Raw genomic sequence first — 111,627 nt, 5'->3', positions numbered from 1 at the left:
GCGAGGACGAATCCATCATCGGCCGCGCCTTCTACGTGATGGAGTTCATGGCCGGCCGGGTGCTGTGGGACCAGTCGCTCCCCGGCGTGGACAACGCGACCCGCTCGGCCATCTACGACGAGATGAACCGGGTCATCGCCGCCCTGCACACGGTCAAGTTCGCGGATCGCGGCCTGGCCGACTACGGCAAACCCGGCAACTACTTCGAGCGCCAGATCGGCCGCTGGAGCAAGCAGTACGTGGCCTCGGTGACGCAGCCGATCCCCGAGATGGACCGCCTGATGGAATGGCTGCCGGCCCACATTCCGGCCAGCGCCCGCGACGGATCGATGACTTCGATCGTGCACGGCGACTTCCGGCTCGACAACCTGATGTTCCATGCGACCGAGCCGCGCGCTATCGCGGTGCTCGACTGGGAACTGTCGACGCTGGGCCATCCGCTGGCCGACTTCAGCTACCACTGCATGGCCTGGCACATCCCGCACGCGATGTCGCGCGGGGTCGGCGGCCTCGACCTCCAGAGCCTCGGCATCCCGACCGAAAGCGAATACATCCGCCGTTACTGCGACCGCACGGGCCTGACGACACCCGAGGCGCTGGCGCCAGACTGGAACTTCTACCTGGCCTACAACATGTTCCGCATCGCCGCGATCCTGCAAGGGATCGCCAAGCGGGTCGAGGCCGGAACCGCATCGAGTGAACAAGCCGTGGCATCGGGCCGCGGCGCGCGACCGATGGCCGAAATGGCCTGGCAATTCGCCAAGAAAGCATGACCGGCGCGGCGCGGGCCGCCTGAGCATTTACCCACCTGGAGACGACATGGACTTCGAATACTCGGCCAAGACCAAAGAGCTGCAACAGCGCGTGAGCGCCTTCATGGACGAGCACATCTACCCCGCCGAGGCCGCCTACTCGGCCGAACTGGCTGCCAACACGGCGGCCGGCAAGCGCTGGAGTGCCCTCGAAACGGTCGAGAAGGTCAAGGCCAAGGCCAAGGCGCAGGGTCTGTGGAACCTGTTCCTGCCGGTCGACAGCGCCGCTGCCTCGGGCTACCAGGGCGCCGGCCTGACCAACCAGGAGTACGCACCGCTGGCCGAGATCATGGGCCGGGTGCCATGGGCCAGCGAAGCCTTCAATTGCTCGGCGCCCGACACCGGCAACATGGAGACCATCGCCCGCTACGGCTCGGAAGAGATCAAGGCCCGCTGGCTCAAGCCGCTGCTCGAAGGCGAGATCCGCTCGGCCTTCGCGATGACCGAGCCCGACGTGGCGTCCAGCGACGCCACCAACATCTCGACCCGCATCGAGCGCCAGGGCGACGAGTACGTGATCAACGGCCGCAAGTGGTGGATCTCCGGCGCTGCCGACCCGCGCTGCAAGGTCTTCATCACGATGGGCAAGTCGGAACCCGACGCGCCCAAGCATTCGCAGCAGAGCATGGTGATCGTGCCGGCCGATGCCAAGGGCATCAAGATCATCCGTCCGCTCAACGTGATGGGCTATGACGACGCGCCGCACGGCCACGTCGAGATGCTGTTCGAGAACGTGCGCGTGCCGGTCGGCAACATCCTGCTCGGCGAAGGCCGCGGCTTCGAGATCGCCCAGGGCCGCCTCGGCCCGGGACGCATCCACCACTGCATGCGCCTGATCGGCCTGGCAGAGCGCGCGCTCGAACTGATGTGCAAGCGCGCCTCGTCGCGCGTGGCTTTCGGCAAGACCGTCGCCTCGCAGACCGTGACGCAGGAACGCATCGCCGAAGCGCGCTGCAAGATCGACATGGCGCGCCTGTTGACGCTCAAGGCCGCCTGGCTGATGGACGTGGCCGGCAACAAGGTCGCGAAGACCGAGATCGCGATGATCAAGGTGGTGGCGCCGAACATGGCCTGCCAGGTGATCGACTGGGCCATGCAGGTGCACGGCGGCGGCGGCATGTGCGACGACTTCCCGCTGGCCTACGCCTACGCCGGCGCCCGCACCCTGCGCTTCGCCGACGGCCCGGACGAGGTGCACCGCAACGCGATCGCCAAGTGGGAACTGGGCAAGTACGCACCGGCCAAGCCGGGCGACGAAGCGATGCCTGTCACGCGCTTCTGATCGGAACCTGCCGAATCGAGCCGCCGCGCACCTCCGGGTGCCGGCGGCTTTTTCACAGCTTCTTCTGGAGAAACAGCGCGCTGCCGAAGGCCGGGTCCAGCTGGTAGCCGGCGAAGCCCTCGCGTTCGTAGGCGCGCAGCGCGCTGCGATTGCCCGAGAGCACCTCGAGCGTGAGCTTGCAGGCGCCGCGCACGCGCGCCTCGGCCTCGACCTGCGCGAGCATGCGCTGCGCCAAGCGCTGGCCGCGATGGCTCGGCAGCACGACCACATCGTGCACATTGACCAGCGGCCGGCAGGCGAAGGTCGAGAAGCCCTCGATGCAATTGACCAGGCCCACCGGCCGCCCCTGATCGAAGGCCAGCACGCTGAAGGCCTGGGGACGTGCCGCGAGCGCCTCGGGCAAGCCCGCGAGCACATCTGCGGCGAGCGGCGTGCCGCCACCGGCGGGGTCGCGCGCATAGGCGTCCAGCAGCGTCACGACCGCCTGCGCATGCACAGGGTCGCGGTAATCGGCCTTCGCGATGTCGATCACACGGGCTCCCTATGCAGGATTGACCGTCGCGGCGATGCGGCGCGCGCAGGCCTCGGCCTGCGCCGCATCGCGCGCCTCGACCATCACGCGCAGCAGAGGCTCGGTGCCGCTGGCACGGATCAGCACGCGGCCGGCATCGCCGAGCTCGGCTTCGGCGCGCCCGGTCTCGGTGGCCAGGGCGTCATTGGCTTTCCAGTCCTGGCCTTCGGCCAGGCGGACGTTGATGAGGGTCTGGGGAAACAGGGTCACCCCGGCCAGCAGCTCGTCGACGCGCTTGCCGCCGCGCACGCAGGCCTGCAGCACCTGGAGCGCACTCACGATGCCGTCGCCGGTGGTGTGGCGATCGAGCGCCAGCAAATGGCCCGACCCCTCGCCGCCGAGCAGCCAGCGGCGCTTCTCGAGCTCTTCGAGCACATAGCGGTCGCCGACCTTGGCGCGCACGAACTCGATGCCCTGCCCTTTCAGCGCCACCTCGATCGCCTTGTTGGTCATCAGCGTCCCGACCACGCCGGCCGGCTTCTCGCCGCGCGCGATGCGCTCCATCACCATCAGGTAGAGCAGTTCGTCGCCGTTGAACAGGCGCCCGCTGGCGTCGACCAGCTGCAGCCGGTCGGCATCGCCGTCGAGCGCGATGCCGTAGTCTGCAGCATGGGCCCGGACCGCGGCGATCAAGGCCCCGGGATGCGTGGCGCCGACGCCCTTGTTGATGTTGAGACCATCGGGCGCACAGCCGATGCTGACCACGTCCGCGCCCAGCTCATGGAAGACCTGGGGCGCCACCTGGTAGGCGGCGCCGTGGGCGGCGTCGACCACCAGCTTCATGCCGCGCAGCGTGAGGTCGTTGGCGAAGGTGCTCTTGCAGAACTCGGTGTAGCGGCCCGGCGCATCGTTGAGCCGCCGCGCCTTGCCGAGCTGGGCCGAGTCCGCCCAGTGGGGAGGCTCCTCGAGCGCAGCCTCGACCGCGAGCTCCCATTCGTCGCTGAGCTTGGTGCCCTGCGCGCTGAAGAACTTGATGCCGTTGTCGGGAAAGGCGTTGTGGCTGGCGCTGATCACCACGCCCAGGCTGGCGCGCTGGGCACGCGTCAGATAGGCGACGCCGGGCGTCGGCAGGGGCCCGAGCAGCACCACATCGACCCCGGCGGAGTTGAAGCCGGACTCGAGCGCCGACTCGAGCATGTAGCCCGAGATGCGGGTGTCCTTGCCGATCAGCACCGTCGGCCGCGTTTCGGTCTTTTTCAGCACGCGGCCGACGGCATGCGCGAGCCGCAGGACGAAGTCCGGCGTGATCGGCGGCTGGCCCACCGTGCCGCGAATGCCGTCGGTGCCGAAGTACTGTCTTGTCATTGCTTTCGATCCTGTTGTTGTTGTTCCGCCATCGCGCCCCACACGGCAAGCGCGGCCACGGTCTCGCGCACATCGTGCACCCGGACGACGGCGGCGCCTCGCTCCACCGCCAGCACCGCCGCGGCCACGCTGGGCACCATGCGCTCGCCCGCCGCCGCGATGCCGGTGACGGCGCCGAGCGAGGACTTGCGCGACCAGCCGACCAGCAGCGGCCAGCCGCCCGCGAGCAATTCCCGCTGCCGCGCGAGCAACGCGAAATTCTGTTCGATGGTCTTGCCGAAGCCGATGCCGGGATCGAGCACGATGCGCGCCGACGCGACCCCGAGGGCCTCGAGCCCGCGCGCCTGTTGTTCGAGAAACGAGCGTACCGCAGACAGCACATCACCCGCCATCGGCGCCGTCTGCATCGTCTGCGGATCGCGGTGCATGTGCATCAGGCAGATCCCGCAGGCCGGATGCGCCGCCGCCGCCTGCATCGCGCCGGGCTGCCCCAGCGCCCAGACATCGTTGACGATGTCGGCCCCCAGGTCGAGCACGGCGCGCATCACATCGGGCTTGTAGGTGTCGACCGAGACCGGCACGCCCAGCGTGACCGCCTCGCGCACCACCGGCAGCACACGCGCCAGTTCGGCGTCCAGCGGCACGGCGGGACTGCCCGGCCGCGTCGACTCGCCGCCGATGTCCAGGATGTCGGCGCCCTCCTCGACCAGCCGCGCGCAATGCGCGACCGCGTCCGCCGTCGACGCATGGGCGCCGCCGTCGGAGAACGAATCGGGCGTGACGTTGACGATGCCCATCACCCGGGGCCGCGACAGATCGATGGCGAAGCGCGCGGTGCGCCACACGGCAGCGGTCATGCGCACCGCCCGACCATGAAAAACGGGGCCAGAGGCCCCGTGGATTGCCAAAGCAGCATGCTCAGGCTGCGGTCGGTGCCGGATCGGGGTTCACCGCCGGGGTGCCGCCGCTGCCGCCGCCACTGCCGGACGGCGGAATGCGCGGCGTCCAGTCCTTGGGCGGACGCGGTGCGCGGCCGGCCATGATGTCGTCGAGCTGCTCGGTGTCGATGGTTTCCCATTCGAGCAGGGCCTTGGCCATGGCGTGCATCTTGTCGCTGTTCTCCTCGATCAGGCGGCGCGCCAGGGCGTACTGCTCGTCGATGATGCGGCGCACTTCGGCATCGACCTTCTGCATGGTCGACTCGCTCATGTTGGTGGTCTTGGTGACCGAGCGGCCCAGGAACACTTCGCCCTCGTTCTCGGCGTAGACCATCGGGCCCAGCGATTCGGTCATGCCGTAGCGCATCACCATGTCGCGGGCGATCTGGGTCGCGCGTTCGAAGTCGTTGCTGGCGCCGGTGGTCATCTGGTGCATGAACACTTCTTCGGCGATGCGGCCGCCGAACAGCATGCTGATCTGGTTCAGCATGTACTCGCGGTCGTAGCTGTAGCGGTCCTGCGCCGGCAGGCTCATGGTCACGCCGAGCGCGCGTCCGCGCGGAATGATCGTCACCTTGTGAACCGGATCGCACTTGGGCAGCAGCTTGCCGATCAGCGCATGACCCGATTCATGGTAGGCCGTGTTGCGGCGCTCTTCCTCGGGCATCACCATGCTCTTGCGCTCGGGGCCCATGAAGATCTTGTCCTTGGCCTTCTCGAAGTCCTGCATCTCGACCACGCGCGCATTGCGGCGCGCCGCCATCAGTGCGGCCTCGTTGCACAGGTTGGCCAGGTCGGCGCCCGACATGCCGGGCGTGCCGCGGGCGATGATGCTCGGGTTGACGTCCTGGCCCAGCGGCACCTTGCGCATGTGGACGTTGAGGATCTGCTCGCGGCCGCGGATGTCCGGCAGCGTGACATAGACCTGGCGGTCGAAACGGCCCGGACGCAGCAGGGCGGCGTCGAGGATGTCCGGGCGGTTGGTCGCAGCCACGACGATCACGCCGAGGTTGGTCTCGAAGCCGTCCATCTCGACCAGCATCTGGTTCAGGGTCTGTTCGCGTTCGTCGTTGCCGCCACCGAGGCCGGCGCCGCGCTGACGGCCGACGGCGTCGATTTCGTCGATGAAGATGATGCAGGGCGCGTTCTTCTTGGCGTTCTCGAACATGTCGCGCACGCGGGCAGCGCCCACGCCGACGAACATCTCGACGAAGTCGGAACCCGAGATCGAGAAGAACGGCACCTTGGCCTCGCCAGCGATGCTCTTGGCCAACAGGGTCTTGCCGGTGCCCGGAGGGCCGACCAGCAGCAAGCCGCGCGGAATGCGGCCGCCGAGCTTCTGGAAGCGGGCCGGGTCCTTCAGGAAGTCGACCACTTCCTTGACTTCTTCCTTGGCCTCGTCGCAGCCCGCGACGTCGGCGAAGGTGACCTGGTTGGTGTTCTCGTCGAGCATCCGGGCCTTGCTCTTGCCGAAGCTGAAGGCGCCGCCCTTGCCGCCGCCCTGCATCTGCCGCATGAAGTAGACCCAGACGCCGATCAGCAGCAGCATCGGGCCCCAGCTGACCAGCAGGGTCATGAGCAGCGAGCCTTCTTCGCGCGGCTTGACGTCGAACTTGACGTTGTTGGCGATCAGGTCGCCGACCAGACCGCGGTCGAGGTAGGTGGCGGTGGTGCGGATCTTCCGGTCGTCATTGGTGATGGCGACGATCTCGCTGCCTCCCTGGCCTTCCTGGATGGTGGCGCTCTTGATTCGGTTGGCGCGTACTTCCTCGAGGAAGTCGCTGTAGCCGATGTTGCCTGCGCCGGCCGCCCCGCGGGTGTCGAACTGCTTGAACACAGTGAACAACACCATCGCGATGACGAGCCATACGGCAACTTTGGAAAACCACTGATTGTTCAAACGAAGCTCCAGTCGGGGGCGCGCAAAAAATAGGATTCAGAAAAAAGCGCACTGTGGGCGGCAATTGGCGCCCATTTTAGGCTTTTCAACCTGCGAAAACCCGTGAATTCCCTAGAGCAGCCATAGGGCACAAGCGGTTTTTGATTCGTATCAATTGGTATCAAGGCTCTTGAGGCCGATGCCGACCATGAAGGTCTCGGACGATTTGTCGCGCGAAGCCTTCGGTTTCATGGGTTTCACGGTGCGGAAGTTGTCCTTGAACAGCCGGGTCAGCTCGGCGTAGCCGCTGCCATGGAACAGCTTGGCGACCAGCGCCCCTTCGGGTTTCATGTGCTGGCGGGCGAAGTCGATGGCCAGCTCGATCAGGTGGGCGATGCGCGCCGTGTCGGCCGAGGCGATGCCCGACAGGTTGGGCGCCATGTCGGACACCACCACGTCGGCCAGCCGGCCGTCCATCGCCAGGGCCAGCCGCCCCAGCACCTCGTCCTCCCGGAAGTCGCCCTGCAGGAAGGTGACGCCCTCGATCGGTTCCATCGGCAGGATGTCGAGCGCGATGATGGTGCCGGCCAGCTCGCCCGAGGCCGCGCCCGCCGGCGACATCCGGCGCCGGACGTACTGGCTCCAGGCGCCCGGCGTCGAGCCCAGATCGACCACCAGCTGGCCCGGCTTGATCAGCCCCAGCGTCTCGTCGATCTCCTTCAGCTTGTAGGCGGCACGGGCGCGGTATCCCTCCCGGTTGGCCAGTTTCACGTAGGGATCGTTGAGGTGATCGTGCAGCCAGGCCTTGTTCAGCTTCTTGGTTTTCGGTTTGGGGTTCATTGACACTCGATAATACGGGGATGCCCGCCATACAACTTACCCCTGCGCAGCGCAAGGTGCACCGCTCCGAAGCGCACCATCTGGACCCGATCGTCATGGTCGGCGGCGACGGGCTGACGCCAGCCGTCCTGAAGGAAGCCGACGCCGCGCTCAAGGCCCATGGCCTGATCAAGGTGCGCGTCTTCTCCGACGACCGCGCGGCGCGCGAAGCCATGCTCAAGACGATGTCCGACGAACTGGACGCCGCGCCGATCCAGCACATCGGCAAGCTGCTGGTGCTGTGGCGGCCGATTCCCGAGAAGGAACGCACGATCGACGAAGACCGGATGCCCGGCCCGCGCGACGTCAAGATCATCAAGTACAGCAAGCGCGCCGGCCAGCGGCCCGAGATCAAGACCCTGCGGGTGCTCGGCAACCAGCGCCTGACGCCCGGCGGCACGATCAAGCGCGCCAAGGCCAAGCGGCCGCTCTCGGCCAAGAAGCGGAACCAGGCAGACTGAGGATGTCGAGCGAGACTGCGGGCAAGCCCCGGCGGCACGTCCTGTGCATGAAATGGGGCACCAAGTACGGACCCGAGTACGTCAACCGCCTCTACGCGATGGTGCGACGCCATCTCACGGGCGACTTCACGTTCGTCTGCCTGACCGACGATCCCAAGGGCATCCGCAGCGAGGTCAGCTGCTTTCCGATCCCGCCGCTGGCCCTGGAACTCGCCCCGGGACAACCCGATCGGGCCTGGAAGAAGCTCACCACCTTCGAGTCCGACCTGCACGGGCTGCGCGGCACGGCGCTGTTCATCGACCTGGACGTCGTGGTGGTGGGCAGCCTCGACGCCTTCTTCGAGCAGCCGGGCGAGTTCCTGATCATCCACGACTACGAACGTCCTTGGCGGCGGCGGCGGATCACCGGGAACTCCTCGGTTTACCGCTTCGAACTCGGCGCGCACCCCGACGTGCTGGCGCATTTCCGGCAGAACATGGACGCGGTGCAGGCCGAATTCCGCAACGAGCAGGCCTACCTGTCGGATTTCATGTACCGGCAGGGCAAGCTCGGCTACTGGCCCGAGGCCTGGTGCCCGAGCTTCAAGTACCACGGGATCCCGACCTGGCCAAGCAACTACTGGCGCGAGCCCTTCGTGCCGGAGGGCGCGCGGATCATGGTCTTCCACGGCGAGTGCAATCCGCCCGATGCCCTGGCCGGGCGGCGCAACCGGCGTTTCCGGTTCATCCGGCCGGCACGCTGGATCACCAGCTTCTGGAAGACCTGAAGAGGGGTCGCCCCTCGGTCAGGGGCGCCGCCCCATGCGCCAGAGCAGCACACCGGCGCACAGCCACTGGGCGAGGTACATCGCGCTGCCCAGCGAATGCCAAAGGTTGAGGTTCTCGCGCGCCAGGATGCGCGGCGCCACCGCGTACTGCTGCAGCAATGCCAACAGCAAGGCGGCCAGGATCCAGCCGATCGCCGTCCGGGCTGCGGCGTCGATGCGCTCGCCTTCGGACCGGGACCGGAAATGCACCAGCAGCACCAGCCCGCAGGCCAGCGCGACCCAGGTCTGGGCTGCGAACAACTGACCGGCCATGTTGCCGGCCACGGACGGATTGCCCAGCCGGGCGAACAGCATCGGCACCACCAGAAAACCGATGGTCGACAGGCTGCCCCACCAGAAGGCGGCGACCAGCAGGGCGATGCGATCCTTCATGCTCCCGGGAAAGCCGGTCAGAGGTAGCTGACCGCGACGATCTCGTAGCGCTTGACGCCACCGGGGGCCTGCACCTCCGCGGTGTCGCCCTCCTCCTTGCCGATCAGCGCGCGCGCGATCGGGCTGGAGACGTTGATGAGGCCGAGCTTCAGGTCGGCTTCGTCCTCGCCGACGATCTGGTACTTGACCGCTTCGCCGGTCTTCTCGTCCTCGAGTTCCACCGTGGAGCCGAACACCACCTTGCCGCCGGCGTCGAGCGCCGTCGGATCGATGATCTGGGCCGCCGACAGCTTGCCCTCGATGTCCTGGATGCGGCCTTCGATGAAGCCCTGGCGGTCCTTGGCCGCCTCGTACTCGGCGTTCTCGCTCAGGTCGCCCTGGGCCCGGGCCTCGGCGATCGAATTGATGACCCAGGGACGGTCCACCGTCTTGAGCCGTTGCAGTTCTTCGCGCAGCTTTTCTGCGCCGCGCTTGGTGATCGGGATGGTTGCCATTTCGTTGCTCCAGAAAGCGAAACCGCCGAACGCTGCCGTTCGGCGGTCGAAGGGAGAAAAAAGTTCAGACGAGCGTGCGTCCGGTCAGCCGGCTCAGGATCGCGAGCGGGCTGGATTCGGGATTGTATTGCCTTGCGGCGGGCAGATGCAGGGTCTGCTCCAGCATGTACTGGCCCGACATGACGGCATGCGAGGTCTGGTCGGAGAAGCAGACCCACACCGACCCGGCCGGGAACGGCACGGTCTGCTGCTCGCACTTCTCCTGGTAGTCCAGGTCGGACTTCATGCCGTCGTGCAGTTGCAGCATCAGGTGGTCGTATTCGCTGCGCAGCGACTTGGTGACGCGCAGCGTGCGCAACAGCTTTGCCTGCCAGCGCGAATAGGGCCTGGCGCGCGGCAGGAAGCGCCGGGCGACCGTCTCGAAGGGCTCGCCGACCCGCCAGACGCGCGGCGCGCCCTGCGGATTGGCATTGGTGAACACGCGCAGGATGCGCTCGCCGTAGTTGGGGCGCGAGGGAAAGGCGTCGACATGCAGCCGGCGATCGTCGGCACGCCACGACTGGACCCGGGTCTCGACCTGCGCCGGCCGGTAGCTCGTCGGCGCCATCCGCAGCGCGGGCACGTAGTGCGGCAGCAGGCCGTGGATCAGCCCCTGCGCCTGGCCGCGAAAGCGTCCGACCATCGCCGCCACCGCCTGTTGCCGCGCCTCGTCGCCGACCACGCCCTTGATGCGCCCATCGGCATCGAGGCTGATGTTGCGCACGTCGGGCGAGAGCAGCTCGGGCGTCAACAGCGCCTGTTCTTCGGGCAGCAGCTTGAAGCCCAGGCGCGGAAAGTACAGCACCTTGCCGGCCTCGAGTGCCGCGATCCACGCCTCATTGGGCGTGGCGGCGTTCCAGTCGTCGAGGTCGAGTTCGACCAGCTGCGCTTCCATGGCGGGCGCTCAGGCGTTTGCGAGTTGCTCGTGCATCTCCTGGATCGAGATGACGCCGAGTTCGTCCATGTGCTGCATGCCTTCGACCGCCGCTTCGGCGCCGAAGATCGTGGTGAAGGTCGTCACGCGGGCCAGCAGCGCCGAAGTGCGGATCTGGCGCGAGTCGGCGATCGCGTTGCGGCGCTCCTCGACCGTGTTGATGACCAGCGCGATCTCGTTGTTCTTGATCATGTCGACGATGTGCGGGCGGCCCTCGGTGACCTTGTTGACCACCGCGCAGGCGATGCCCGCCGCGCCGATCGCCGCCGCCGTGCCCTTGGTCGCGATCAGCTCGAAGCCCAGCTTGGCCAGGCCGCGTGCGACCTCGACCGCACGCGCCTTGTCGTTGTTCTTGACCGAGATGAAGACGCGGCCAGACTTCGGCAGGATGGTGCCGGCGCCGATCTGCGACTTCACGAAGGCCTCGCCGAAGGTCTTGCCCACGCCCATCACTTCGCCGGTGGACTTCATCTCGGGGCCGAGGATGGTGTCGACGCCCGGGAACTTGACGAACGGGAACACGGCTTCCTTGACGCTGAAGTACGGCGGCGTGACTTCCTTCGTCACGCCCTGCGACTTCAGCGACTGGCCGGCCATGCAGCGGGCCGCGACCTTGGCCAGCTGGATGCCGGTCGCCTTGCTGACGTAAGGCACGGTGCGCGAGGCACGCGGGTTGACCTCGAGCACGTAGATCACGTCCTTGCCGTCCTTCTCCTGGATCGCGAACTGGACGTTCATGAGGCCGACCACGTTCAGCGCCTTGGCCATCGCGGCGCTTTGGCGCTTGAGCTCGGCCACGGTCTCGGCCTTCAGGCTGTAGGGCGGCAGCGAGCACGCCGAGTCGCCCGAGTGCACGCCGGCCTGCTCGATGTGCTCCATCACGCCACCGATCAGGGTCGTGCCTTCGGCGTCGCGCAGGCAGTCGACGTCGCATTCGACCGCGTCGTTGAGGAAGCGGTCGAGCAGCACCGGCGAGTCGTTGCTGACCTTGACCGCCTCGCGCATGTAGCGTTCGAGGTCGCGCTGCTCATGGACGATTTCCATCGCCCGGCCGCCGAGCACGTAGCTCGGACGCACCACCAACGGGTAGCCCAGAGCGGCGGCCTTCTCGAGCGCCTCGGGCTCGGTGCGCGCGGTGGCGTTCGGCGGCTGGCGCAGGCCGAGTTCGTGCAGCAGCTTCTGGAAGCGCTCGCGGTCCTCGGCGGCGTCGATCATGTCGGGGCTGGTGCCGATGATCGGCACGCCATTGGCTTCCAGGTCGAGCGCGAGCTTGAGCGGCGTCTGGCCGCCGTACTGCACGATCACGCCGGTCGGCTTTTCCTTGTCGACGATCTCGAGCACGTCCTCGAGCGTGAGCGGCTCGAAGTACAGGCGGTCGCTGGTGTCGTAGTCGGTCGAGACGGTCTCGGGGTTGCAGTTGACCATGATGGTCTCGTAGCCGTCCTCGCGCATCGCCAGCGCGGCATGCACGCAGCAGTAGTCGAACTCGATGCCCTGGCCGATGCGATTCGGACCGCCGCCGAGCACCATGATCTTCTTCTTGTTCGTCGGCGCAGCCTCGCACTCGTCCTCGTAGGTCGAGTACATGTAGGCGGTGTTGGTCGCGAACTCGGCCGCGCAGGTGTCGACCCGCTTGTAGACCGGGCGCACGCCCAGGGCGCGGCGCTTCTCGCGGATCGCGGTGTCGGTGGTCTTCAGCTGACGCGCCAGCCGGCGGTCGGAGAAGCCCTTCTTCTTGAGCGCGAGCAGGGTGGCCTTGTCGATGTCGTCGAGCGACTTGGTTTCCAGCTCGAGCTCGATCTTCACGATCTCCTCGATCTGCACCAGGAACCAGGGGTCGATCTTGGTCAGCGCGAAGACTTCATCGACGCTGAGGCCCATCGCGAAGGCGTCGCCCACGTACCAGATGCGGTCGGGGCCGGGCTCGCCGAGTTCCTTCTCGAGCACTTCGCGGTCCTGCGTCTTCTCGTTCAGGCCGTCGACGCCGACTTCGAGGCCGCGCAGCGCCTTCTGGAACGACTCCTGGAAGGTGCGGCCCATCGCCATCACCTCGCCGACCGACTTCATCTGGGTCGTCAGGCGCGAATCGGCCTGCGGGAATTTCTCGAAGGCGAAACGCGGGATCTTCGTGACCACGTAGTCGATGCTGGGCTCGAAGCTGGCCGGCGTGGCGCCGCCGGTGATCTCGTTGCGCAACTCGTCGAGCGTGTAGCCGACCGCCAGCTTGGCCGCCACCTTGGCGATCGGGAAGCCGGTCGCCTTGGAAGCCAATGCCGACGAACGCGACACGCGCGGATTCATCTCGATCACGACCATGCGGCCGTCTTTCGGGTTGATCGAGAACTGCACGTTCGAGCCGCCGGTGTCGACGCCGATCTCGCGCAGCACGGCCAGCGAGGCGTTGCGGAGAATCTGGTATTCCTTGTCGGACAGCGTCTGCGCGGGCGCAACGGTGATCGAGTCGCCGGTGTGCACGCCCATCGGGTCGAGGTTCTCGATCGAGCAGACGATGATGCAGTTGTCGGCCTTGTCGCGCACGACTTCCATCTCGTACTCTTTCCAGCCGAGCAGGGATTCTTCGATCAGCAGCTCGTTGGTGGGCGAGGCTTCCAGGCCGCGCTTGCAGATGGTCTCGAACTCTTCGGGGTTGTAGGCGATGCCGCCACCGGTGCCGCCGAGCGTGAAGCTCGGGCGGATCACGACCGGGAAACCGACCGTCTTCTGCACGGCCCAGGCCTCGTCGAGCGAATGGGCGATGCCCGAACGCGCCGAACCCAGACCGATCTTGGTCATCGCGTCCTTGAACTTGAGGCGGTCCTCGGCCTTGTCGATGGCTTCGGGCGTGGCGCCGATCAGCTCGACCTTGTACTTGTCGAGCACGCCGTTGCGCCACAGGTCGAGCGCGCAATTCAGCGCGGTCTGGCCGCCCATGGTCGGCAGGATGGCATCCGGGCGTTCCTTGACGATGATCTTCTCGACCGTCTGCCAGGTGATCGGCTCGATGTAGATGACGTCGGCCGTGGCCGGGTCGGTCATGATCGTCGCCGGGTTGCTGTTGATCAGGATGACCTTGTAGCCCTCCTCGCGCAGCGCCTTGCAGGCCTGCACGCCGGAGTAGTCGAACTCGCAGGCCTGGCCGATGATGATCGGGCCGGCGCCGATGATGAGGATGCTCTTCAGATCTGTGCGCTTAGGCATTCTTCTGTCCTTCTTTGTGACTTTGCATGAGTGCCGTGAAGCGATCGAACAGGTAGCCGATGTCATGCGGGCCGGGTGAGGCCTCGGGGTGGCCCTGGAAGCAGAACGCGGGCTTGTCGGTGCGGGCCAGGCCCTGCAGCGTGTTGTCGAACAGGCTGATGTGGGTCGGGCGCAGGTTGGCCGGCAGGCTCTTCTCGTCGACCGCGAAGCCGTGGTTCTGGCTCGTGATGCTGACGCGGCCGTTGTCCAGGTCCTTCACGGGATGGTTGGCGCCGTGGTGGCCGAACTTCATCTTGAAGGTCTTGGCACCCGAGGCGAGCGCCATGATCTGGTGGCCCAGGCAGATGCCGAAGGTCGGGATGCCGGTCTCGATCAGTTCCTTGACCGCCGCGATCGCGTAGTCGCAGGGCTCCGGGTCGCCCGGGCCATTGGCCAGGAAGATGCCGTCGGGACGCAGCTTGAGCACGTCGGCCGCGGGCGTCTCGGCCGGCACCACCGTGATGCGCGCGCCGCGCTGGGCGATCATGCGAAGGATGTTCTTCTTGACGCCGTAGTCGAAGGCGACCACATGGAACTTGGGCGTGATCTGCACGCCGTAGCCCGAGCCGAGCTTCCACTCGGTCTGGGTCCACTCGTAGGTTTGCTTGACCGACACCACACGGGCCAGGTCGAGGCCGGCCATGCTGGGTGCGGCCTTGGCAGCGGCGACCGCCTTGTCGATCAGCGCCTGGCTGACAGCCTCGCCTTCGGCCAGGCCGAGGATGCAGCCGTTCTGGGCACCGTTCGTGCGCAGATGGCGGGTCAGCTTGCGGGTGTCGATGTCGGCGATTGCGACCGTGTTGCCGCGCACCAGGTACTGGTTCAGCGTCTCTTGCTGGCGGAAGTTGGAAGCGACCAGCGGCAGGTCCTTGATGATCAGGCCCGCGGCATGGATCTTGTCGGCCTCGATGTCTTCCTCGTTGACGCCATAGTTGCCGATGTGCGGGTACGTGAGGGTCACGATCTGCTGGCAGTAGCTCGGGTCGGTCAGGATTTCCTGGTAACCGGTCATGGCGGTGTTGAACACCACCTCGCCGGTCGTGGCACCGGTGGCGCCGATCGAGTTGCCGAGAAAGACCGTGCCGTCTGCAAGCGCCAGGATGGCGGGCGGGAATTTTCCCTTGAGAGACAAAAGCACTGGGATCTCCGGATGGATGACGCCCAAAGCGAACCCAAGAAAGACTTTGGGCTGCGACCTTCGTCGAGGAGTTGGCTTGCGTGCGCTGTGGGCGGGGTGTGAGCGGGAAAGCCCTTGATTATAGCCGGCCCGCGTCCCGGGCATCCGCTCCGGCAGCACTTGCATACAAGCATATCGCCGCCGCCGCCGCGACGTTGAGCGACTCTTCGCCGCCCGGTTGCGCGATCCGGACGTGGCGCGACGCCCTGGCCTCGATTTCCGCGGAAACCCCCTGCCCTTCGTGCCCCATCAGCCAGGCGCAGGGAAACGGAAGTTCGGCGCGATGCAACCACTCGCCACGGTGCGAACTGGTGGCGATCCAGGGCACCTCGAGCGCGTCCAGCGCATCGATGCCGACCCCTTCGATCAGCCGCAGGCCGAAGTGGGCCCCCATCCCGGCACGCAGCACCTTGGGCGCCCACAGCGCCGCCGTGCCCTTGATCGCAATCACCTGCTTGAAGCCGAAGGCGGCGGCGCTGCGCAGGATCGAGCCGACATTGCCCGCATCCTGCAGCCGGTCCAGCACCACCGTGGGCGCCGACGGCTCGACCTCCTGGCGCGCCGGCAGGTCGAGAATGAAGCCCATCGGCGCCGGGGATTCGAGCCCGCTGACCGCCGCCAGCAGCGCATCGGGCAGCACCACGGTCTTGGGCGCCGCGGCGGACCATTCGTGGCGGGCGGTCGGCCACAGGGATTCGGCGAACACCGCGACCGCCGGCCGCACGCCGCGTTCGCGCGCCGCGCGGCAGAGGTGGTCGCCTTCCAGCCAGACCCGGCCGGCCTTGCGGTAGCCGCCCGGGTCGTGCGCCAGCTTGCGCAGTTCCTTGAGCAGCGGGTTGTCCTTCGACGTGACGTGGCTGACCTCGTCGACGCTCACCAGGGATCTCCGACGCCGGCCGGCTGCCCTGCCGGGGTCGCCATGCGGGCCAGTGCCGCGGCGACCGGGCTGAAGGACTTGCGGTGGTGCACGCAGGCCCCATGGCGCAGCAGCGCCTCGAGGTGCTCCGGCGTGCCATAGCCCTTGTGGCCGGCAAAGCCGTAGTGCGGGAACTCGGCGTGCAGGTCTTCGCAGAGGCGGTCCCGATGCACCTTGGCCAGGATCGAGGCCGCCGAGATCGCCTTGACCCGGGCATCGCCCTTGACGATCGCCTCGGCCAGCACGTTGAGCGTCGGCAGCCGGTTGCCGTCGACCAGCACCTTGACCGGCTTCAGGCGCAGGCCCTCGACCGCGCGGCGCATCGCGAGCATCGTCGCCTGCAGGATGTTGTGGGTGTCGATCTCCTCGACGCTGGCCTGGGCGACGGAGCAGCACAGCGCCTTGGCGAGGATCTGGTCGTGCAGGCGCTCGCGCTGCAGCGCGGTCAGGGTCTTCGAATCGGCCAGGCCGCGGATCGGCCGCTGATCGTCGAGGATCACGGCCGCGGCCACCACCGGGCCGGCCAGCGGACCGCGGCCGGCCTCGTCGACGCCGGCCATCAGCCCCGGGCCATCCCACAGGAGGCTGGCCTGCTCAGCCTTCAAGAACTTTCTGGATCGCATCGGCGCACAGTGTCGGCGTATCGCGCAGCAATTCTGCGTGCATCGCGCAAAAACGTTGTTGCAAGGCGTGAACCTTCTCCGGCGAGGCGAGCCAGCCCAGCGTGGCCTCGGCCAGCGCCTCTGGGGTGGCGGCGTCCTGCAGTATCTCGGGGACCACGAACTCACGGCTCAGGATGTTGGGCAGGCCGACCCAGGGCTGCAGCTGCTTGCGCTGCATCACCAGCCGCCAGGTCAGCGAATTCACCCGGTAGGAGATCACCATCGGCCGCTTGAAGAGCGCGGCCTCGAGCGTCGCGGTGCCGCTGGCGATCAGCGTCACGTCGCAGGCGGCCAGCGCGGCGTGGGACTGGCCGTCGAGCAGGTTCACCCGACCCGCCATGGGACTGGCCTTCAGCAATTGCTCCATCTCCTGGCGCAGGCTCGGCAGCACCGGACAGATGAAGCAGAGGCCGGGCCGCGACTTCAGCATCAGGGCCGCGGCGTCGAAGAACAGCGGCGCCAGCTGCCGCAGCTCCGAACGCCGGCTGCCGGGCAGGATAGCGACCACTTCGGCCTCGGGATCGAGTCCGAGCGCGGTGCGCGCCGCCGCCCGGTCGGGCGCCATCGGGATCACCTTGGCGAGCGGATGGCCGACATAGGTCGCGGCGATGCCGTGCTGCGCGAGCAGGGCCGGCTCGAACGGAAAGATGCACAGCACATGGTCGGCAGCGGCGCGGACCTTGTGGACCCGCTCCGGACGCCAGGCCCAGATCGACGGGCAGACGAAGTGCGCGGTCTTGATGCCGCGCTCGCGCAGGCCGGCCTCGAGGTCGAGATTGAAATCGGGGGCGTCGACGCCGATGAAGATGTCGGGCGACTCGCGCAGCAGGCGGGCCCGCAGCTGGCGCCGGATGCCGGCGATCTCGGCATAGTGGCGCAGCACCTCGACATAGCCGCTCACGGCGAGCTTTTCCTGGGGCCACCAACTCTCGAAACCACGCGAGAGCATCCGGGGGCCACCGATGCCGACCGCCTGCATCGTGGGCCACCGCGCCTGCAGCCCATCGAGCATGAGGCCCGCCAGCAGGTCGCCAGAAGCCTCGCCGGCGACCAGCGAGAACCGCCGCGGCTTTTCAGACATGCGGCAACTCAGCGCGCGATGCCGCGCGTGGCACCGGCGAGAAAGTCACTCATCATCGCGACGTCAGGCGCCGCCTCGGGCACTTCGGCAGCCAGTGCCTGGATTGCGGCACGCGCCTCGTCCAGCGTCTTGCCCTGGCGGTACAGGAGCCGGTGCATCTGCTTGACCGCCGCGATCCGCGCGGGCGAGAACTCGCGGCGGCGCAGGCCGACCACGTTGAACCCGCGCACGGCGAGAGGATTGCCGTCCACCAGCATGAAGGGCGGCACGTCCTGCGTGACCGCGCTGGCAAAACCGAGCATGGCATGGGCACCGACCGACACGAACTGGTGGATGCCGGTCAGCCCGCCCACCGTCACCCAGTCGGCCAGGTGCACGTGGCCGGCCAGGGTCGTGTTGTTGGCGAGCGTGGTGTGGTCATCGACACGGCAGTCATGCGCGATGTGCGTGTAGGCCATGATCCAGTTGTCGTTGCCCACCCGCGTCACGCCGCCGGCCCCGGGCACGCCGATGTTGAAGGTGCAGAACTCGCGGATCACGTTGCGATCGCCGATGACCAGTTGCGTGGGCTCGCCGGCGTATTTCTTGTCTTGCGGCACCGCGCCCAGCGATGCGAACTGGAAGATCCGGTTGTCGCGGCCGATGGTGGTCCTGCCCTCGATCACGCAGTGCGCGCCGATCGTGGTGCCGGCGCCGACCCGCACGTGCGGGCCGATCACGGCGTAGGGACCGACACTGACCGTCGGGTCGAGTTCGGCCTGAGGGTCGACGATCGCCGTCGAATGAATCAGGGTCATGCCGGCAGGATCAGTTGATCTGGCGCATCGCGCACATCAATGTCGCTTCGCAGGCCAGTTCGGCGCCGACCAGCGCGCGCCCCTTGAACTTGGAGATGCCGGCCTTCATGCGCTCGATCTCGACCTCGAGCGTGAGTTGGTCGCCGGGCTCGACCGGCCGCTTGAAGCGCGCGCCATCGATGGCGGCGAAGTAATAGACCGTGTTGTCGTCGGGCACGATGTCCAGCGAATGGAAGGACAGCAGCGCGGCCGCCTGGGCCATCGCCTCGAGCATCAGCACGCCCGGCATCACCGGGCGATGCGGGAAGTGGCCATTGAAGAAGGGCTCGTTCATGGTCACGTTCTTGAGTGCCGTGATGCGCTTGCCCTTTTCCATGTCGAGCACGCGGTCCACCAGGAGGAACGGGTATCGGTGAGGCAGCAGCTTGAGGATTTGGTGGATATCGAGCGTCGTCATGATTTCTTGTCCTGCATCGTCATTTTTTCCAGCGCCTTGAGGCGCTCCCGCAGACTGTGCAGTTGCTTGAGCGTGGCAGCGTTTTTCTCCCAGGTCGCATTGTCGTCGATGGGAAACACGCCGGTGTAGAGGCCGGGCTTGTGGATGGAGCGCGTCACCAGCGAGGTCGACGAGATGTTCACGTGGTCGGCGATCGTCAGGTGCCCGAGCACGCCGGCCCGGCCGCCGAAGGTGCAGTGGGCGCCGATGGTGGCGCTGCCCGCCACCGCGGTGCAGCCGGCCATGGCGGTGTGCTTTCCGATGCGCACGTTGTGGCCGATCTGGATCAGGTTGTCGAGCTTCACGCCGTCCTCGATCACGGTGTCCTCGAGGGCGCCGCGGTCGATGCAGGTGTTGGCGCCGATCTCGACATCGTCGCCGATGCGCACCGCGCCAAGCTGTTCGATCTTGACCCAGGCGCCCTCGTGCGGGGCCAGGCCGAAGCCGTCGGCGCCGATCACCACGCCCGGGTGCAGCAGGCAGCGCGCGCCGATGATGCAGTCCTCGCTGACCGTCACGCGGGACTTCAGCACCGTGTCGGCGCCGATGCGGGCACCGCGCTCGATCACGCACAGCGCGCCGATGCGGGCGCTCGGGTCGACCACCGCTTCGGGGTCGATCACTGCGCTGGGATGAATGCGCGCGGTCTCGGGCCGGGCATGGGCCTTCTTCCAGAGCTGGGTCAGCCGCGCGAAGTAGAGATAGGGATCGGGCGTCTCGATGAAGGCGCCGCGCGCCGCCGCCGCATCGTGCATCGCCGGCGCCACGATCACGCAGGCGGCGCCGGAGGCGGCGAGTTCCTTCTGGTATTTGGGATGGCTCAGGAACGCGATCGCGTCGCCACCCGCCGTCGCGAGCGGTGCCAGCCGCTCGATCGAAAGCCCGGGATCGCCCTGGAGATCACCTCCGAGGGCCTCGATGATTGCGCCTAGCCGAAGTGCCACGCCGATAGACGGCGCTACTTGCCGCCGGTAGAGGTCGACGCGTTGAGCGCCTTGATCACCTTCTCGGTGATGTCGTGCTTCGGGTTGATGTAGATCGCCTCCTGGAGGATGGCGTCGTACTTCTCAGCCTCGGCCACCTGCTTGACCACGCGGTTGGCGCGCTCGTAGACCTGCTGCAGCTCTTCATTCTTGCGGGCGTTCAGATCTTCCTGGAATTCGCGACGCCGGCGCTGGAAATCCCGATCCTGGTCGACCAGCGCCTTCTGGCGCGCCAGGCGCTGGCTCTCGGTCAGCGTCGAAGCTTCGCGCTCGAACTGCTCGGAGGCCGCCTTGAGCGCCGCACCCTGTGCCGTCAGATCCTTTTCGCGCTTGAGGAACTCGGCCTCCAGCTTGGCCTGGGCGGCCTTCGCCGGCAGCGCTTCGCGCAGCACCCGGTCAGGATTGACGAAACCGATGCGAAAGCTTTCCTGCGCCTGGGCGGGCATGCCCACCGCCATGACGACAGGAACCAGCAGCGCACCGGCGGCACGAAGCAATGGAGTCATTAGAAGGTCGTTCCGATCTGGAATTGCAGGCGTTGAATTCTATCCTCCGGGATTTGCTGGGCCACATCCCCCTTCTCGTACACGACCGGGAAGGCGTAGGCGATGCGCAGCGGGCCCAGCGGCGAGATCCAGCTGATGCCCAGGCCGATCGATGCGCGGAACTTCTTGATCGAGTCCCACTGGGCGTCGGTCGACCATGGCGTGCGGTCGCCGAACACGTTGCCGGCGTCCATGAAGGTGTAGAGGCGCAGCGTCCGGTCGTTGCCGGCACCCGGGAACGGGGTGCTCAGTTCGGCGTTGAAGACCGCCTTCTTGGTGCCGCCCAGCGCCGCGCCTTCGATCTGGCCGAACAGTGGGATGTCGCGCGGACCGAGCGAGTTCTGCTCGAAGCCGCGCACCGAACCCAGGCCACCGGCGTAGAAGTTCTTGAAGATCGGGTACACCTCGCCGCCGTAGGCCTTGGCATAGCCCAAGTCGCCGTTGATCGCGAAGGTGTACTGCTTGTTGATCGGGAAGAACTGCTGGTACTGGTAGTTGGTCTTGTAGTACTTCATGTCCCCGCCGACCCCGACTTCGAGGTTGGCGCGCTGCAGGACGCCGCTGGTCGGGACCAGCGCGCTGTCGCGGTCGTCGCGGGCCCAGCCTACGGTCAGCGGGATGCCCGAAACCGTGGGGTTGCCGCAGTACAGGAGGATGTTCCGGTCGCCGGAGATGCAACCGAAGTACTGCTGGTACGAGAACGGCACATAGCCCGCGAACGAGGTGCCCGGGTCGAAGCGGTAACGCTCCACGCCGGCCCCGAAGAAGATCGTGTCGCGCTCACTGAACGGCACGCCGAAACGGATGTTCGCGCCTTCGGTCGTCAGCTTGTAATTGCCGTCGATGCTGGCGTAGTACGGCTGGGTGGTCGTGGTGTAGATGCTGAAGCTGCGCGAGATCCCTTCCTTCGTGAAGTAGGGATCGGTGGTGACCAGCGACAGCGAGCGGTTGTACTTGCTGGTGTTGACCTGCACGCCGAGGTAGTTGCCCGAGCCGAACACGTTCTCCTGCGAGATGCCGAAGGTCAGGCTGACCTTGTCGGCGCTGGAGAAGCCGGCGCCCAGCTGCAGCGAGCCGGTCGGCTTCTCCTTGACCTCGACCGTCAGGTCGACCTGGTCGGGCACGCCCGGCACCTCCTGGGTGTCGACCTGGACGTCGGTGAAGAAGCCGAGGCGGTCGACCCGGTCGCGCGACAGCTTGATCTTGTCGCCGTCGTACCAGGAGGCCTCGTACTGCCGGAACTCGCGGCGGATGACTTCGTCGCGCGTGCGGTTGTTGCCGCCGATGGCGACCCGCCGGACATAGACCCGGCGCTCGGGCTGGGCGTTCAGGGTGAGCGCGACCCGGTTGGTCGTGCGATCGATCTCGGGGGTCGCCTGCACGCGGGCGAAGGCGTAGCCGAAGCTGCCGAAGTAGTCGGAGAAGGCCTTGGTGGTCCGGGTCACTTCTTCGGCGTTGTAGGGCTCGCCAGGCTGGATCGACACCAGCGACTTGAACTCGTCCTCGCGGCCCAGGTAGTTGCCGGCCAGCTTGACGCCGGAGACCACGAACTTGTCGCCTTCGCTGATGTTGACCGTGACCGAGAGATCCTGCCGGTCGGGCGAGATCGCCACCTGCGTCGAATCGATGCGGAACTCGAGGTAGCCGCGCGACAGGTAGTACGAGCGCAGCGTCTCGAGGTCGGCGTTGAGCTTGGCGCGCGAGTATTGGTTCGACTTGGTGTACCAGCTGAGCCAGCCGCCGCTGTCCTGGTCGAACAGGCTCAGCAGGGTCGACTCGCTGAAGTCCTTGTTGCCGGCGATGTGCACTTCGCGGATGCGCGCCGGCTCGCCTTCGGTCACGGTGAAGGTCAGGTTGACGCGGTTGCGCTCGATCGGCGTGACGGTGGTCACGACCTGTGCGTTGTAGAGGCTGCGGCTCACGTACTGGCGCTTGAGCTCCTGCTCGGCGCGGTCGGTCAGGGCCTTGTCGTAGGGACGCCCGTCGGCCAGGCCGACTTCGCGCAGCGCCTTCTGCAGCGCCGCCTTCTCGAATTCCTTGGTGCCGACGAAATCGACGTCGGCGATCGTGGGCCGCTCCTCGACGATCACCACCAGCACGTTGCCGTTGACGTCGATGCGCACGTCCTTGAACAGCCCCAGGTCGAACAGCGCCCGGATCGCGGCGGAGCCGCGCTCGTCGTTGTAGGTATCGCCCACGCGCAGCGGGATCGACGCGAAGATCGTTCCCGGCTCGACCCGCTGCAAGCCCTCGACCCGGATGTCGCGCACGGTGAAAGGCTCGACCGCCCAGGCTGCCGTGGCCGCCAGCGCGCTGGCCACTACCGCGGCAACGCTGCGCAGGCGAAAGCGACTGAATGTTGTGTTCATCTGTGAATTGAGCCAGGGCCGGAAAGGGCTGGCAGAAAAGTTAACCAAAGAGCCGCGTGACGTCGTTGAAGAGTGCGATCGACATCATGACCAGCAGCAGCGCGACACCGCCGCGCTGAAACCTTTCCATCCAGGCGTCGGAGACGCTCTTGCCGGTCAGGCCCTCCCAAAGATAATACATCAGGTGCCCGCCATCGAGGACCGGCAGCGGCATGAGGTTCAAGACCCCCAGGCTCACGCTGATCAGGGCCAGGAACACCATGTACTGGGTCAGTCCGAGACTGGCGGACTTGCCGGCGTAGTCGGCGATCGTGAGCGGTCCGCTGAGGTTCTTGAGCGAAGCCTCGCCGATCAGCATCTTGCCCATCATGCGCACGGTGAGCGCCGACACCTCCCAGGTCCGGACCACGCCGCGCCAGACGCCGTCCACCACGCCCTGGCGCACCAGCACCATTTCGGGCGGCGCTCCGACGAAGGCCCCGATGCGGCCGACCTTGCCCGTCGGCTCGTCGCGGACCTCCGGCGTGACCTCGATCTGGATCGACTGCCCGCCGCGCTCGACCTGCCAGGCCTGCGTGCGCGGCTGGCTGCCGTCGATCGAGGCGCGGATCTGCTCGCGCAGCTGCTGGCCGTCGACGATCGCGGTCGCGCCCACGGCCCGTACCAGGTCGCCGCTGCGCAGGCCGGCACGCTCGGCGGCGCTGGCGGGCATCACCTCGCCGATCTCGGGCCGGGTCATCGGCGAGATGACGCCGATCTTGCGGAACATCTGCGCATCCGCATCCTTGGCCTCGATGCGGCTCAGCGGCAGCACCAGTTCGCGCGCCGGACGACCGCGCTCGCCGGCGATCTCCAGCGTCAGGTCGCGGCCGTCGAGGGCGCCGCGGGTCATGCGCCAGCGCAGGTCCTCGAAGGATTGCACAGCCTCCAGCTGTCCTTCGAAGCCGGCCCGCGTGACGTGCTCGCCGCCCTGCAGCCCTGCCCGCTCGGCCAGCGAGGCCGCCACCGGACGGGCCAGCGTCGCCGCCGGCTCCTGGACGCCGATCCAGTTGACCAGCGTGTAGAGCACGACCGCCAGCAGCAGATTGGCGATCGGGCCGGCGGCCACGATCGCGGCGCGCGAGCGCAGCGGCTGGGTATTGAAGGCGCGATGCCGCTCCTCGGCCGGCACCGGACCTTCGCGCTCGTCGAGCATCTTCACGTAGCCGCCGAGCGGGAAGGCGCCGATCACGAACTCGGTGTTCTGGCCCGGATGCTGGCGCTTGGGCTGCCAGCGATAGAGGGTCTTGCCGAAACCGACGGAGAAGCGCAGCACCTTGACCCCGCAGGCGACCGCGACCCGGTAATGCCCGTATTCGTGCACGGCGATCAGCAGGCCGAGGGCGACGATGAAGGCAACGACTGTGAGCATCGGATTCCCCGGGGGTTGTACGGATCAGGCCGCGAAGCGGAGCGCCGCGGCACGGGCCGCGGCTCGCGCACTGGCGTCCAGGTCGAGCAAGTCCGCAAGCGACGAGGGCTTGGAGGGCAACACGCGCTCCAAAGTTTCCAGATTGACCGCATGAATGCGATCGAAACGCAGCCGCCGCTCGAGAAAGGCCTCGACCGCCACTTCGTTGGCGGCATTCAGCACCGCCGTGGTTCCGGGCGCGGCCCGCAGCGCATGCCATGCCAGGTGCAGTCCCGGGAAGCGGACCTCGTCCGCGGCCTCGAAAGTCAGGGCCGCCAGCAAGGCGAAATCCAGCTTGCCGGCTCCGCTCGCGATCCGCTCGGGCCAGGCCAGGCCGCAGGCGATCGGCACCCGCATGTCCGGCGTGCCGAGCTGCGCGATGACCGACGAGTCCTGGAACTGCACCATCGAATGGATGATCTGCTGCGGATGGATCACCACCTTGACCTGCTCGGGTGTCAGGTCGAACAGCCAGCGGGCCTCGATCACCTCGAGGGCCTTGTTCATCATGGTGGCGGAGTCGACGGAAATCTTGCGCCCCATCGAGAAATTCGGGTGCGCGCAGGCCTGCTCGGGCGTGATCTCGGCCAGCGTGGCGGGATCGCGTTGCCGGAACGGGCCGCCCGACGCGGTCAGCAGCACATGGTCGACCCGCTGGGCCCAGGTGCTGCGGTCCTCGGGCAGGCACTGGAAGATGGCCGAATGCTCGCTGTCGATCGGCAGCAGCGCGGCGCCGCCTTCGTGCACCGTGCGCATGAACAGCTCGCCGCCGACCACCAGCGCTTCCTTGTTGGCCAGCATCAGGCGCTTGCCGGCCCGCGCGGCCGCCAGGCAGGGGCCGAGCCCGGCGGCGCCGACGATGGCGGCCATCACGGAATCGGCCTGCTCGTGCGAGGCGATCTCCTCGATCGCGCCCTCGCCGCTCAGCACGCGCGTCGGCAGGCCGTTCGAGGCCAGCTTGTCGGCCAGCAGCGCCGCGTGCGGCGCGCTTGCCATCACGGCGAACTGCGGCGAAAAGCGCACGCACTGCGCGAACAGCTCGTCGACCCGGGTCGCCGCCGACAGGGCGAAAACCTCGAAGCGATCGGGATGGCGCGCGATCACGTCGAGCGTGCTGACGCCGACGGAGCCGGTCGAGCCGAGCACCGTGACGCGTTGTTTGACTGAATTCATAGGAAGGCCAGCATCATGGCGATCGGCAGCGTGGGCAGCAGCGCGTCGATCCGGTCGAGCACGCCGCCATGCCCGGGCAGCAGCGCGCTGCTGTCCTTGGCCCCGGCGCTGCGCTTGATCAGCGACTCGACCAGGTCGCCGACCACGCTCATCGCGGCCATGAAGACCACGCCGATCAGCAGCAGCCACCAGCCGCGCTCGGCCAGCCGTGTATAGAGGCTGGCGACCGACGCCTGGGCGGCGGAGTCGCCCCAGACCCAGGCCAGCGCGAGCACGACCACGCCGGCCATGCCGCCCCAGACGCCCTCCCAGCTCTTGCCGGGACTGATGGTCGGGGCCAGCTTGTTCCGGGTGAACTTGAGCCCGAAGGCACGGCCGGTGAAATACGCGAAAACGTCCGCGACCCAGACCAGCACCAGGATCGAGAGCAGGAAATTGATGCCCACGACCCGCGCCTGCACCGCCGCCAGCCAGGCCACCCACAGCGCGAGCAGGCCGCCGACCAGGCGCAGCCCCTTGGGCACGCGCGGCCAGCCCGGAACCGCCACGCGCAGCAGTGCGGCACCGCCCAGCACCCAGGCGGCACTGGCGGCGATCCAGACGCCGAGCAGCGGGCGCTCGAGCAGGCCGAGCCACCAGGACAGCGCGCACAGCAGCACCATCTCGGCGCCGAGGAACAGCGACAGGCGCGGACCGTAGTCGTTGAGGCCCCCCCACTCCCAGGCGGCAGCCCCGATCAGCGCCAGCATCACGCAGGCGAAGGGCACGTGCGAGGGATAGAAGAGCGCAGGCAGCAGGATCGCCAACAGGACGATCGCCGTGATGATGCGTTGCTTGAGCATGCGCTCAGGCGACCCGCTGGTCGCTCGAAGCCCCGGCGCCCAGCTGCTCGGACGTCTGGCCGTAGCGGCGCTCGCGGCGCTGGAACGCTGCGATGGCCTCGTCGAGCGCGGCCTCGTCGAACTCGGGCCACAGGCGGTCGCTGAAGAAGAGCTCGGCGTAGGCGCTCTGCCAGAGCAGGAAGTTCGACAGCCGCTGCTCGCCGCCGGTGCGGATGAACAGATCGGGGTCGGGCACGTGCGAGAGCGCCATCGCGGCGTCGAGGTTGGCCTCGGTCAGCGCCTCGCCGCGGGCTGCCAGCTGGGCGGCGGCGCGTGCGATGTCCCAGCGGCCGCCATAGTTGAAACAGACATTGAGCACGAGCCGGGAATTGTGCGCGGTCGCCGCTTCGGCCTGGACCAGGCCGGCGATCATCTTCTCGGACAGCCCGCCGCGCTCGCCGACGAAATGCAGCCGGACGCCGTCCTGGCTCAGCTTGGGCACCTCGCGGCCCAGCGCACCGACCATCAGGTCCATGAGGCCGGAGACTTCCTCGACTGGCCGGTTCCAGTTCTCGGACGAGAACGCGAAGACGGTGAGCACCCCGACGTTGCGCGCCACGCAGGCCTTGACGCAGCGCCTGAGCGACTCGACGCCCTGCTTGTGACCCGCCACACGCGGCAGGAAGCGGCGCGTCGCCCAGCGACCGTTGCCATCCATGACGATGGCGATGTGATGGGGAACCGCAGGGTCGCTGTGCTTCATGCGTAGAGGTGTTTCGGCCCTAGACGGCCATGATCTCGGCTTCCTTGGCGGTCACCAGGCGGTCGATTTCCGCGATGTGGCGGTCGGTGACCTTCTGGATCTCGGCCTCGGCCCGCTTCTGGTCGTCTTCCGAGGCCAGCTTGTCCTTGACCAGCTTCTTGATCGCATCGTTGGCGTCGCGGCGCAGATTGCGCGTCGCGATCTTGGCGCTCTCGCCTTCGTTGCGCACCAGCTTGGTCATTTCCTTGCGGCGCTCCTCGCTCATCGGCGGCAGCGGAACCCGGATCAGGTCGCCCATCGAGGCCGGATTCAGGCCCAGGTCGCTCTCGCGGATCGCCTTCTCGATCTTGGCGCCCATGCCCTTTTCCCAGGGCTGGACGCTGATGGTGCGCGAGTCGAGCAAGGCGACGTTCGCCACCTGCGACAGCGGCACCGAAGAGCCGTAGTAGTCGACGTGGATCGAATCCAGCAGGGCCGGGTTGGCGCGGCCGGTACGGATCTTGGTCAGGTTGTTCTGGAAGGCGGCGAGCGACTGGTTCATCTTGGCGTCGGTCGCACTGCGGATGTCTGCAATGGTCATGTATTCAATCTCCTCAAGCGTGCACGAGGGTGCCTTCGTCCTCGCCCATCACGACGCGCTTGAGCGCGCCGTTCTTGAAGATCGAGAACACCTTGATCGGCAGGTTCTGGTCGCGGCACAGCGCGAAGGCCGTGGCGTCCATGATGCCGAGGTTTTGTGCAATGGCTTCGTCGAAGCTCAGGTTGGTGTAGCGCGTTGCGCTCGGGTCCTTCTTGGGGTCGGCCGTGTAGACGCCGTCGACCTTGGTCGCCTTGAGCACCAGCTCGGCGCCGATCTCGGCACCGCGCAGCGCGGCCGCCGTGTCGGTCGTGAAGAAGGGGTTGCCGGTGCCGGCGGCGAAGATCACCACCTTGCCCTCTTCGAGGTACTGCAGGGCCTTCGGGCGCACATAGGGCTCGACCACCTGCTCGATCGCGATGGCGGACATCACGCGGGCGATCAGGCCCTGCTTGTTCATCGCGTCGGCCAGCGCCAGCGCGTTCATCACGGTGGCCAGCATGCCCATGTAGTCGGCGGTGGCGCGGTCCATGCCCACCGAGCCGCCGGCCACGCCGCGGAAGATGTTGCCGCCGCCGATCACGACCGCCACCTCGACGCCCATGTTCACGACCTCGGCCACCTCGCCCACCATGCGCACGATGGTCGCGCGGTTGATGCCGAAGGCGTCGTCGCCCATCAACGCCTCGCCCGACAGCTTCAACAAGATTCGCTTGTGGGCTGGGCGGGCTTCGGGCATGGGCGGTTCCTTTGAGATGAGCGGGTGCGAGTGTAAGACGTGACGGTGAAAATGCGGCAGCGCGTCACGTGCGCTGCCGCCCTGCGGCGTGACTCAGGCCGCAGCCTTGGCGGCGGCGACCTGCGCTGCCACTTCGGCCGCGAAGTCGTCGACCTTCTTTTCGATGCCTTCGCCGACGACGTAGAGCGTGAAGCCCTTGATCGAGGTGTTGGCAGCCTTGAGCATCTGCTCGACGGTCTGCTTGTCGTTCTTGACGAAAGGCTGGTTGTGCAGCGAGACCTCCTTGAGGTACTTCTGCACGCCGCCTTCGATGCGCTTGGCGACGATGTCGGCCGGCTGCGGCTGCTTGCCGGCGGCTTCGGCGACCTTGCGGTCTTCTTCGGCCTTGCCGGCGGCAACCGCGCGCTCTTTTTCGATCAGGTCGGCGGGCACGTCCGAGGCCGAGATCGCGACCGGCTTCATGGCGGCGATGTGCATCGCGACATCCTTGGCCGAGGTTTCGTCGCCTTCGAACTCGACCATCACGCCGATGCGCGTGCCGTGCAGGTACGAAGCCAGCTTGCCGTTGCCGGCGAAGCGCTTGAAGCGGCGGAAGCTCATGTTCTCGCCGATCTTGCCGATCAGGCCCTTGCGCACGTCTTCGAGCGTGGGGCCGAAGCCGTCCTGCTCGTAGGCCAGGGCGCCCAGCGCAGCCAGGTCGGCCGGGTTGTTCTTGGCGACCAGCATGGCGGCGGCGTTGGCCATCGCGAGGAAGCTGTCGTTCTTGGTGACGAAGTCGGTTTCGCAGTTGATCTCGATCATCGCGCCGGCATCGCCGTCGACGAACGCGGTGACCACGCCTTCGGCCGTGATGCGGCCCGAAGCCTTGCCGGCCTTGTTGCCGAGCTTGATGCGCAGCAGCTCTTCGGCCTTGTCCATGTTGCCGTCGGCCTCGGTCAGGGCCTTCTTGCATTCCATCATCGGGGCGTCGGTTTTTGCGCGCAGTTCGCCAACCATGCTTGCGGTGATCGTTGCCATGTGTGTACTCCGTTCGGTTTGTCAGTGGCGGCCGCCCCATCCGGCAGCCGCGAAAATCAGATTAAAAAAAAGGGGCAACAAAGCCCCTTCTTCAGGCTCGAGCGAGCTCGAATCAGGCCGAAGCGCCCTCTTCGACTTCGACGAATTCGTCGCCGCTGCCTTCGGCCACGGCCTTGACCACGTCGTTCACGCCGCTGTTGCGGCCTTCGATGATGGCGTCGGCGATGCCGCGGGCGTACAGCGTGACGGCCTTCGACGAGTCGTCGTTGCCCGGGATCACGTAGTCGATGCCTTCAGGCGAGTGGTTCGAGTCGACCACGCCGATCAGCGGGATGCCGAGCTTCTTGGCTTCGGCGACGGCGATCTTGTGGAAGCCCACGTCGATCACGAAGATGGCGTCGGGCAGCGCGGTCATGTCCTGGATGCCGCCGATGTCCTTTTCGAGCTTGGCGATCTCGCGCGAGAAGGTCAACTGCTCTTTCTTGCTCAGGCTGTCGAGGCCGGCTTCCTGCTGGGCCTTCATGTCCTTCAGACGCTTGATCGAGGTCTTGACGGTCTTGAAGTTGGTCAGCATGCCGCCGAGCCAGCGGGTGTCGACGAAGGGCACGCCGGCGCGACGGGCCTCAGCTGCCACGATTTCGCGGGCCTGGCGCTTGGTGCCGACCATCAGGATGGTGCCGCGGTTGGCGGTCAGCTGCTTGGCGTACTTCATCGCATCCTGGAACATCGGAAGCGACTTTTCCAGGTTGATGATGTGGATCTTGTTGCGATGGCCGAAGATGAACGGGGCCATCTTGGGGTTCCAGAAGCGGGTTTGGTGACCGAAATGGACACCGGCTTCCAGCATTTCGCGCATGGTGGTCGACATAAGGAATAACTCCAAAGGTTGGGTCTAAAATCCAGCCCGTTTTGCGTGGCTTTCCACTCGAGGAAGGCCTTGCAACACCTTGATTGGGCTGGTTTGCGGATGCGTCTCGCCTTGAGAAGACCTTAAGACCTGGATGGCCTGTAGCCTCTGGGCGAAACCCAAAGAGTATAGCACGCACCGCCCTTGCATCCCCTCTCCCCGACCGGCCACCCACACCATGCGACCCGACCTGCACGCCACCCGCCTCGCCCTGCTGGCGACCACCTCCGACGCGCGCACCGAAATGGAGCACAGCCTTGCCGCGGCCGTGTCGCCGGCCTGCGCGCACGCCTTCACCCGCACGATGCCGGACGAAGCCCGCCGGGACGCTGCCGCCGCGACGGCAGCCCAGCCGCTCGGCGGACTGGCGTTCTCGGCCAAGGACCTGTTCGACATCGCCGGCCAGCCGACCCCCGCCGGCTCGATCGTGCTGGCCCATGCGCCGGCGGCGCGCGCCGATGCGATCGCCGTGGCGCGCCTGCGCGCGGCCGGCGGAGCCCTGCTGGGCCGCACCAACATGACCGAGTTCGCCTTCTCCGGGGTCGGAGTCAATCCGCACCACGGCACACCGGCCAACCTCGCCGATCCGGCCACGCCGCGGATCCCGGGCGGCTCCTCGTCCGGCGCCGCGGTCTCGGTGGCCAGCGGAGCGGCTTTCATCGGCCTGGGCTCCGACACCGGAGGCTCGATCCGGATCCCGGCGGCGCTGAACGGCATCGTGGGCTTCAAGAGCACGGCGCGGCTGGTGCCGGCGCAAGGCGCCCTGCCCCTGTCGACCACTCTGGACACCGTCTGCGCCATGACGCGTTCGGTGCGCGACGCCGTGACGGCACACCAGATCCTCGCGGCGCGCCGGGTGACCGCCGGCGCGGCGCCGCTGGCCGCCTATAGGCTGGCCGTGTGCCGGAACCTGTTCCAGGACGGCCTCGACCCGGTCGTCGCCCGGGCCTTCGAGCGCACGCTGGGCCGGCTGGCCGCCGCCGGCGCCCGGATCGAGGAAATCGACCTGCCGCCGCTGGCCGACCTGCCGACGATCAACGCCAGCGGCGGCTTCTCGGCCGCCGAGGCCTATGCCTGGCACCGCCTGCTGCTGGAACGAAGCGGCGCCGGCTACGACCCGCGCGTGGCGCAGCGCATCATCAAGGGCGCGACCATGCGGGCGCACGAGTACATCGACCTGATCCATGCGCGGCGCAGCTGGATCGAGCGCATGGAGCAGCTGCTGTCGCCCTTCGACGCGATGCTGTCGCCCACCGTCCCGATCACGGCGCCGGCGATCGCCGATGTCGCCCCGGGCGAGGGGCGGGACGACGAGTTCTTCCGCGTCAATGCCCTGCTGCTGCGCAATCCCTCGGTGATCAACATGCTGGACGGCTGCGCCATCTCGCTGCCCTGCCAGGCCACGGACGAACTGCCGGTCGGGCTGATGGTCTGGCATGCCGCGCTTCACGACGATGCCGTGCTGGCCGTCGCGCTGCAGGCCGAACGGGCGCTATAAAGTCGCCAGGGTCGGCGCAGCCTGAACGGGCGCCGACCGACACCCTTCACCGCCAAAGAAACGAATGAAAATCGCGATCGTGGGAGCCGGGATCATCGGCGTCACCACTGCTTGGGAGCTGGCCTCCGACGGCCACGAGGTGGTTGTCTTCGAACGCCGCGGCGCCGCCGCCGAGGAATCGAGTTTTGCCAACGCGGGCGTGGTCGCCCCCGGCTACGTCACGCCCTGGGCCGGGCCCGGCATGCGCGGCAAGGTGCTGCGCTCGCTGCTGTCCACCCATGGCGCCATCAAGCTGCGCTGGCCACTGTCGTCCCGGGACATCGGGTTCATGGCGCGCTGGCAACGCGCCTGCAAGCTCGAGACCTACCTGGCCAACCGCTCCCGGATGCAGCGCCTGGCCTTCTACAGCCGCAACCGGCTGCACGAGATCAGCGAGGCCTGTGAACTCGAGTACGAGCGCAGCGACGGCTACATGGTGCTGCTGCGCTCCAAGCGCGAGAAGAAGCTGGTGCAGGCCGGGCTCGAAGTGCTGCGCGCGGCCGGCAGCAGCTTTCGCGAACTCGACGCCGACGAAGCGCGCAAGATCGAGCCGGCGCTCAGCACCGAGACCGCCCTGCATGGCGCCATCCACCTGCCGGACGACGAGGTCGCCAACTGCAGGCAGTTCGCGCTGCTGCTCAAGTGGGAGGCCGAGGCGCTCGGCGCCCAGTTCCATTTCAACTGCGACCTGGCGCCGCTGAACCGGTCGGCGCCGACCTCGCTGGCCCTCGCGGCGGGTTCCGAGGCCCATCGCTTCGATGCGGTGGTGGTCTGCGCCGGCGTCGACTCGGCCGCCCTGCTGAAGCCGCTGGGCCTGCGCATTCCGCTGGCGCCGGTGTACGGCCACTCGGTCAGCGCCCAGATCCGCGAGCCGCTCAATGCACCGCGCAGCGCCGTCATGGACGAGCGCTACAAGGTGGCCATCTCGCGGCTGGGCCTGCGCGTCCGGGTGGCGGGCAGCGCCGAGCTGGGCGGCTCCCAGGCGGCCCTGAATCCCGCGTCGCTGCGCACGCTCTACAAGGTGCTGCAGGACTGGTTCCCGGGCGCCGTGACCCTGCGCTCCGGCGTCCAGCAATGGAAGGGCGCACGCCCGATGCTGCCGGACGGCCCGCCGATCCTCGGCCCCAGCGGCGTGCCAGGCGTCTGGCTCAATCTCGGCCACGGTTCGAGCGGCTGGGCGCTGTCCTGCGGCAGCGCCCGCGTGGTGGCCGACTTGATCGGCGGCCGCGATGCCGGCGTCGACCTCGAAGGGCTCGGCATCGAGCGGCTGCTGCAACACTGAGGCCCCATGCAACGCGTCACCAGCGCCACCGCCGCCCGACTTTTCGACGTCGCAGCCACCCGGCGGATCGAGCAGGCCGCAGCTGCCGCCTTGCCGCCCCATGCCTTGATGCAGCGTGCCGGGCTGGCGGTCGCCCGCCTGGCGATGGCGATCGCACCGCGGGCGCGAACGATCTGGATCGCCTGCGGCCCCGGCAACAACGGCGGCGACGGCTTCGAGGCGGCAGCCCGCCTGCAGCAGCGCGGCTTCGCACCGATCGTCACCTGGCTCGGCGACGAGTCGCGGCTGCCGGCCGACGCCCGCGCCTCGCTGCAGCGCGCACGCGACGCCGGCGTGCGCTTCGCCGACGCACCGCCAGAGCGGCACGACCTGGCCATCGACGCCCTGCTCGGCATCGGCGCAACGCGGGCTCCCGAAGGCCGCATGCTCGATTGGCTGCAGCGCATGCATGCCGATCCGGCGCCGCTGCTGAGCGTGGACACGCCCTCGGGGCTGAACGCCGACACCGGCGCGCTGTCGTTCGCGCTCCCCGTCGCGGCGCCCGCCTCGGCCGGTCCCCGCCGCTACTGCCTCAGCCTGCTGACCTTGAAGCCCGGCCTCTTCACCGCCCAGGGCCGGGACGCCGCCGGCGAAGCCTGGTTCGAGGACCTTGGCGTCGAAGCTGGTGCCGAGGCGCCGGCCGCGCGCCTGACCGGGGCGCCGCCGACCAGCCGCCGGCGGGAGTCCTCCCACAAAGGCAGCTACGGCGATGTCGCGGTCATCGGCGGCGCGCCCGGCATGGCGGGCGCGGCGCTGCTTGCCGGTTCGGCGGCGCTCGCGGCCGGCGCGGGGCGTGTCTTCGTTGCCCCGCTGGACAGCGCCGTCGCGCCACTGGACCCGCTGCAGCCCGAACTGATGTTCCGCCGCCCCGAAGCGCTGGACCTCGGCGCGCTTACCGTGGTCTGCGGCTGCGGCGGCGGCGATGCGGTTGCCGAAGTGCTGCCGCGCGTGCTGGCCGAAGCCCGGATGCTGGTGCTCGATGCCGATGCGCTCAACGCGATCGCTGCCGACGCCGGCCTGCAGTCGCATCTGCAGGTGCGCCGGTCTGCGGGCCGCGTGACCGTCCTGACCCCCCACCCGCTCGAGGCGGCGCGCGTCATGAACGCCAGCACCGGCGAGGTCCAGGCCGACCGGCTCGGCGCGGCCACACGCCTGGCCGCACGCTTCGGTGCCGTGGTGGTCCTGAAAGGCTCCGGGACGGTGGTTGCTGCCATCGGCGAGCTGCCCGCGATCAACCCCAGCGGCAACGCGCGACTCGCGACCGCCGGCACCGGCGACGTGCTGGCGGGCATGGTCGGCGCCGCGCTGGCGGCCGGACGGCCGGCCCTCGCGGCAGCCTGCGAAGCGGTGTGGACCCACGGCGACCTGGCCGACCGCTGGCCCGCCGGCACGCCGCTCACCGCTGGCGCGCTGGCCCGCCGGCGTCCCGGGTCCTAGGCCGCTAGCCGCGCCCGACGAAGGGCATCTTGGTCGCCATGATCGTGTGGAACAGCACGTTGGCTTCGAGTGGCAGATTGGCCATGTAGAGCACCGACTGCCCGACGATCGCGACGTCGATCACCGGCTCGATGGCGATCTCGCCGCTGGCCTGCGGCACGCCCTTGGTCATGCGCGCGGCGAGCTCGGTCATTGCATTGCCGACGTCGACCTGGCCGACCGCGATGTCGTACTTGCGGCCATCGAGCGACGCGGTCTTGGTCAGGCCCTCCACCGCATGCTTGGTCGAGGTGTAGGCGATCGAGTTGGGACGCGGCGTGGTGGCCGAGATCGATCCGTTGTTGATGATCCGGCCGCCGCGCGGCGTCTGCGCCTTCATGGTCCTGAAGGCCTGCTGGATGCAGAAGAACATGCCGGTCAGGTTGATGTCGACCACGCCCTGCCATTGGTCGGGCGTCCAGTCCTCGAACGGGCCCGGCGGATTGCCGACGCCGGCGTTGTTGAACAGCAGGTCGACGCGGCCGAAGCGCTCGACCGCAGCCGCGAAAAGCGCCTTCACCGATTCCGCATCGGCCACATCGGTGGGCACGGCCAGCGCCCGCGCACCGGCGCCCGATTCCTTGGCGACATGCTCGAGCGGCTCCTGCCGACGTCCCGCGAGCACCACGCTCCAGCCATCGCCCAGCAACGCGAGCGCAGCCGCCCGGCCGATGCCGCTGCCGGCACCCGTGACGACCGCGATGCGGCCGGTCTTCTCTCCACTCATTCCTGGTCTCCTTGTGTTCAACGGCGCGGCTTGCGCCCCTTCATCTTGTTGGCTGCCTTCTTGACCGCGGTCCTGAAGGCCTGCATCGCCGATTGTGGCGCCGCTGCCGCGACCTGGTCCGTGCGTTCGGCACGCTCGGCACGTTCGGCACGCTCGTTGCGCTCCGCGCGCCCGACCGGTGCCTCGGCCTTGCTGCGCGAGCGCTTGGCCGAAGCCTTGGCCGGCGCGCCCGAGGGCGACGCGCCCTTGTCCTTCATGGCGCGGGCCGTCAGCTCCTCGCCTTCGCGCACCAGGCGGAAGTCGATCTTGCGGCCGTCGAGGTCGACCCGGCTCACCTGCACCCGGACCCGGGTGCCGATCGCATAGCGGATGCCGGTGCGCTCGCCGCGCAGTTCCTGGCGGTGCTCGTCGAACTTGAAGTACTCGCCGCCGAGTTCGGTGATGTGCACCAGGCCCTCGACATACATCGCATCGAGCGTGACGAAGATGCCGAAGGTGGTCGCGGCCGTGACCACGCCGCCGTACTCCTCGCCCAGGTGCTCGCGCATGTACTTGCACTTGAGCCAGGCCTCGACGTCGCGGCTGGCCTCGTCGGCGCGCCGTTCGTTGGCGCTGCAGTGCAGGCCCGCGGCCTCCCAGGCCAGGGTTTCCTTGGTCGGCGCGACCGTCGCCTTCTGCGGCTTGCTGGTCGGCGCCTTGACGCGCGAAGCCAGCCGCTTCGCCAGCTTGGCATGGGCCTCGCCCGGCGTCGGCAGCATCGGCAGCTGGTACTTGGTCTTGCCGAGGATGGCCTTGATCACGCGATGCACCAGCAGGTCGGGATAGCGGCGGATCGGGCTCGTGAAGTGCGTGTAGGCCTCGTAGGCCAGGCCGAAGTGGCCGCTGTTGATCGGCGTGTAGATGGCCTGCTGCATCGAGCGCAGCAGCATCGTGTGGATCTGCTGCGAATCGGGCCGGTCCTTGGTCGCCTCGGCGATCGCCTGGAACTCGCCCGGCTTCGGGTCGTCGGTGATCGACAGGCCCACGCCCATGGCCTTCAGGTAGCCGCGCAGGATTTCCTTCTTCTCGGGCGTCGGGCCCTCGTGCACGCGGTAGAGGCCCGGATGCTTGCCCTCGGCGATGAAGTCGGCGCTGCAGACGTTGGCCGCCAGCATCGCTTCCTCGATCAGGCGGTGTGCCTCGTTGCGGGTGCGCGGCACGATCTTCTCGATGCGGCCGGCGTCGTCGCAGATGATCTGCGTCTCGGTGGTCTCGAAGTCGACCGCTCCGCGTTTGGAGCGCTGGTTCAGCAGGGCCCGATAGACGTCGTGCAGGTTCAGCAGGTCCTTGACGCGGTCCTTGCGCTTCTGCGCCTCGGGGCCTCGGGTGTTGCCGAGGATCGCCGCCACCTCGGTGTAGGTGAAGCGCGCATGGCTCCACATCACCGCCGGGTAGAACTGGTAGGCGTAGATCTCGCCGTCGCCGGCGACGAGCATGTCGCACACCATGCACAGGCGCTCCACTTCGGGGTTCAGCGAGCACAGGCCGTTCGACAGCTTCTCCGGCAGCATCGGAATGACACGGCGCGGAAAGTAGACGCTGGTCGCGCGTTCGTAGGCATCGATGTCGATCGCCGAGCCGGTCTTCACATAGGCGCTGACGTCGGCGATCGCGACCAGCAGGCGCCAGCCCTTGCCGCGGCCCACCTTCGCGGGCTCGCAGTACACGGCATCGTCGAAGTCGCGCGCGTCTTCGCCGTCGATGGTGACCAGCGGCACGTCGGTGAGGTCGATGCGGCCGTGCTTGTCGGCCGGACGCACCTTGTCGGGAATCGCCTTCGCTTCGGCCAGGCAGGCCTCCGAGAACTCGTGCGGCACGCCGTACTTGCGCACCGCGATCTCGATCTCCATGCCCGGGTCGTCGATCTCGCCGAGCACTTCCTTGACGCGCCCGACCGGCTGGCCGAACAGCGCCGGCGGCTCGGTGAGCTGCACCACAACCACCTGCCCGACCTTGGCGGTGCCGGTCGCGCCCTTGGGGATCAGGACATCCTGCCCGTAGCGCTTGTCCTCGGGGGCGACGAGCCAGACGCCGCCTTCGTGCAGCAGCCGGCCGATGATCGGCTGCTCGGGCCGCTCGATGATCTCGACCACGCGGCCCTCGGGGCGGCCGCGCCGATCCTGGCGCACGATCCGCGCCTTGACGCGGTCCTTGTGCAGCACCGCGCGCATCTCGTTGGGGGGCAGATAGATGTCGGCTTCGCCGTCATCGCGTTGTACGAAACCGTGTCCATCGCGGTGTCCTTGCACCGAACCTTCAATTTCATCCAGCAAGCCGCTGGGATGGCCAATATTTTTGATATGATCTCCTTCGTTCCTGAAATTCAAAACCTGCTGCAAGGATTCATTCCAAGCAGCATGTGGGCCCAGATGGCGGAATTGGTAGACGCACTAGTTTCAGGTACTAGCGAGTAACATCGTGGAGGTTCGAGTCCTCTTCTGGGCACCATAACTGATACAAGCAGACCCCGGCGAATCAATGATTCACCGGGGTTTTTTGTTGCCTGCACGCATTGCACGTCCACGGCCTCCATCGCGCCTAGAGACTGATCCACGCGCCCCATTGTGCGCTTCTCCCCTGACAGCCGGATGCAGATCGCACCTGCCCATGTCGCGACACGGGCCAAGGGCAACGGCGCGCGGATCGAGACCAGGCTCGAGGCCGCAGCCGAGAAAACGGATTCAGAGAGGTGGGACAGTTTGCGACGGATGAAGTGGTGCAATGACCCGCTGGCCGAAGAGCGCGTGGCCTGGAATCGGCCAGTGGATCGGATGCAGTCTAGCGCAGGATCGCACCGCCGCTGCCTCGAAACTTGCGCCATCCGCCCGCTCCCGGCCTCGGGCAGAATTCCGCGAAGCCCTCAACCCGGTCCCCTGGATGCCACAAGTCAAAGTCACCGTCATCAACCTCAGCGGCCAGCCTCAGCTGGTGCATGTCTTCGACACGCTCAACGGCGGCACACGCCCGGTCGAAGGCAACCCCTTCGAGCTGTCGAACGGACAACGTTCGGCGGCCTTCGACGTCAACGCCGATGCGCGCGGGCGGGGCATCCTCGCCTTTCGCAGCCGAAGCGGCATCGTGCGCACCGGCATCGAGGTGACGGACGGCAGCGCCGTCGAGATCCGCTAGCACTTGGCCGCATGCATCTTCACGGTGCAGAATCGGCCAAGCCCCCTCTTCAACCCCTTCTCTGTCAGGCAGCCTCGCCATGCGTTTGAAACTGGGCCTTGCGGCCATCGTTCTCCTTGCTTCGGCAAACACCTCCTTCGCCCAGGCCGCCGAACCGACCGACGCCGCCAGCTGCAAGGCCGAAGAAGCCACGCTCGAGCAGAGCATCGCCCAGGCGCGGGCCCGGGGCCAGATGCTGCGGCGCCGCCAGCTCACCGAATCCCTGGCCGTGCTGCAGGGCCACTGCGAGGCCCTGGCTGCAGCCAAGGACCCGGCGACGCAGATCAAACGGCAGGAGCAGGAAGTCCAGCAGCTGCGACTCGAGCTCGAACGCGCCGAGGCCCAGCTTCGCAAGCTCAAGGCCGCGAAGTCCTGAGACTTCAGCGGGCCAGCAAGATCGGCAGCCGGGCCTCGAACACGGTGCCGGAGTCGGCAGCGGAACGCACGGTCAGCTCGCCGCCATGGGCCTTGGCGATCTGGGCGCAGATATAGAGGCCCAGGCCGAGACCGCCGCCCGGCTTGCTGTTGTGCGGCCGCCAGTACGGCTCGAACACCATCGCAAGGTTCTCGGGCCGGATCGGCTCGCCCTCGTTGGCCACCCTGAGCACCAGCACCTGGTCTTCGATGAGCGCGCCGACCCGCACCGGGCGGTCGGCCGCACCGTAGGTCAGCGCATTGCCCAGCAGGTTCGACAGCAGCTGCTGCATGCGCCCGCGGTCGCATCGGACCGCGCGATCGATCGCGATGCTTTCCGTCACGCCGCGCTCCGGGTTGGCCTCCCGCGCCTCGGCCACGACATCGCGCAGATAGCTCGCCAGGTCAGGCACTTCGAGCGCTTCGATGCCCATGCCGGAGCCCAGCCGCCCGCGCGCGAAATCGAGCACGTCGTCGATCAGCTTCGACATGCGCCGCGCCGTGGCGCGCAGCCGCGTGCCGAGCGCGACCATCTGCGGCTCGGCGCTGCTGCGGACCATCAGTTCGGCGGTGGCGCCGACCGCCGCCAGCGGATTGCGCAGGTCATGCCCGAGCACGGCGATGAACTGCTCGCGCAGGTCGGCCGTGGCGCGCTCGAGCGCCAACGCGTTCTCGACCTCGATCTGGTGATCCTCGCTCTCGAGCTGCAGCGCGATCAGGTCGGCGAACACCTTGAACATGGTCACCGTGCGCGGGTCGGACACGGTCCTGGGCCGCGGGTCGATCGCACACAGGTTGCCGAAGTAGTCGCCGCCCGGCCGAATGATCGGCACCGAGATGTAGCTCTCGATGTTGTAGAGCCTGGGGGTGTGGTGCTGGGCATACACCGGGTCCCGGCTGGCGTGGTCGATCACCACCGGCTCCCGCGCAGCGCGTGCCTCGCGGCACAGCGTGGTCCGCACGTCGAGCTGGCCGCCCGACGCCAGTCCGAACTGGATGTCGTCCTGCACCGCGCAGGCGGTCCAGGAGCCGTCGGTGACCCTGGCGACGGCGGCGAAGCCCATTCCGGTGTTCTGGCAAACCAGCTTCAGCAGCGAGGGCACCGCGCTGATCCGGCCCACGGCCGCCACGTCGCGGGCGATGTCCCGCGGGTCGTCGCTGTTGCCGGGCCGCTTCACTTCGACGGTGTCAGATGGGCAGCGCGATCAGGTCGTGCCCCTCGGCACCGACGATGCGGGCCCGGGTGAACTCGCCCACCTTCAGCGTCTTGCTGATCTTCTCGGGCGGCAGCAGCCGCACGATGCCGTCGATCTCGGGCGCGTCGGCGTAGGTGCGGCCGACGCCGCCCTTGCGGCCCAAGGCCGGCGCCGAATCGACCAGCACCTGCATGGTGGCGCCGATGCGCTCGCGCAGCTTGGCGATCGAGACCGCCTCGGCGACTTCCATGAAGCGCGCACGGCGGGCCTCGCGCTCCGCCTCCGGCAGCATGCCCGGGATCTCGTTGGCGGCGGCGCCCTGCACCGGGCTGTAGGCGAAGCAGCCGGCACGATCGATGCCGGCTTCGCGGATGAAGTCGAGCAGGTGCTCGAACTCGGCTTCGGTCTCGCCCGGGAAGCCGGCGATGAAGGTGCTGCGGATCACCAGTTCGGGGCAGACCTCGCGCCAGCGAGCGATGCGCTCGAGGTTCTTCTCGCCGCTGGCCGGTCGCTTCATGCGCTTGAGCACGTCCGGATGGCTGTGCTGCAGCGGCACGTCGAGGTAGGGCAGCACCTGGCCGCTGGCCATCAACGGGATGACCTCGTCGACGCTCGGGTAGGGATACACGTAGTGCAGACGCACCCAGGCGCCGTAGGGCTCGGCGATCTCGCCCAGCGTGCGCACCAGCTCGAGCATGCGGGTCTTGACCGGCTTGCCGTCCCAGAACCCGGTGCGGTACTTGAGGTCGACGCCGTAGGCGGAAGTGTCCTGGCTGATCACCAGGAGCTCGCGCACACCGCCTTCGAACAGCGCCTTGGCCTCCGACAGCACGTCGCCGACCGGCCGCGAGACCAGGTCGCCGCGCATCGACGGGATGATGCAGAAGGTGCAGCGGTGGTTGCAGCCCTCGCTGATCTTGAGGTAGGCGTAGTGCCGAGGCGTCAGCTTGAGCCCGGCGATGCCGAAGGTGTGCGGGACCAGGTCGATGAAGGGGTCGTGCGGCTTCGGCAGGTTGGCGTGCACCGCGTCCATGACCTCCTGGGTGGCATGGGGGCCGGTCACCGCCAGCACGCTGGGGTGCATCTGGCGCACCAGGTTGCCGCCCGCATCGCCCGTCTTGGCGCCCAGGCAGCCGGTGACGATCACGCGGCCGTTCTCGGCCAGCGCCTCGCCGATGGTGTCGAGGCTTTCCTTGACCGCATCGTCGATGAAGCCGCAGGTGTTGACGATCACGAGGTCGGCGCCCTCGAAGGTCTTGGAGGTCTGATAGCCCTCGGCGCTCAGCTGGGTCAGGATCAGCTCGGAATCGGTCAGGGCCTTGGGGCAGCCCAGGCTCACGAAGCCGACTTTGGGTGCCGCCGGCGCGGCGGTTCGTTCAGGGGAGGCAACTTCGCTCATATCCCCCTATTGTCCCAGCTATCGGGCGCCGGGGCTCGTTCAGGGACGTTTCAGGCCGAAAGCGCCCAGGACCTGCTCGGTATTCTTCTGCATCTGCTCCTGCATCTGCAGGAACACGTTCTTGGACTGCTCGACGTAGTTGCCCATCAGGCCCTGGAGCACCGGCGACTGCGCCGCCATGAACCTGGACCACATCTCGGGGGTCAGGCCCTCGGCCTTCTCGCTCAGCTGGGCCTGGACCTCGGACATTGCCTGGATGTTCTTTTCGAGGTAGGGCCCCATGTAGCTCTGCATCGCCTGGCCATAGAAACGGATGATGCTCGCCAGCACCTGCTCGGTGAACATCGGCGCGCCGCCGGCCTCTTCCTCGAGGATGACCTGCAAAAGGATGCTGCGCGTGAGATCGTCGCCGCTCTTGGCGTCGCGGACCACGAACGAGGCCTTGTTCATGACCAGCTGCTTGATCTCGGCAAGCGTGATGTAGCTGGAGGTTTCCGTGTCGTAGAGCCTTCGGTTGGGATACTTCTTGATCACCCGCTGGGCCGGCTTGGGGCCGGACTTCTTGCTCTGCACTAGGAACTCCTTCTGGTTGGGCGCCAAAGGGCGCGAGCAATTCTAGGGAGCGGCTTTGCTGCGCCGCGCCAAGGTTTACCCTGACCGGGATTTCCAAGGGTGCGGCCCGAGCCGCTAGTCGAGCGTGGTGGCGTATTCCGCGCCGCAGACCTTGCAGCCGCCCGACTCCGGGCGATCGTCGGTGGCGCCGCGGTACTGCAGCGGGCTCTTGATGCCGTGGAACACCCAGCAGCGGGGGCAATGCTCCTGCCCCGCCAGCGGCAGGTAGCCGCGGGCCCGCTGCTCGGCCCGTTCCCGCGTGACCGGCACGCCCTGGCGCACGGTACGCGCCACGTCTTCGGCGGCCATGGTGCCCGCCCGGCCGTTGGCACGGTCGTTGAGCCCGTAGACCACCCGCGCGAACTCGAGCGGTGCCTGGCGCACCAGCGCTGCGATGCGGAGTTCTTCGAGCGAAGAATCAATCTCGGCCGCGGGGGTGTTCATCGGTTGACTGGATCGGATGCGGTTGAAGGAATCGGAGGGTCAAGTTACCACAACTGAAGTCGGGCCTGCCAGTCGCCGAATGCCATAGTCCCCCCGCGCCATCCAGGCTCCCGGATCGGAATATTCCCTTCGGACTGCTGGATGTATCGCGCAGACGCTCCGGCGCATTCACCCCAGAATCGCCGCTCCTGACCATGGCCGGATGACACCGCAAGATGAAATACAAATCGCTCGAGGATTTCCTGAACTGCGCGCAGGCGCGCAACCCCTCCCAGCCCGAATACCTGCAAGCCATCGCCGAAGTGATGAAGAGCCTCTGGCCCTACATCGAGAAGCATCCCAGGTACGCCACGCACGGCCTGCTCGATCGGCTGATCGAACCCGAACGGGTGCTGATCTTCAGGGTCTCGTGGGTCGACGACAGCGGTGAGGTCCAGGTGAACCGCGGCTACCGCGTGCAGCACAGCGCCGCGATCGGCCCCTACAAGGGCGGCCTGCGCTTCCATCCTTCGGTCAATCTCTCGATCCTGAAATTCCTCGCCTTCGAGCAAACCTTGAAGAACGCCCTCACCACCCTGCCCATGGGCGGCGGCAAGGGCGGCTCCGACTTCGATCCCAAGGGACGCAGCCCGGGCGAGGTCATGCGCTTCTGCCAGGCCTTCGTGAGCGAGCTGTTCCGCCACATCGGCGCCGACCGCGATGTGCCGGCCGGCGACATCGGCGTCGGGGCCCGCGAGATCGGCTTCATGGCCGGGATGATGAAGAAGCTCAGCAACGGCGCCGACTGCGTCTTCACCGGCAAGGGCCTGAGCTTCGGCGGCTCGCTGATGCGCCCCGAGGCGACCGGCTATGGCACGGTCTATTTCGCCGAGGAGATGCTGCGGCAGAAAGGGCTTGGCCTGGAAGGCCTGCGGGTCAGCGTGTCCGGTTCGGGCAACGTGGCGCAGTTCGCGGTCGAGAAGGCCATGTCGCTGGGCGCCAGGGTGCTGACCGTCTCCGACTCCAGCGGCACGGTGGTCGACGCCGACGGCTTCACGCCGGCCAAGCTCGCGCAGCTGATGGAGGTCAAGAACCGGCACTACGGCCGCGTGGCCGACTACGCCGCGCAGGTCGGCGCCGAGTTCCTGCCCGGGCGCCGGCCCTGGCAGGTGCCGGTCGATCTCGCCCTGCCCTGCGCGACGCAGAACGAGCTCGATGCAGAGGACGCGGCCACGCTGATCGCGAACGGCGTCATGTGCGTCGCCGAGGGCGCGAACATGCCCTCCACGATCGAGGCCATCGAACTGTTCGAGAAAAAGGGCGTGCTGTTCGCTCCCGGCAAGGCCAGCAACGCCGGTGGCGTCGCGACCTCCGGCCTCGAGATGAGCCAGAACGCGATGCGCATCTCGTGGCCACGCGAGGAAGTCGATGCCCGCCTGCGCTCGATCATGCGCAGCATCCACGACGACTGCATGCGCCACGGCCGCCGGGCAGACGGCACGGTGAGCTATGTCGACGGTGCCAACGTCGCAGGCTTCGTCAAGGTGGCCGACGCGATGCTGGCGCAGGGCGTGATCTGACGCCGCGCGCGATCCGTCCCGGTCGATCCGGGACCCGGATTCAGAAGCGCCGGTTGTAGGTGAAGAAGGCGGCCACGGTCCCCAGCAATCCGAACTGGACCGAATCCAGCGCGGTCAGCCGATAGCCGACCACCGGGACGATGGCCAGGCCCCAACCGTCGTGATGGAAGGGAACCTTGTTGGCATACCGGCCCTTGTAGCCGTACAGGACCCCGGCCGTGAGCTTCACATACAGCGCCGGCTTGCCGAACAGTCCGTCGTAGCGATAGCCGAGGTACGCATAGGCGCTGGGATCGCCATAGGAGTTCCTGAAGACGGATCCGCCCCACAGGGATCCATCGTGTTCGCCGCTCTCGAACCCCAGCATGAAGGCGTTTTCGTGAGCGTCATCGCTGTTCCAGTGCACCGCGAACGGAGCAATCACCAGTTCCCGTTAGCGCGCGCCGGGCGCACTGCCGATATCGGACTGCTCCGCCGCATGCCCCGCTGAAGTCACCAAGACGAAAAGGGCACAGCCCAGCCTTGCACGAATGCTGCTCATGGAAATCCTCCCTGGATTTTTTCTCCGGCCTTCATGGACCGTTCCGAAAGAACGACAGGAATACTCAGAGCGTTGACGGGGGCTGTCCCCACATCAAGCGTTCGCGACTTGCGCGCACGCATGTGCGCGTCGCATGGCGATCGAAAAAAGTAGAACCGTAGGGAAGAAAAATTTCCCCGGAGGCCTGAGAGCTGGTCACTCTCAGAGGGGAAATTTGGTAGGCGCGATTGGACTCGAACCAACGACCCCCACCATGTCAAGGTGGTGCTCTAACCAGCTGAGCTACGCGCCTGAGGTTGTATTCGAGAGGCCGAAGTATAGCAGGCTTCTGGAGGCACTTTTCAGCGGCGTCGCGCAGATCGCACGCCAGACACCGCGGCAACCACTGCGAGCACCTGCTTGAGCCGCGTCACGTCGGCGATCTCCACGGTGAAGGTCATCCAGGCCGTGCCCTTCACCGACTGCGTCTGCACGCCGATCACGTTCATCTTCTCGCGCGCCAGCACATCGGAGATGTCGCGCAGCAGGCCCTGCCGGTCGGCGGCCTCGACCGCCACGTCGACCGCATACACCGAGGCGGCATCGCCGCCCTTCTGCGCGCCCCACTCCACATCGATCACGCGCTCGGCGTTCTGTCCTGCCATCGTGCGGAAGTTGCTGCAGTCCGAACGGTGCACGCTGACGCCGTGGCCCTTGGTCACGAAACCGCGGATGGCGTCGGGCGGCGCCGGCTTGCAGCACTTGGCGAGCTGAGTCATCAGCGAGGACACGCCGACCACCAGCACGCCGCCGCGGCCCGACTGTTCGCTGCCGCGCGCCTTCTTGATGATGACGCCGTCGTCCGGCCCGGGTGCCGGCTCGGGCGGACGCAGCAGCATCTCGATGTTGCGCAGCGAGAACTCATCCTTGCCCACCACCTCGAACAGGTTGTCGGCCGACTTGAAGCCCAGCTGCGAGGCCAGGTCGTCGAGCTTCAGCGCGGTCTTGCCTTCGCGCTGCAGCAGCTTCTCGACCGCCTCCCGGCCGCGCGCCACCGTCTCGTGGGTGATCTGCGCGTTGAACCAGGCCCGCACCTTGGCGCGCGCCCGATGGCTCGCGAGATAGCCGAGTTCGGCGTTCAGCCAGTCGCGCGAAGGGCCGCCTTCCTTGGCGGCGATGATCTCGACCGTCTGGCCGTTCTGCAGCGGCGTGTTGAGCGGCACCATCGCGCCATCGACCCGAGCGCCGCGGCAGCGGTGGCCGAGGCTGGTGTGCACGGTGTAGGCGAAGTCGACAGCGGTCGCGCCCTGCGGCAACTCGACGATGGCGGCGTCGGGCGTCAGCACGTAGATGCGGTCGTCGAACAGGCCCTGCCCGCGCTGGCCGCCCGAGAGATCGCGCTCCCAGGCCAGCAGCTGCCGCAGCACCGCGATCTTGGCGTCGTACTCGCCGCTGGCCCAGACGCCCGCATAGCCCTTGTGGCCCGCCTCCTTGTAGGCCCAGTGCGCAGCCACGCCGTGCTCGGCGTGATCGTGCATCTCCTGGGTGCGGATCTGGATCTCGATCGGCTTGCCGGCGTGGCCGTCGACCACGTCGCGCACCACCGTGTGCAGCGACTGGTAGCCGTTCGGCTTCGGCCGCGCAATGTAGTCGTCGAACTCCTCGTCGATCGGCTGGAAGTGCGAATGCACCCAGGCCAGCGCCGCATAGCAGTCCTTGACGTCGGCCACCACCACGCGCAGCGCCATGATGTCGAACACCTGGGCGAAGTCGAGCGACTTGCCGCGCATCTTCTTGACGATGCTGTAGATGTTCTTCGGCCGGCCCTGCACCTTGGCCTGGATGCCTTCGGCAGCCAGCTCGCGTTCGAGCCGCGCGCGCAACTGCTCGACGTAGCCTTCGCGCTCGATGCGCTTCTCGTCGAGCAGGCGCGCGATCAGCTTGTAGGTCTCGGGTTCGAGGAAGCGGAAGGACAGGTCCTCGATCTCCCACTTGACCTGCCAGATGCCCAGCCGGTTGGCCAGCGGCGCGAACACCTGCAGCGACTCGCGCGCCACGTTCTCGGGCAGCGGCCGCTTGCTGGCCGCGGCATAGCGCAGGGTCTGCAGGCGCGAGGCCAGCCGCAGCATCACCACGCGCAGGTCGCGCGAGAACGCCAGCAGCATCTTGCGCACGTTCTCGGTCTGGGTGCCCGCGCCGTCGGCGAGGTGCGCGCTGGCGGTGGCCGAGCGGGCCTGTTTCTGCACATGCACGAGCTTGGTGGTCTCGACCGCCAGCGCCGCGAAGTTGTCGCCGAACACCTTCGCGATCACCTCTTGCGGCCGGTTCAGGTGCTGGCACGAATAGACCAGGTAGCTGGCCGCCTGCATGGCTTCGGAGCCGCCCATGGCGCGCACGATGGCGGCGACCGCATCGGCGTGCGCGAGCGTGTTCTCGCCGGTGTCGAGCGTCTCGTCGGCTATCAGCGGCTCGGCGAAGGCGCGCGCGCGGGCCAGCATGTTCTCCATCACCGGGGTGCGCTCGGCGGTCGCCGCCGACAGCGGGTAGTCGACCACCAGCGATTCGGACGGCGCGGGAACGTGCAGGTTGGATTGTTCGCGCTTCACGGATCGCAGCGCCCGAAAAGAGACTGCCGCCCCGCGGCCCCGAGAGCTTCGCGAGAAGCGTGAGAAAGGGCGGGCTCGGTCATGGAGAAGGCGGAATCACGATGAAGATAATGGGCTCGTTGCATCCTAATTCATTCGGAGATAGTCATCATGCTCAAAGGCAAAACCGCGCTGGTCACCGGGTCCACCAGTGGCATCGGGCTCGGCATCGCAAAAGCGCTGGCCGGCCAGGGCGCGAACATCGTTCTCAACGGCTTCGGCGACGCGGAAGGCCCGAAGGCCGAGATCGCCGCCTTGGGCGTGAAGGTCGAACACCACGGCGCCGACATGAGCCGCGCGGCCGACATCGAGGACATGATGAAGTTCGCCGCCAGCCGCTTCGGCCGCGTCGACGTGCTCGTCAACAACGCCGGCATCCAGCATGTCGCGAAGGTCGAGGACTTCCCGGTGGAACGCTGGGACGCGGTGATCGCGATCAACCTCAGCAGCGCCTTCCACACCACCCGGCTCGCGGTGCCGGCGATGCGCGAAGCCAACTGGGGCCGCATCATCAACATCGCCTCGGCGCACGGCCTGGTGGCGTCGGCGCAGAAGTCGGCCTACGTGGCGGCCAAGCACGGGATCGTCGGATTCACCAAGTCGGTGGCGCTCGAGACCGCCACCACCGGCATCACCAGCAACGCGATCTGCCCGGGCTGGGTGCTGACCGCGCTGGTGCAAAAGCAGATCGACGACCGCTCCGCGCGCGAGGGCATCTCGCTGGCGCAGGCGCAGAACGAACTGCTCGGCGAAAAGCAGCCTTCGCTGCAGTTCACCACCGTGGAGCAACTTGCCGGTCTGGCGGTGTTCCTGTGCTCGCCGGCGGCTGACCAGGTGCGCGGCGTCGCCTGGCAGGTGGACGGCGGCTGGACCGCGCAGTAGACCGCGCCGCGGCCGGGCCGCGGCGCGCTACTTGAGCTGCACCGAGCCCGAGACGTTGACCACGACGTTGGCCTTGCCGGCCTCGATCGGCACGGGCGCGTCGGCGGAAGCCTTGGCCATCGCCTCCATGGCCATCATGCGCGGCTGCACCGGGCCGCCCAGATGGGCGTTGACCGACACTTCGCGCAGCGTGTAGCCGCTGAAGCCGAAATTCTTCGCGAGCTCGTCGGCGCGCTGCTTGAAGTTGCCGATCGCCACGGCCTGGGCCTCGGTCTCGGTCTTGGCCTGCTGCTCGCGGCTCAGTCCGAAGCCGATGTTGGCGATCGTCAGCGTGCTGATGCGGGACGCGGCCTGCGTGATGCGCGGGAAGTCCCGGCCCTCGAGCACCAGCGACGCGGTGCCGCGCCAGCCGGTCATCTTGCCTTCGCGGCTGTAGCGCGGGGCGAGGTTGAAGTTGCCGGTGCGCACGTCGAGCTGGCCGGGCAGGGCATTCTTGCGCGCCTCGGTCATGGCGGCGTCGAGCGCCGTGCGCAACTGAGTCTGCACGGTGGCGGCGTCGGCGGCCTCGCGGGTGGTGCTGAGGGTCATCGACAGCAGGTCCTGCTGGACCTCGACCGTCGAGTTGGCCGACAGCTGGAGCACGTTCTGGGGCGGTGCGATGGTCACGGTCTGGGCGGCGGCAGCGCCAGCGCCCGCGAGAACGGCAAAGGCCGCCATCCATTTGGCATTGTTCAAGTCAGCGAATCCTCGGAAGAAAGAGAAGGGTCCCGCGGCTCCGGCTCAGGGCCGCTGGCTGCGCGGGGCGGTCATCGGGTCGCGGGGCGGCGCCTCCGGCATCATGCGCTCGGCCGGCTGCGACTCCGCCGAGCGTACGACATCCTGCGCCGGCGCCCATTGCTGGCGCACCTGCTGGCGAAGCTGCGCGAGTTCGGCGGGAGACAGGCGGCGCCCGGCGCTGGCATCCGAGCCTTCGACGCGCGGCGTTCCGCCCACCGCCAGCAGCCCGGAAGGCCCGGCCCAGACCGGCTGGCAGGCGCCGGCGACCAGCAACGACAACATCAGAAAGGTGGATTTCATGGCGGCAAGAAGTGACGACACGCCCACTTTGCCATCGCCTTGCAAGGCGTAGACGTCGCACCCGCTAGCGGCCGCAAGTTTTGTAACTTAGTGTCAACACCTAGCCCAAAGCCGGCCAATGACTCGACAACGGCTTCAGAATTGGCGTTGTTACAAATTCGGCGTTGTGAAAATGAATCAGACTCCCGCTCGCACAGACAAGATCGTGATCGTCGACGACGACGCACGGATTCGCGACCTGCTGCGCCGCTACCTGACCCAGGAAGGTTTCGAGGTCATCGTGGCGGAAGATGGCAAGGCCCTCAACCGCATCCTGCTGCGCGACACGGTCGACCTGATCGTGCTCGACCTCATGATGCCGGGCGAGGACGGCCTGTCCGTGTGCCGACGACTGCGCGCCGCCAACGATCGCACCCCGATCATCATGCTGACCGCCAAGGGCGAGGATGTGGACCGCATCGTCGGCCTCGAAGTCGGTGCCGACGACTACCTCGGCAAACCCTTCAATCCGCGCGAGCTCTTGGCCCGCGTCCATGCCGTGCTGCGCCGCCGGCCGCCGCTCGAAGCCCCGGGCGCACCGTCGACCGACAACGAGACCGTCAACTTCGGCCCCTTCAGTTTCGACCTCGGTTCGCGCACGCTCAAGAAGGACGGCGAGGAGCTGTCGCTGACCACCGGCGAGTTCGCGATGCTGAAGGCGCTGGTGCGCCATCCGCGGCAGCCGCTGTCGCGCGAGAAGCTGGCGCAGCTGGCACGCGGGCGCGAGTTCGAACCTTTCGACCGCAGCCTGGACGTGCAGATCTCGCGCCTTCGCAAGCTGGTCGAATCCGACGCTGCGGCGCCGCGCTACATCCAGACGGTCTGGGGCGTGGGCTACGTGTTCGTGCCGGACGGCACGACCTGAAGCGCTGAAGCACGTGGCCGCACGCATCGGCCCCCAGACGACCCAGCCCAGCCCGCTCGAGGACAGCACCCAGGGCACGCTGCCGAGCCCGCTCGGCAGCATCGGCGCGCGCCGCCGCAAGAAGCGGCTGCATCTGGGTCTCAGCCTCTTCTGGCGAACCTTCTTCCTGCTGGTGCTGCTGCTGATCGGCTGCACGGTGGCCTGGCTGCAGACCTTTCGCGCACTCGAATACGAGCCGCGCGCCATTCAGACCGCGCACCAGATCGCCTCGCTGGTGAACCTCACGCGAGCGGCGCTGGTCTACTCCGACGCCATCACCCGGGTCTCGCTGATCAAGACGCTGGCCGACCAGGAAGGCGTGCGCATCCTGCCGCGCGAGCCGGGCGACCGCTTCACGCCCTTCACCAGCGGCGCGCTCGACCAGCGCATGACCGAGGAGCTGATCGCGCGCCTGGGCGAAGGCACGACTGTGGCGAGCCGGGTCAACGACGAGCCCGGACTCTGGGTCGGCTTCACGATCGAGAGCGACACCTACTGGCTGCTGGTCGACCCGACCCGCTTCAGCCGCCTCGACCGCCGCACCTGGATGATCTGGCTGGCGACCACGATGGCGCTGTCGCTGGCCGGCGCGGCCCTGATCACGCGGCTGATCAACCGGCCGCTCAAGCAGCTGTCCCAGGCCACGCTGCAGGTGCGCGAGGGCGAGTACGAGGCGCACCGGCTCGACGAGCGGGCCCGCACCAACGAGATCCGGGCGGTCAATGTGGGCTTCAACCGGATGGCCGACCAGCTCGCCAAGATCGAGCAGGACCGCGCCGTCATGCTGGCCGGCATCTCGCACGACCTGCGCACGCCGCTGGCGCGGCTGCGCCTCGAGACCGAGATGAGCGTGGCCGACGAGGACGCGCGCGACCACATGGCGGCCGACATCGCGCAGCTCGACGCGATCATCGACAAGTTCCTCGACTACGCCCGGCCCGACCACGTGGACTTCAGGCCGGTGCTGCTGCGCGACGTGATCGACGCCTGCACCTACGCCGTGCAGGATCACGAGGACATCAAGATCACGGTCGACGTCCCGGGCGATCTGCGCGTCATGGCCGACGAGGTCGAACTGCAGCGCGTGATCTCGAACCTGGTCGAGAACGCCCGCCGCTACGGCAAGACGCCGTCGACCGGCGTGGCCGACATCACGATCCAGGCCCAGGCGCACAACGATGCGGTGCTGATCAAGGTGCGCGACCACGGGGCCGGCGTGGCGCCCGCCATGCTGTCGCAGCTGAGCAAGCCCTTCTTCCGCGGCGACGTGGCGCGCACCTCGGCGGCCGGCGCCGGCCTCGGGCTGTCGATCGTGACCAAGAACATCGAGCGCATGGGCGGCACTTTCGCGCTCACCAGCACGCCGGGACGCGGGCTCGCGGCCCACATCCGGATGCCGCGCGCGGCCTCGATCAAGCCCGATGCCGCGGTGGCGGCCAAGGACAAGCCGGGGCCGGTTGCCGGCGCGCCCGGAAACGGCGCCGACAGGTCCTGATCGCGAGGGTGAACAGGCCCCTAGCGGTGGAGCAGGACGACGGCGCGTGCTTCCATCGCCCTGCCCTCGCCCACCGGGCCCAGCTTCTCGGCGGTCTTGGCCTTGACGTTGACCTGCTCGACCGCGATGCCCAACGCCGCGGCGACACCCCGGCACATCGCCGGGATGTGCGGCGCCAGCTTCGGTGCCTGGGCGATCACGGTGCTGTCGACGTTGCCGACCTGCCAGCCCGCGGCGCGCACGCGGCGCGCCGCCTCGGCCAGCAGCACGGACGAATCGGCGCCGCGGAACTGGGGGTCGGTGTCGGGGAAATGGCGGCCGATGTCGCCCAGGCCGGCGGCGCCGAGCAAGGCATCGGTGATCGCATGAAGCAGCACGTCGGCATCCGAGTGGCCCAGCAGGCCGGTGGCGTGCGGGATCTCGACGCCGCCAAGGATCAGCTTGCGGCCGGCGACCAGCTGATGGACGTCCCAGCCCTCCCCGACACGGATGTCGAAGCCGCTCATGGAATGCTCCTGCGGCTGCGCAGGATCGCATCGGCCAGGGCGAAATCCTCCGCATAGGTGAGCTTGAAGTTCTGCGCGCTGCCCGGCACCAGCAGCGGCGCCAGGCCGACGGCCTCGATCGCGCTGGCCTCGTCGGTCACGGAGTCGCCGCTGCGCTCCAGCGCATCGAGCAGCATGCCGATGCGAAACATCTGCGGCGTCTGGGCCAGCCACTTGTCGGCGCGGGTCGGCGTGCTCGCGACCCGGCCCTCGGGGCTGGCGACCTTGAGCGTGTCCGCCAGCCGGTGGGCCAGCAGGCCGCCGACCGCATCGTGCTCGCAGGCGGCGATCAGCGCCTCGATCTGGCTGGGCGTGACGAGGCAGCGCGCCGCGTCGTGCACCAGCACCCAGTCGTGCGGGCCGGCGCCGGACTGGCGCAAGGCGCGCAAGCCGTTGCGCACCGTGGCGGCCCGGCTGGCCCCGCCGACCCGCAGCAGGTGTTCGCCTGCGGCCGGAAAGCGAGGCAGCACGACGCCGACATCGGCATCGTCGGGCGCCACCACGAGCGCCAGGCCGGCGAAGGTTCCGGTCAGCGCGCGAAAGGCCTCAAGCGTGTGCTCGACCATCGGCCGGCCCGCGATGCGCTGGTATTGCTTGGGACCGGTGCTGCCGGCGCGGCTGCCGGAGCCGGCGCAGGGAATCAAGGCGAAAAGACGAGAAGCGGACATGGGAGAGCGAAGTGCGCCAGCGGCAAAAGGACAGCCATTCTAGAATCGGGCAAACGCACACCCCTCGCCGTCCGGCGCGGGGTGTTCTGCATTTCCCGGGCACTTCATGGACCTCCCCCATCTCACCGCGGGCAAGCGATTCACGCTGCCGCGCCCCCCGCTGTCGGCCGACGCGCTGATGCTGGCGCGACTCGCCGAGCGCGAAAAGGCCGCCGGCCGCGCCACCGCGATCTTCACGGCCGACACCAGCGACGCGCAGCGGCTGATCGACGAGATCGCGTTCTTCGCACCGGAACTGCGCTGCGCGCTGTTTCCCGACTGGGAGACCCTGCCCTACGACAGCTTCTCGCCGCACCAGGACCTGATCAGCGAACGCCTCGCGACGCTCTGGCGCATCAGCCAGAAGGAAGCCGACGTGGTGCTGGTGCCCGCCACCACCGCGCTCTACCGGCTGGCGCCGCCGGCCTTCCTCGCCGGCTATACCTTCCAGTTCAAGAGCGGGCAGAAACTGCAGGACTCGAAGCTCAAGGCCCAGCTCACCCTGGCCGGCTACACCCACGTGACGCAGGTCGTGAGCCCGGGCGAGTACGCGGTGCGCGGCGGCCTGATCGACCTGTTCCCGATGGGCTCGCCGGTGCCCTTCCGGGTCGACCTGTTCGACGACGAGATCGACTCGATCCGCACCTTCGACCCCGACACCCAGCGCAGCCTCTATCCGGTGCCTGAAGTGCGCCTGCTGCCGGGCCGCGAGTTCCCGATGGACGACGACGCCCGGGCGCGCTTTCGCAGCCGCTGGCGCGAGCTGCTCGAAGGCGATCCGACCCGCAGCCGGATCTACAAGGACATGGGCAGCGGCGTCGCCACGGCGGGCATCGAGTACTACCTGCCGCTCTTCTTCGAGGAGACCGCGACCGTCTTCGACTACCTGGGGCCGGACGCCACGGTGGTGCTGCACGGCGACCTGGAGCCGGCCTTCCAGCATTTCTGGCAGGACACGGGCGAGCGCTACCGCCTGGTGCAAGGCGATCCCGAACGGCCTGCGCTGCCGCCCGAGGCGCTGTTCCTGAACGCCGAGCAGTTCTACCTGCGGGCCAAGCCGCACCCGCAGCTGGCAATACGCGGCGAGGCATCGGCCGATGCACCGCCCTATGCCGAGTTCGACGTCCTGCCGCCGTTCGCCGTGGTGCGCGGCGCGGACGATCCGCTGGTCAAGCTCAAGGAACACATCCGCAGCACGCCGCACCGCGTGCTGGTGATCGCCGAGAGCGACGGGCGGCGCGAGAGCCTGCTTGACTTCCTGCGTGCCAGCGGCGTCGGGCCGCCGGCCTTCGATTCGCTGGCCGAATTCGAGGCCCAGCCCGACGAGAAGATCGGCATCGCGACCGCGGCCCTGGTGGCCGGCTTCGCCTGGCGCGAACAGGGCATCGACTTCGTCACCGAGACCGAGCTCTTCGCCACCGCGCCGGCCACCCGCCGGCGCAACAAGAAGCAGGAGCAGGTCAGCGACGTCGAGGCGCTGATCAAGGACCTGAGCGAATTGGCGATCGGCGACCCGGTGGTGCATTCGGCCCACGGCATCGGCCGCTACCGCGGACTGGTCAACATGGACCTGGGCCAGGGCAAGGACGCCGAGGGCAAGCCGCTGCTGCAGGAAATGCTGCACCTGGAGTACGCGGACAAGGCCACGCTCTACGTCCCGGTGTCGCAGCTGCACCTGGTGAGCCGCTACACCGGCGTCAGCGCCGACGAGGCGCCGCTGCACAAGCTGGGCTCGGGCCAGTGGGAGAAGGCCAAGCGCCGCGCCGCCGAGCAGGTACGCGACTCGGCCGCCGAACTGCTCAACATCTATGCCCGTCGTGCGGCGCGCGAGGGCTACGCCTTCCGCTTCTCGGCCGCCGACTACGAGGTCTTCGCCAACGACTTCGGCTTCGACGAGACGGCCGACCAGAAGGCCGCGATCCACGCTGTGATCCAGGACATGATCTCGCCGCAGCCGATGGACCGTCTGGTCTGCGGTGACGTCGGCTTCGGCAAGACCGAGGTCGCCCTGCGCGCCGCCTTCGTGGCCGTGACCGGGGGCAAGCAGGTCGCCTTCCTGGCGCCGACCACCCTCCTGGCCGAGCAGCACTACCAGACGCTGGTCGACCGCTTCGCCAAGTGGCCGGTGAAGGTCGCCGAGATGAGCCGCTTTCGCTCCGCCAAGGAGATCACCGCGGCCGCCAAGGGCCTGGGCGACGGCAGCGTGGACATCGTGGTGGGCACCCACAAGCTGCTGTCGCAGTCGGTCAAGTTCAAGAACCTGGGCCTCCTGATCATCGACGAGGAGCACCGCTTCGGCGTCCGCCACAAGGAGGCAATGAAGGCGATGCGGGCCGAGGTCGACGTGCTGACACTTACCGCGACGCCGATCCCGCGCACCCTGGGCATGGCGCTGGAAGGCCTGCGCGACCTGAGCGTGATCGCCACCGCGCCGCAGCGGCGGCTGGCGATCAAGACCTTCGTCCGCAACGAGGGCACCGGCGTGATCCGCGAGGCGGTGCTGCGCGAACTCAAGCGCGGCGGCCAGGTCTACTTCCTGCACAACGAGGTCGAGACGATCGAGAACCGGCGCCAGAAGCTCGAGCAGATCCTGCCCGAGGCGCGCATCGCGGTGGCCCACGGCCAGATGCCCGAGCGCGAGCTCGAACGCGTCATGCGCGACTTCGTGGCCCAGCGCTACAACCTGCTCCTGTGCTCGACCATCATCGAGACCGGCATCGACGTGCCGACCGCCAACACGATCGTGATGAGCCGGGCCGACAAATTTGGCCTGGCGCAGCTGCACCAGCTGCGCGGCCGCGTCGGCCGCAGCCATCACCAGGCCTATGCGTACCTGATGGTGCCGGACATCGAGGGCCTGACCAAGCAGGCGGCGCAGCGGCTCGACGCGATCCAGCAGATGGAAGAACTCGGCTCGGGCTTCTACCTCGCGATGCACGACCTCGAGATCCGCGGCGCCGGCGAGGTGCTGGGCGAGAACCAGAGCGGCAACATGATGGAGATCGGCTTCCAGCTCTACAACGAGATGCTGGCCGAGGCGGTGCGCTCGCTGAAGGCCGGTCAGGAGCCCGACCTGCTGGCGCCGCTATCGGTCACGACCGAGATCAACCTGCACGCGCCGGCCCTGCTGCCCGACGACTATTGCGGCGACGTCCACCTGCGGCTGTCCTTCTACAAGAAGCTGGCGACCGCCAAGACGCCGGACCAGATCGACACCCTGCTCGAAGAGATCGTCGACCGCTTCGGCAAGCTGCCGCCGCAGGGCCAGACCTTGATCGACGTGCATCGGCTGCGGGTGCTGGCGCGGCCCTACGGCGTGATCAAGGTCGATGCCGCACCGGGGGTGATCCACATCACCTTCAAGAAGGATCCGCCGATCGATTCGATGAACATCATCCACCTGATCCAGAAGAACAAGCACATCAAGCTCGCGGGCAACGAAAAGCTGCGCATCGAGCGCGAGCTGAAGGAGCCCAAGGAGCGCGCACAGATGGTGCGTGACGTGCTGCGCAGCCTGGGCCAACCGCGCAGCGAGGATGCCGCGTTGGCATATGCAAAGGCATAGGCTAAACTGAGCGAATGTCGTCGACACTGCCTCCGCCCCGCCACGTCCGGCTGTTTCGCAATGGCGCGAACCAGGCGGTACGGATTCCGCGCGAGTTCGAGTTGCCGGGCAACGAGGCCCTGATGCGTCGCGAAGGCAACACGCTGGTGATCGAGGCCGTGAGTCCGCCGCAGAAAGGCACGCTGGCCGGCCTGGCCGCCGTGCTCGCCACCATGGACACGCTCGACGAGGACTTTCCGGACGTGGACCTCGGGCTGCGGCCGCTGGACGACATCGACCCATGACCGCGCCGGGCGGCACGGCGCCGCTGCATCTGCTCGACACCAACATCATCTCCGACCTGATGCGCCATCCGGCCGGCAAGGTGGCCGACAGGATCCGGGCGCTGGCCGCCGAACGGCCCGACGGCGAGGTCTGCACCAGCATGGTGGTCGATGGCGAACTGCGCTTCGGCCTGGCGCGCAAAGCCTCGCCGCGGTTGAGCGAGGCCTACGCGCGGACGATGTCGATGATCGAGGTGCGCGATCTTCCGGCTTCGGCGGCACAGCTCTACGCCGATGTCCGGACGCACCTCGAACAGCGCGGCACGCCGATCGGCCCCAACGACATGCTCATCGCGGCCCACGCCCTGGCGCTCGACGCGACGCTCATTACCGACAACGAGGATGAGTTCCGGCGCGTTCCCCATCTGAAAATCGACAACTGGCTCCGCTGAGCGACCTGCTCCATGTACTCCCCCCAAGAACTCTCCCCCGGTCTCGTCGTGCAGCGCTTCACCCCACCGCTCGCGCTCGCCGACTTCAAGCTGATCGCGTTCGACATGGACTCGACCCTGATCAACATCGAATGCATCGACGAGATCGCCGATGCGGTCGGCAAGAAGGCCGAAGTCGCGGCCATCACCGAGGCCACGATGCGCGGCGAGATCAAGGACTTCAAGGAAAGCCTGCGGCGGCGCGTGGCGCTGCTGAAGGGCGTTCCGGTGGCGGCCTTGCAGCAGGTTTACGACCAGCGCCTGAAGCTCAACCCGGGCGCGGAGCAGCTCGTGCGGGCCTGCAAGGCCGCGGGGCTCAGGGTGCTGCTGGTGTCGGGCGGCTTCACCTTCTTCGCCAACCGCGTGAAGGATCGGCTAAGCATCGATTTCGCGCGGTCGAACCTGCTCGACGAAGCCGACGGCCTGCTCACGGGCGAGGTCGTGCAGCAGTCCTGGGGCGACATCTGCGATGGCGCCGAGAAGCGGCGCACCCTGCTCGAGGTGGCTTCGCTGCTGGGCATCTCGGCAGCCGAGACGATCGCCGTGGGCGACGGTGCCAACGACCTGCCGATGATGGGCGAAGCCGGCCTTTCGGTGGCCTTCCACGCCAAGCCCAAGGTGCGCGAGCAGGCGATGGTCGCGATCAATGAAGGCGGACTCGACCGCCTGCTCGAAGTGCTGCGCTGAACGCCATGGCCGACGACCGACTCCCGCCGCGCGCCTCCGAGACCCTGCACGGCGACCGCCGGGGCGGCGTCGAGCACGGCGCGATCCACAAGCCGATCCACACCTCGGTGCAGTACGGCTACGAGCGCACCGAAGACTTGATCGGCGTCTTCCAGGGCACGCTCAAGAACAGCTTCAGCTATGCCCGGCAAGGCACGCCCACCACGGCCGCGCTCGAAGCCAAGCTCAGCCAGCTCGAGCAAGGCATCGGCAGCATCTGCTTCGCCAGCGGCATGGCCGCGCTGAGCGCGCTGTTCCTGACGCTGCTGCGCGCGGGCGACCACCTGGTGAGCAGCCATTTCGTCTTCGGCAACACCAACAGCCTGTTCGGCACGCTGGGCGAGCTGGGCGTCCAGGTCAGCAAGGTCGATGCCGGCTCGGTGGAGCAGGTTCGCGCGGCCCTGCGGCCCCAGACCCGCATGGTGTTCGTCGAGACCGTGGCCAACCCCGGCACCCAGGTACCGGACCTGGAGGCGATCGGCGCACTGTGCCGCGAGCGCGGACTGCTCTACGTGGTCGACAACACGATCACCTCCCCCGCCCTCTTCCGCCCGAAGAGCGTCGGCGCCGGGCTGGTCGTGAACTCGCTGACCAAGACCATCGCCGGCCACGGCGCGGCGCTGGGCGGCGCTGTGACCGACACCGGCGAGTTCGACTGGCAGGGCTACCCCAACATCGCCGCCAGCTACCGCGGCCTCGATCCGCGCCAGTGGGGGCTGCAGCAGATCCGCAAGAAGGGACTGCGCGACATGGGCGGCACGCTGGCGCCCGAGCAGGCGCACCGCATCAGCCTCGGGGCCGAGACGCTGGCGCTGCGGGTGGCGCAGACCAGCGCGACCGCCTTGGCGCTGGCGCGCTTCCTCGACGCCCATGCGGCGATCGCCAAGGTGCACTACCCGATGCTCGCGAGCCACCCGCAGCATGCGCTGGCCCTGAAGCTGTTCAAGGCCGGCTCGTGGCTGCTGGCCTTCGAGCTGCGCGACAGCACGCGCATGATGGCGACGCTCGACCGCCTGCAGCTGGCCATCAAGGCCACCGGCCTGGGCGACAACCGCACGCTGGTGATCCCGGTCGCGCCGACGATCTACTGGGAAGCCGGCGCCGCCGTGCGCGCAGAAATGGGGATCGCCGACGGACTGGTGCGGGTCTCGGTCGGGCTGGAGTCGGCGAACGAACTGCTCGCCGACTTCGCGCAGGCCCTCGACTGAGGGCCGCGGGCGCTACAGCGCCCCGCCGAGCCGCGCGATGCCTTCGCGGATCTTCTCGACGTTGGCGGTCGCGAAGCTCAGCCGCAGCGTCGCCACGTCCGGCTTCTCGGCAAAGAACGGCGCACCGGGCACAAAGGCCACGAGCTTCTCGATCGCGCGCTTGGCCAGCACGTTGGCATCCGCCACCTTGCCCCCGGCACCGGTCAGGCGGGCCCAGAAGAACAGGCCGCCGCCCGGCTGCGTGAAGGTGATCGCGTCGCCGAGTTCGCGCTGCAGCGCTTCGCCCATGGCGCGGGCACGCTCCGCATAGACCTCGCGCACGTGAGCCAGCGTGGCCGGCATGCGGCCGCTCTTGAGGTACTGCGCGGCGGTGGCCTGCGCGAAGGTGCTGGTGTGGGCATCGCTGAACTGCTTGCACATGGTGGCCTTGGCCAGCAGTTCGGCCGGGCCGATCATCCAGCCGATGCGCAGGCCGGGGCTCAGCACCTTGCTGAGGCTGCCGCAGTGCGCGACCAGTTCCCGGCTGCCCGGCACTTCCTGGGTCAGCGACATGATCGAGGGCGGCGGCGGCTGGTCGAAATAGAGATCGCCGTAGGGATCGTCCTCGACGATCAGCGTCTGGTGCCTGACCGCCATCTCGAGCACCTTGCGGCGGCGCTCCAGGCTCAGCATCGCGCCGCTGGGATTGCCGAAAGTCGGGATCAGGTAGACGAACTTCGGCTTGTGTTCGGCGATGAGCTTCTCGAGTTCATCGGTGCGCACGCCGTCGGCGTCGACCGGAGCGCTGATCAGCTGTGCACCGTACAGGCGGAAGCACTGGATGGTCGCCAGGAAGGTCGGGCCCTCGACGATCACTTTGTCGCCCGGGGAAATCAGCGTCTTGCCGAGCAGGTCGAGCGCCTGCTGGCTGCCGGTGGTCACGATGAGTCCGCTCGGCTCGACCTCGACGCCCTTGGTCTTCATGAAGGCCGACAGCTGCGTGCGCAAGGGCTCGTAGCCCTCGGTGGCGCCGTACTGGAGGGCACCGCCGGCCTCTTCGGCCAGCGCCTTGGAACTGGCTTCCTTCAGGCCCTCGACATCGAACATCGCGCTGTCGGGGAAGCCGCCCGCGAAGCTGATGATGCCGGGCGTGCCCAGCAGCTTGAAGAGTTCGCGGATGGCGGAGGTTTCGACGTTGTCGAGGCGGGAGGCGAATTGCATGGGTGGCCTTCTTCGGAGGAGTTGCAGGGCCGATTGTCGCAGCCTCGACGGTGCCTGCACCGGTGCCTGCACCGGCCTCTACACTCCCCGCCACGATGAAGAAATCAGACATTGAGCCGTTCTTCGCCACCTTGCAGGCCGCCAATCCGACGCCCGAGACCGAGCTCGAATACGACACGCCCTTCGAGCTGCTGGCCGCGGTGCTGCTGTCGGCGCAGGCCACCGACGTCGGCGTCAACAAGGCGACGCGCCGGCTGTTTCCGGTCGCCAACACGCCGCAGGCGATCCTGGCGCTGGGCGTCGAGGGACTCGAGAGCTACATCAAGACCATCGGCCTTTACCGCAGCAAGGCGAAGCACCTGATCGAGGCCTGCCGGATGCTGGTCGAACTGCACGGCGGCGAGGTGCCGCGCACGCGGGCCGAGCTCGAAGCCCTGCCGGGCGTCGGCCGCAAGACCGCCAACGTGGTGCTCAACGTCGCTTTCGGCGAACCCACGATGGCGGTCGACACGCACATCTTCAGGGTCGGCAACCGCACCGGCCTCGCGCCCGGGAAGACGCCGCTCGAGGTCGAGCTCAAGCTCGAGAAGCGCGTGCCCGAGGCGTACCGGCTGCACGCCCACCACTGGCTGATCCTGCATGGCCGCTACGTCTGCGTGGCGCGCAAGCCGCTGTGCTGGCAATGCGCGGTGGCGAGTTGGTGCGACTACAAGCCGAAGACGCCTGCCCCGTGAAACTGAGAACCTGTTTGAGCGCGGCGCCGGTTCAGCGCTCGAACTCGACGAGGGCGCCGAAGTCGATCGCCTCGGACGGCCACTGGTCGGATCGCTCGACCACGCGCACGCCCCCATGCAGCAGCCGCACCGCCCGGATCACGCCGGCGTGCGTGACCCAGACCGCGTCGCGCCCGCTGTCGCACCAGGCATCGAAGGCGCCGGCCACCCGCTGCATGAACTGGCGCGTGCTCTCGCCGCTGCCACCGGCACGGATATCGGCGAAGCCGCGGCTCCAGGCCTCGATCTCGGCGCGATCGATCGCCGCCCAGGGCCGGTCCTCCCAGGCACCGAGATCCATCTCGGCCAGCCGCGGATCGGGCACCGCGCGAAGCTCGGGCCGCAGCACCGAGATGGCGGCGGCCAGGTCGCGGCATCGCAGCAGCGGCGAGCAGGCCATGGCCGCGCCCGACGGCAATTCGGCGGCCACGCGCGCAGCCGCGGCACGGGTCAGCTCGGGCAGCACCGGCACGTCGCTGCGGCCATAGCACAGGCCGTCGGCGGCGGTGGTCTTCGCGTGGCGGATCAGCAGCAGCTTCATGGCTGCCAGACCAGTGCGAGGTAGATCGCGATTTCGCAGACCTGCTGCGTCGCGCCCAGGCCATCGCCGGTGAAGCCATGGAGACGGCGCCGGAAGAGGCGCGCCATCCAGACTGCGGCCAGGGCGCAGAGGCCGAGGGCCGCGACGCCATGGCCGAGGCCATGCACGCCCATCAGCAGCAGGATCGCCGGGATCGACCAGGCGACAGCGACCAGCAAGGCGCCGGTGCCGATCGCATCGGCCAGCGGCTTGGCCTTGCTCGTGCCGCTGGCGTCGCCCACATAGGGCAGCCAGCGGATCAGGAACAAGGGCGCCAGCCGCGACAGCACATGGGCGCTCACGAGCGCGAGCGCCACCGCGAGCATCCCCTGCGCTGCCAGCGTCGCCAGCAGCAGCACCTTGAGCGCGAGCGCCAGCACCAGCGCGATCGCGCCGAAGGCGCCGATGCGCGAATCCTTCATGATCTCGAGCGCCCGCACCCGGTCGGCCGAGCCGCCCAGTCCGTCCGCCACGTCGGCCAGGCCGTCTTCGTGGAAGGCGCCGGTCATGAGCACGGTCGCGACGGTCGACAGCAGCGCCGCGACGCAGGCGCCGCCCCAGCCCGGCAGGCCCGACTGGGCCACGGCGAAGACACCGGCGCCGACCGCGCCGACCAGCCATCCGACACCCGGAAAATGCGCCGCGCTGGCGCGCAGCATCGCCGGGCTGAAGCCGACCCAGCCGGCCAGCCCGCCCGTGACCGGGATCCGGGTGAAGAACTGCAGCGCCAGCAGGAAGTGGCGCAGGCCGTTCACGGACTCTCCCGCTGCGAGACGCCGGCCGACTCGAAGCTCGCCATCTCGCGCAGGATGCGGCAGGCCGACTCGAGCAGCGGCCATGCCAGGGCGGCGCCGGAGCCTTCGCCGAGCCGCAGGTCGAGCCGCAGCAGCGGTTCGAGGCGCAGGTGGTTCAGCAGCAGGCGATGGCCGGGCTCGGCCGATTCGTGCGCCGCCACGCAGCGCTGCACGACCTGCGGGCGCAGGGCCGCGGCGACCAGCACCGCGGCGCTGGCGATGAAGCCGTCGAGCACGATCACGCGGCGTTCCTCGGCCGCCTGCAGCACCGCGCCGACCAGCGTGGCGATCTCGAAGCCGCCGAAGGCCGCCAGAGCGTCCAGCGGTGCGCTGGCGGCGGCGTGCAGCTCGAGCACGCCGCGCAGCACCTCGCGCTTGCGGGCGCGGCCGGCGGCGTCCAGCCCGGTCCCGGCGCCGGTGCAGGCATCGATGTCCTGGTGCGCCAGGCGCGCCAGCAGCATCGCGGCGGCCGAGGAGTTGCCGATGCCCATCTCGCCGAGCAGCAGCACGTTGCCCGGCAGTTCGCGCACCACCTGCATGCCGTTGGCGATGGCCTCGGCGCATTGCGCCGCGCTCATCGCCGGGCCGGTCGAGGCGTCCGCGGTCCCGGCCGCGACCTTGCGGATCAGCAGGCCGCCGGTCGGCGAAAAATCGTGGCGCACGCCGCAATCCACCACGGTCAGCGCCATGCCGTGCTGGCGCGCCAGCACGCTGACGGCCGCGCCGCCGGCGAGGAAGTTCTGCACCATCTGCCAGGTGACGTCGCTCGGGTAGGCCGAGACGCCGCGTGCGGCCAGCCCGTGGTCGGCGGCGCAGACCAGCATCTGCGGCTGCGCCAGCGCGGGTTGCTCGGTGCCCAGAACCAGGCCGAGCCGCAGCGCCAGCGCCTCGAGGCGGCCGAGGGCGCCGAGCGGCTTGGTCTTGCCGTCGAGCCGCTGCTGCAGGCGGGCGGCAAGCGCCGGGTCGTCGATGTTGTCGATGGGGGGAAGTTCAAGCGTCATTCGATCAGGGAGCGCAGCACGCCCGCTTCAAAGTTTGATTCGATGTGGTCCGCCAGGCCGTCGAAGACGGCATCGAGCGTGCGTGCCGCGACGCCGAACAGCGCCTGCAGCACGGCCGGATCCTCGAACAGGCCGTGAAGGTAGAGGCCGAGCACGTTGCCCGCGCGGTTCTGCCAGGCGAGTTCGCCGGCCATCACGGCTACGGCGCGATCGCCGGCCGCCGCCATCGCGGGATGCTCGGCGGTCTGGCCGTGATGGATCTCGTAGCCGCGCACCGCGACGCCCGAGAGCGCCGCCCATGGCCCCCCGAGGGCGCCGAACACGGCTTGGCGGTGTCGCACGGTCTTGTCCGACGCGAAGGTCGTGACCACCGGCAGCAGGCCGAGGCCCGGTCCGTTGCCGTCGACGCCGTGCGGATCGATCAAGGCCTCGCCCAGCATCTGCAGCCCGCCGCAGATGCCCAGCACCGCCCCGCCGCGCGCCGCATGCGCAGCCACTGCGCGGTCCAGGCCCTGGGCGCGCAGCCAGTCGAGGTCGCCGCTGGTGTTCTTCGAGCCGGGCAGGATGATCCAGTCCGCATCCGCCACGTCGGCCGGGCTGCGCGCCCAGCGCAGGCGCAGGCCGGCGATGTTCTTGAGCGGCTGGAACTCGTCGAGATTGCTGATGCGGGGGTAGACGACCACCGCCACGGTGCGCCGCACCTCGCCGCCGGACTGGCTGCGGTCGTCGAACACGCCGTCTTCCTCAGGCAAGCCGTGCTGCCACCACATCGGCAAGGTGGCGACCGTGGGCACGCCGGTCAGCGCCTCGAGTTGCTGCGGCGCCGGCGCCAGCAGCGCGGCGTCGCCGCGGAACTTGTTGAGGACGAAGCCGGCGAGCAGCGCCCGGTCGGGTTCCGGCATCAGCGCCCAGGTCCCGTAGAGATGGGCGAAGGCGCCGCCGCGGTCGATGTCGGTGACCAGCAGGCAGCGCGCGCCGGCGTGGCGCGCCACGCGCAGGTTGACGATGTCGCTCGCCATCAGATTGATCTCGGCCGGCGAGCCGGCGCCCTCGATCACCACCACGTCGTTCTCGGCGCGCAAGCCGTCGAGCGCCTGCGCGATCTGCGGCCAGACGCGCTCGCTGCGCCCGCGCCACGGCATGGCCGTGAGCTCGGCACTCACCTGCCCCATCAGCACCACCTGGCTGTGGGTGTCGCGTTCGGGCTTGAGCAGCAGCGGATTCATGCGGACCTCGGGCTCGGCCCGCGCCGCCAGCGCCTGGAAGTACTGCGCGCTGCCGATCTCGCCGCCCGCCACGACGCGCGCGTTGTTGCTCATGTTCTGCGCCTTGAACGGCGCCACCTTGAAGCCCAGGCGCGCATACCAGCGGCACAGCGCGGTCGCCAGCCAGCTCTTGCCGGCGCCGCTGGTGGTGCCGAGCACCATGACGCAACGGGCGCCCGGGCCACGTCGCAGGTTTGAATTCATGGAGAGGATTGTCCTTTACGTGAAGTCCGTCACGTAAAGCAGCGCGGCCAAAAACGACAACGAAAGCATTCATTCGTTTCGCCCTTAGCTTCGGAGCATCGACGAAAAAAGGGAACCACGGCGAATGCCAGCTTTACGCGACTTAGCACTCACGGTCGAGGAACGCGACCTCCATCAATTCTTCTGGGTCATCCTGGAAGCCGAACCCAGCGACGCCGCCGAAGCGATCCACTACAACGGCATCTACTGCGCCGCCAACCCGCAGACCAGCTACTCGAATGCGCTCGTGATGGGCGCGCACCAGCTGCGCAAGCTGGCCGACCCGGACGGCTGGGCGCACAGCGCCTTCCAGGGCCTGCCTATGGCGCGCTGAATGGGCGCTGAACGGGCGCGGCCCTGGCCGCTCAGCGCGCCGCCACCTGCGCCTGCCGCTCGGCCGGGGGCGCCAGCGCCACCGCCTGCGCATCCCAACCGCCGCCGAGCGCACGGATCAGGCCCACCGTGGCCTGGTACTGCGCCGACTTCACCTGCAGCGCCTGGCGCCGGTTCTGCAGTTCGCTGCGGCGCGCGTCGAGCAGGTCGAGCTGGCTGATCATGCCGTTGCGGTAGCGCGAATCCGACAGCGTGGTGGCGCGGGTCGCCGAGCTCACCGCCTTGGCCTGCACGCCCGATTGCTGCGCCAGGATGCGCAGCGAGGACAGCTGGTCCTCGACCTCCTTGAACGCCACCAGCACCTGCGTGCGGTAGCTCGACAGCGCGCCGTCGAGTTGCGCCGATGCGCTTTGCACGCCGGCCTCGCGCCGGCCGCCGTCGAACACCGGCAGTGCAAGCAAGGCGCCGATGCCCCAGGAGCGGGCCGACCACTTGAGCAGGTCGCCGATGTCGGCCGACGCATAGCCGCCGCCACCGGTCAACGCGATGTCGGGGAACCAGGCCGCCTGCGCGACGCCGACCCGGGCCTGCGCGGCCAGCACCGACTTCTGTGCCGCCGCGATGTCGGGCCGGCGCGTCAGCACGGTGGCAGGCACGCCGGGCGGAATAGTCGGCAAGGCGGTCGACCAGTCGCCCGTGCCGACATCGAAGTCGGAGGCCAGGTCGCCCACCAGCACCGCCAGCGCATGCTCGAGCTCGGCGCGGCGGCGGTCCAGCGTCATGGCGTCGGATTCGTTCGAGGCGACCTCGGTCTCCACCCGCACGACGTCGAGCTCGGCGACATCCCCTGCCCGCTCGCGGCTCTGCGTCAGCTTGAGCGTGTCGCGGTAGGCCTCGACCGTGTCGCGCACCAGCGCGCGCTCGGCATCGACCGCGCGCAGCGCCAGGTAGGTCTGGGCCACCTCGGCCTGCACCAGCAGCCGCGTGCTCTGCAGCAGGCCGGCGCGGGCGTCGGCATCGAGCTGCGCCGCCTCGCTGGCGCGCGAGAGCTTGCCGAACAGGTCCAGCTCGTAGGAGAAGTCGAAGCCGGCCGTGACCAGGGTCGAGGGCCGCGGACTCAGGTTGCGATCCAGTCCGGCGCTGCGCACGCCGCCCGCGGCCAGGCCGATCTGCGGTGCGCGGTCGGCATCGGCGCTGCGCGCCAGGGCCCGTGCCTCGGCCAGCCGTGCCGCGGCGGCCTGGATGCTGTTGTTGCGGGCATCGGCGCGCTCGATCAGCCGGTCGAGCACCGGGTCTTCGAAGCTGCGCCACCAATCGCCGCGCGGCTGCGCCTCGGCCGGCTGGGCCCGGGTCCAGCTGCCTTCCGGCGCCGCGGCCTGCTCCTTGAATTGCGCCGGGAGCGCGAAGCTCGGCAGTTCGGCCGGGGCGGTGGCACAACCGGCCAGCACCAGCGCGGCGAGCAGGGGCAGCACGGCGGCACGCCAGGGCCGGGCGCGGGTTTCGTTTCTTGCATTCATCTTGGTCTTTCCTTGGGTCGGCGCCATCGCGCCTACTCGTTGTCGCGCCGCGGTGCCGCGGGCGACGGGCGCAGTCCGCCGCCCGCGCCGCCGCCGGCGGCCGGGTGCTCGGCCGACACGAAGGCATCGACGTGCGGCACTTCGCCGTGCAGCTTGAGCGGGCGATTGCCCGTGAGGCGCCGCAGCAGCACATAGAACACCGGCGTCAGGAACAGGCCGAAGGCGGTCACGCCGATCATTCCGGAGAACACCGCGATGCCCATCGCGCGCCGCATCTCGGCGCCGGCGCCGGTCGACAGCACCAGCGGCAGAACGCCCATCACGAAGGCCATCGAGGTCATCAGGATCGGCCGCAGGCGCAGCCGGCTGGCCTCGATCGCCGCCTGCAGCGGCGTGCGCCCGGCGAACTCCAGCTCGCGTGCGAACTCGACGATCAGGATCGCGTTCTTGGCCGACAGGCCGACCAGCACCATCAGCCCGATCTGCGTGAAGACGTTGTTGTCCCCGCCCGAGAGCCACACGCCGGTCATCGCGGCCAGGATCCCCATCGGCACGATCAGGATGATCGCCGCCGGCAGGGTCAGGCTCTCGTACTGCGCCGCCAGCACCAGGAACACCAGAAGGATCGCGAGCGGGAACACCCACAGCGCCGAATTGCCGGCCAGGATCTCCTGGTAGGTCAGCTCGGTCCATTCGAAGCCGATGCCCGGGGGCAGCGTCTCGGCCGCGATGCGCTCGATCGCCTCCTGCGCCTGGCCCGAGGAGAAGCCCGGCGCCGGACCGCCGTTGATGTCGGCCGCGAGGAAGCCGTTGTAGCGCATCGCGCGTTCCGGCCCGTAGCTGGGCTGGATGTTCATGAGGGCCGACAGCGGCACCATCTCGCCGCTGGCCGAGCGCACCTTGAGCAGGCCCACGTCCTCGGCCCGGGCGCGGTACGGCGCATCGGCCTGCACGCGCACGCTGTAGGTGCGGCCGAAACGGTTGAAGTCGTTCGCGTAGAGGCTGCCGAGATAGATCTGCATGGTGTCGAACACGTCGGTCACCGACACGCCGAGCTGGCGCGCCTTGGTACGGTCGATGTCGGCATAGAGCTGCGGCACGTTGACCTGCCAGCTGGTGAACATGCCTGCGAGCTCGGGTGTCTGGTAGGCCTTGGCCATGAAGGCCTTGACCGCACCGTCCATCGCCGCATAGCCCAGCGAGCCGCGGTCCTCCAGTTGCAGCTTGAAGCCGCCGGTCGTGCCGAGGCCCTGCACCGGCGGCGGCGGGAAGATCGCGATGAAGGCGTCCTGGATGCCCGCGAACTGCTGGTTGAGCTGGCCCGCGATGGCACCGGCGCTCAAGGCAGCCGTCTTGCGATCGTCGAAGTCCTTCAGGCTCACGAACACGATGCCGGAGTTCGAGCTGTTGGTGAAGCCGTTGATCGACAGCCCCGGGAAGGTGATCGCGTGCTCGACGCCCGGCTGCTTCAGCACGATGTCGTTCATCCGCCGCGTCACCTCTTCGGTGCGATCCAGTGTGGCGCCGTCGGGCAGCTGGGCGAAGCCGATCAGGTACTGCTTGTCCTGCGCCGGCACGAAGCCGCCGGGCACCGCCTTGAACAGGCCGAAGGTCAGGCCCACCAGCGCCAGGTAGATCACCATCATCAGCGCCTTGCGCGAGATCGCGCCCTTGACGCCCCTGCTGTAGCCCTCGGAGCCGCGATGGAACAGGCGGTTGAAGGCGCCGAAGAAGCGGCCGAAGACGCGGTCCATGCCACGCGTCAGCGCATCCTTGGGCGCATCGTGGCCGCGCAACAGCAAGGCGGCGAGCGCGGGCGAGAGAGTCAGCGAGTTGATCGCCGAGATCACGGTCGAGATCGCGATGGTCAGCGCGAACTGCTTGTAGAACTGCCCCGTGAGCCCGCTGATGAAGGCCAGTGGCACAAACACCGCCACCAGCACCAGCGCGATCGCGATGATCGGCCCCGACACCTCGCGCATCGCGCGGTAGGTGGCATCGCGCGGCGTCAGGCCGGCCTCGATGTTGCGCTCCACGTTCTCGACCACCACGATCGCGTCGTCGACCACGATACCGATCGCCAGCACCAGCCCGAACAGGCTCAGCGCGTTGATCGAGAAGCCGAACAGGTGCATCACCGCGAAGGTGCCGATGACCGAGATCGGCACCGCCAGCAGCGGAATGATCGATGCCCGCCAGGTCTGCAGGAACAGGATCACGACCAGCACCACCAGGGCGATGGCTTCCAGCAGCGTGTGGATCACCGATTCGATCGAGGCGCGCACGAACTGCGTCGGGTCGTAGACGATGCTGTAGTCGACGCCGTCGGGCATGTTCTTCTTGAGTTCGGCCATGGTGGCGCGAACGTCGTTCGAGATCTGGATCGCGTTCGAGCCCGGCGCCGCGAAGATCGGCACCGCCACGGCGTCCTTGTTGTCGAGCAGCGAGCGCAAGGCGTAGCTGGAGGCGCCGAGTTCGAGCCGCGCCACGTCGCGCAGCCGCGTCACTGCGCCGTCGCCGCCGGTCTTGACGATGATGTCGCCGAACTCGTCCTCGGTCTGCAGGCGGCCCTGGGCGTTGATCGAGATCTGCATGTCGACGCCCGAGAGGCCCGGCGAGGCGCCGACCACGCCGGCCGCGGCCTGCACGTTCTGCTCGCGAATGGCACGCACCACGTCGCTGGCCGACAGCCCGCGCTGCGCCACCTTCTGCGGGTCGAGCCAGACGCGCATCGAATAGTCGCCCGAGCCGAACAGCTGCACGTCGCCGACGCCCTGCACGCGCGCCAGGCGGTCCTTGACGTTCAGCACCGCGTAGTTGCGCAGGTAGGTCATGTCGTAGCGGCCGTTGGGCGACAGCAGGTGCACCACCATCGTGAGGTCGGGCGAGCTCTTGATGGTCGTGATGCCGAGCCGGCGCACCTCCTCGGGCAGCCGCGGCTCGGCCTGCGAGACGCGGTTCTGCACCAGTTGCTGGGCCTTGTCGGGGTCGGTGCCGAGCTTGAAGGTCACGGTCAGCGTCATGAGCCCGTCGGTGGTCGCCTGGCTGCCCATGTAGAGCATGCCCTCGACGCCGTTGATCGACTCCTCGAGCGGCGTCGCGACGGTCTCGGCGATCACTTTCGGATTGGCGCCCGGATAGTTGGCCCGCACCACCACCGAGGGCGGCACCACCTCGGGGTACTCGGAGATCGGCAGGCCGCGCAGCGCGATCAGGCCGGCGATCAGCATCAGCACCGACAGCACGCCGGCAAAGATCGGCCGGTCGATGAAGAACTTGGATAGATTCATGTCTTTTCTCCCACGAGCGGGATCAGGATTTCGCGGCTGCGACGCGCTGGGCCGCCTGCGGCACTTCGGCCTTGGCGTCCATGGTCACGGCCTGCGGCGCCACCAGTGCGCCCGGGCGGATGTGCTGCAGGCCGTTGACCACCACGCGCTCGCCGGCCTTCAGGCCCTTGGTCACGACGCGCAGGCCATTGACCGGGGCGCCCAGCGCCACTTCGCGGTACTCGGCCTTGTTGTCGGCACCCACGACCATCACGAACTTCTTGTTCTGGTCGGTGCCGACGGCCCGTTCGTTGACCAGCAGCGCCATGTCGTTGCGCGCCTGCCCCATGCGGATGCGGGCGAACTGGCCCGGGATCAGCGCGCCGTCGGCGTTGTCGAAGGCGGCGCGAACCCGCACCGTGCCGCTCTTGGCATCGACCTGGTTGTCGATCAGCTGAAGGCGGCCGGTGTAGGGCGTGCCGTCGCTGGCGGCGGTGCCCATCTGCACCGGGATGCCTTCGATGCGCCCGCGCGCGCTGGCGCCGCCGGGCAGGTCCTTCAGGGCCTTGACCACGATCTGCTCGTCGGCGTCGAAGCTCGCGTAGATCGGGCTCACCGAGACCAGCGTGGTCAGCACCGGCGCGCCCGGGCCCGCGGCCACAAGGTTGCCCACCGTCACTTCGAGCTTGCCGGTGCGACCGGAGACCGGCGCGCGCACCTGGGTGTAGCCCAGATTCAGGCGGGCGCTCTGCAGCGAGGCCTGCGCGGCACGCAAGTTGGCCTCGGCCTCGCGGCCGGCATTGCTGCGCTCGTCGAGCTCGCGCTGGGCGATCGCCTTCTCGTCCCACAGCCGGCGTGCGCGCTCCACTTCGCTGCGCGTGAAAGACACCCGGGCCTGGGCCGAGGCGACCTGTGCCTCGGCGCGCTCCACTTCGGCCGCGTACGGCGCCGGGTCGATGGTGATCAGCAGTTCGCCCTGCTTCACCAGCGCGCCTTCGCGAAAGTGCACGGCCTGCACCGCACCCGCGACCCGCGATCGCACGTCGACCCGCTCGACCGCTTCGAGCCGGCCCGAGAACTCGTCCCAGGTGTTGACTTCGGTCGCCGCCACGGTGGCCACCGAGACCGGCGTGGCCCGCGGCGTCGCCACCGCCGTGACGTCGTTGGCCTCGGCCTTGAGGCTGTGCAGGCCGAGCGCAGTGGCAGCGATCACCACCAGCGCCGTGACGCCGGTCACCGCCGGCCAGAGGCGGCGCCGCGCGAGGGAGGATTGTTGAGGCTTCGACATGATGAATGGTCCTTTTGGTGACTCTTGGAAAACACGGTGCCCTCCCGCGCGGGTGGCGCAGGACAGCGGGAAAAAAACGTTTGGGAGGCGAACGGCTTCGCCCGGCGGAGCTGCCGCCGTTCGGTTCGAGGTACCGTCACCCCTGGATCTGGAAGTCGCTCCGTGCGAGGGAGCTTTCAGCGCACCGCCGGCCGTGCGCCGTCGCTCAGTGCGGCGGGGGCGCCGCGCTGAAGAAGTCGCGGAAGTGCTTCTGCACCACCGCCTCGCAGGCCTTGCAGCCCGAACCTTCGGGCTCGTAGAGCGCCTCGGGCCAGTTGGCCGCGCCCGGCAGCACGCTGCTGGTGACCGCGATGCCGGCATCGGCGAGCCGGCGCGCGAAGCTCAGCGCCTCGTCGCGCATCGGGTCATCCTGGCCGACCAGCACCAGCGTCCGCGCCACCTCGGCCAGCCGCAGCGAACCGCCGGGCACCGCATACGGGTGCGTGGCATTGACCGGGCGCTTGAGGTACTCCTGCCAGCCCGAGGCCCACTTGCACTGCGTGGCGTCGCCGGTGGCCTTGCGCAGCGAGGCCGTGCCCGCGCAGGGGTCGAGCATCGGCGACAGCAGGATCTGGCCCGCCAGCGGCGGATGGGCCCGATCGCGCGCCATCAGCGCCACGGCCGCCGCCAGGTTGCCGCCGGCCTCCTCGCCCGCGAGGAACACCTGGGCGCCCTTCCCGGCCAGCTTGACGCGCTGCTTGTGAAGCCATTCCAGCGCCGCGAAGCCGACCTCGATCGGCTCCGGAAACGGCGCCTTGGGTGCCAGCGGGTAGTCGAGCGAAACGACCACCGCACCCGCGCCGGCCAGCAGCCGGGCCACGCTGCGGCCGTTGTCGAGGTCGCCGCAGACGAAGGTGCCGCCATGAAAATGCAGCACCAGCGGCACCGTGGCGCCCCGCGGCCGCACGCCGTACAGCCGGGCCGGCACCGGCTCCCGGTCCGGCAGTTCGATGCGGATGTCGGTTTCGGCCGCCTGCGCGGCAGCCGTGGCGGCTTCTGCGACAGGTGGCTGACTGGAACTGCTGGACATGGACGGCTTCGGTGGGTGGAAGATGAATGAAATATAAGTCGGGCCGGGGTTGCTTCAACGAGACACCGGACCCCACTCTGTTTCCATCCGGCTAACAATCGCGCCGGATGCCCGTGTGAGAATTCCGCTCCCCGAGGCATCCCGCCACCCCAGGAGCAAGCATAGATGGATCAGATCCAGGGCATGCGGATATTTGTCCGCGTCGTCGAAGCCGGTACGTTCACCCGCGCCGCGGATTCGCTCGGACTGCCCAAGGGCACGGTGACCAAGCAGATCCAGGCGCTCGAGTCGCGCCTGCACGTGAAGCTGCTCAACCGCACCACGCGGCGCGTCACCGTGACGCCTGACGGCGCCGCCTACTACGAGCGCACCGCCCGGCTGCTGAACGACTTCGACGACATCGAGGCCAGCATGACGAATGCGCAGGCCAATCCGACCGGGCGGCTGCGCATCGACGTCGGCTCGTCGATGGCCCGGCTGGTGATCCTGCCGGCGCTCGCCAGCTTCTGCGACCGCTACCCCGAGATCCAGGTCGACGTCGGCGTCAGCGACCGGGCGGTCGACCTGATCTCGGACAACGTGGACTGCGTGATCCGCGGCGGCGAACTCAGCGACCAGTCGCTGGTGGCGCGGCGCATCGGCAACCTGCCCTGGCTGACCGTGGCCTCGCCGGCCTATCTCAAGCGCTACGGCGAACCGCAGCATCCGCTGGACATCGAGAAGCGGCACCTGGTGGTGGGTTTCTTCTCGGGCAGCACCCGCCGCATGTACCCGGAGGAATTCCACCGGGGCGACGAGAAGTTCGAGATCTCGGGGCCCTACCGGGTCTCGGTCAACGACAGCAATGCCCACATGACTGCCGTGCTCGGCGGCTTCGGCTTGTCGCAGGTCATCACCTACATGGCGGAGCCCTACATCGCGAGCGGCGAGCTGGTGCGGATCATGCCGGAGTGGACCCGCCCGCCCCTTCCGGTGCACGTGGTGTATCCGCCGAACCGCCACCTGAGCGCCAAGGTCCGGGCCTTCGTCGACTGGGCGGCCGAGCTGTTCGCCAAGCACCCGCAGCTGCAGCGACTCTGAGAGTCAGCTGCGCGCGGCACGCCAGGCGCGCCCGAGCTGCTGCTGGCTGGCCGGCGGCAGCACGCCGAGGCGCAGCAGCCCCGGGAGCCCGAACGATGCCGTGTCGCGCAGCTTGATGCCTGCCTGCCTGAGCGCGGCGGCGCGCGCCGGCGTGTGGGCCACGTCCGGCTCGGCGCAGAAGAAATTGGCGACGCTGGGCAGGCAGCGCCAGCCCAGGCTGTCGCACAGCGCGAGCTGTTCGGCCTTCCAAATCCTGAGCTCGGCGATGCTCGCGGCCAGCCACTGCTGGGCCGCCTCGCCGGTCCAGGCTTCGAGCAGGGCCACGCCGTGCGCGCCCAGGGGCCAGGATGGCGCCAGCCGCGCGAGGCGTGCGCACAGGTCCTGTGCGGCCAGCGGGGCGATCGCGTACGCCGCCCGGATGCCCGTCAGGCCCATGGCCTTGTTGGGGGTCCAGAGCTGCCAGACGCGGTCACGCTGATCAGCGGTCAGGGTCGATGCACCCTCGAGGCGAAGCGGCTCGTAGGCCAGATCGAGCACGCAGGTCGCGCCGGAACCCAGCTGGCTCACCCATTGCACGAGGTTCTCCTGCGGCTGGCCCAACGGGCTGTCGGGCTCGCTGCACCACACCAGGTCGGCCGGGCCGTCGGCCGGCGCGGCCTGGAAATGCCATGCCTTGGCGGCACGCAGGTAGTCGCCGTAGCCGTGCGGCGGCAGCCGGACCCGCCCGCCGCCGCCCTGGGACACGGCCGCCGTGACGCGGCCGATGAATTCGCTGGCGCTGGCGGCGATCACGACGCGGCCCGCGTCGACACGATGAAAACCCGCCAGCCGCTCGCGCAGGCCCATGTAGTGCGGATCGGGATAGCGGCTGGCGTCCGCCAGCTGCAGCGCCTGAAGGGCCGCGGGGCACGGTCCGAAGCCGTTGCCGTTGGTCGAGAAGTCGTGCGGCGCGGCGCCCTGGGCGTCCGGCCCGCCGTGCATCAGTTCAAAGATTTCGGAGGCTGTCATTGCAGTTCCATCGGGGTCAGGCCGGCCAACGCGGCGGTTGCGCAAAGGCCGGCCAGCAGGACCGCGCGAGCGGCCCGCCGCGCCGCTCGCGCGGTGTCGGCGGCGGCAGGCGTCCGGCCCTGCGCATTGAGTACATAGATGCCGGGCTTGGCGAGGCGCACGCCCAGCTGCAGCGCCATCGCGGCCATGGGCCAGCCGCTGTTGGGCGACGGCGTCAGGCGGGCTTCGCGAAACACCGCCCGCGCGGCGCCGCCCGGCCCGCGCCCGGGCCAGCCGCAGAGCAGGAGCAAGGCCGTCAGGCGGGCGGGAACCCACGACAGCAGGTCATCGGCACGCGCGGCCCACTTGCCGGCCCACTCCCACTGCCGGCCGCCGCGTTCGCCGCGATAGCCCCACATGGCGTCCGCGGTGTTGGCAAAGCGATAGAGCGCCGCGCCCGGCAGCCCGAAAAGCACGAACCAGAAGAGCGGCGCCACCAGCGAGTCGTTGAGATTCTCGGCCAGCGACTCGATCGCGCTCTCGCGCACCCCGGCGGCGTCGAGCGACGACACCTCGCGGCTCACCAGCCGGGCCAGCTGCGCGCGGCCCTCGTCGAGCGAGCGGCCCAGCGCCGACTCGACCGCCATCACCTCGTCGCGCAGCATGCGCCAGGCCAGGAGCGGCTTGAGGACGATGCCGGCCAGCAGGATGCCCGCCCAGGCCGGCATCCGGTTCGCGGCCGCCTCGATCGCGCCGGCCGCAGCCAGCACCAGCGCGGCGCCGGCGCACCAGGCGATCGCGCCGCCGGCGAAGGCCGCGAGCCGGCGCGCCGGTGCACCGGCGGGCGGCGCGACCCGCTGGCCGATCCAACCCAGGTAGCGGCCGATCCAGACCACCGGGTGCCAGCGCAGCGGCGGCTCGCCGAGCCACCGGTCGATGGCCAGCGCCAGCCAGAGCACCGCGATCGGGATCAATCCTCGATGCCCCGCTGCGCGGGAATGCCGGCCTTGAAGGCGTGCTTGACCAGCTGCATCTCGGTCACGGTATCGGCCAGCTCGACGATCTCGGGCGGGCAGCGGCGGCCGGTGAGCACGACGTGGACCGCCTTCGGCCGCGCGCGAAGCGTGTCGAGCACGCCCTCCAGCGGCAGCCAGCCGTAGATCAGCGGGTAGGTGATCTCGTCCAGGACGACGAGGAAATGCGCGCCCGAGAGAATCGCTGCGCGCGCCCTCTCCCAGCCATCGCGCGCCAGCTGCGCGGAGTGCTCGTGGTCCTGGCTCTTCCAGCTGAAGCCGTCGCCGAGGCCTTCGATCGGAATGCCGAGCTGCTCGAACATCCGGTGCTCGCCGAAGCGCGCCGACGGCACTTTCATGAACTGGTAGATCTTCACGGCCTTGCCGCGGCCATGGGCTCGCAGGGCCAGCCCGAACGCGGCCGTGCTCTTGCCCTTGCCGTCGCCGGTGTTGACGATCACGAGGCCGCGGCGCTCGCCCTCCGGCTTCTCGTACGGCTTCTCGCTGGGCGCTGTCTCGATCTGCATGCTTCTCCTGATGAATCTAGTGCGGCACGGCCAGCCACTGGCCGGCCACGTGGTGAAGGGCGACCCGGTGGTCGAAGACGGTCTCGAGCGCCCGGTGCGTCGCGGCATCGCCGCAGGCGCCGTGGTGCAGCACGCGGCCGCCGGCCATCACGACCATCGCGTCGGCCGCGAGCGCCGCGTTGAGTTCATGCAGCACGCTGACCACGGTCCGGCCCTCGGCCACCAACGCGCGCACGGTCCGCATCCAGTCGGCCTGGTGCGGCGGATCGAGGTTGGCGAGCGGCTCGTCCATGAGCAGCAGCTCGGCCTCGACCGCCAGCGCACGCGCCAGCAGCACCCGCTGCCTCTCGCCGCCCGACAGCTGGCCGAGCGGCCGCTCGCGCCACTCCCAGGCCTGGGTGCTGCGCAAGGCCCGCTCGACCGCCGCGCGATCGGCCTCGCTCGGCGCGGCCAGCCAGCGCTGGTGCGGCAGGCGGCCGAGCATCGCGACGTCGTAGACCGTCAGATCGTCGGCGCTGCCCTCGCCCGCCCCGCCCTGGCCCAGCCAGGACAGCCGCCGCGCGCGTGCGCGGCCGGGCAGCGCCTTCAGCGGCTGGCCCTCGACGCGCACTTCACCGGCGTGCGGCAAGAGGCCGGCGAGCACCTTGAGCAAGGTCGACTTGCCCGCCCCGTTGGGGCCGACGATGCTGGTCCAGCGCCCGGCCGCCAGCGACAGGTCGATGCCATGCAGCACCTCGGCCAGGCCGAGCCGGGCCGAGACGCCGCGCGCTTCGAGCGCAGCCGGGTCCAGCGCGGCGAGCGAAGTCAAAGCCCACCCCGCGCGCTGCGCCGATGCATCAGCCACAGCAGATAGGTGCCGCCGAGCACCGCGGTCAGCACGCCGACCGGCAGTTCCTGCGGCGCGACCAGCCAGCGGGCCAGCAGGTCGGCCGCCATCAGCAGCAGCCCGCCCATCGCGGTCGACAGCAGGATCAGCCGCGCATGAGTGGTCTTGACCGCCGAGCGCACGAGGTGCGGCGCCGCCAGCCCGACGAAGGCGATCAGGCCGGTCTGCGCCACGGCGGCGCCGGTCGCCAATGCCAGCACCGCCACCAGCGCCGCGCGCATCGCGCCGAGCGGCAGCCCGAGACTGGCGGCGGTCGCCTCGCCGAGCGCAAGGCCGTCCAGCACCGGCGCCAGCGCCCATCCGAGCAGCAGGCAGACGGCGCCGAGCGCGCCCATCACCGCGCAGGCGCTCCAGCCGACCAGGCCGGTGCTGCCGAGCATGAAGCCCTGGATCGCCTGCAGGATGTCGGTCGAGGCGATGGTCAGCAGGTCCTTGGCGGCGCCGAGCACCACGCCGACGATCACGCCCGCCAGCAGCAGCCGCAGCGTCTGCTGCACGCCGCGCGCAAGCATCAGGGTCAGCAGCACCGCCAGCACCGCCCCGAGGAAGGCCGCGCCGGTGAGCCCGAGCCGCACCACCCATTGGGTGCTGGTCGGCGACAGGCCGAACAGCCAGAGCGCCAGCGCGACGCCGAGCGAGGCGCCCGAGGCGCTCCCCAGCAGGTAGGGATCGGCCAGCGGATTGCGGAACAGCCCCTGCGCGACCGCGCCCGCCAGCCCGAGCAGCGCGCCCGCGAACCAGGCGCCGAGCGTGCGCGGCAGGCGGATGTCGCGCACGATCTGCAGCGCCACCGGATCGTCGGCCGCCGCCAGCAGGTTCTCGAAACCGGTGCTGCCGATGCCGGCTCCGAGCAGCAGCAGCGCGGCGGCCGCCAGCAGCAGTGCGATGCCCAGCAGCAGCGCGCGACGATGCTCGCCCTTCACCGACGCTCCAGCAGGCAGTCGGCCATCAGGCGCGCCGCCTCGCCCATGCGCGGCCCGGGCCGGACCAGCACGTCGGATTGCTCGGCCGTGAAGCGGCAGATGCGGCCCTCGCGAACGGCCTTGATGCGGCTCCAGCCCGGCCGCTGCTCCAGGCCCTGGGCGCTGCGTTCGCCGACCATGATCAGGTCGGGATCGGCGCGCACCACGAACTCGGGATTGAGTTTCGGGAACGGGCCGAGCGCGGCCGGCACGATGTTCCGGGCGCCCAGCCGCGCCAGCGTCTCGCCGATGAAGGAGGCCTCGCCGGCGGCATAGGGAGCGCTGTTGATCTCGAAGTAGACGCGCGTGCGCTTCACGCTTTCAGGCAGCGACTGCGCCGCCGCCGACACGCTGGCGTCGATCGCGCGCCAGACCGTCTGAGCGTCGCCCGCGCCCACGCCCAGCACCTTGGCGAGCGCGTCCAGCACGCGCCGGACGTCGGCATGGTTCTTCGGTTCCAGCACCACCACCTTGAGGCCGAGCGCCTCGAGCCGCTCTGTGACCCGCGACGACTTCGCCAGCAGCACCAGGTCGGGCTTGAGCGCGACGATGGCCTCGACATTGGGGTCGATGCCGCCGCCCGCCTGCGGCAGTCCGCGCACCGATGCCGGCCAGTTCGAATAGCGGTCGACGCCGACCAGCCGATCGCAGGCGCCGAGCGCGCAGACCGATTCGGTCAGCGACGGCAGCAGGGTCACGATGCGCTGGGGCGGCTTCGGCAGGTCGACGGCGGCGCCGCGCTCGTCGGTCACGACGAGCGCCTGGGCCGCCAGCGCGAACGCCAGCGGCAGTGCGCAGAGCGCAAGCCTGGCCAACAGCTTCATGAAGCGTCCTTCAAGCTCAGCGGCAGCCCGGCCGCCATCAGCGTGACCCGCTCGCAGGCCGCGGCGACCTGCTGGTTCAGCAGGCCCAGCCGGTCGACGAAGGCACGAACCTCCCGTCCCAGCGGGATGACGCCGAGGCCGATCTCGTTGCCGACCACCACCAGCGGCCCGGGCGCATCGGCGATCGCGCCCAGCAGTTCGTCCACCGCGCGGTCGACCGGCAACGGCAGGCGCGACGCGCCCGAAGGCATCATCAGGTTGGTCAGCCACAAAGTCAGGCAATCGACCAGCACCAGCGTCTCGGCAGCACCCTGCTCGCGGATCGCCTGTGCCAGCGCGACCGGCTCCTCGACCGTGGCGAGGGCCGGCACCCGCGCCGCGCGATCCTCGCGATGGCGGGTGACGCGCGCCAGCATCTCTTCGTCCAGGGCCCGCGCGGTCGCGACCAGCACCGCGCGGTGCGACGACGAGCGCGCCAGCCACGCCGCGGCCAGTTGCTCGCCGCGGCGCGACTTGCCGCTCTTCTGACCCCCCAGGATCAGTTCGCGACGGGCGATGCTCATTGCTTCGGTTGCCACCGCAAGGTCAGGTAGGCGCCGAATCCGGCCTGGTTGTAGCCATAGGCCGTCTCGTAGTGTTCATCGGTCAGGTTGGTGATGCGGCCCTGCACCGACCAGTCCTTGGCAAAGCGGTAGTCCACATAGAGATCGATCGTGGTGTAGGCGCCCAGTGTGCGCGTGTTCGCCGCGTCGTCAAAGCGGCTGCCCACGCTCAGCGCCGAGGCGCCGAGCTTCCAGGGCCCGGTCGTGTAGTCGATCGCCAGCGTCGTCTGGTTCTTCGCCCGGCGCGGCAACTGCTTGCCGGTGACCTCGTTGCGCGGATCGAGCGAGTCGTAGCTGGCATGCAGGCCCAGGCCGTCGAACTGGCCGTCGTAGCTCAGCGTGCCGCCGGTGATGCGCGCCTCGGGGATGTTCTGCGGCAGCGTGGTGTTGGTGATGAAGCCCTGGATCTTGTTGTCGTAGCCGACCAGCTTGACGGTGTGGGCGCCTTCGGTCCAGGTGATGCTGGCATCGGTGTTCTTGCCCTCCTCGGGCAGCAGCGCCGGATTGCCGAAGCCCGGGAAGTACAGCTGGTTGAACGACGGCGCCGCGAAGCTGGTGCCCTGCGACAGGCTCACGCGCCAGTTCTGCGTGATTCGGTAGGCGTAGCCGGCGTACCAGGTGTCGGCGTCCCCGAACTGAGAATTGCTGTCGTGCCGCCCGCTGAGCTGCCAGCTGTGGGCGCCGGCATTGCCGTTCAGGCCGACGAAGCCGGAGTCGATGGTGCGGTCGGTCACCGTGTACTTCGTGTCGCTCTTGACATCCTGCTCGCGCCGCTCGAGACCGGCCACCACGGTGCCGATCGGGGTCACGATGTCGTTCTGCCAGAGGTACTGGTCCTGCGTCGTGTCGAACAGGCCCGGCAGGTTGAACGGCGCCGCCACGATCGCACGCGAGTAGTCCTCGCTGCGCGCGTAGCGCAGCTGCGTGGTCCAGTTGGACAGCACGCGGCCATTGACGCCCAGATAGCCGTTCTGGGTCCTGAGGATGCCGCGGGTGTCGCGCCCCGGGCCGTCGTCGTAGTGGTTCAGGCCATCGGCATACAGCATGCCGGCCTCGACCTTCCAGTCCGGATTGAACTGGTAGCCGAGCGACGCGTTGGCACCGGTCTGCGAGAACGGATCGCGGTCGGCATTGAAATTGCCGAACTGCACATTGCGGTTGGTCGCCGAGAAGCTGTCGACCAGCGTCCGCGTGACGTCGAGCGAATAGGTCGCGGCGCCCGCAGCACCGCTGAAGCCGCCGGTGATCTGCTTGTACTGGTCGCTGCCGATGGTGGTCGAGGCCCGCGGGTTGAACACGGTCTCGCCCGGTGCCGCCTTGCGCGTGAAGATCTGCACCACGCCGCCGACACCGTCGCTGCCGTAGATCGCCGAGGCCGGCCCCTTGACCACCTCGATGCGGTCGATCAGTTCGACCGGGATGTTCTCCCAGACCGGCGTGCCGAGCGTCGCCGAGCTGTAGCGCACGCCATCGATCAGGAAGATCGTGTGGCGCGCTTCGGCGCCGCGGATGAACACGCTGCTGCCCTTGCCCAGCCCGCCGTTGGCGGAGATCTGCACGTTGGCCATGCGCGCCAGGATCTCGGGCAGGGTGCGGCTCGCCTGCTGCTCGATCTGGGCCCGCTCGATCACCACCGTGTCCGACACCAGTTCATCGGCACGCGTGGCGACGCGGGTGGCGGTCACCACCATTTCGGGCAGCGCGGGAGCCGCGGCCTCCTGCGCCGAGGCCAGCGTGGGCAGGCCGGCAAGGCCGGCCATCAGGGTGGCGACCGCCATCGGGACGGCATGGGCACGCGCAGGCGGGCACGGTAAAGCGCTGCGGTGGGCAGGAGCGGAAGAAGCGCAGATTTTCATGGGAGCGACAAAAGATAACTGCCCTTTGCCGGCTTCCCCGCCGGCGCATGGACGCCATGGCCACCGTCATGCTTCAAGCCATGCGGCGGCCGCCTCGTTGGCCGGTATCCGGGCTGGCAGCGCGACCCTCGCCGCCTTCCCAGGCGCCTGTTTCAGGGCGCCCAGTGGCTGATTGACGAGGGCGGCATCCGAGGATGCCGGCTGCTTGACCGTTGCGGGGGCAGCGCAGGCTGGCTCGACCCGATGGGCTTTGCCTCCTGCTTCCCGTTGAACTGCGACGCGTGAACCGCGGCGCGAGCACCAACGCGCGGAATTGTAGGGTTTGTTGGCATATGCCTTGCGCGCTGGGCGGCAAACGCGCCGGCGCCGGTAACTACAATCGCCCTCCATGCCTGCACCGAGCCGTATTGACCAGATCGCCGAGCGCGTCGAACGCCTGCTCGTGCGCCATGAGGAAGTACAGCGCACCAATGCGCTTCTCCAGGACCAGGTCGACGCGCTCACGCGCGAACGCGACACCCTCAAATCGCGGCTTGCCGCGGCGCGCACGCGGCTCGACGCCCTGCTCGACCAACTGCCCGCCGATCCCGGCCAAGACGCCAGCGCTCCCTGATGAAACAAATCGAAGTCCAGATCATGGGCCAGAGCTACCTGCTCGGCTGCCCCGAAGGCGGCGAAGCGCAACTGCGCGAAGCGGTCGAACGCGTCGATGCCGCGATGTGCAAGATCCGCGATGCCGGCAAGGTCAAGGCGCGCGACCGCATCGCCGTCCTGGCCTCGCTGAACCTGGCTTTCGACCTGGTGCAGCGCGAAGCCGAACCGGCGCCCGCCCCCCCATCGGCACCGGCGACCGACGCCACCGAGGACGACGCCCGTTGCGCCCAACTCGTCCAGCGCCTCGACCAGGCCCTCGCCGGCGACGGACATTTGCTCTGACATTGGCCGCAAGGCCGGCGGCGGGCGTAAAATACGCTTCGTCTGCGGTGCGAGGCCGGACTCTATATTTCCTTGTACCAATGCTCTACGGAGCGGGGCTTGGAATATCGCCTGGCAGGTGTGATCATCTCGCGTCAGATGAACCCGAAGCCTTGCTGACCTCGCCCACCTGAACCCTGGTTCAGGATGCGGGTCCGGCTCACACTCGCAGACACCCTTTCCCTGACAGCCACGGCCCCGTGACGGGCGCCGTGGCTTTTTTCTGGATTTCTGCGAATGTTGATCGAACCCCTGTTGATCGCCGAACTCGCGCTGCTCGGCGTCGGCACCGGATTCCTCGCCGGCCTGCTCGGCATTGGCGGCGGCATGCTGATGGTGCCTTTCATCACGATCATCCTCGGCCACCGCGGCGTCGCTGCCGACCTGTCGGTCAAGATGGCGATCGCGACCTCGATGGCGACCATCATCTTCACTTCGATCTCGAGCGTGCGCGCCCATCGCAAGCGCGGCGCGGTGCGCTGGGACATCGTCCGACGGCTGGCGCCCGGCATCGTGATCGGCAGCCTGATCGGCAGCCTCGGCGTCTTCAGCCTGCTGAAGGGCACCGCGCTGGCCATCTTCTTCGCGCTCTTCGTCGGCTTCTCGGCGACCCAGATGTTCCTCGACAAGAAGCCCAAGCCCACGCGCCAGATGCCGGGCACCGCGGGCCAGTTCGGCGCCGGCGGCGCGATCGGCTTCATCTCCGGCCTGGTCGGTGCCGGCGGCGGCTTCATCAGCGTGCCCTTCATGACCTGGTGCAACGTCGCGATCCACAACGCGGTCGCCACCAGCGCCGCGCTGGGCTTCCCGATCGCGGTCGCCAACGTGGTCGGCTACGTGGCCAGCGGCCAGTCGGTGCAGAACCTGCCGGCCGGCTCCTTCGGCTACATCTGGCTGCCGGCGCTGGCGGTGATCGCGGTCTGCAGCTTCATCGTCGCGCCGCTGGGCGCACGCGCCGCCCACAGCCTGCCGGTCAGCAAGCTCAAGCGCATCTTCGCGAGCATCCTCTACCTGCTGGCCGCCTACATGCTCTGGAAGGGGCTGCGCGGCTGAGCGGGTCGGGCGGATTCCCCCCGCCCTTTGACCTGAATCAAACAGGCCTGGACGGCCGTTGTATTAAGCTCCCGATGGTCCAACCACAGGAGCCATCATGTTCAAGCGAATCCTGGTCGCCACCGACGGCTCGCCGTTGTCCAAGAAGGCCGTGGCCAGCGCCATCGCGCTGGCGGCACAGAACGGTGCAGAGCTGGTCGCCCTGACCGTGGTGCCGCGCTACCCCACCAACTACTTCGACGGCGCCGCGGTCTTCACGCCCGAGGACATCGGGCGCATCGAGAAGCAATGGGCCGAGGCGGCGCAGGCCACGCTCGACGAGATCGCCGCGCAGGCACAGGCCAGCGGGGTCAAGATCCAGACCACGACCGTCAGCGCCGATCTGGTCGGCGACGCCATCGTCGCCGCCGCCAAGAAGCACGAGAGCGACATGATCGTGATGGCCTCGCACGGCCGCCAGGGCATCAAGCGGCTGCTGCTGGGCAGCGAGACCCAGCATGTGCTGACCCATTCGGATCTGCCGGTCTTGGTCCTGCGCTGAGTCCGGTTTATAACCACGGCACGCGGTCCGTTCACCGCGCACAAGAGAAACATCGAGAGGCTACGCATGAAGATCCTGATCGCCGTCGACGGCAGCGCCCATACGCAAAAGGCGCTCGACTACCTGGCGAAGCATCGCAGCATGTTCCTGGACGGCAACCAGCTGGTGGTGGTGCACGTGTGCGTCGGCGTTCCCGGCCATGTCACGCGCCACCTGAGCAAGGAGATCGTGCAGGACTACTACGCCGAGGAAACGTCCAAGGTCATCGAGCCGGTCAAGGCGGCACTGGCGAAGGCCGGCATCACCGGCTACACCGTCGACCAGCGCCACGGCCACGCCGCCGAGGAGATCCTCAAGGCCGCCAATGCGAACGGCGTCGAACTGATCGTGATGGGCACGCACGGCCACGGCCTTTTCGGCCGCGCGCTGATGGGCTCCGTCGCCACCAAGGTGGTGGCCGAGACCGACATCTCCGTGCTGCTGGTCCAGTAGCGCGCAAGCGCCTCAGGCCGGCGGCGCGCCGCCGGCCGCATGGGCGAACAATGCCTTGTGCTGCTCCCTGAGCAGCGCCTTCTGCACCTTGCCCATGGCATTGCGCGGCAGTTCGGGCACCACGAAGCAGCGCTTCGGGATCTTGAAGTTGGCGAGCTTCGCCTTGAGTTCGGCAATGATCGCGTCGCCATCGACGACCGCACCGGCCCGGGCCGTGACGATCGCCACGCCGACCTCGCCGAAGTCGGCGTGCGGCACGCCGACGATGGCGCTCTCGGCCACCCCCGCCAACTCGTTGATATAGCCTTCGATCTCGGCCGGATAGACGTTGTAGCCGCCGCTGATGATCAAGTCCTTGCTGCGTCCGACGATCGTGACGTAGCCCAGTCCATCGAACTTGCCGACGTCGCCGGTCTTGAAGAAGCCATCCGGGGTGAACTCTTCGCGGGTCTTCTCCGGCATGCGCCAATAGCCGGCGAACACGTTCGGCCCGTCGACTTCGATGCGGCCGATCTCGTCGGTCGGGCACGCCGCGCCGGCGTCGTCGCGCACGCGCAGCTGCACCCCCGGCAGCGGGAACCCGACGGTGCCGCCGCGGCGCTCGCCCTGCACCGGGCTGTAGGGATTGGAGGTGAGCATGGCGGTCTCGCTCATGCCGTAGCGCTCGAGGATGGTGTGGCCCGTGCGCTGGCGCCAGGCGTTGAAGGTGTCGATCAGCAGCGGCGCCGAACCCGAGATGAAGACGCGCATGTTGCGGCAGGCCTTGCGCGTCAGGCCGCGCTCGGCCAGCATGCGCACGTAGAGGGTCGGCACGCCCATGAAGACGCTGGCCTCGGGCAGCCGCGCGACCACGCGTGCCGGGTCGAAGCGGTTGAGCCAGATCATCCGGCTGCCGCTGATCAGCGCCCCGTGGATCGCGACGAAGAGCCCGTGCACATGGAAGATCGGCAGCGCGTGGATCAGCACGTCGCCGCTGCGCCAGCCCCAGTAGTCCTTCAGCACTTCGGCGTTCGACGACAGATTGCGGTGCGTCAGCATCGCGCCCTTGCTGCGGCCGGTGGTGCCGCTGGTGTAGAGGATGGCGGCGAGATCGTCCTCCTGCTTCGCGGCGACCGCATGCCGGTCGCTGCACTGCGCCGCCACTTCGAGCAGGGTGCCGCTGCGGTCGTCGTCGAGGGTGAAGACATGGCGGGTGCCCGCCGCGGTCGCGATAGCGCCCACCCACGAGGCGTTGCCGCTGCTGCAGACCACCACGGCCGGCTCGGCATTGCCGATGAAGTACTCGATCTCGGCGCCCCGGTAGGCGGTGTTGAGCGGCAGGAAGACATAGCCCGCGCGCAGGGTCGCGAGGTACAGCATCATGGCCTCGACCGACTTCTCGACCTGGACCGCGATGCGGGCGCCCTTCTCTAAACCCAGCGCGTCGAGCAGGTTGGCGATCATCGCGCTGGCGCGATCGAGGTCGCGCCACGAATAGAACAGGCCGTCGTCGGTCTCGACGGCGATGGCGTCGAGGTCGGAGGGAAAAGCCGCGCGCAGCACGGCATAGAGATTGGCGTTGGCAGTGTCGGTCATGTCGATGTCGAAATCAGAAGCTCGGCGTCCGCTTGTCGAGGAAGGCGGCGATGCCTTCGCGGTGCTCGGCGGAGTCGGCGTAATCGTAGGCGCTCGCCACCAGCGGCGCGGCCGCCTGCTGCGCGCCGGCTTGCCGCAAGGCGGCGAAAGTGGCCTTGTTGAGGCGGGCGGCCGTGGGCGCCAGCGTCGCGATCCGGCGCGCATGCGCCAGCACCGCTGCCTCCAGGTCGGCGTCGGGCAGCAGGCTCAGCAGGAAGCCGGCCTCCAGCAGGCGCTGCGCGCCGTGGATGCCGGCGGCCAGCAGCATGTCGCGCGCCAGCGCGTCGCCGATCGCGCCCTGCACCAGCGCCGCCTCGCGCGGCGCCATCGGGAATCCGAGCTTGGCGATCGGCGCGCCGAACTTCGCCGATGCGGCGGACAGGCGGATGTCGCAGCAGCTCGCGATCTCGAGCCCTGCGCCCATGCAGGCCCCTTCGATGCGGGCCACCAGCGGCAGCTCACACGCCAGCATCGCCGCCAGCGCGGCCCAGACCTCGTCCTCGTGGAACGCCCGCAGGCGGGCGACATCGAAACGGAACGAAGGGTATTCGGAGATGTCGCCGCCGGCGCAGAAGGCGCCGCCCTCCCCGCCGACGATCACGCAGCGCAGCGCCGGCATGCGGGCCAGCCGCTCGAAGGCTTCTCGCAGTTCGCGCCACATGCCGCGCGTCATCGCGTTGAGCCGGCCGGGATTCGACAGGGTGACGAAGGCCAGCGGCCCCTCGAAGTGCAGGGAGATCGAAGCAGTCATGCGATCCCCCACGCTCGGCAAACCGCGCTCATTCGAGCTTGGCCCCCGAGGCCTTGACCACCACGGCCCAGCGCTTGATCTCCGCGTTCACGAAGGCGGCGTAGGCTGCGCCCGTGACGTTCGGGATCTCCGAACCGTTGCTGGACCAGATGGTCTTCAGCTCGTCGCTGGCGAGCGCCTTCTTCATGTCGTCGATGATCTTCGCCTGCACGTCCGCGGGCGTCCCCTTGGGCGCCCACAGGCCGTACCAGGTGGTCACGGTGTAGTCGGGCAGGCCGACCTCGGCGGCGCAAGGCACGTCTGGAAAGGCCGGGTTGCGCTTGCTGCCGGCGACCATCAGCGCCTTGATCCGGCCGGCCTTGATGTGCTGGGCCGAGGACCCGAGCCCATCGAACATCACGTCGACATTGCCGGCGATCAGGTCCTGCAGCGCCGGCCCCGCACCGCGATAGGGAATGTGCGTGATATAGGTACCGGTCTGGATCTTGAACAACTCGCCCGCCAGGTGATGCGAGGTGCCGGCGCCGGCCGACGCGTAGTTGAGCTTGCCCGGGTTCTGCTTGACGTTGGCGACGAAGGCCTTCAGCGTGGTGTCGCTCACCCGCTTCGGATTCACCACCACCACCTGCGGCACGTTGGCCAACAGCAGCAGCGGCACGAAATCCTTCTCGATGTCGTAGTCGAGCTTGGGATAGACCGACGGCGCGATCGCGTGATGCACGGCGCCCATGAAGAGCGTGTAGCCGTCCGGTGCCGCCTTGGCCGCGATGGTCGCACCCAGGGTGCCGCCGGCGCCCCCGCGGTTGTCGATCACCAGCGTTTGCCCGGTGAGCTTGGAGAACTGCGCCGACAGCGGCCGCGCGAAGGCATCGGTGCCGCCGCCGGCCGGGAACGGCACGATCATCGTCACCGGCCGGGTCGGCCAGTTCGATTGCGCGCGTGCGCCGCCCGCCACAACTGCGGCGCTCGCCGCTGCCAGGCGCAGCACGTCGCGCCGTTGAAATACTGGAATCATCGCTTGTCTCCTGTCGTTGTTTGAACTCTGTTGCGCCGCGAGCCCGCGCGCCCATGCCGGATCGGTCTTGACTCAGCTCTTCAGGAACAGGTCGTCGATGCTGCTCGAGACCGCCACCTTGCCCTGCGCGAGCAGCGTGCGGTGCTTGTCGAGCCGCTTGAGATCGTAGAGGTAGTTGACCATCAGGCCGTAGGACTGCCTGAGCCCCTTCGGCGACGGGTCGCCACCCCAGTTGAGCCGCTCCACCCGCGACCCGTTGCCCAGATGGAAACGCGCCACCGGATCGGCCGGCTTGCCATCGACCATGGCGCGCCCGAGGTATTCGGCGGCCGCGTTCATCAGCAGTTGGCGCACCGGAGACTTGGCATCGAGCGCATGAGCGTCCTCGGCGGCGGCGAGGAAGCGCTCGCCGGTCGGCGGCAGCGAGCCGACCGCGCGGCCCAGCTCCGCGGCGCGCTTCTCGTCGAGCCGCTCGACGATGCCGGTCGCATGCCTGGCCAGCCAGGCGCGGGATCCGGGAATCGGCGACAGGGTCGCGAAGGTCTTCAGGCGCGGCAGCTCTTCCTGCAAGGTCTCGACCACGCGCTTGATCAGCGAGTCGCCGAAGCTGACGCCCCGCAGACCGGTCTGCGTGTTGCTGATCGAATAGAAGATCGCGGTCGTCGCCTTGTCCGGCCGCACCAGCGCGGCGGCCTCGTCGAGCAGCGGAACGATGCCCTCGCTGATGCGGTCGACCAGCGCCACCTCGACGAAGATCAGCGGCGTGTTGGGCAGCCGCGGATGGAAGAAACCATAGCAGCGGCGGTCGCTGTCGAGCCGGTTCTTGACGTCGGCCCAGCTCTTGATGTCGTGCACCGCCTCGTACTGGATCAGCTTCTCGATCAGCGAGGCCGGAGAGTCCCAGCTGATGCGCCGCAGGTCGAGGAAGGCCATGTCGAACCAGGTCGAGAACAGATGCTCGAGCTCGGCGTCGAGCGGCAGCAGACGCCGATCGCCCTTGAGGTGCGGCAACAGCTCCGCGCGCAGGTCGACCAGGAAGCGCATGCCTTCGGGATCGATCGCAAAGCGTTGCAGCAGCCGCGCGCGCGGCGAGGCCAGCGCGCGCCGCAACCCGATCTCGGCCTGCCCTTCGTCGGGCGTGCCGACCGCCGCCTCGTGCCGGTCGCGGGCGGTGCTGAGCTGTTGCACGTCGGGTGCGAAACGCTCGCTCATGAGCAGCCAGATGTCCCGCCGCTCGTCGAGTTCGCGCGCGCCGTACCACTGCACCACCGCATGGGCGCGGCGTCCGGCCTCGACCTCGCTGATCCGGGGGTCGACCACCGCCTGCAGCTCGACCAGCGCACGGCGCAAGGCCCTGGGCGCCAGCGCCTCGCCGGGCCGTCGCAGCGTGGCCTCGAGCCGCTCGGTCAGCGGCCGGGGGCCGGCACCGATCTTCTTCGTCTTGCTCGCATCGGCGGCCGACTTCTTGCCGCCGGGCGGATGGCCCGGCCGCAGCAGCGAGACGCCGCGCGTGATCCAGTCGCTCGCATTCATGTGATGAGCTTCGCTTTCTGTTGCAGCGCGACCGCCCGCAGGGCCTCGCGCTGGCGGTTCAGGTGGGTGCGCATGGCCGCCTCGGCGCCGTCGCTGTCGCGCGCCTTGAGTGCGGCGAACACCGCGAGATGCTCGGACAGGCTCTGGTCCAGCCGGCCCGGTGCATGCAGCTGCTGCTGGCGCGCCAGCTTGAGGATCTTGCGCAGATCGCCGATCACCTGCGTCAGCCAGCGATTGTCGGCCAGCATGATGATCGCCTCGTGGATCGCGAAGTTGGTCGCGTAGTAGTCGTTGATGCGCCGGGCCCGAGCGTGCTTGGCGAGCCGGTCGTGCAGCGCCTCGAGCGCGTCCAGATCGGCATCGCTGGCGTTGCGCGCGGCCTCCCAGGCGCAGCGGCCCTCGAGCAGCGCGATCACCGGGAAGATCTCGTCGAGGTCGCGCTGCGTGACCTCGGCGACGAAGCAGCCACGGCGCGGCTCGTGCCGCAGCAGGCCCTCGGCGGTCAGCACCTTGAGCGCCTCGCGCAAGGGCGTGCGCGAGATCTGCAGCCGGTCGCAGACCGCGGCCTCGTCGATGAAGGCACCCGGCGCCAGCACTCCGCCGAAGATCTCTTCGCGCAGGGTGGCGGCGACTTCGTGGTGCAAGGAGTTCTGGACCAGGCGCATGCTCGGGCTGTCGTAATTACGCGTAATTATGAGAACTCGGGCGCCGGCGCGCAACGCCTCATGGCGTCGGTGGATACCCGCGCGCTCCCGGATCGCGAGCGCTCAACCGCGCACCGCCCCGGCCACCGGCGCGGGGCGCGCACTGGCATAGAGCCAGATGCCGAAGGCGATCATCGGAACGCACAGCCACTGGCCCATGCTCATGTTGAGCGCCAGCAGGCCGAGGAAGTCGTCGGGCTCGCGGAAATACTCGGCGATGAAGCGCATGGCGCCGTAGCCGATCAGGAACACGGCCGACACCCGGCGCTCGAGGCGGTCCTTGCGCGCGTAGAGCCACAGCAGCGCGAACAGCAGCAGGCCCTCCAGCAGGAACTGGTAGACCTGCGACGGATGGCGCGGCAGCATCGAGCCGCTCTGCGGGAACACCATGCCCCAGGGCAGCTCCGGGCTGCTGAAGCGGCCCCACAGTTCGCCGTTGATGAAGTTGCCCACCCTCCCGGCAGCCAGACCGGTCGGCACGCAGGGCGCGACGAAATCCATCACCTGCCAGAACGGCCGCGCGCGCGAGCGCGAGAACCACACCATCGACGCGATCACGCCGAGCAGCCCGCCGTGGAAGCTCATGCCGCCCTGCCAGACGAAGAAGATCTCGAGCGGGTTGGCCAGGTAGTAGCCCGGCTTGTAGAACAGGCAGTAGCCGAGCCGGCCGCCGACGATCACGCCCATCACGCCGAGGAAGAGGATGTCCTCGACGTCCTTGCGAGTCCAGGCGCCGGGGCCGGTGATCGAGCGGAAGGGTTCGTGCCGGAGCCGGCGGGTGCCGAGAAAATAGAACAGCGCGAAGGCCGCCAGGTAGGTCAGGCCATACCAGTGGATGGCGATCGGTCCGAGCTGCAGCGCGACGGGGTTGATCTGCGGGTACATGAGCATGGGGCGATTGTGCCGCCCCGCGCGGAGCCCTCAATGCGAACGCTTCTGATACACAGACCCATGCAGACCGCGTGCGCATGGGAATCGGTCGACAGCGGCAGATTCGGCGCCGATACTAGCGGGCTACCAGAACAAGAAAACACTGCAATGCAGGGAAACCCCCAAGTCATCGATTACTTCAAGCAACTGGTCCGCGGCGAACTCGCCGCCCGCGACCAGTACTTCATCCATTCCCGCATCTACGAAGACCAGGGCTTCGTGAGGCTCTACACCCGCCTCGACCACGAGATGCAGGAGGAAACCCAGCACGCCGACGCGCTGATCCGCCGCATCCTGCTGCTCGGCGGCCTGCCCGACATGCGTCCGAAGGAATTCACGCCCGGCCTGACCGTGCCCGAGATGCTGCAGAAAGACCTGGACACCGAATACGAAGTGCGCGAGGCGCTCAAGCAGGGCATGGCGCTGTGCGAAAGCGTCGGCGACTACGTCAGCCGCGACCTGCTGCTCGCCCAGCTCAAAGACACCGAGGAAGACCACGCCTACTGGCTCGAGAAGCAGCTCGGCCTGATCGACAAGGTCGGACTCGAGAACTACCTCCAGACGCAGTCGCAAGCCTGAGGGCGCTCAGCCGCCCTCCTCCATCCGCTCGCGCACGAAGGCGACGAAACGGTCCAGCGCCGGGTGCGCGTCGCCTTCCAGCCACACCAGGCTGGTCTCGCACAGCGGAACCGCCGGCTGTTTCCTGCCGCGCGCGCCGGCCCTGTCGGGCGTGCGGTAGACCACCCCGGTGCGGCGAAACTGCATCACGCTCTCGGGTACCCAGGCGAGGCCCAGGCCGGCCGACACCAGGTTGACGATGGTCTGCATCTGGATCGCTTCCTGCGCCACCACCGGCAGCCGGCCGGCCGCGTGGTAGAGCCCGAAGACCGCGTCATGCAGCGAGGGCGCGATGCGGCGCGGGAAGATCACCAGCGGCTCGCCCAGCACCGCCTCCCACGGCAACTGCGGCGCCGCGGCCAGCGGATGGTGCTCGGGCAGCGCCAGCACCAGCGGCTCGACAGCCACCCGCAGGTGGCTGAGCCCCGGTGGCGCGAAGCCCGGCGAATGCAGCATGAGGCCGGCATCGATGTCGCCCCGCTGCAGGTCCCGCAGTTGCACGTCGCCGGTGGCCTCGACCAGTTCGAGCACCACCTGCGGACTGTGTTCGCGAAAGGCGCGCACCCAACCCGGCAGCTGGTCGAAGCCGATGGTCGAGACGAAGGCCAGCCGGACCCGGCCGACCTCCCCGGCCGCCGCCGCCCGGGCCCGCGACGGCAAGGCCTGGGCGCGCGCCAGCAATTCGCGCACCTCCGGCAGCAGCGCCTCGCCGGCTGGCGTCAGCGCCACCCGGCGCCGCGTGCGGTCGAAAAGGAGCACCCCGAGAGTGCGCTCGAGCTGGGCGATCGCCTGGGTGACCGGCGGCTGGGTCATGTGCAGCCGCAGCGCGGCACGGCCGAAGTGCAGTTCCTCGGCAACGGCCACGAACTGGCGCCAGGCGCGCAAGTCGATTGCTGCTTCTTTCATATGCCAAGCATATCAATAGCACCGACAAATAGGATTGGAAGCAATCAATCAATCGTCCGATACTTGGCACCCCCCGATCACGAACGCGAGAACCACGATGGACACGAAACCGATCCAGATCAACCGCCGCAGCGCCAACATCGTCGAAGGCAAGAGCCGGGCGCCGAACCGCTCGATGTTCTACGCCATGGGCTACCAGGAAGGCGACTTCAAGAAGCCGATGGTCGGCGTCGCCAACGGCCACAGCACCATCACGCCCTGCAACTCGGGCCTGCAGAAGCTGGCCGATGCCGCCATCGAAGGCATCGAGGAAGCCGGCGGCAACGCGCAGGTCTTCGGCACGCCCACCATTTCCGATGGCATGGCGATGGGCACCGAAGGCATGAAGTACTCGCTGGTCAGCCGCGAAGTGATTTCCGACTGCATCGAGACCTGCGTCGGCGGCCAGTGGATGGACGGCGTGCTGGTGGTCGGCGGCTGCGACAAGAACATGCCCGGCGGCCTGATGGGCATGCTGCGCGCCAACGTGCCGGCGATCTATGTCTATGGCGGCACCATCCTGCCGGGCCGGTACAAGGGCCAGGACCTCAACATCGTGAGCGTGTTCGAGGCGGTCGGCCAGAACGCCGCCGGCAACCTGAGCGACGAGGACCTGCGCGAGATCGAGATGCGCGCGATCCCCGGCACCGGCTCCTGCGGCGGCATGTACACGGCCAACACCATGAGCTCGGCCTTCGAGGCGCTGGGCATCTCGCTGCCCTACTCGTCGACCATGGCCAATCCGCACGACGAGAAGGCCAACTCGGCCAAGGAGTCGGCCAAGGTGCTGATCGAGGCGATCAAGAAGGACATCAAGCCGCGCGACATCGTGACCAAGAAGGCGATCGAGAACGCGGTGGCCGTCATCATGGCCACCGGCGGCTCGACCAACGCGGTGCTGCATTTCCTGGCGATCGCCCACGCGGCCGGCGTCGACTGGTCGATCGACGACTTCGAGCGCATGCGCAAGAAGGTGCCGGTGCTGTGCGACCTGAAGCCCAGCGGCAAGTACCTGGCGGTCGACCTGCACCAGGCCGGCGGCATCCCGCAAGTGATGAAGGTGCTGCTCAACGCCGGCCTGCTGCACGGCGACTGCCTCACGATCAGCGGCCAGACCATCGCCGAAGTGCTGAAAGATGTGCCCGACCAGCCGCGCGCCGACCAGGACGTGATCCGCCCGATCGGCAACCCGATGTACGCCGAGGGCCACCTCGCGATCCTCAAGGGCAACCTGTCGCCCGAAGGCGCGGTGGCCAAGATCACCGGCCTCAAGAACCCGGTCATCACCGGCCCGGCGCGCGTCTTCGACGACGAGCAGTCGGCGCTGCAGGCGATCCTCGACGGCAAGATCAAGGCCGGCGACGTGATGGTGCTGCGCTACCTGGGTCCCAAGGGCGGTCCGGGCATGCCCGAGATGCTGGCGCCCACGGGCGCGCTGATCGGTGCCGGCCTGGGCGAAAGCGTCGGCCTCATCACCGACGGCCGCTTCTCGGGCGGCACCTGGGGCATGGTGGTCGGCCACGTGGCGCCCGAGGCGGCGGCCGGCGGCACCATCGCCTTCGTCAACGAAGGCGACTCGATCACCATCGACGCCCATGAACTGAAGCTCGAACTCAACGTGCCGGAAGCCGAGATCGCCAAGCGGCGCGAAGGCTGGAAGGCACCGGCGCCACGCTACACGCGCGGCGTGCAGGCGAAGTTCGCCTTCAATGCCTCGAGCGCCAGCTCCGGCGCGGTGCTCGACAAGTATTGAGCTCGCCCCCAGGTTGGGCTCACTTCGTGTAGCCCGCCCACCCCCTGCCGGGGGCAACACCAGCGGCCCGGCGAAGCCGGTTCCGCGGTGTTTCTGGTGAAGAGCGCGTTGGAGGCGCCCGGCTGCTCAGCGCCGCTTGCGATTGGAGCGGCTGGTGAGCATGCCCAGGTTGCTGCGCTGGCGGTCGATGCGGTCTTGCCGGCGCTGGTTCTCTTTTTCGACCACCTTGCGCTTGGTGTAGCCCGAGGCGTCGGCCCAGGACCACCAGGCGACCGCGAGCGCGAAGGGAATCAGCACGATCCACCAGCTCAGGGTGGCGACGAAGCCGATCTCGAAATATTTGAGAGCCACACCGAGCAGGCCCAGCATCAGAAACCACATCGCGAACTTCTCCGTTGAGTCAGAAGCGCGTCGGGCGAAGCGGTCCACCGCCCTGCCTACAATCGCGTTGGATCGACTTTAACGCACCCACGCACCCGCAACCCCATGAAAAAAGCGCTCTCGCTCGTCGCAGCCAGCTTTGTCTGCGCCGCGCCCGCCATGGCCGACCTGGCCCTGGCAACCTCGAAGAACTGCATGAGCTGCCACGCCGTCGATCGCAAGGTGCTCGGGCCGTCCTTCAAGGACATCGCGGCGAAGTACAAGGACACCAAGGGCGCCGCCGACATGCTGGCGACCAAGATCATGAAGGGCGGCGCGGGCGTCTGGGGCCCGGTGCCGATGCCGGCTAACAACCAGGTCAGCGAGGCGGATGCGAAAAAGCTCGCGGCCTGGGTGCTGTCGGCCAAGTAGCGCGGTGGCCGCTGCGGATCAGACCGCCGGCGGCATGCCGACCGCCGCCGGCACCGCCGGCCGGCGATCGAAGCGGTCCTCGAGCTGGCCGATGTGGGCCGCGATCGTGTTGTCGGTCTGGTCGGCGCGCGAGCGCGCGGCGGCCTCGAGTTGCTCGATGCGCGCCAGCAGCGCCGCGTGGCGCTCGGCGTTGCGCGCCATGTGGGCGTTCTCCTGGGTCTCGAGAAAATTGCGCAGCTCGGTGAAGCGCGAGGCCTCGGCCTTGTCGGCGAGGTCGCGCTGGGCCTGCATTTCCTTGGTGTGACGGCGCGTCTCGAGCAGGATCGAACTCTGCAGGTAGACCACGTAGGCGACGAAGAAGATGCCCAGCAGCGCGGTCAGCCCGAGCATGATCAGCCCGAAGGGCGCGGTCACCTGCATGAACCCCACCGACATCAGCGTCGGCGAGACCAGCAGGCTCCAGTTCAAGGCGGCCAATGCCGCGATCAGCAGCACCACCACCAGCAGCACAGCGGTTCTCAATCCCATTTTTCTTTTCCCTGAAGTTGACCGGATTGCCGCTGCGCGACCGACAGATGACGCTCAATAGGCCTGGCCCAGCTGTTCCAGAATGGCCGGGTTCTCGAGCGTCGAAGTGTCCTGGGTGATCGCCTCGCCCTTGGCAAGGCTGCGCAGCAGGCGTCGCATGATCTTACCGCTGCGCGTCTTCGGAAGATTCTCTCCAAAGCGGATGTCTTTCGGTTTCGCGATCGGGCCGATCTCCTTGGCGACCCAGTTGCGCAGCTCGGTCGCGAGCTTGCGCGCTTCCTCGTCGCTGGCCGGGCGGCCTCGCTTCAGGACCACGAAGGCGCAGACCGCCTCGCCGGTCACGTCATCGGGCCGGCCGACCACGGCGGCTTCGGCCACCAGGTCGGTCTTGGCGACCAGCGCGGACTCGATCTCCATCGTGCCGAGCCGGTGGCCGGAGACATTCAGCACGTCGTCGATGCGGCCCGTGATGCGGAAGTAGCCGCGGTCGGCGCTGCGCACCGCGCCGTCGCCCGCGAGGTAGATCGTCCCGCCCATCTCCTCGGGGAAATAGCTCTTCTTGAAGCGCTCGGGGTCGTTCCAGATGGTGCGGATCATCGAGGGCCAGGGCCGCTTGATGACCAGCATGCCGCCGGCGCCGTTCGGGATGTCCTTGCCGGTCTCGTCGACGATCGCGGCCATGATGCCCGGCAGCGGCAGCGTGCACGACCCCGGCACCAGCGGCGTCGCCCCCGGCAGCGGCGTGATCACGTGACCGCCGGTCTCGGTCTGCCAGAAGGTGTCGACGATCGGGCATTTCTCGGCGCCGATGTTCCGGTGGTACCACATCCAGGCCTCCGGATTGATCGGCTCGCCCACGGTGCCGAGGATGCGCAGCGACGACAGGTCCCAGTTCTTCGGGTGCACCTTCTCGTCGCTGTCGGCGGCCTTGATCAGCGAGCGGATCGCGGTCGGCGCGGTGTAGAAGATCGAGACCTTGTGCTTCTCGACCATCTGCCAGAAGCGGCCCGCATGCGGGAAGGTCGGGATGCCCTCGAACACCACCTGGGTCGCGCCGGCGGCCAGCGGGCCGTAGGCCACATAGGTGTGGCCGGTGATCCAGCCGATGTCGGCGGTGCACCAGAAGACGTCTTCGGGACGGATGTCGAAGGTCCAGTCCATCGTGAGCTTGGCCCACAGCAGGTAGCCGCCGGTGGCATGCTGCACGCCCTTGGGCTTGCCGGTGGAGCCGGAGGTATAGAGGATGAACAGCGGATGCTCGGCCCCCACCGGCACCGGCGGACAGTCGCTGGACTGCCCGGCCAGCGCGTCGGCGAAGCTCTTGTCGCGCCCGGTCACCATGTTGCAGGCGGTGGCGGTGCGCTGGTAGACCAGCACGCTCGTGATCGATTCGCAGCCGCCCAGCGCGATGCCGTCGTCGACGATCGCCTTCAGCGGCAGTTCCTTGCCGCCGCGCAGCTGGTAGTTGGCAGTGATCACCGCCACCGCGCCGGCGTCGATGATGCGCTCCTGCAGCGCCTTGGCCGAGAAGCCGCCGAAGACCACGCTGTGGGTGGCGCCGATGCGGGCACAGGCCTGCATCGCGATCACGCCCTCGATGGTCATCGGCATGTAGATGATGACCCGGTCGCCCTTGCGGATGCCCTCGGCCTTGAGCGCATTGGCGAACTGCGAGACCCGCGCCAGCAATTCCTTGTAAGTCACCCGGGTCACGGTGCCGTCGTCGGCCTCGAAGACGATCGCGGTCTTGTTCTCGACCGGCGTGCCGATGTGCTTGTCCAGGCAGTTGGCCGAGGCATTGAGCTCGCCGTCCTCGAACCACTTGTAGAAAGGTGCGTTCGACTCGTCGAGCGTGCGCGTGAAGGGCTTGGTCCACACCACGTTGGCCTTCGCCTGGCGGGTCCAGAAGCCGTCGAAATCGTCCGCCGCCTCCTTGCAGAGGGCGTCGTAGGCCGCCATGCCGGAGATTCGCGCGCCCTGGGTGGCGCGCGCGTCGGGCGGGAAGACACGGTTTTCGACCAGGACGGATTCGATCGTCGATGCGCTGCTCATTCTTGTCTCCTGTAGCTGACTGGATGTCCGGCGGTACTTTCGGGTTTCCCACTTACGGCCGACTGACGGGACATGTTAGCCCCCCGGAATGGGCACCCCGCGGCGTGCGGCAGCCCCTAGAATCGCCCGTTTACAGTTGTTGGCAAATCCCGCCGAAACCTTTCGATGTCAAACGACGACCCCATCACCACTCTGCGCACCGGCAAGGTCTCGCCGCTGCGCCCGCTTCCCAACCTGATCTTCGCCAGTCGCTGGCTGCAGCTGCCGCTGTATCTGGGCCTGATCGTGGCCCAGGCCGTGTACGTGGTGCATTTCCTGGTCGAGCTCACGCACCTGGTCGAGGCCGCCTTCGGCAGCAAGGATGCGCTGGAGTCGCTGATCACGAGCATCGGCTACAAGACCGCGGCGCCGGTCACCACGCTCAACGAGACCGTGATCATGCTGGTGGTGCTGGCGCTGATCGACGTCGTGATGATCTCCAACCTGCTGATCATGGTGATCGTCGGCGGCTACGAGACCTTCGTGAGCCGCATGAATCTCGAGGGCCATCGCGACCAGCCCGAATGGCTGAGCCACGTCAACGCCTCGGTGCTGAAGGTCAAGCTGGCGACCGCCATCATCGGCATCAGCTCGATCCACCTGCTCAAGACCTTCATCAACGCGGACAACTACACCGACCGCGTGCTGATCGCCCAGACCGCGATCCACATCACCTTCCTGCTGTCGGCGATGGCGATCGCCTACACCGACAAGCTGATGTATCGGGCGCCGGGCGACGCGCACTGACGCGCGCCGCCGACCGGGGGGCTAGCGCCCCGTCATGTTTTCCGGCACCACCCACGCATCGAACTGCTCGGCCGTGAGGTGCCCCGAGGCGATCGCCGCCTCGCGCAGGCTGCTGCCTTCCTTGTGCGCCTTCTTGGCGATGAAGGCCGCCTTGTCATAGCCGATGTGCGTGTTCAGGGCGGTGACCAGCATCAGCGAGCGCTGCACCAGTTCGGTGATGCGTTCGCGGTTCGGCTCGATGCCCGCGGCGCAATGGTCGTTGAAGCTCACCATGCCGTCGGCCAGCAGGCGCACGCTCTGCAGGAAGTTGTGGGCCACCATCGGGCGGAACACGTTGAGCTCGAAATTGCCCGAGGCGCCGCCGATGTTGATCGCGACATCGTTGCCGAACACCTGCGCCGCGAGCATCGTCACCGCCTCGCTCTGGGTCGGATTGACCTTGCCCGGCATGATCGATGAACCCGGCTCGTTCTCGGGAATGCTCAGCTCGCCGATGCCGCTGCGCGGCCCGCTGGCAAGCCAGCGCACGTCGTTGGCGATCTTCGTCATGCTGGCGGCCAGCGTCTTGAGCGCGCCGTGCGCATGCACCAGCGCATCCACCGAGGCCATCGCCTCGAACTTGTTCGGCGCCGTGACGAAAGGCAGGCCGGTCAGCTTCGCGATCTCGGCCGCGACCTGCTCCGCGTAGCCCTTGGGCGCATTGAGGCCGGTGCCGACCGCGGTGCCGCCGAGCGCCAGTTCGCACAGGTGCGGCAGGGCCGCGCGCACGTGCGCCTCGCCATGCGCGAGTTGCGCGACGTAGCCCGAGAACTCCTGGCCCAGCGTCAGCGGCGTGGCGTCCTGGAGATGGGTACGGCCGATCTTGACGATGTCGGCGAAATCCTTCGACTTCTGGTCGAGCGTGCGGCGCAGCCTGTCGATCGCCGGCAGCAGCCGGTGCGTGATGGCCTCGACCGCCGCCACGTGCATCGCGGTCGGGAACACGTCGTTCGACGACTGGCTGCGGTTGACGTCGTCGTTCGGGTGCACCAGCCGCCCTTCCCCGCGCTCGCCGCCGAGCAGTTCGCTCGCACGGTTGGCCAGCACCTCGTTGACGTTCATGTTGGTCTGGGTGCCCGAGCCGGTCTGCCAGACCACCAGCGGGAACTCGTCCGGGTGCCGGTCGGCGATCACCTCGTCCGCGGCGGCGACGATGGCGCCTGTCTTTTGCTCTTCCTGCAGGCCCAGCGCATGGTTCACCACCGCCGACGCCCGCTTCACCTGCGCCAGGGCCTTGATGATCTCGCGCGGCTGCCGTTCGCCGGAGATGTCGAAGTTCTGCAGCGAGCGCTGGGTTTGCGCGCCCCACAGCTTGTCGGCGGGCACCTCGATCGGGCCGAAAGTGTCGCGTTCGACACGGGTCTTGGGGGATGTGGTCATGGAGAAGCTCACTTTCTGGAGGAAGGGCCGGCCGCGGCCGGGCGCAATGCGAAGTATCGGCGCAAACGAGAATGGCTCGCATTGGATGGGTGACTCGACTTGACTCCCATCATGTCGAAAAGTTATAATCACAACCCCTTAGACGATCAACAAGTCATGTTGATCGCCCTGCACTACTCGCGGATCTCCGAATCCCGTCGCGGTGCAGGTTTCTCCGCCGGGCCCCGCCCGGCAGATCGGCCGGTTTTCCGGCCCCATTGCCACGTCACGCTCATCCAGGCGGCGCCCCTCGACCAGGCCCCGGCGTTCTGCGAATGAAGCATCCGGCGGGCACTGGCTGCGTCGCCTCGTCGTCTTCAGTGCCTGTCGGCAGCCCTCGAGGCTCGCCGGGCCATTGCGCGTCGCACGCGTTCCCCCGACAGCCTCGCCGGCCGATGGCGTGGCCGCCTTCGCCCTCCGGGCGGCGGCGCCGTCTCTGTGTTCAACCTGCATCAAGGAGCCCCGCACATGGCCAAAGGCATTCTCATCGACCACGTGTTCAAGGTCTTCGGCGACGAGCCGGAACAAGCCCTCGAACTCGTCCGTCAAGGCTTTTCCAAGAACGAGATCCTGGCGCGCACCGGTCAGTCGATCGGCGTGTTCGACGCCAGCTTCGAGATCCTGGCGGGCGAGATCTTCGTCATCATGGGCCTCTCGGGCTCGGGCAAGTCGACGCTGGTGCGCTTGCTCAACCGCCTCATCGAGCCGACCGCCGGCCGCATCGTGATCGACGGTGCCGACATCAACGAGCACTCGGACGCCAAGCTGCGCGCCCTGCGCCGCAAGGACATCAGCATGGTGTTCCAGTCCTTCGCGCTGATGCCCCACATGACGGTGCGCGAGAACACCGCCTTCGGCCTGGAACTGGCCGGCGCCGGCAAGAAGCAGCGCCTCGAGCAGGCCGACCAGGCGCTCGCGCAGGTGGGCCTGGCGGGCTGGGGCGACAGCTACCCCGACGAACTGTCGGGCGGCATGCAGCAGCGCGTCGGGCTGGCGCGCGCGCTGGCCTCCGACCCGTCGATCCTGCTGATGGACGAGGCCTTCTCGGCGCTCGACCCGATCATCCGCACCGAGATGCAGTCGGAGCTGCTGAGGCTGCAGCAGGCCCAGCGCCGCACCATCGTGTTCATCTCGCACGACCTCGACGAGGCGATGCGCATCGGCGACCGCATCGCGATCATGAAGGACGGCCAGGTGATCCAGGTCGGCACGCCCGACGAGATCCTGCGCAGCCCCGCCGACGACTACGTGCGCAGCTTCGTGCGCGGCGTGGATGCCGCGGCGGTCTTCAAGGCCGCGGACATCGCCCGCAAGTCGCTCACCGTGGTGTCCGAGCACGGCGACCGCGGCGCCCGCGCCGCGCTCAAGATGCTCGAGGACCAGGACCGCGACTTCGCCTACGTCGTGAGCCCTGCCAGGCGCTACCTGGGGACGGTCTCGGCCGATACGCTGCGCATCGCGCTCGACGGGCATGCGGGCCCGCTGGGCCTGCAGCGCGCCTTCCTGGAAGCGCTGCCGCCGATCGCCGCGGATGCGCCCGTGGCCGGCCTCTTCGGCCAGGTCGCGCAGGCGCCGTGCGCCGTGCCGGTGGTCGCCGGCGACGGCCGCTTCTGCGGTGCGATCAGCAAGACCACGCTGCTGAAGTTCCTCGACCGCGACACGCCGCCGATCGAGGCCGGCGCACCCGCCCTCGAAACGGCCGCCGCCCCCTGAACCCGATGGAGACACTGATGAACGACACCGCACTGCCGCCCGAATTCACCCCGCTGAACGACGCCACGATCCCGCTGCCGGCGCCGGCGCCCAGCGACGACCCGTGGGCCGCCCTGTCGATGGCACCCGACGCCTCCGCCACCAGCGCCTGGCTCGACGCGCCGCTGGCCGCGCCCTCGCCGCTGACCGGGTCCAGCGACGCCACCGCGGCCGGACTCCAGCTGCAACGCCTCTGGGACGGCTCCCTGCCGATCGAGTCGTGGATCAACCAGGGACTCGGCTGGGTGGTCGAGCACTTCCGCCCCTTCTTCCAGACCGTGCGGCTGCCGATCGACGCCACGCTGACCCGCATCGAGGGCCTGCTCAACGGCCTTCCCGCGCTGGCCATGATCGCGCTGATCGGCCTGCTGGCCTGGCAGTTCGCCGGCCGCAAGCTGGCCATCGGCACGGCCGTGTCGCTGCTGCTGGTGGCCCTGCTGGGCATCTGGCCGGAAGCGATGGTCACGCTGTCGCTGGTGCTGACCTCGCTGGTCTTCTGCATGGTGCTCGGCCTGCCGCTCGGCGTGCTGCTGGCCGGCAGCGACCGGGCCCAGCGTCTCATGCGCCCGGTGCTCGACGCGATGCAGACCACGCCGGCCTTCGTCTACTTGGTGCCGGTGGTGATGCTGTTCGGCATCGGCAACGTGCCGGGCGTGATCGTGACCATCGTCTTCGCCCTGGCACCGCTGGTGCGCCTGACCAACCTCGGGCTGCGCCAGGTCCGGCCCGACCTGATCGAGGCGGCCCGCGCCTACGGCGCATCGCCCTGGCAAATGCTCGTGAAGGTGAAGCTGCCGCTGGCCATGCCGTCGATCATGGCGGGCATCAACCAGGCGCTGATGCTGTCGCTGTCGATGGTGGTGATCGCCTCGATGATCGCGGTCGGAGGCCTGGGCCAGATGGTGCTGCGCGGCATCGGCCGGCTGGACATGGGCCTGGCGACCGTCGGCGGCCTGGGCATCGTGCTGCTGGCGATCTCGCTCGACCGCCTGACGCAGGCCATGGGCCGTTCGCGCCGCGGCGCCGGGCGGCGCTGGTGGCACACCGGGCCGGCCGGCCTCGCCTTGCGCGGGCTGCATCGCCTGGTGCGTGCGCCGCACGGCGAAAACGAAGCCCTGCCCGCCCTGTCCGCGCGAGCGCAGTGAACCACCCCGTCATCGACTTCGAAGGAATCCAACGAATGATTGCAAAGACACTGGCACGCGGCTTCCTGGCCACCAGCCTGCTTGCGCTCGGCCTCGGCCTGGGCATGGCCGCCGAGGCCCGCGCGGATCGACTGCCGGGCGAAGGCATCACGGTGCAGCCGCTCAAGAGTTCACTCGCCGAGGAGGCGTTCCAGACGCTGCTGGTGTCCAGGGCGCTCGAGAAGCTCGGCTATGACGTGCGGCCCATGAAGGACCTCGAACCCGCCACCGAGCACCTCGCGATCGCCAACGGCGACGCGACCTTCATGGCCAGCCACTGGAGCCTGCTGCACGCCGACTTCTACCGCAACAGCGGCGGCGACGCGAAGCTCTGGCGCCGCGGCACCTACTCGGACGGCGCGGTCCAGGGCTATCTGATCGACCGGAAGACGGCCGAGCAATACAACATCACGCACATCGACCAGCTCAAGGATCCCGAGATCGCGAAACTGTTCGACACCGATGGCGACGGCAAGGCCGACCTGACCGGCTGCAACCCGGGCTGGGGCTGCGAACTGGCGATCGAGAAGCACCTGACGGCCTACCAGCTGCGCGACCGCGTGACCCACCGGCAGGGCAGCTATGCGGCGCTGATGGCCGACACCATCGCCCGCTTCAAGCAGGGCCGGCCGATCCTGTACTACACCTGGACGCCCTACTGGGTCAGCGCGGTGCTGCGGCCGGGCACCGACGTGGTCTGGCTGCAGGTGCCGTTCTCGGCATCGCAAGGCGACGACGCCGACACCCGGCTTGCCAACGGCAGAAACTACGGCTTTCAGGCCAACCAGGAGCAGATCGTCGCGAACAAGGACTTCATCCTGAAGAATCCGGCTGCCGGCAGGTTGTTCGAGATCATGAAGCTGCCGATCTCGGACATCAACGCACAGAACCTGCGCATGAGCCAGGGGGCCAATTCGCAGCGCGATGTCGAGCGTCACGTCGACGGCTGGATCCGGGAGCACCAGGAACTCTTCGACGGCTGGATCCGGCAGGCGCGGGTGCCGGGCTGAGATAATCGGGGGCGCGTCCCCCACTCACAAGAACTCCCCCACATGACCACCATTCAGCAAGCCGACCTGATCGAGTCGGTTTCCGCAGCGCTGCAGTACATCAGCTACTACCACCCGGCCGACTACATCGCCCACCTGGCCAAAGCCTACGAGCGCGAGCAGAGCCCGGCGGCCAAGGACGCGATGGCGCAGATCCTCACCAACAGCAAGATGAGCGCGACCGGCCACCGGCCGATCTGCCAGGACACCGGCATCGTCAACGTGTTCCTCAAGGTGGGCATGGACGTGCGCTGGGGCGGCTTCACCGGCAGCCTCGACGACGCCATCAACGAAGGCGTGCGCCGCGGCTACAACCACCCGGACAACACCCTGCGCGCCTCGGTCGTGGCCGATCCGCAGTTCGACCGCAAGAACACCAAGGACAACACGCCGGCCGTGATCTTCACCGAGATCGTGCCCGGCAACACGGTCGAGGTCACGGTCGCGGCCAAGGGCGGCGGCAGCGAGAACAAGAGCAAGCTCGCGATGCTCAACCCCGGCGACAGCATCGTCGACTGGGTGCTCAAGACCGTGCCCACGATGGGCGCCGGCTGGTGCCCGCCCGGCATGCTGGGCATCGGCATCGGCGGCACCGCCGAGAAGGCCGCGCTGATGGCCAAGCAAAGCCTCATGGACGACCTCGACATGCACGAGCTGCAGGCCAAGAAGGCCTCCGGCGCCGAGCTGACCAAGGTCGAGGCGCTGCGCATCGAGCTGTTCGAGAAGGTCAATGCGCTCGGCATCGGCGCCCAGGGCCTGGGCGGCCTCGCGACCGTGCTCGACGTCAAGATCCAGATGTACCCCACGCACGCGGCCAGCAAGCCGGTGGCGATGATCCCGAACTGCGCCGCCACCCGCCACGCCCACTTCGTGCTCGACGGCTCGGGCCCGGTGTACCTCGAGGCACCCTCGCTCGACCTGTGGCCGAAGATCGACTGGGCGCCCGACTACAACAAGAGCAAGCGGGTCGACCTCGACCAGCTCACGCCGGCCGAGGTCGCGAGCTGGAAGCCCGGCGAGACCCTGCTGCTCAACGGCAAGATGCTGACCGGCCGCGACGCCGCCCACAAGCGCATCTCGGACATGCTGGCCAAGGGCGAGAAGCTGCCGGTGGACTTCACCAACCGCGTGATCTACTACGTCGGCCCGGTCGACCCGGTAGGCAACGAGGCTGTGGGCCCGGCCGGCCCGACCACCGCCACGCGCATGGACGGCTTCACCGAGATGATGCTGGCCCAGACCGGCCTGATCGCGATGATCGGCAAGGCCGAGCGCGGCCCGGTCGCGATCGAGGCCATCAAGAAGCACCAGAGCGCCTACCTGATGGCCGTGGGCGGTGCCGCCTACCTCGTGAGCAAGGCGATCAAGACCGCCCGTGTGGTCGGCTTCGCCGACCTCGGCATGGAAGCCATCTACGAGTTCGACGTGGTCGACATGCCGGTGACCGTGGCGGTCGACGCCGGCGGCACCAGCGCCCACATCACGGGCCCGGCCGAATGGCAGAAGCGCATCGCCAGCGGCGAGTTCAAGACCATCACGCTGGAAGCGGCTTGAGCCTGGCGCACGTCGACGGTTCATCGCGCGCCGACGATCCTGTCGGCGTGTTCGACAGCGGCGTCGGGGGCCTGAGCGTCCTCAACGCGCTGCGCGAGACCCTGCCGCACGAGCGCTTCGTCTACTTCGCCGACACCGCGCATGCACCGTACGGCGAGCGCGGCGACGCCTTCGTCGCCGAGCGCAGCGCCGCGGTCGCCCGCGAGTTGATCGACGCGCACCGGATCAAGGCCCTGGTCGTGGCCTGCAACACGGCGACTGCGGCCGCGATCCACCGGCTGCGCGCCGATCACCCGGCGCTGCCGGTGGTCGGCGTCGAGCCGGCGCTGAAGCCCGCGGTGGCGCTGAGCCGCACCGGGCGCATCGCGGTGCTGGCGACCCGCGTGACGGTGGGAAGCCGCAAGTTCCAGGCGCTGCTGGCATCTCTGGCCGGCCAGGCGGCATTCAGCATCGTGGCCTGCGATGGCTTGGCAGGCGCGATCGAAGGCGCCGACGAGGCGCGCATCGCGGCACTCTGCGAGCGGCACCTGGCCACCGCCGGACGCTTCGGCGACGGCGACGGCGAGATCGACACGCTGGTGCTGGGCTGCACCCACTACCCTTTCGTCGCCGACGAACTGCGGCGCCGCACCGGGCCGACGGTGCGTTTCATCGACACCGGCGCACCCGTGGCGCAGCAGACGCGGCGGCTGCTCGGGCAGGCCGGCACGCTGCGCGCGGATGGCGCCGGCGAACTGCGTCTGCTGAGCAGCGGCGCGCCCGAGGCGCTGGACGCCGCGGCCGCCCGCTGGCTCACGGTTCCCGCCTGATGCGCCGCCTGCGCCGCGCCCTGTGCCTCGGCGGCCTGCTGGCCGGCTTCGGCGTCGCGGCCCACGCGGCCTGCGACACCGGGCTCGCCGAGCGCATGCATGCCAAGCTCCACCCGAAGCGCGCCCTCGACCACGAACGCGCCGTCTGCGAGCCGTGGCGCGGCGTCCCGGGCCGCTTCATCGTCGTGCTGCCGTTGCCCCGCCCCTCGACCGAGCCCGGCACCCGCCAGTTCGATCTCGACGTGCTGGTCGTGCAGCAGGCCGACAACGGCAACACCGAGCGGGCCAAGATCGTGAGCCGGCTGTTCGAGGAAGACGTGCTGACCGAGGACGCGGTGCGCATCGGCGAGATCCGGGTCGACGGCTCGCGCTATGCGCTGGCCCCCGACGCGCGCGCCTTCGGGCTGCGCATCCTGCGCCAGGGCTCCTCGCGCGCCAATCCCTATTCGAACGAGACCCTGTCGCTCTACGTGCCCCAGGGGCCAAAGCTCGCCAAGGTGCTCGACGGACTCGAACTCACGCTCGAGCAAGGCGAATGGGACACCAACTGCACCGGCAGCTTCGAGACGGTGCGCGGCAGCCTCTCGGTGGCCCGTGGCGGCAGCGGCGGCTACGCCGACCTGCTGCTGCACCAGGCGCGCTCCGAAAGCCGCTCGAGCCCGCTGGGCGACGAATGCGTGACGCAGGATCAGCGCCAGAGCTTCAAGTCGCGCCTGCTGCACTACGACGGCGCGCGCTACCGCCTCGGCAAGGGTGCCGCGGCCGACTGACGCTCAGGCCCGGAGCGCCGCATCCCGTCCGCGCCGCATGTCGATCGGCAGCAGCAGCAGCAGTCCACCCACGAACAGCACCGCGGTCGAGAGGATCGCGATCCGCTGGTTGCCACCGGTGGCCCAGGTGATCGCGCCGTAGCTCAGGGGGCCGACGATGCTGGCCAGCCGGGTGGCGAAGGTCCAGAGTCCGAAGAACTCCGCCAGCTGGCGCGGCGGCGCCAGGATGCCGGTCATGGCGCGCCCCGCCGACTGGCTCGAGCCCATGGCCAGTCCGGCGATCGCGGCGGCCCACCAGAAGCCGCCCTTGGTGCTGACCGAGGCGGCGATCACGCAGACCGCGATCCAGGCCACCAGCGCGCCCGCGAGCGAGCGCCGATGGCCGATCCGGTCCTGCAGGTAGCCGAAGCCGAAGGCGCCCAGCGCCGCGGCGATGTTGAGCACGAAGATCAGCACCATCGTCTCGCTCGGCACGAAGCCGATCACCTGCTCGGCGTAGATCGCCGCCAGCGTGATCGCCACCGCCACGCCTCCTTGGTAGCAGACGGTGCAGGCCAGCAGCCACATGAAGTCGCGGTAGGCGCGCGCCTCGCGGAAGGTGTCGCGCAGCTGCCGCCACGCGCTCTGCCGGGCACCACGCCGCTGCGGCAACGCGCGCTCCGGCAGCAGCGCGAAGGTGACGCAGGCCGCCGCCCCATAGAGCGCCGCCGTGATCAGCATCGTGACCGGCACGAAATGCGCGGCCGGCAGGCCCCGCGCCTGCGACCACAGCACGTAGGCCAGGCACAGGCCCAGCGCCAGCATGCCGCCGAGGTAGCCGAAGCCCCAGCCCCAGCCGCTGACCTTGCCCATGCCGTCGGCCGTGGCGAGTTCGGGCAGAAAGGCGCCGGTGAGCGATTCGCCGTAGGAGTAGAAAGTGTTGGAGATGATGACCAGCAGCATCGCGAACGCCACCGCGTAGGCGCCGCTGACTCGCGGCGTCAGCGCCAGCGCCGCGGTGCCGGCCACACAGGCCAGCGTCACGACGACCAGCACCCGCTTCTTGGCCGCGTGCAGGTCGGCCCAGGCGCCGATCGCGGGCATCGTGAGCATCACGATGGCGTAGGAGATGCTGAGCGCCGCGGTCCAGGCGAAGGCCCCCCAGGGTGCGCCCTTGGCGATGCCGCCGACGAAATAGGCGGCGAACACGGCGGTGATGACCACCGTGGTGTAGCCCGAATTGGCGAAGTCGTACATCGCCCATCCGAACACTTCGCGCTTGCGCACGCCGGGCTGGAGGGCGGACTGGGGAAACAGGGCCAAGCGAGGACTCCGCGCGAAATGAAGGTTCGCGCAGCATAGCGGAGCGGCGTGGCCGCTCCGCGTCGGGATTGCAGCCTAGTGCAGGTGCCGCGGACGGCGGCCGCCGCCGTGGCCGCCGCTGCCGGCGCCCCCGGTGCCGCCTCGCGGGCGCTTGCCGATCTCGAGCGAGTTCACCAGTGCATCGAAGCGGTCGCCGAAGAGCTTGTCGATCTCGGCCACGACGCCGCCCAGTTCGGCGCCGTCGAAGTGGCGCTCCATCAGGTTCACCACGTCCTCCACCAGCAGGTCGCGCTGCACCTGCATGATGGCCGCCGGATTCGGGCCGACGAAGAGCATCAGGAAATCGTCGCGCGACTCCTCGTCGGGGTCGCCCTCTTCCTCGTCGAAATCGGTGTCGTAGAACGTGACCTCCAGCGCCGCGCCCTGCTCGGAGAGTTCGTTCAGCGCCATGCACATCTCGTCGAGCGCCTGGCGGAAATCCTCGTCGCCGGCCACGGTCCAGCAGATCTGGAGCATGTGTTCCTTCTGCTCGAAGCGGATGCCCGGTTCTTCTTCGTAGACGCTGGTGGCGCCATCGGCCAGCGACTTGGCGCCGGCGTACTTCCAGAGCGGCGCGAGCGCCTCCTGAATCTGCTCGAAGCTCACGTCGGAACGCAGCGGCACGTCGCCGTGCACATGGATTTCGAACGGAGCGTTGTAGCGAGGCATGTCTTGCTCCCTTGTAGTGTGGTGGTGCCCGGAACCGGGGTCGAACCGGTATGCCCCTTGTTCAGGAAGCGGCGGATTTTAAGTCCGATGTGTCTACCAATTTCACCATCCGGGCTTCCGGTCGGACAACGACGATACCGCAAACGAACACAGCCCCGGCAACGTGGGTTGGCGGGGCTGCACTTTCGGGTTCGATGTCGGTGGAGGCGCGACCCGGAGTCGAACCGGGCTAGACGGATTTGCAATCCGTTGCATAACCGCTTTGCTATCGCGCCACGCTTTCGTAATTCTTCTTGGACTCGAAAAAAAGGGAAGCATCTAGCTTCCCTTTTTCAAAACTGGAGCGGGAAAAGAGTCTCGAACTCTCGACCTCAACCTTGGCAAGGTTGCGCTCTACCAACTGAGCTATTCCCGCGTTTCGAGCCTCGAATTATAGACTATTTTTTCGAGGCCTCGCAAGACACCAAGCTCAATGCTTCACCGATCCTTCGACCGGCGCCGCCGCGCGCTGCTTGGCGAGCTCGGCCACCGCAGCCGCGGACGCAGCGACCTCTTCGTCGGACAGCGGCGTCGGCATCTTCTCGAGCGCGATCTCGAGCACCTTGTCGATCCACTTGACGGGCACGATCTCGAGGCCGTTCTTCACGTTCTCGGGAATGTCCTGCAGGTCCTTGGCGTTCTCCTCGGGGATCAGCACGGTCTTGATGCCGCCGCGCAGTGCCGCCAGCAGCTTTTCCTTCAGGCCGCCGATCGCCGTGACCTCGCCGCGCAGGGTGATCTCGCCGGTCATGGCGACGTCGCCGCGCACCGGGATGCCGGTCAGCGCCGACACGAAGGCGGTGGTCATCGCGGCGCCCGCGCTCGGGCCGTCCTTGGGGGTCGCGCCGTCGGGCACGTGGATGTGGATGTCGCGCTTCTCGAACACCTCGTCCTTGATGCCGAGCCGGCGGGCACGGCTGCGCACCACGGTACGCGCCGCTTCCACCGATTCCTTCATGACGTCGCCCAGCGATCCGGTGCGGCTGATCACGCCCTTGCCGGGCATGGTCACGGCCTCGATCGTCAGCAGGTCGCCGCCGACCTCGGTCCAGGCCAGGCCGACCACCTGGCCGACCTGGTTCTGCTTCTCGGCCAGCCCGAAGCTGTACTTGCGCACGCCCAGGAAGTCGTTGAGGTTGGCGCCGGTGACCAGCACCTTGGCCTCCATCTTCTTGAGCAGCAGGCCCTTGACCACCTTGCGGCAGATCTTCGACAGCTCGCGCTCGAGCGAACGCACGCCGGCCTCGCGGGTGTAGTAGCGCACGATGTCGCGCACCGCTTCCTCGTTGATCAGCAGCTCGTCTTCCTTGACGCCGTTGTTCTTCATCTGCTTGGGCAGCAGGTACTTCAGCGCGATGTGGGTCTTCTCGTCCTCGGTGTAGCCCGCCAGGCGGATCACTTCCATCCGGTCCAGCAGCGCCGGCGGGATGTTCATCGAGTTCGAGGTGGCGACGAACATCACGTCGGAGAGGTCGAAGTCGACCTCGACGTAGTGGTCGCCGAAGGTGTGGTTCTGTTCCGGGTCGAGCACTTCGAGCAGCGCGCTCGACGGATCGCCGCGGAAGTCGGTGCCGAGCTTGTCGATCTCGTCGAGCAGGAACAGCGGGTTGCGCGTGCCGACCTTGTTGAGGCTCTGCAGCACCTTGCCCGGCAGCGCGCCGATGTAGGTGCGGCGGTGGCCGCGGATCTCGGCCTCGTCGCGCATGCCGCCAAGCGCCATGCGGGTGTACTTGCGGCCGGTCGCCTTGGCGATCGACTGCCCGAGCGAGGTCTTGCCGACCCCCGGAGGGCCGACCAGGCACAGGATCGGCGCCTTCACCTTGTCGACGCGCTGCTGCACCGCGAGATATTCCAGGATGCGGTCCTTGACCTTCTCCAGCCCGTAGTGGTCTTCATTGAGGACCTCCTCGGCATGGGCGAGGTCGTGCTTGATCTTGGTCTTCTTGCTCCACGGCAGGCCGATCAGCACATCGATGTAGTTGCGCACCACGGTCGCCTCGGCCGACATCGGCGACATCAGCTTGAGCTTCTTGAGCTCGCCCTCGGCCTTCTTGAGCGCTTCCTTGGGCATCTTGGCGAGCTTGATCTTCTTCTCGATCTCCTCGATGTCCGCGCCCTCTTCGCCCTCGCCGAGCTCCTTCTGGATCGCCTTGACCTGCTCGTTGAGGTAGAAGTCGCGCTGGTTCTTCTCCATCTGGCGCTTCACGCGGCCACGGATCTTCTTGTCGACGTTGAGGATGTCGACCTCGCGCTCGAGTTGGCCGAACAGGTTCTCGAGCCGGGCCTTGATGTCGTCCAGGTCGAGCACGGCCTGCTTGTTGTCAAGCTTGAGCGGCAGGTGCGCCGCGATGGTGTCGGCCAGCCGGCCCGGATCGTCGATGCTCGAGAT

The 111,627-nt window shown here is 68.4% G+C and carries 105 protein-coding genes, 5 tRNA genes and 1 riboswitch (2 of these 111 running past the window's edge); of the genes, 37 read left to right on the top strand and 73 right to left on the bottom strand.

The features are described 5' to 3' along the window. On the top strand, nucleotides 1–773 hold the 3' portion of the coding sequence (locus QTI45_RS04945; protein WP_286653668.1) for a phosphotransferase. It extends 316 nt beyond the left edge of the window; 773 of the gene's 1,089 nt are visible here — the last part of the coding sequence; its start codon lies off the left edge, out of view; its stop codon occupies nucleotides 771–773. Between the two features lie 46 nt (nucleotides 774–819). Further along, nucleotides 820–2,094, top strand: a complete 1,275-nt coding sequence (locus QTI45_RS04940; RefSeq protein ID WP_286367631.1) for an acyl-CoA dehydrogenase family protein — start codon at nucleotides 820–822, stop codon at nucleotides 2,092–2,094. A gap of 52 nt (nucleotides 2,095–2,146) precedes the next feature. Here the strand turns inward: QTI45_RS04940 and QTI45_RS04935 are convergent, their stop codons facing one another. From QTI45_RS04935 to QTI45_RS04915, 5 genes are all read right to left on the bottom strand, one after another. Further along, the gene (locus QTI45_RS04935) at nucleotides 2,147–2,626 is read right to left on the bottom strand and encodes a GNAT family N-acetyltransferase (protein WP_286653667.1); all 480 of its coding nucleotides are present in this window, start codon (nucleotides 2,624–2,626) and stop codon (nucleotides 2,147–2,149) included. Nucleotides 2,627–2,635: 9 nt separating this feature from the next. Then, on the bottom strand, nucleotides 2,636–3,970 hold the full coding sequence (gene glmM / locus QTI45_RS04930; RefSeq protein ID WP_286653666.1) for a phosphoglucosamine mutase: 1,335 nt from the start codon (nucleotides 3,968–3,970) through the stop codon (nucleotides 2,636–2,638). After that, complete coding sequence (gene folP / locus QTI45_RS04925) at nucleotides 3,967–4,827, bottom strand: dihydropteroate synthase (RefSeq protein ID WP_286653665.1); 861 nt, start codon at nucleotides 4,825–4,827, stop codon at nucleotides 3,967–3,969. The genes glmM and folP overlap by 4 nt, the downstream gene beginning before the upstream one ends. Nucleotides 4,828–4,888: 61 nt before the next feature. Next, nucleotides 4,889–6,808: an ATP-dependent zinc metalloprotease FtsH gene (gene ftsH, locus QTI45_RS04920; RefSeq protein WP_286367627.1), complete on the bottom strand. Its 1,920-nt coding sequence runs from the start codon at nucleotides 6,806–6,808 to the stop codon at nucleotides 4,889–4,891. 150 nt (nucleotides 6,809–6,958) lie between these two features. After that, nucleotides 6,959–7,627 (bottom strand): RlmE family RNA methyltransferase, encoded by a 669-nt coding sequence (locus QTI45_RS04915; protein WP_286653664.1) that lies wholly within the window; start codon nucleotides 7,625–7,627, stop codon nucleotides 6,959–6,961. A gap of 20 nt (nucleotides 7,628–7,647) precedes the next feature. On the opposite strand from QTI45_RS04915, the gene QTI45_RS04910 reads away from it, so the two are divergent. Continuing rightward, on the top strand, nucleotides 7,648–8,127 hold the full coding sequence (locus tag QTI45_RS04910; RefSeq protein ID WP_286367625.1) for a YhbY family RNA-binding protein: 480 nt from the start codon (nucleotides 7,648–7,650) through the stop codon (nucleotides 8,125–8,127). A gap of 2 nt (nucleotides 8,128–8,129) precedes the next feature. Beyond that, the gene (locus QTI45_RS04905; RefSeq protein WP_286653663.1) at nucleotides 8,130–8,894 is read left to right on the top strand and encodes a glycosyltransferase; all 765 of its coding nucleotides are present in this window, start codon (nucleotides 8,130–8,132) and stop codon (nucleotides 8,892–8,894) included. Nucleotides 8,895–8,912: 18 nt separating this feature from the next. On the opposite strand, the gene QTI45_RS04900 is transcribed toward QTI45_RS04905, so the two are convergent. The 21 genes from QTI45_RS04900 to rpsB all read right to left on the bottom strand — a co-directional run bounded on the left by QTI45_RS04900 (nucleotide 8,913) and on the right by rpsB (nucleotide 30,464). Further along, nucleotides 8,913–9,326 carry a DUF4149 domain-containing protein gene (locus QTI45_RS04900; protein WP_286653662.1) on the bottom strand — a complete coding sequence of 138 codons (414 nt, stop codon included), beginning with the start codon at nucleotides 9,324–9,326 and terminating at the stop codon, nucleotides 8,913–8,915. Nucleotides 9,327–9,343: 17 nt separating this feature from the next. Next, a complete protein-coding gene (gene greA / locus QTI45_RS04895; RefSeq protein ID WP_286367622.1) occupies nucleotides 9,344–9,820 on the bottom strand; it encodes a transcription elongation factor GreA in 477 nt (158 codons plus the stop codon). Between the two features lie 64 nt (nucleotides 9,821–9,884). Beyond that, nucleotides 9,885–10,754, bottom strand: coding sequence for a Kdo hydroxylase KdoO (gene kdoO / locus QTI45_RS04890; RefSeq protein ID WP_286367621.1), 870 nt, complete (start codon nucleotides 10,752–10,754; stop codon nucleotides 9,885–9,887). 9 nt (nucleotides 10,755–10,763) lie between these two features. Further along, nucleotides 10,764–13,991, bottom strand: coding sequence for a carbamoyl-phosphate synthase large subunit (gene carB / locus QTI45_RS04885; RefSeq protein WP_286367620.1), 3,228 nt, complete (start codon nucleotides 13,989–13,991; stop codon nucleotides 10,764–10,766). After that, entirely contained in the window at nucleotides 13,984–15,168 is a 1,185-nt protein-coding gene (gene carA / locus QTI45_RS04880) for a glutamine-hydrolyzing carbamoyl-phosphate synthase small subunit (RefSeq protein WP_286653661.1), read from the bottom strand. The genes carB and carA overlap by 8 nt, the downstream gene beginning before the upstream one ends. Nucleotides 15,169–15,286: 118 nt before the next feature. Then, nucleotides 15,287–16,084, bottom strand: a complete 798-nt coding sequence (locus tag QTI45_RS04875; protein ID WP_286653660.1) for a TrmH family RNA methyltransferase — start codon at nucleotides 16,082–16,084, stop codon at nucleotides 15,287–15,289. Next, nucleotides 16,081–16,746, bottom strand: coding sequence for a ribonuclease HII (rnhB, locus tag QTI45_RS04870; RefSeq protein WP_286653659.1), 666 nt, complete (start codon nucleotides 16,744–16,746; stop codon nucleotides 16,081–16,083). The genes QTI45_RS04875 and rnhB overlap by 4 nt, the downstream gene beginning before the upstream one ends. After that, on the bottom strand, nucleotides 16,718–17,866 hold the full coding sequence (gene lpxB / locus QTI45_RS04865; RefSeq protein WP_286653658.1) for a lipid-A-disaccharide synthase: 1,149 nt from the start codon (nucleotides 17,864–17,866) through the stop codon (nucleotides 16,718–16,720). The genes rnhB and lpxB overlap by 29 nt, the downstream gene beginning before the upstream one ends. 8 nt (nucleotides 17,867–17,874) lie before the next feature. Further along, nucleotides 17,875–18,663, bottom strand: coding sequence for an acyl-ACP--UDP-N-acetylglucosamine O-acyltransferase (lpxA, locus tag QTI45_RS04860; protein ID WP_286367615.1), 789 nt, complete (start codon nucleotides 18,661–18,663; stop codon nucleotides 17,875–17,877). A 10-nt stretch (nucleotides 18,664–18,673) separates the two neighbouring features. Further along, nucleotides 18,674–19,120, bottom strand: coding sequence for a 3-hydroxyacyl-ACP dehydratase FabZ (fabZ, locus tag QTI45_RS04855; RefSeq protein ID WP_286367614.1), 447 nt, complete (start codon nucleotides 19,118–19,120; stop codon nucleotides 18,674–18,676). Next, nucleotides 19,117–20,103: a UDP-3-O-(3-hydroxymyristoyl)glucosamine N-acyltransferase gene (gene lpxD / locus QTI45_RS04850; protein WP_286653657.1), complete on the bottom strand. Its 987-nt coding sequence runs from the start codon at nucleotides 20,101–20,103 to the stop codon at nucleotides 19,117–19,119. Before lpxD ends, fabZ begins: the two co-directional genes overlap by 4 nt. Before the next feature lie 14 nt (nucleotides 20,104–20,117). Further along, on the bottom strand, nucleotides 20,118–20,648 hold the full coding sequence (locus tag QTI45_RS04845) for an OmpH/Skp family outer membrane protein (protein WP_286367612.1): 531 nt from the start codon (nucleotides 20,646–20,648) through the stop codon (nucleotides 20,118–20,120). Further along, nucleotides 20,648–23,056, bottom strand: coding sequence for an outer membrane protein assembly factor BamA (gene bamA / locus QTI45_RS04840; protein ID WP_286367611.1), 2,409 nt, complete (start codon nucleotides 23,054–23,056; stop codon nucleotides 20,648–20,650). Before bamA ends, QTI45_RS04845 begins: the two co-directional genes overlap by 1 nt. 40 nt (nucleotides 23,057–23,096) lie before the next feature. Further along, entirely contained in the window at nucleotides 23,097–24,467 is a 1,371-nt protein-coding gene (gene rseP, locus QTI45_RS04835; protein WP_286653656.1) for an RIP metalloprotease RseP, read from the bottom strand. A 24-nt stretch (nucleotides 24,468–24,491) separates the two neighbouring features. Continuing rightward, nucleotides 24,492–25,679 carry a 1-deoxy-D-xylulose-5-phosphate reductoisomerase gene (gene ispC / locus QTI45_RS04830; protein WP_286653655.1) on the bottom strand — a complete coding sequence of 396 codons (1,188 nt, stop codon included), beginning with the start codon at nucleotides 25,677–25,679 and terminating at the stop codon, nucleotides 24,492–24,494. Then, on the bottom strand, nucleotides 25,676–26,521 hold the full coding sequence (locus QTI45_RS04825) for a phosphatidate cytidylyltransferase (RefSeq protein WP_286653654.1): 846 nt from the start codon (nucleotides 26,519–26,521) through the stop codon (nucleotides 25,676–25,678). Before QTI45_RS04825 ends, ispC begins: the two co-directional genes overlap by 4 nt. A gap of 4 nt (nucleotides 26,522–26,525) precedes the next feature. Continuing rightward, nucleotides 26,526–27,263 carry a polyprenyl diphosphate synthase gene (gene uppS, locus QTI45_RS04820; protein WP_286367607.1) on the bottom strand — a complete coding sequence of 246 codons (738 nt, stop codon included), beginning with the start codon at nucleotides 27,261–27,263 and terminating at the stop codon, nucleotides 26,526–26,528. 19 nt (nucleotides 27,264–27,282) lie between these two features. Further along, nucleotides 27,283–27,843 (bottom strand): ribosome recycling factor, encoded by a 561-nt coding sequence (frr, locus tag QTI45_RS04815; RefSeq protein WP_286367606.1) that lies wholly within the window; start codon nucleotides 27,841–27,843, stop codon nucleotides 27,283–27,285. 13 nt (nucleotides 27,844–27,856) lie between these two features. Then, nucleotides 27,857–28,579 (bottom strand): UMP kinase, encoded by a 723-nt coding sequence (gene pyrH / locus QTI45_RS04810; RefSeq protein ID WP_286367605.1) that lies wholly within the window; start codon nucleotides 28,577–28,579, stop codon nucleotides 27,857–27,859. A 93-nt stretch (nucleotides 28,580–28,672) separates the two neighbouring features. Beyond that, entirely contained in the window at nucleotides 28,673–29,596 is a 924-nt protein-coding gene (gene tsf / locus QTI45_RS04805) for a translation elongation factor Ts (protein ID WP_286367604.1), read from the bottom strand. 112 nt (nucleotides 29,597–29,708) lie between these two features. After that, the gene (gene rpsB / locus QTI45_RS04800) at nucleotides 29,709–30,464 is read right to left on the bottom strand and encodes a 30S ribosomal protein S2 (protein ID WP_286367603.1); all 756 of its coding nucleotides are present in this window, start codon (nucleotides 30,462–30,464) and stop codon (nucleotides 29,709–29,711) included. 217 nt (nucleotides 30,465–30,681) lie between these two features. Between rpsB and QTI45_RS04795 the strand changes: the two genes are divergently transcribed. The 3 genes from QTI45_RS04795 to QTI45_RS04785 all read left to right on the top strand — a co-directional run bounded on the left by QTI45_RS04795 (nucleotide 30,682) and on the right by QTI45_RS04785 (nucleotide 34,798). Continuing rightward, entirely contained in the window at nucleotides 30,682–32,001 is a 1,320-nt protein-coding gene (locus tag QTI45_RS04795) for an amidase (RefSeq protein WP_286653653.1), read from the top strand. Nucleotides 32,002–32,065: 64 nt separating this feature from the next. Continuing rightward, nucleotides 32,066–33,322 carry a D-amino acid dehydrogenase gene (locus tag QTI45_RS04790; protein WP_286367601.1) on the top strand — a complete coding sequence of 419 codons (1,257 nt, stop codon included), beginning with the start codon at nucleotides 32,066–32,068 and terminating at the stop codon, nucleotides 33,320–33,322. A 6-nt stretch (nucleotides 33,323–33,328) separates the two neighbouring features. Then, nucleotides 33,329–34,798, top strand: a complete 1,470-nt coding sequence (locus tag QTI45_RS04785) for an NAD(P)H-hydrate dehydratase (RefSeq protein ID WP_286653652.1) — start codon at nucleotides 33,329–33,331, stop codon at nucleotides 34,796–34,798. Between the two features lie 4 nt (nucleotides 34,799–34,802). Here QTI45_RS04785 and QTI45_RS04780 read toward each other — a convergent pair whose 3' ends face one another. Beyond that, nucleotides 34,803–35,564: an SDR family oxidoreductase gene (locus QTI45_RS04780; RefSeq protein ID WP_286653651.1), complete on the bottom strand. Its 762-nt coding sequence runs from the start codon at nucleotides 35,562–35,564 to the stop codon at nucleotides 34,803–34,805. Between the two features lie 17 nt (nucleotides 35,565–35,581). Next, a complete protein-coding gene (gene rnr / locus QTI45_RS04775; RefSeq protein WP_286653650.1) occupies nucleotides 35,582–37,876 on the bottom strand; it encodes a ribonuclease R in 2,295 nt (764 codons plus the stop codon). A gap of 90 nt (nucleotides 37,877–37,966) precedes the next feature. On the opposite strand from rnr, the gene QTI45_RS04770 reads away from it, so the two are divergent. The 3 genes from QTI45_RS04770 to QTI45_RS04760 all read left to right on the top strand — a co-directional run bounded on the left by QTI45_RS04770 (nucleotide 37,967) and on the right by QTI45_RS04760 (nucleotide 39,147). After that, nucleotides 37,967–38,051: transfer RNA gene (locus QTI45_RS04770), tRNA-Leu, on the top strand. A gap of 429 nt (nucleotides 38,052–38,480) precedes the next feature. Then, on the top strand, nucleotides 38,481–38,732 hold the full coding sequence (locus tag QTI45_RS04765) for a hypothetical protein (protein WP_286653649.1): 252 nt from the start codon (nucleotides 38,481–38,483) through the stop codon (nucleotides 38,730–38,732). A gap of 79 nt (nucleotides 38,733–38,811) precedes the next feature. Beyond that, nucleotides 38,812–39,147 (top strand): DUF1090 family protein, encoded by a 336-nt coding sequence (locus tag QTI45_RS04760; protein ID WP_286653648.1) that lies wholly within the window; start codon nucleotides 38,812–38,814, stop codon nucleotides 39,145–39,147. Nucleotides 39,148–39,151: 4 nt separating this feature from the next. Here the strand turns inward: QTI45_RS04760 and QTI45_RS04755 are convergent, their stop codons facing one another. The 4 genes from QTI45_RS04755 to QTI45_RS04740 form a co-directional block, all read right to left on the bottom strand. Then, a complete protein-coding gene (locus tag QTI45_RS04755; RefSeq protein ID WP_286653647.1) occupies nucleotides 39,152–40,363 on the bottom strand; it encodes a GAF domain-containing sensor histidine kinase in 1,212 nt (403 codons plus the stop codon). 10 nt (nucleotides 40,364–40,373) lie between these two features. Then, on the bottom strand, nucleotides 40,374–41,780 hold the full coding sequence (gene rimO, locus QTI45_RS04750; protein WP_286367594.1) for a 30S ribosomal protein S12 methylthiotransferase RimO: 1,407 nt from the start codon (nucleotides 41,778–41,780) through the stop codon (nucleotides 40,374–40,376). Nucleotides 41,781–41,819: 39 nt separating this feature from the next. Next, nucleotides 41,820–42,353: a polyhydroxyalkanoate synthesis repressor PhaR gene (gene phaR, locus QTI45_RS04745; RefSeq protein WP_444813095.1), complete on the bottom strand. Its 534-nt coding sequence runs from the start codon at nucleotides 42,351–42,353 to the stop codon at nucleotides 41,820–41,822. A gap of 114 nt (nucleotides 42,354–42,467) precedes the next feature. Beyond that, nucleotides 42,468–42,836 carry a hypothetical protein gene (locus QTI45_RS04740; RefSeq protein WP_286367592.1) on the bottom strand — a complete coding sequence of 123 codons (369 nt, stop codon included), beginning with the start codon at nucleotides 42,834–42,836 and terminating at the stop codon, nucleotides 42,468–42,470. 215 nt (nucleotides 42,837–43,051) lie between these two features. Between QTI45_RS04740 and gdhA the strand changes: the two genes are divergently transcribed. Next, nucleotides 43,052–44,395, top strand: coding sequence for an NADP-specific glutamate dehydrogenase (gdhA, locus tag QTI45_RS04735; protein ID WP_286653646.1), 1,344 nt, complete (start codon nucleotides 43,052–43,054; stop codon nucleotides 44,393–44,395). A 40-nt stretch (nucleotides 44,396–44,435) separates the two neighbouring features. Here gdhA and QTI45_RS04730 read toward each other — a convergent pair whose 3' ends face one another. From QTI45_RS04730 to QTI45_RS04720, 3 genes are all read right to left on the bottom strand, one after another. Next, on the bottom strand, nucleotides 44,436–44,762 hold the full coding sequence (locus tag QTI45_RS04730; protein ID WP_286653645.1) for a hypothetical protein: 327 nt from the start codon (nucleotides 44,760–44,762) through the stop codon (nucleotides 44,436–44,438). Between the two features lie 389 nt (nucleotides 44,763–45,151). Next, nucleotides 45,152–45,228 (bottom strand) — tRNA-Val (locus QTI45_RS04725). Between the two features lie 49 nt (nucleotides 45,229–45,277). Next, on the bottom strand, nucleotides 45,278–47,422 hold the full coding sequence (locus tag QTI45_RS04720; RefSeq protein WP_286653806.1) for a RelA/SpoT family protein: 2,145 nt from the start codon (nucleotides 47,420–47,422) through the stop codon (nucleotides 45,278–45,280). Nucleotides 47,423–47,671: 249 nt separating this feature from the next. On the opposite strand from QTI45_RS04720, the gene QTI45_RS04715 reads away from it, so the two are divergent. Further along, nucleotides 47,672–48,442 carry a 3-hydroxybutyrate dehydrogenase gene (locus tag QTI45_RS04715; RefSeq protein WP_286653644.1) on the top strand — a complete coding sequence of 257 codons (771 nt, stop codon included), beginning with the start codon at nucleotides 47,672–47,674 and terminating at the stop codon, nucleotides 48,440–48,442. A gap of 27 nt (nucleotides 48,443–48,469) precedes the next feature. On the opposite strand, the gene QTI45_RS04710 is transcribed toward QTI45_RS04715, so the two are convergent. After that, nucleotides 48,470–49,159: an SIMPL domain-containing protein gene (locus QTI45_RS04710; RefSeq protein ID WP_286653805.1), complete on the bottom strand. Its 690-nt coding sequence runs from the start codon at nucleotides 49,157–49,159 to the stop codon at nucleotides 48,470–48,472. Nucleotides 49,160–49,222: 63 nt separating this feature from the next. After that, nucleotides 49,223–49,519: a hypothetical protein gene (locus QTI45_RS04705; RefSeq protein WP_286367588.1), complete on the bottom strand. Its 297-nt coding sequence runs from the start codon at nucleotides 49,517–49,519 to the stop codon at nucleotides 49,223–49,225. Nucleotides 49,520–49,691: 172 nt separating this feature from the next. Between QTI45_RS04705 and ompR the strand changes: the two genes are divergently transcribed. Further along, entirely contained in the window at nucleotides 49,692–50,423 is a 732-nt protein-coding gene (ompR, locus tag QTI45_RS04700) for an osmolarity response regulator transcription factor OmpR (protein WP_088956805.1), read from the top strand. A gap of 79 nt (nucleotides 50,424–50,502) precedes the next feature. Then, complete coding sequence (locus QTI45_RS04695) at nucleotides 50,503–51,957, top strand: ATP-binding protein (protein ID WP_286367705.1); 1,455 nt, start codon at nucleotides 50,503–50,505, stop codon at nucleotides 51,955–51,957. 20 nt (nucleotides 51,958–51,977) lie between these two features. Here the strand turns inward: QTI45_RS04695 and ispF are convergent, their stop codons facing one another. Both ispF and ispD read right to left on the bottom strand, forming a co-directional pair. Beyond that, complete coding sequence (gene ispF / locus QTI45_RS04690; RefSeq protein ID WP_286367587.1) at nucleotides 51,978–52,463, bottom strand: 2-C-methyl-D-erythritol 2,4-cyclodiphosphate synthase; 486 nt, start codon at nucleotides 52,461–52,463, stop codon at nucleotides 51,978–51,980. Beyond that, on the bottom strand, nucleotides 52,460–53,170 hold the full coding sequence (gene ispD, locus QTI45_RS04685; RefSeq protein ID WP_286653643.1) for a 2-C-methyl-D-erythritol 4-phosphate cytidylyltransferase: 711 nt from the start codon (nucleotides 53,168–53,170) through the stop codon (nucleotides 52,460–52,462). The genes ispF and ispD overlap by 4 nt, the downstream gene beginning before the upstream one ends. Before the next feature lie 106 nt (nucleotides 53,171–53,276). Here ispD and mfd point away from each other — a divergent pair, with 106 nt between their 5' ends. From mfd to QTI45_RS04660, 5 genes are read left to right on the top strand one after another with little or no spacing between them, the layout of a single operon-like run. Beyond that, nucleotides 53,277–56,774, top strand: coding sequence for a transcription-repair coupling factor (gene mfd, locus QTI45_RS04680; protein WP_286653642.1), 3,498 nt, complete (start codon nucleotides 53,277–53,279; stop codon nucleotides 56,772–56,774). A 14-nt stretch (nucleotides 56,775–56,788) separates the two neighbouring features. After that, nucleotides 56,789–57,058: an antitoxin gene (locus tag QTI45_RS04675; RefSeq protein WP_286653641.1), complete on the top strand. Its 270-nt coding sequence runs from the start codon at nucleotides 56,789–56,791 to the stop codon at nucleotides 57,056–57,058. Further along, entirely contained in the window at nucleotides 57,055–57,489 is a 435-nt protein-coding gene (locus QTI45_RS04670) for a type II toxin-antitoxin system VapC family toxin (RefSeq protein ID WP_286653640.1), read from the top strand. Before QTI45_RS04675 ends, QTI45_RS04670 begins: the two co-directional genes overlap by 4 nt. A 12-nt stretch (nucleotides 57,490–57,501) precedes the next feature. Then, nucleotides 57,502–58,215, top strand: coding sequence for a phosphoserine phosphatase SerB (gene serB / locus QTI45_RS04665; RefSeq protein ID WP_286653639.1), 714 nt, complete (start codon nucleotides 57,502–57,504; stop codon nucleotides 58,213–58,215). A 5-nt stretch (nucleotides 58,216–58,220) separates the two neighbouring features. Further along, complete coding sequence (locus QTI45_RS04660) at nucleotides 58,221–59,462, top strand: cystathionine gamma-synthase family protein (protein WP_286653638.1); 1,242 nt, start codon at nucleotides 58,221–58,223, stop codon at nucleotides 59,460–59,462. A gap of 12 nt (nucleotides 59,463–59,474) precedes the next feature. Here QTI45_RS04660 and QTI45_RS04655 read toward each other — a convergent pair whose 3' ends face one another. Continuing rightward, entirely contained in the window at nucleotides 59,475–60,662 is a 1,188-nt protein-coding gene (locus QTI45_RS04655) for an aminotransferase-like domain-containing protein (protein WP_286653637.1), read from the bottom strand. A 95-nt stretch (nucleotides 60,663–60,757) separates the two neighbouring features. Here QTI45_RS04655 and nth point away from each other — a divergent pair, with 95 nt between their 5' ends. Further along, nucleotides 60,758–61,396: an endonuclease III gene (gene nth / locus QTI45_RS04650; RefSeq protein ID WP_286367581.1), complete on the top strand. Its 639-nt coding sequence runs from the start codon at nucleotides 60,758–60,760 to the stop codon at nucleotides 61,394–61,396. A gap of 31 nt (nucleotides 61,397–61,427) precedes the next feature. Here nth and QTI45_RS04645 read toward each other — a convergent pair whose 3' ends face one another. The 4 genes from QTI45_RS04645 to QTI45_RS04630 are packed head-to-tail and all read right to left on the bottom strand — an operon-like array spanning nucleotide 61,428 to nucleotide 65,279. Further along, complete coding sequence (locus QTI45_RS04645) at nucleotides 61,428–61,976, bottom strand: histidine phosphatase family protein (RefSeq protein WP_286367579.1); 549 nt, start codon at nucleotides 61,974–61,976, stop codon at nucleotides 61,428–61,430. Continuing rightward, complete coding sequence (locus QTI45_RS04640; RefSeq protein ID WP_286653636.1) at nucleotides 61,973–62,770, bottom strand: adenosylcobinamide-GDP ribazoletransferase; 798 nt, start codon at nucleotides 62,768–62,770, stop codon at nucleotides 61,973–61,975. The genes QTI45_RS04645 and QTI45_RS04640 overlap by 4 nt, the downstream gene beginning before the upstream one ends. Beyond that, complete coding sequence (cobT, locus tag QTI45_RS04635; protein ID WP_286653635.1) at nucleotides 62,767–63,810, bottom strand: nicotinate-nucleotide--dimethylbenzimidazole phosphoribosyltransferase; 1,044 nt, start codon at nucleotides 63,808–63,810, stop codon at nucleotides 62,767–62,769. The genes QTI45_RS04640 and cobT overlap by 4 nt, the downstream gene beginning before the upstream one ends. After that, nucleotides 63,807–65,279: a cobyric acid synthase gene (locus tag QTI45_RS04630; protein ID WP_286653634.1), complete on the bottom strand. Its 1,473-nt coding sequence runs from the start codon at nucleotides 65,277–65,279 to the stop codon at nucleotides 63,807–63,809. Before QTI45_RS04630 ends, cobT begins: the two co-directional genes overlap by 4 nt. A 124-nt stretch (nucleotides 65,280–65,403) precedes the next feature. Here QTI45_RS04630 and QTI45_RS04625 point away from each other — a divergent pair, with 124 nt between their 5' ends. Then, a complete protein-coding gene (locus QTI45_RS04625; RefSeq protein ID WP_286367575.1) occupies nucleotides 65,404–65,652 on the top strand; it encodes a hypothetical protein in 249 nt (82 codons plus the stop codon). A 31-nt stretch (nucleotides 65,653–65,683) separates the two neighbouring features. Here the strand turns inward: QTI45_RS04625 and QTI45_RS04620 are convergent, their stop codons facing one another. From QTI45_RS04620 to QTI45_RS04605, 4 genes are all read right to left on the bottom strand, one after another. After that, on the bottom strand, nucleotides 65,684–67,168 hold the full coding sequence (locus QTI45_RS04620) for an efflux transporter outer membrane subunit (RefSeq protein ID WP_286653633.1): 1,485 nt from the start codon (nucleotides 67,166–67,168) through the stop codon (nucleotides 65,684–65,686). Nucleotides 67,169–67,200: 32 nt separating this feature from the next. Then, a complete protein-coding gene (locus tag QTI45_RS04615) occupies nucleotides 67,201–70,458 on the bottom strand; it encodes an efflux RND transporter permease subunit (RefSeq protein ID WP_286367573.1) in 3,258 nt (1,085 codons plus the stop codon). A 22-nt stretch (nucleotides 70,459–70,480) separates the two neighbouring features. Then, complete coding sequence (locus QTI45_RS04610; RefSeq protein WP_286653632.1) at nucleotides 70,481–71,725, bottom strand: efflux RND transporter periplasmic adaptor subunit; 1,245 nt, start codon at nucleotides 71,723–71,725, stop codon at nucleotides 70,481–70,483. Nucleotides 71,726–71,930: 205 nt separating this feature from the next. Further along, on the bottom strand, nucleotides 71,931–72,794 hold the full coding sequence (locus QTI45_RS04605) for an alpha/beta hydrolase (RefSeq protein WP_286653631.1): 864 nt from the start codon (nucleotides 72,792–72,794) through the stop codon (nucleotides 71,931–71,933). A gap of 165 nt (nucleotides 72,795–72,959) precedes the next feature. On the opposite strand from QTI45_RS04605, the gene QTI45_RS04600 reads away from it, so the two are divergent. Continuing rightward, complete coding sequence (locus QTI45_RS04600) at nucleotides 72,960–73,874, top strand: LysR family transcriptional regulator (RefSeq protein WP_286367570.1); 915 nt, start codon at nucleotides 72,960–72,962, stop codon at nucleotides 73,872–73,874. Between the two features lie 3 nt (nucleotides 73,875–73,877). On the opposite strand, the gene QTI45_RS04595 is transcribed toward QTI45_RS04600, so the two are convergent. The 8 genes from QTI45_RS04595 to QTI45_RS04560 all read right to left on the bottom strand — a co-directional run bounded on the left by QTI45_RS04595 (nucleotide 73,878) and on the right by QTI45_RS04560 (nucleotide 81,453). Further along, on the bottom strand, nucleotides 73,878–74,882 hold the full coding sequence (locus QTI45_RS04595; RefSeq protein WP_286653630.1) for an aminotransferase class I/II-fold pyridoxal phosphate-dependent enzyme: 1,005 nt from the start codon (nucleotides 74,880–74,882) through the stop codon (nucleotides 73,878–73,880). Beyond that, entirely contained in the window at nucleotides 74,879–75,835 is a 957-nt protein-coding gene (gene cbiB / locus QTI45_RS04590; RefSeq protein ID WP_286653629.1) for an adenosylcobinamide-phosphate synthase CbiB, read from the bottom strand. Before cbiB ends, QTI45_RS04595 begins: the two co-directional genes overlap by 4 nt. Further along, the gene (gene cobO / locus QTI45_RS04585; RefSeq protein ID WP_286367567.1) at nucleotides 75,832–76,401 is read right to left on the bottom strand and encodes a cob(I)yrinic acid a,c-diamide adenosyltransferase; all 570 of its coding nucleotides are present in this window, start codon (nucleotides 76,399–76,401) and stop codon (nucleotides 75,832–75,834) included. Before cobO ends, cbiB begins: the two co-directional genes overlap by 4 nt. Nucleotides 76,402–76,417: 16 nt before the next feature. Next, on the bottom strand, nucleotides 76,418–77,134 hold the full coding sequence (locus QTI45_RS04580) for an ABC transporter ATP-binding protein (RefSeq protein ID WP_444813252.1): 717 nt from the start codon (nucleotides 77,132–77,134) through the stop codon (nucleotides 76,418–76,420). Nucleotides 77,135–77,205: 71 nt separating this feature from the next. Further along, nucleotides 77,206–78,210, bottom strand: coding sequence for a FecCD family ABC transporter permease (locus tag QTI45_RS04575; protein ID WP_286653628.1), 1,005 nt, complete (start codon nucleotides 78,208–78,210; stop codon nucleotides 77,206–77,208). Then, nucleotides 78,207–79,073 (bottom strand): ABC transporter substrate-binding protein, encoded by an 867-nt coding sequence (locus tag QTI45_RS04570; RefSeq protein ID WP_286653627.1) that lies wholly within the window; start codon nucleotides 79,071–79,073, stop codon nucleotides 78,207–78,209. The genes QTI45_RS04575 and QTI45_RS04570 overlap by 4 nt, the downstream gene beginning before the upstream one ends. After that, nucleotides 79,070–79,636 (bottom strand): bifunctional adenosylcobinamide kinase/adenosylcobinamide-phosphate guanylyltransferase, encoded by a 567-nt coding sequence (locus QTI45_RS04565; RefSeq protein ID WP_286367565.1) that lies wholly within the window; start codon nucleotides 79,634–79,636, stop codon nucleotides 79,070–79,072. The genes QTI45_RS04570 and QTI45_RS04565 overlap by 4 nt, the downstream gene beginning before the upstream one ends. Further along, nucleotides 79,633–81,453: a TonB-dependent receptor domain-containing protein gene (locus QTI45_RS04560; protein ID WP_286653626.1), complete on the bottom strand. Its 1,821-nt coding sequence runs from the start codon at nucleotides 81,451–81,453 to the stop codon at nucleotides 79,633–79,635. Before QTI45_RS04560 ends, QTI45_RS04565 begins: the two co-directional genes overlap by 4 nt. A gap of 160 nt (nucleotides 81,454–81,613) precedes the next feature. Further along, nucleotides 81,614–81,850, bottom strand: a riboswitch (cobalamin riboswitch). A gap of 69 nt (nucleotides 81,851–81,919) precedes the next feature. Here QTI45_RS04560 and QTI45_RS04555 point away from each other — a divergent pair. From QTI45_RS04555 to QTI45_RS04535, 5 genes are all read left to right on the top strand, one after another. After that, a complete protein-coding gene (locus tag QTI45_RS04555) occupies nucleotides 81,920–82,144 on the top strand; it encodes a DUF904 domain-containing protein (protein ID WP_286367563.1) in 225 nt (74 codons plus the stop codon). Further along, on the top strand, nucleotides 82,144–82,467 hold the full coding sequence (locus QTI45_RS04550; protein WP_286367562.1) for a cell division protein ZapA: 324 nt from the start codon (nucleotides 82,144–82,146) through the stop codon (nucleotides 82,465–82,467). The genes QTI45_RS04555 and QTI45_RS04550 overlap by 1 nt, the downstream gene beginning before the upstream one ends. Nucleotides 82,468–82,743: 276 nt before the next feature. Continuing rightward, the gene (locus QTI45_RS04545; protein ID WP_286653625.1) at nucleotides 82,744–83,559 is read left to right on the top strand and encodes a sulfite exporter TauE/SafE family protein; all 816 of its coding nucleotides are present in this window, start codon (nucleotides 82,744–82,746) and stop codon (nucleotides 83,557–83,559) included. A gap of 97 nt (nucleotides 83,560–83,656) precedes the next feature. Beyond that, nucleotides 83,657–84,100, top strand: coding sequence for a universal stress protein (locus QTI45_RS04540; RefSeq protein WP_286367560.1), 444 nt, complete (start codon nucleotides 83,657–83,659; stop codon nucleotides 84,098–84,100). A gap of 66 nt (nucleotides 84,101–84,166) precedes the next feature. Next, nucleotides 84,167–84,592 (top strand): universal stress protein, encoded by a 426-nt coding sequence (locus tag QTI45_RS04535; protein WP_286367559.1) that lies wholly within the window; start codon nucleotides 84,167–84,169, stop codon nucleotides 84,590–84,592. 12 nt (nucleotides 84,593–84,604) lie between these two features. On the opposite strand, the gene QTI45_RS04530 is transcribed toward QTI45_RS04535, so the two are convergent. The 6 genes from QTI45_RS04530 to lgt form a co-directional block, all read right to left on the bottom strand. Further along, entirely contained in the window at nucleotides 84,605–86,167 is a 1,563-nt protein-coding gene (locus QTI45_RS04530; protein ID WP_286653624.1) for a malonate--CoA ligase, read from the bottom strand. 13 nt (nucleotides 86,168–86,180) lie between these two features. Beyond that, nucleotides 86,181–86,957, bottom strand: coding sequence for an enoyl-CoA hydratase/isomerase family protein (locus QTI45_RS04525; RefSeq protein WP_286653623.1), 777 nt, complete (start codon nucleotides 86,955–86,957; stop codon nucleotides 86,181–86,183). Between the two features lie 28 nt (nucleotides 86,958–86,985). Continuing rightward, entirely contained in the window at nucleotides 86,986–87,972 is a 987-nt protein-coding gene (locus QTI45_RS04520; protein WP_286653622.1) for a Bug family tripartite tricarboxylate transporter substrate binding protein, read from the bottom strand. Between the two features lie 72 nt (nucleotides 87,973–88,044). Next, nucleotides 88,045–89,505 (bottom strand): malonyl-CoA decarboxylase, encoded by a 1,461-nt coding sequence (locus QTI45_RS04515; protein ID WP_286653621.1) that lies wholly within the window; start codon nucleotides 89,503–89,505, stop codon nucleotides 88,045–88,047. Continuing rightward, nucleotides 89,502–90,170: a GntR family transcriptional regulator gene (locus QTI45_RS04510; RefSeq protein ID WP_286653620.1), complete on the bottom strand. Its 669-nt coding sequence runs from the start codon at nucleotides 90,168–90,170 to the stop codon at nucleotides 89,502–89,504. Before QTI45_RS04510 ends, QTI45_RS04515 begins: the two co-directional genes overlap by 4 nt. A 102-nt stretch (nucleotides 90,171–90,272) precedes the next feature. Next, complete coding sequence (gene lgt / locus QTI45_RS04505; protein WP_286653619.1) at nucleotides 90,273–91,100, bottom strand: prolipoprotein diacylglyceryl transferase; 828 nt, start codon at nucleotides 91,098–91,100, stop codon at nucleotides 90,273–90,275. Nucleotides 91,101–91,247: 147 nt separating this feature from the next. Between lgt and bfr the strand changes: the two genes are divergently transcribed. Then, nucleotides 91,248–91,718, top strand: a complete 471-nt coding sequence (gene bfr, locus QTI45_RS04500) for a bacterioferritin (RefSeq protein ID WP_286367552.1) — start codon at nucleotides 91,248–91,250, stop codon at nucleotides 91,716–91,718. Nucleotides 91,719–91,724: 6 nt separating this feature from the next. Here the strand turns inward: bfr and QTI45_RS04495 are convergent, their stop codons facing one another. Beyond that, nucleotides 91,725–92,663, bottom strand: a complete 939-nt coding sequence (locus QTI45_RS04495; RefSeq protein ID WP_286653618.1) for a LysR family transcriptional regulator — start codon at nucleotides 92,661–92,663, stop codon at nucleotides 91,725–91,727. 97 nt (nucleotides 92,664–92,760) lie between these two features. Between QTI45_RS04495 and ilvD the strand changes: the two genes are divergently transcribed. Then, a complete protein-coding gene (gene ilvD / locus QTI45_RS04490) occupies nucleotides 92,761–94,455 on the top strand; it encodes a dihydroxy-acid dehydratase (RefSeq protein WP_286367550.1) in 1,695 nt (564 codons plus the stop codon). 126 nt (nucleotides 94,456–94,581) lie between these two features. Here ilvD and QTI45_RS04485 read toward each other — a convergent pair whose 3' ends face one another. After that, nucleotides 94,582–94,836, bottom strand: a complete 255-nt coding sequence (locus tag QTI45_RS04485) for a TIGR04438 family Trp-rich protein (RefSeq protein ID WP_286653617.1) — start codon at nucleotides 94,834–94,836, stop codon at nucleotides 94,582–94,584. A 105-nt stretch (nucleotides 94,837–94,941) separates the two neighbouring features. Between QTI45_RS04485 and QTI45_RS04480 the strand changes: the two genes are divergently transcribed. Then, complete coding sequence (locus QTI45_RS04480) at nucleotides 94,942–95,247, top strand: c-type cytochrome (protein WP_286653616.1); 306 nt, start codon at nucleotides 94,942–94,944, stop codon at nucleotides 95,245–95,247. Between the two features lie 18 nt (nucleotides 95,248–95,265). Here QTI45_RS04480 and QTI45_RS04475 read toward each other — a convergent pair whose 3' ends face one another. Together QTI45_RS04475 and acs are read right to left on the bottom strand one after the other, a co-directional pair. Further along, complete coding sequence (locus tag QTI45_RS04475) at nucleotides 95,266–95,775, bottom strand: LapA family protein (protein ID WP_286367547.1); 510 nt, start codon at nucleotides 95,773–95,775, stop codon at nucleotides 95,266–95,268. A gap of 54 nt (nucleotides 95,776–95,829) precedes the next feature. Beyond that, complete coding sequence (gene acs / locus QTI45_RS04470; RefSeq protein ID WP_286653615.1) at nucleotides 95,830–97,827, bottom strand: acetate--CoA ligase; 1,998 nt, start codon at nucleotides 97,825–97,827, stop codon at nucleotides 95,830–95,832. Between the two features lie 165 nt (nucleotides 97,828–97,992). Between acs and QTI45_RS04465 the strand changes: the two genes are divergently transcribed. After that, nucleotides 97,993–98,613 (top strand): YqhA family protein, encoded by a 621-nt coding sequence (locus QTI45_RS04465; RefSeq protein ID WP_286367545.1) that lies wholly within the window; start codon nucleotides 97,993–97,995, stop codon nucleotides 98,611–98,613. A gap of 21 nt (nucleotides 98,614–98,634) precedes the next feature. On the opposite strand, the gene fumC is transcribed toward QTI45_RS04465, so the two are convergent. Then, entirely contained in the window at nucleotides 98,635–100,032 is a 1,398-nt protein-coding gene (gene fumC / locus QTI45_RS04460) for a class II fumarate hydratase (RefSeq protein ID WP_286653614.1), read from the bottom strand. Nucleotides 100,033–100,539: 507 nt separating this feature from the next. On the opposite strand from fumC, the gene proV reads away from it, so the two are divergent. The 6 genes from proV to QTI45_RS04430 are packed head-to-tail and all read left to right on the top strand — an operon-like array spanning nucleotide 100,540 to nucleotide 107,189. Continuing rightward, on the top strand, nucleotides 100,540–101,784 hold the full coding sequence (gene proV, locus QTI45_RS04455) for a glycine betaine/L-proline ABC transporter ATP-binding protein ProV (protein WP_286653613.1): 1,245 nt from the start codon (nucleotides 100,540–100,542) through the stop codon (nucleotides 101,782–101,784). Nucleotides 101,785–101,801: 17 nt separating this feature from the next. After that, entirely contained in the window at nucleotides 101,802–102,968 is a 1,167-nt protein-coding gene (gene proW / locus QTI45_RS04450) for a glycine betaine/L-proline ABC transporter permease ProW (RefSeq protein WP_286653612.1), read from the top strand. 35 nt (nucleotides 102,969–103,003) lie between these two features. Beyond that, on the top strand, nucleotides 103,004–104,017 hold the full coding sequence (gene proX / locus QTI45_RS04445; protein ID WP_286367541.1) for a glycine betaine/L-proline ABC transporter substrate-binding protein ProX: 1,014 nt from the start codon (nucleotides 103,004–103,006) through the stop codon (nucleotides 104,015–104,017). Between the two features lie 42 nt (nucleotides 104,018–104,059). Then, nucleotides 104,060–105,610, top strand: a complete 1,551-nt coding sequence (locus QTI45_RS04440; protein WP_286367540.1) for a fumarate hydratase — start codon at nucleotides 104,060–104,062, stop codon at nucleotides 105,608–105,610. Next, on the top strand, nucleotides 105,607–106,419 hold the full coding sequence (gene murI, locus QTI45_RS04435) for a glutamate racemase (protein WP_286653611.1): 813 nt from the start codon (nucleotides 105,607–105,609) through the stop codon (nucleotides 106,417–106,419). Before QTI45_RS04440 ends, murI begins: the two co-directional genes overlap by 4 nt. Next, entirely contained in the window at nucleotides 106,419–107,189 is a 771-nt protein-coding gene (locus QTI45_RS04430) for a PA3715 family protein (RefSeq protein WP_286653610.1), read from the top strand. Before murI ends, QTI45_RS04430 begins: the two co-directional genes overlap by 1 nt. Nucleotides 107,190–107,192: 3 nt before the next feature. Here the strand turns inward: QTI45_RS04430 and QTI45_RS04425 are convergent, their stop codons facing one another. From QTI45_RS04425 to lon, 6 genes are all read right to left on the bottom strand, one after another. Then, a complete protein-coding gene (locus tag QTI45_RS04425) occupies nucleotides 107,193–108,491 on the bottom strand; it encodes an MFS transporter (protein ID WP_286367537.1) in 1,299 nt (432 codons plus the stop codon). Nucleotides 108,492–108,566: 75 nt separating this feature from the next. Beyond that, on the bottom strand, nucleotides 108,567–109,199 hold the full coding sequence (locus QTI45_RS04420; protein WP_286367536.1) for a DUF6806 family protein: 633 nt from the start codon (nucleotides 109,197–109,199) through the stop codon (nucleotides 108,567–108,569). Between the two features lie 22 nt (nucleotides 109,200–109,221). Further along, nucleotides 109,222–109,314: transfer RNA gene (locus tag QTI45_RS04415), tRNA-Leu, on the bottom strand. A gap of 86 nt (nucleotides 109,315–109,400) precedes the next feature. Beyond that, nucleotides 109,401–109,474 (bottom strand) — tRNA-Cys (locus tag QTI45_RS04410). 64 nt (nucleotides 109,475–109,538) lie between these two features. Then, a tRNA-Gly gene (locus QTI45_RS04405) sits at nucleotides 109,539–109,614 on the bottom strand. A 54-nt stretch (nucleotides 109,615–109,668) separates the two neighbouring features. Beyond that, nucleotides 109,669–111,627: the 3' portion of an endopeptidase La gene (gene lon / locus QTI45_RS04400; RefSeq protein ID WP_286367535.1), read on the bottom strand. It continues 483 nt past the right edge of the window; 1,959 of the gene's 2,442 nt are visible here — the last part of the coding sequence; the start codon falls outside the window, past its right edge; it ends in the stop codon at nucleotides 109,669–109,671.

Source organism: Variovorax saccharolyticus (assembly GCF_030316765.1).
In the GTDB taxonomy this organism is placed as follows: domain Bacteria; phylum Pseudomonadota; class Gammaproteobacteria; order Burkholderiales; family Burkholderiaceae_C; genus Variovorax; species Variovorax saccharolyticus.
The sequence above is the reverse complement of the archived record's forward strand: the minus strand, read 5'-3'. Positions and strand labels throughout refer to the sequence as shown.

Bases quoted from the DNA above. Each gene is read 5' to 3' on its own strand.
- cobO (WP_286367567.1), bottom strand. From the start codon at position 76,401: ATGCAGATCGAGACAGCGCCCAGCGAGAAGCCGTACGAGAAGCCGGAG.
- QTI45_RS04525 (WP_286653623.1), bottom strand. From the start codon at position 86,957: ATGACTGCTTCGATCTCCCTGCACTTCGAGGGGCCGCTGGCCTTCGTC.
- gdhA (WP_286653646.1), top strand. From the start codon at position 43,052: ATGAAATACAAATCGCTCGAGGATTTCCTGAACTGCGCGCAGGCGCGC.
- QTI45_RS04790 (WP_286367601.1), top strand. From the start codon at position 32,066: ATGAAAATCGCGATCGTGGGAGCCGGGATCATCGGCGTCACCACTGCT.
- proX (WP_286367541.1), top strand. From the start codon at position 103,004: ATGATTGCAAAGACACTGGCACGCGGCTTCCTGGCCACCAGCCTGCTT.
- QTI45_RS04915 (WP_286653664.1), bottom strand. From the start codon at position 7,627: ATGAACCCCAAACCGAAAACCAAGAAGCTGAACAAGGCCTGGCTGCAC.
- QTI45_RS04670 (WP_286653640.1), top strand. From the start codon at position 57,055: ATGACCGCGCCGGGCGGCACGGCGCCGCTGCATCTGCTCGACACCAAC.
- QTI45_RS04570 (WP_286653627.1), bottom strand. From the start codon at position 79,073: ATGAAGCTGTTGGCCAGGCTTGCGCTCTGCGCACTGCCGCTGGCGTTC.
- QTI45_RS04430 (WP_286653610.1), top strand. From the start codon at position 106,419: ATGCGCCGCCTGCGCCGCGCCCTGTGCCTCGGCGGCCTGCTGGCCGGC.
- bfr (WP_286367552.1), top strand. From the start codon at position 91,248: ATGCAGGGAAACCCCCAAGTCATCGATTACTTCAAGCAACTGGTCCGC.
- ispD (WP_286653643.1), bottom strand. From the start codon at position 53,170: ATGTCCGCTTCTCGTCTTTTCGCCTTGATTCCCTGCGCCGGCTCCGGC.
- nth (WP_286367581.1), top strand. From the start codon at position 60,758: ATGAAGAAATCAGACATTGAGCCGTTCTTCGCCACCTTGCAGGCCGCC.
- QTI45_RS04740 (WP_286367592.1), bottom strand. From the start codon at position 42,836: ATGAACACCCCCGCGGCCGAGATTGATTCTTCGCTCGAAGAACTCCGC.
- proV (WP_286653613.1), top strand. From the start codon at position 100,540: ATGGCCAAAGGCATTCTCATCGACCACGTGTTCAAGGTCTTCGGCGAC.
- QTI45_RS04595 (WP_286653630.1), bottom strand. From the start codon at position 74,882: ATGACAGCCTCCGAAATCTTTGAACTGATGCACGGCGGGCCGGACGCC.
- fumC (WP_286653614.1), bottom strand. From the start codon at position 100,032: ATGACCACATCCCCCAAGACCCGTGTCGAACGCGACACTTTCGGCCCG.
- QTI45_RS04545 (WP_286653625.1), top strand. From the start codon at position 82,744: ATGTTGATCGAACCCCTGTTGATCGCCGAACTCGCGCTGCTCGGCGTC.
- QTI45_RS04515 (WP_286653621.1), bottom strand. From the start codon at position 89,505: ATGAATGCGAGCGACTGGATCACGCGCGGCGTCTCGCTGCTGCGGCCG.
- QTI45_RS04780 (WP_286653651.1), bottom strand. From the start codon at position 35,564: ATGAGTGGAGAGAAGACCGGCCGCATCGCGGTCGTCACGGGTGCCGGC.
- folP (WP_286653665.1), bottom strand. From the start codon at position 4,827: ATGACCGCTGCCGTGTGGCGCACCGCGCGCTTCGCCATCGATCTGTCG.
- QTI45_RS04480 (WP_286653616.1), top strand. From the start codon at position 94,942: ATGAAAAAAGCGCTCTCGCTCGTCGCAGCCAGCTTTGTCTGCGCCGCG.
- tsf (WP_286367604.1), bottom strand. From the start codon at position 29,596: ATGGCAACGATCACCGCAAGCATGGTTGGCGAACTGCGCGCAAAAACC.
- QTI45_RS04910 (WP_286367625.1), top strand. From the start codon at position 7,648: ATGCCCGCCATACAACTTACCCCTGCGCAGCGCAAGGTGCACCGCTCC.
- QTI45_RS04655 (WP_286653637.1), bottom strand. From the start codon at position 60,662: ATGCAATTCGCCTCCCGCCTCGACAACGTCGAAACCTCCGCCATCCGC.
- cobT (WP_286653635.1), bottom strand. From the start codon at position 63,810: ATGACGCTTGAACTTCCCCCCATCGACAACATCGACGACCCGGCGCTT.
- QTI45_RS04600 (WP_286367570.1), top strand. From the start codon at position 72,960: ATGGATCAGATCCAGGGCATGCGGATATTTGTCCGCGTCGTCGAAGCC.
- greA (WP_286367622.1), bottom strand. From the start codon at position 9,820: ATGGCAACCATCCCGATCACCAAGCGCGGCGCAGAAAAGCTGCGCGAA.
- QTI45_RS04660 (WP_286653638.1), top strand. From the start codon at position 58,221: ATGGCCGACGACCGACTCCCGCCGCGCGCCTCCGAGACCCTGCACGGC.
- QTI45_RS04465 (WP_286367545.1), top strand. From the start codon at position 97,993: ATGTCAAACGACGACCCCATCACCACTCTGCGCACCGGCAAGGTCTCG.
- pyrH (WP_286367605.1), bottom strand. From the start codon at position 28,579: ATGCCCGAAGCCCGCCCAGCCCACAAGCGAATCTTGTTGAAGCTGTCG.
- rseP (WP_286653656.1), bottom strand. From the start codon at position 24,467: ATGCTCACAGTCGTTGCCTTCATCGTCGCCCTCGGCCTGCTGATCGCC.
- serB (WP_286653639.1), top strand. From the start codon at position 57,502: ATGTACTCCCCCCAAGAACTCTCCCCCGGTCTCGTCGTGCAGCGCTTC.
- proW (WP_286653612.1), top strand. From the start codon at position 101,802: ATGAACGACACCGCACTGCCGCCCGAATTCACCCCGCTGAACGACGCC.
- QTI45_RS04630 (WP_286653634.1), bottom strand. From the start codon at position 65,279: ATGAATTCAAACCTGCGACGTGGCCCGGGCGCCCGTTGCGTCATGGTG.
- glmM (WP_286653666.1), bottom strand. From the start codon at position 3,970: ATGACAAGACAGTACTTCGGCACCGACGGCATTCGCGGCACGGTGGGC.
- QTI45_RS04825 (WP_286653654.1), bottom strand. From the start codon at position 26,521: ATGCTCAAGCAACGCATCATCACGGCGATCGTCCTGTTGGCGATCCTG.
- QTI45_RS04610 (WP_286653632.1), bottom strand. From the start codon at position 71,725: ATGTCGAAGCCTCAACAATCCTCCCTCGCGCGGCGCCGCCTCTGGCCG.
- uppS (WP_286367607.1), bottom strand. From the start codon at position 27,263: ATGAAGCACAGCGACCCTGCGGTTCCCCATCACATCGCCATCGTCATG.
- QTI45_RS04720 (WP_286653806.1), bottom strand. From the start codon at position 47,422: ATGGAGAACATGCTGGCCCGCGCGCGCGCCTTCGCCGAGCCGCTGATA.
- QTI45_RS04485 (WP_286653617.1), bottom strand. From the start codon at position 94,836: ATGTGGTTTCTGATGCTGGGCCTGCTCGGTGTGGCTCTCAAATATTTC.
- QTI45_RS04795 (WP_286653653.1), top strand. From the start codon at position 30,682: ATGCGACCCGACCTGCACGCCACCCGCCTCGCCCTGCTGGCGACCACC.
- QTI45_RS04555 (WP_286367563.1), top strand. From the start codon at position 81,920: ATGCCTGCACCGAGCCGTATTGACCAGATCGCCGAGCGCGTCGAACGC.
- QTI45_RS04530 (WP_286653624.1), bottom strand. From the start codon at position 86,167: ATGACCGACACTGCCAACGCCAATCTCTATGCCGTGCTGCGCGCGGCT.
- rimO (WP_286367594.1), bottom strand. From the start codon at position 41,780: ATGAGCGAAGTTGCCTCCCCTGAACGAACCGCCGCGCCGGCGGCACCC.
- QTI45_RS04625 (WP_286367575.1), top strand. From the start codon at position 65,404: ATGCCAGCTTTACGCGACTTAGCACTCACGGTCGAGGAACGCGACCTC.
- fabZ (WP_286367614.1), bottom strand. From the start codon at position 19,120: ATGACGACGCTCGATATCCACCAAATCCTCAAGCTGCTGCCTCACCGA.
- QTI45_RS04420 (WP_286367536.1), bottom strand. From the start codon at position 109,199: ATGCCTCGCTACAACGCTCCGTTCGAAATCCATGTGCACGGCGACGTG.
- kdoO (WP_286367621.1), bottom strand. From the start codon at position 10,754: ATGGAAGCGCAGCTGGTCGAACTCGACCTCGACGACTGGAACGCCGCC.
- ilvD (WP_286367550.1), top strand. From the start codon at position 92,761: ATGGACACGAAACCGATCCAGATCAACCGCCGCAGCGCCAACATCGTC.
- lgt (WP_286653619.1), bottom strand. From the start codon at position 91,100: ATGCTCATGTACCCGCAGATCAACCCCGTCGCGCTGCAGCTCGGACCG.
- mfd (WP_286653642.1), top strand. From the start codon at position 53,277: ATGGACCTCCCCCATCTCACCGCGGGCAAGCGATTCACGCTGCCGCGC.
- frr (WP_286367606.1), bottom strand. From the start codon at position 27,843: ATGACCATTGCAGACATCCGCAGTGCGACCGACGCCAAGATGAACCAG.
- lpxA (WP_286367615.1), bottom strand. From the start codon at position 18,663: ATGACCCTGATTCATTCGACGGCGATCGTCGACCCTCAGGCCGAACTC.
- ispC (WP_286653655.1), bottom strand. From the start codon at position 25,679: ATGAATTCAGTCAAACAACGCGTCACGGTGCTCGGCTCGACCGGCTCC.
- QTI45_RS04605 (WP_286653631.1), bottom strand. From the start codon at position 72,794: ATGTCCAGCAGTTCCAGTCAGCCACCTGTCGCAGAAGCCGCCACGGCT.
- QTI45_RS04705 (WP_286367588.1), bottom strand. From the start codon at position 49,519: ATGAAATCCACCTTTCTGATGTTGTCGTTGCTGGTCGCCGGCGCCTGC.
- rnhB (WP_286653659.1), bottom strand. From the start codon at position 16,746: ATGCGATCCAGAAAGTTCTTGAAGGCTGAGCAGGCCAGCCTCCTGTGG.
- acs (WP_286653615.1), bottom strand. From the start codon at position 97,827: ATGAGCAGCGCATCGACGATCGAATCCGTCCTGGTCGAAAACCGTGTC.
- ispF (WP_286367587.1), bottom strand. From the start codon at position 52,463: ATGAGCGGCTTCGACATCCGTGTCGGGGAGGGCTGGGACGTCCATCAG.
- QTI45_RS04645 (WP_286367579.1), bottom strand. From the start codon at position 61,976: ATGAAGCTGCTGCTGATCCGCCACGCGAAGACCACCGCCGCCGACGGC.
- QTI45_RS04560 (WP_286653626.1), bottom strand. From the start codon at position 81,453: ATGGCGGTCGCCACCCTGATGGCCGGCCTTGCCGGCCTGCCCACGCTG.
- QTI45_RS04715 (WP_286653644.1), top strand. From the start codon at position 47,672: ATGCTCAAAGGCAAAACCGCGCTGGTCACCGGGTCCACCAGTGGCATC.
- QTI45_RS04510 (WP_286653620.1), bottom strand. From the start codon at position 90,170: ATGCGCCTGGTCCAGAACTCCTTGCACCACGAAGTCGCCGCCACCCTG.
- QTI45_RS04785 (WP_286653652.1), top strand. From the start codon at position 33,329: ATGCAACGCGTCACCAGCGCCACCGCCGCCCGACTTTTCGACGTCGCA.
- QTI45_RS04495 (WP_286653618.1), bottom strand. From the start codon at position 92,663: ATGAAAGAAGCAGCAATCGACTTGCGCGCCTGGCGCCAGTTCGTGGCC.
- QTI45_RS04475 (WP_286367547.1), bottom strand. From the start codon at position 95,775: ATGGGATTGAGAACCGCTGTGCTGCTGGTGGTGGTGCTGCTGATCGCG.
- QTI45_RS04765 (WP_286653649.1), top strand. From the start codon at position 38,481: ATGCCACAAGTCAAAGTCACCGTCATCAACCTCAGCGGCCAGCCTCAG.
- lpxB (WP_286653658.1), bottom strand. From the start codon at position 17,866: ATGTCTGAAAAGCCGCGGCGGTTCTCGCTGGTCGCCGGCGAGGCTTCT.
- QTI45_RS04845 (WP_286367612.1), bottom strand. From the start codon at position 20,648: ATGACTCCATTGCTTCGTGCCGCCGGTGCGCTGCTGGTTCCTGTCGTC.
- QTI45_RS04710 (WP_286653805.1), bottom strand. From the start codon at position 49,159: ATGGCGGCCTTTGCCGTTCTCGCGGGCGCTGGCGCTGCCGCCGCCCAG.
- ompR (WP_088956805.1), top strand. From the start codon at position 49,692: ATGAATCAGACTCCCGCTCGCACAGACAAGATCGTGATCGTCGACGAC.
- QTI45_RS04520 (WP_286653622.1), bottom strand. From the start codon at position 87,972: ATGATTCCAGTATTTCAACGGCGCGACGTGCTGCGCCTGGCAGCGGCG.
- bamA (WP_286367611.1), bottom strand. From the start codon at position 23,056: ATGAACACAACATTCAGTCGCTTTCGCCTGCGCAGCGTTGCCGCGGTA.
- QTI45_RS04730 (WP_286653645.1), bottom strand. From the start codon at position 44,762: ATGCTGGGGTTCGAGAGCGGCGAACACGATGGATCCCTGTGGGGCGGA.
- QTI45_RS04900 (WP_286653662.1), bottom strand. From the start codon at position 9,326: ATGAAGGATCGCATCGCCCTGCTGGTCGCCGCCTTCTGGTGGGGCAGC.
- carB (WP_286367620.1), bottom strand. From the start codon at position 13,991: ATGCCTAAGCGCACAGATCTGAAGAGCATCCTCATCATCGGCGCCGGC.
- QTI45_RS04675 (WP_286653641.1), top strand. From the start codon at position 56,789: ATGTCGTCGACACTGCCTCCGCCCCGCCACGTCCGGCTGTTTCGCAAT.
- rpsB (WP_286367603.1), bottom strand. From the start codon at position 30,464: ATGTCGACCACCATGCGCGAAATGCTGGAAGCCGGTGTCCATTTCGGT.
- QTI45_RS04620 (WP_286653633.1), bottom strand. From the start codon at position 67,168: ATGAATGCAAGAAACGAAACCCGCGCCCGGCCCTGGCGTGCCGCCGTG.
- QTI45_RS04615 (WP_286367573.1), bottom strand. From the start codon at position 70,458: ATGAATCTATCCAAGTTCTTCATCGACCGGCCGATCTTTGCCGGCGTG.
- QTI45_RS04440 (WP_286367540.1), top strand. From the start codon at position 104,060: ATGACCACCATTCAGCAAGCCGACCTGATCGAGTCGGTTTCCGCAGCG.
- QTI45_RS04760 (WP_286653648.1), top strand. From the start codon at position 38,812: ATGCGTTTGAAACTGGGCCTTGCGGCCATCGTTCTCCTTGCTTCGGCA.
- QTI45_RS04565 (WP_286367565.1), bottom strand. From the start codon at position 79,636: ATGAGCATCGCCCGTCGCGAACTGATCCTGGGGGGTCAGAAGAGCGGC.
- QTI45_RS04540 (WP_286367560.1), top strand. From the start codon at position 83,657: ATGTTCAAGCGAATCCTGGTCGCCACCGACGGCTCGCCGTTGTCCAAG.
- QTI45_RS04940 (WP_286367631.1), top strand. From the start codon at position 820: ATGGACTTCGAATACTCGGCCAAGACCAAAGAGCTGCAACAGCGCGTG.
- QTI45_RS04535 (WP_286367559.1), top strand. From the start codon at position 84,167: ATGAAGATCCTGATCGCCGTCGACGGCAGCGCCCATACGCAAAAGGCG.
- QTI45_RS04550 (WP_286367562.1), top strand. From the start codon at position 82,144: ATGAAACAAATCGAAGTCCAGATCATGGGCCAGAGCTACCTGCTCGGC.
- QTI45_RS04905 (WP_286653663.1), top strand. From the start codon at position 8,130: ATGTCGAGCGAGACTGCGGGCAAGCCCCGGCGGCACGTCCTGTGCATG.